Source organism: Acidithrix sp. C25 (genome assembly GCF_904848545.2).
The window spans coordinates 230,687-346,029 of the sequence record NZ_CAJHCI020000001.1 but is presented as its reverse complement, the minus strand read 5'-3'; the positions used below and the strand labels follow the sequence as shown (position 1 = coordinate 346,029).

The window sequence follows — 115,343 nt, the reverse complement described above, 5'->3', positions numbered from 1 at the left end:
TGAAGCCGCTGGCAGGAAGTTGTTAAACTGCTGCTTGAACTTATTGCGGGCGTAGCGTGGTGCAAAGGTAAATCCTAGAAAGTCAAAGCGTATTTGTTCGAACTCTCCTTTACGGTTGGAGTCCTTACAATAGACGATTTTGGTCTTTTGTGGATGTAACTCCAACTTGACCTGCGTCATTCTCTGACCTATAGCCTCTAGGATCTCTTCGGCTCGTTTCTTTGTTTCCACATGTACCAAAAGGTCATCCGCGTATCGTTCAAACGGGGCATAGGGTAAGTTCTTTACCATCCATTTGTCAAAAGCGTAATGTAAGAACAGATTCGCCAAAATCGGAGAAATCACCCCGCCTTGGGGTAATCCTTGCTCTCGATCTATTAGTTGTCCATCTTTGTTTTGCATTGGAGCTTTCAACCAACGTTTGATGTAGAGAATTATCCATGGCTCTGATACGTGCATAGAGACAGCTTTTAGCAGCAGTTCATGATCTATTGTGTCGAAGAAGGCCTTGATATCTAGATCAATGACCCAATCGTACTTCCAACATCTCTTGCGTGCTTTTTCAATGGCATCATGGGCTGAGCGATTCGGCCTGTAACCATAGGAGTCTTCGTGGAAGACCTCTTCCAATCTTGGCTCTATGTAGGCTTTAGCTACCCCTTGGGCGATGCGATCTTTGACGGTTGGAATACCTAGGATTCTTTTACCGCCATCTGACTTGTCTATCTCGACATATCTAGTTGCCGCTGGAAAATAACTTCCAGAAGCCATTCGATTCCAGAGTTGGTAGAGATTGTTCTTTAGATCCATCTCAAAGACTGAGATGGACTGCTTATCAATCCCTGGTGCTCCTCGATTGGCTTTTGCCTCTTTGTATGCTTTAAGTACGACGTACTTGTCGATATCAAAAGCTTTTTCTTGTCGTGGTCTTGACATTTGATCCCTCCCCCTCAACTTTTACCTTGAGAAGTTGTTCATTTGCCAATTACAACTAGATCTGCTGTTTACTCCATCTCTTTGGCTTACATCCTCATTACAAGGACTTCGTAGCTACTACGGGATGGTCCGCCCCCAATCCATAGGCATTTGGTACTTTCCCTCTTGTTGATCTGCAACTTGTAGGTTTTTCCTCATCTTTGGGCTTAGCCCATGTGGGCTTAGCCAAGAACGTCTAGGACTGGGTTCTCATGTTCCACATAAACGCCTGATGTTAAGCTCACGCCACCTACACGCCGGATGCCCAAGGAGCACTAATTGGGTTAGTCTCCAAGTTGTCCCGAAAGTTCGACGTCCCTCGGTTTCGACATCATCCATACCAATTTCGAACGCTTCGTCAGTGGTTTGTTTTCACTCGTCTTCTTAACTCATACCTGAAAGAGTCATTGCTCTAACTTTTCCGTACCGCTTTGGACAACAGTCTTTAGCTAATGCCCCGTACGGTGGTTTGGAATCTCCTCCCAAAAGGCGATCCCGGAGGGCCTACCTCCATCATCTATGTAGCATTGCAGTGTGATTGTTATCAGCTTCTACATGATTTACAACCTCTTTCATTCATGACGCACGTCGAAGTTTGGGTAGTAGCGTTTCTTCCAATAGATCTCTCAAGCTCTGCAACAGCTAATTCAGCGCTCTTGAGTGCGTTATGGGCTTGAGTGCGCATGGGATTGGTTACCTTGGCTACATTAGGGCGGCGATCCATGCGATAGTCACACAACCAACCAATGCTGTGGTGGTCTTGTAAGTACTTGAAGCTGTTTTCGATGCGCCACCGCGATCTCAGGGTGTGTGCTAGGCGAGCAGCACTGCTCACCAAATCAGAGGTGAGGATCTGCAATGCCACCTGACCATCCTCATAGATGCTGATCTGGCGGAGCGCTCCGACATCTTCTAGATGAAGAGTCTCTGATGCTACTTGGATGTAGTGTCGATATCCATCTATGGTTACCCATGAGTGTTTAGGTAAAACACTAGGTACCTCAAGAGGGGCACGGCGATAGGTGACCCAGTCGAAGCCGGCCTTGTTCAACTCGGCAAAGACCTTGGGGTAGGCACCACCCCGGTCAAAGCCGACCATCACCGGGCGGTCCCCACAGATGACCCGTAGCTGTTCAAGAGGACCCCACATGGTTTTGGAGAGCGACGACGGTGCTCCAGATGAAAAACAGATGGCCCGCCAATTCTCATCGACGATTAACGTGTCGTTCCTACCTGGCTCGCCGTGTCGTCGGCGGGTATTCCAACCTTTAGCCAGTGGAGCAGACCCGGTATAGGCAACGAAGTGATCGTCAACAAAGAACACTTCCGGAGCGCTATCGTCGGCCTCTAGCATTGCCTTGGCTAGAGCTACTTGTACTCTAAGAGGATCAATCTCCTCGGCAAGGCCAGCGAGCCGGGGGCGCAGGGTTCGAAGATGAGGAAAGCGTTCCAAGCCGACCAGTGCTCCGGCGTCAGTGTCCAATAGGTGCTTGGTTCCCTCTAGTGACGATGCACCAAGTGCGAATCCAAAGGTTGCAACAAGCAACGTGGCGCTCACGTCGTAGCGGCGTGCGCTACCTGATGGCAACACACCGAACACAGCACTGGCACCCACTCGATCAAAAAAGCCATGCAAAAGCATCGCCCCTGCATAGGCACTTTGGCGGATCCCATCGCTGATGCGGGTAACTACTAGATTGTCGGTGTCGCTACTGTTTCCAAGATCGGGCTTTACTATGGCGGATTCGGCTTCTATGTTTGCTTGATCGGGCTTTTCAACCCCATCAATGACACTGAGGCGTAGTTGTTCGGACTCAGGGCGAACTCGCCGTGCCAGAAGACGGCTCACAGTGGCGGTCGAGACCGAAATTGCAGCGGCGATCTCGGTCCCTGGACGGTTTGCATCCGCCATGGCATAGGCCTGAGCAATCGCCTCATCACTGAGAAGCCGGGGTCGTCCCATAGGTGGGACCAAAGCGGCGGAACCGCCCTTGGATGCTCTGCCGCGCAATCTCGAGATGTATTCGGGTCGCAACTCAAAGAGAGCAGCCACCTCTATGCCCGAGGCTCCTGCCGAAGTAAGTGCCACGATGGCCAAGTTTCGCATTCCTAGGTCCGCTGGATCGTAGACGAAAACTGCCCGAGGCCCCCAGCTCACCACCATCTCGCCGTTTACCATCGTCTTAGTGAGCTTGAATGGCGCAGGTATACCCGGAAGCAATTCGATTCATACTTATCAAGTTTCGTAAGCAAGAGCCATTTTGGAATCAGATTCGCGGAGTAGCGGATGTGGAGACGCAAACACACATGTATTGAGAAGTCGCTCTACCAAGGACATTTCAAAGTGCCTTCGGTTGAATCGGTATGCGAATTCCTCGAGGTAAAGTTGCTTATGTTCCTCACGTCCGTGGTATGTTCCGTCGATAAATTTCTTGCAGTTCCCTATCAGGATGTTGAGCCATTTGAATGTTACATGTGCTTGTTCGTCTTTGGATAGAGTGAACCAGTGCGCTAGTCCAAGGTCTTTCAGCACATACCCCGTAACTTGGGTTACCATCACTTATCAGCTTGGTATTAGAATCTCAACGTCTCACAAAAACATCTTTGGGTGATTTAGCAGTGGTATCTTTGATTACTTCCATGAAGCAATGAGTAGGAGCACCATTGCTAATCGATATTCAAATTAGGAGATTGGTTTGGGTCGTTGCTTTTCCTCTTTAGTCTTCACCATGGCTCTCACCACCTAAAAAGAACTCATCTACCTGGACGTTTCCTCCAAGTTTATATAAACCATTTCGGTCAGCCATTGCTTTTCGTAGCTTATTTAGCATCAACCAGCCAGTCGAATAAGATACTTGAACGAATTTAGCAATGGTAGTAGCCGAAAGACCACGCTTGTCGTTGGACAATAGATAGATAGCGGAGAACCACTTGGATAAAGAGATATGGCTTCGATGGAAGATGGTTCCGGAGGTAACGCTAGTTTGACGGTGACAAGATTTACATTGAAAAAGTGGAGCTCGAGATGCTGCATTTCTTCGATGGTTTGGCCTGATTAAGGTAAACTGGTCAGAGTCACACTTTGGGCATCTAAATCCCTCATAGCATAAGCAATTTGATCAAATGATCTTCACATGCTTCCTCTGAAGCGAAGCGTACCATAAAGCCTGAGATATCCACCATGCCTCCTTTATCGAACATCTGTTCTACTAAAGATTAGCTCCAATCTGGTCTCGGTGGAGGCGAAACTTACGAAACTTGATAAGTATGATTCGATTTGTTCTCGGCGTTTTCTCATCTCCTTATCATAGCACTATTGAACGACTTATGCAATTCCTAACATAAAAGAAACCCTGTTCAAAACAGGGATTGCGGCTCAACTACCGGAGGTCTGAGACCTGGATCGAGCGGGTCTCGTAGCGTCCATGGCCCTTATCGGTCTCGTTATGAGGTTGTAACGTTGTGACGTTGCGAGAAGGCCCCTTGTTCCAAGGTGCTAATCACGTTGTAGGCGCTGGGCTGATTCGCCTTGACCTGAAGGATAAAGTCCGCATGCTTCTCGGTGACCAGGAACTCTGCGTGGTCACGTTGTGCGTGCATCGCGTCAACTGTCACCACCATGCCCAAGAGGTCCAACTCCTCTAGTAGCGGCTTGAATGCCTTGATTTCATTTGTCTTGTGATCGACCTCGCTCTGGGCAATTACCACACGCTCTTGGTGCGTCATCGCAGAAAAGAGATGCACGCAACGGCCGTCTTCTTTGATCGCACCACATAGTTGAGTATTGAGTAGTTATACTTCCCATCAAAGCCAACTCCGAACGCCTCAGTGCCTTCGGTGTCGCTGTTGGTGGGAAGTTGATCTTTGTCATTGTCTTTCTTGCGTTTCTTCTTGTCATCGCTGCGGGTAGTACCAACAAGCTCTTGGAGCACTTCGCAGACGAGGCTATCTAGTGCCTGGTTGTCGATTGCATTGAGGGTCCGACGCACCGTCGGCTCAGACGGAGGGACAGCACGTCCGGTTTGTGGGCTTCGCCGCACAGAGAGCCGGGCAAGTGCGTCTTCAGGGAGATCAGCTGCCCACTCTGCGATTTCGGTCGCATTGTGACACCCAGAGGCCATTGCAGCGACACAGACCGTGAGGATTGAGGAGAGCGGATGTCGAATCCCCCTTGGTTTACGATGGTCAGGAAGCGTTTGGAGTCTTGCGATAAGACCGAGGTCTCCGTCAATCACCAGCCGGTTCAAGTCAACCATCGTAGCCGTCTTGTCTCCTTTGAGTAGTGGATGGTCGAAGTCGCCCGAGAGAATAGCTGGCGCATTCTTCTGGAGCGGGTAGAGCCAACAGGTCTTCTTTTGCCCGTGATGTACATAGGTACCGTTGCGCCTCCCATATCCGAGGCTCTCACCCACTTTGGGTGAAGTTCGCAGCCTTGTAGCAGGTGCCAGCGTGGCGCATTGGATCAGTGAAGGTCTCTACTAACAGCACCGGATGCCCGTAGCTGTGAACGAAGTCCGAGGAAAGCCTGCGCAGTACCCGCGACAACACAGCAGAGGCGAGGTTCGGCCTGCTTTGGCCAGGGAGAACGCAGAATCGTTGGTTGTTCGTCACATAGCGCAGTCGGCGGAACTGGATCTCGGGTTTCCAGCCGATATAGCGATCCCTCGCACTAAGGCTCAGCGCAGCAGACCCGAAGCCGACCAGAGCGACAACGCGTTCGTCTTCAGAGCGATGTAGCGGATAGCCTCGCCGACGAGGTTGTGGCCGAGCCAGTGGTACTCATCTAAAAGTCTATTGAAGCTGGGAACCTCGTCACGACGTACTGGGGGGTGGGTCAATTTAATGTTGCTGATCCTGGGTCAATTTAATGTTGCTGGCAACGCTATAGGTGGCGGGATGACCCCCGCGTGTACGGGGAAGAGCTTCCCTATCGGCGGCGATTGCGATAAGCCATGGGATGACCCCCGCGTGTACGGGGAAGAGGGTGCACCTGGAACAGCGCTAGCCTCAATAGTGGGATGACCCCCGCGTGTACGGGGAAGAGCTCGGCGATAAACGCTGATCCAAGCCTCGGCGGGGATGACCCCCGCGTGTACGGGGAAGAGGCTACCTGTTCTAACGGTTCGCCTTTGTTAGCGGGATGACCCCCGCGTGTACGGGGAAGAGTCTTCGCTATATCCGACGGGGTAGACACCATTGGGATGACCCCCGCGTGTACGGGGAAGAGATCGTGGTTTAGAGGCCGAGCGCCACTCGGATGGGATGACCCCCGCGTGTACGGGGAAGAGACCCTTATGGCGTTGCTTATGGCAATGGGTATGGGATGACCCCCGCGTGTACGGGGAAGAGGATCTGTGATATTGAAGCAAGCAGGGATGCAAGGGATGACCCCCGCGTGTACGGGGAAGAGATACTGGCTTTGCCAATGGTGTTACCTATACAGGGATGACCCCCGCGTGTACGGGGAAGAGTTGCCTCCTCCCCCCTAATTGTTGAGGAAGAAAGGATGACCCCCGCGTGTACGGGGAAGAGCTTTGGTTGGGCGGTAATAGCTGTGTTTGACCTAGGATGACCCCCGCGTGTACGGGGAAGAGTTTGGGTAGGCCTTTAGGCGCAAGCTCGATGAGGGATGACCCCCGCGTGTACGGGGAAGAGAGTATCGACTACAAGAAAGTGGTATAATGGAAGGGATGACCCCCGCGTGTACGGGGAAGAGCTCCCTATCTCCTTTGTAACTCCTCATTAGGAGGGATGACCCCCGCGTGTACGGGGAAGAGCGTACGGAAGCTGTTGAACAGGCGCAGTATAAGGGATGACCCCCGCGTGTACGGGGAAGAGCTTGTGATTTATGACGAAGCGCATCAGATAGCGGGATGACCCCCGCGTGTACGGGGAAGAGCAGCTGCTAAGAGGGAAAAGAAGCCAATTTTAAGGATGACCCCCGCGTGTACGGGGAAGAGTCCCTGCATGAGCAGTTAAATATCTCTTCAAAGGGATGACCCCCGCGTGTACGGGGAAGAGGTTGGTCTGGGACAATGCAGGCTTCTGATCTTGGGATGACCCCCGCGTGTACGGGGAAGAGTGTCCTGCTGCCAGTCGCGAAGCTTGACTAATGGGATGACCCCCGCGTGTACGGGGAAGAGTCTAGCGTGTCTATTGGAGATAAGAACCACGAGGGATGACCCCCGCGTGTACGGGGAAGAGATTGTCCGGTTGTCCTCTGAAAATGTTTGTTAGGGATGACCCCCGCGTGTACGGGGAAGAGAATCCGTTGCCGCCAATGTAAAACCTTGATTCGGGATGACCCCCGCGTGTACGGGGAAGAGCTGTAACATTTTGGCGTCTTCCTCTGGCTTTAGGGATGACCCCCGCGTGTACGGGGAAGAGTAGTTGGTACATATATCACCATGGCAACTAATAGGATGACCCCCGCGTGTACGGGGAAGAGCCTGCATACATGCCAGGCGTCGAGGAAGGCGCGGGATGACCCCCGCGTGTACGGGGAAGAGTGACATGCTGCCTAAGACGGCTTCGAGCAAAAGGGATGACCCCCGCGTGTACGGGGAAGAGCTCTCAGCTCATCGTTCTTCAAGGAAGCTTTAGGGATGACCCCCGCGTGTACGGGGAAGAGCCTATGGCAAGGCTTCGGGAAGCGCGGCTCAAAGGATGACCCCCGCGTGTACGGGGAAGAGACTCTAATGGCGTCGCCTATGGCAATGGCTATGGGATGACCCCCGCGTGTACGGGGAAGAGCGTTGAATCGTCTCTTGGTACTCGCCCAAAAAGGGATGACCCCCGCGTGTACGGGGAAGAGCCCAGATGGATAGAGTCTCAACTGGTGGAGGGATGACCCCCGCGTGTACGGGGAAGAGTATGAAGCGCTAATTCTTTTGGAGAGAACTCAGGGATGACCCCCGCGTGTACGGGGAAGAGCTGGGGTTGTGGCATTGGTAGCTTTGTCGTTGAGGATGACCCCCGCGTGTACGGGGAAGAGCGTCATGACGGTTGGGTTGGCGATACCGTCGAAGGATGACCCCCGCGTGTACGGGGAAGAGAAAACGTTTTCCCGTAGTCATCGCACATTGTTAGGATGACCCCCGCGTGTACGGGGAAGAGTTCCCTTTTGCGGAATCGAGCTTGGTGCCGATGGGATGACCCCCGCGTGTACGGGGAAGAGTGAGCCTGAGCAGTGGGTCAGAACGATGTACGGGGATGACCCCCGCGTGTACGGGGAAGAGGCATCAATTACCGAAACGTTGTTGGAGCTTTCGGGATGACCCCCGCGTGTACGGGGAAGAGTTGGTAGACCACGAGGCATTAGCCTTCGCCTGGGGATGACCCCCGCGTGTACGGGGAAGAGCTGTACAAAACCTACGCCCGCAAAGCTAGGGAGGGATGACCCCCGCGTGTACGGGGAAGAGGGAGACTAGAGTCTGAGTCTCAACCATGCTTTGGGATGACCCCCGCGTGTACGGGGAAGAGGATGACCGCAAGATATCCCGCGGGTTTTCCAAGGGATGACCCCCGCGTGTACGGGGAAGAGCTACGCCCATAAGCGCGTCTTCGATTCTTTGAGGGATGACCCCCGCGTGTACGGGGAAGAGAGCCGTAAGAGGTTTCGGCTCCAATTCCGAGAGGGATGACCCCCGCGTGTACGGGGAAGAGATAACGGTTTGCGACGCGTCGAACCAGACCAAGGGATGACCCCCGCGTGTACGGGGAAGAGCGTATGGACATTTACCGCTGGTGTAATCCTCAGGGATGACCCCCGCGTGTACGGGGAAGAGTGGATGCAAATATTACTAACGCCTCGATACCAGGGATGACCCCCGCGTGTACGGGGAAGAGCACAGATCTTGTAACTCAGTGGTATTTGGATCTGGATGACCCCCGCGTGTACGGGGAAGAGCTAAAGTTCCTAACTTACTTCCACAGGGAACGAGGATGACCCCCGCGTGTACGGGGAAGAGCCTCACACCAAGCTTAGCCGCTATAGAATTCAAGGGATGACCCCCGCGTGTACGGGGAAGAGCACCTGTAACTGTAAAAAGTGGTAGTTCGATAGGGATGACCCCCGCGTGTACGGGGAAGAGGTCAATAGGCGATAGAAACCATGAATTTATAAGGGATGACCCCCGCGTGTACGGGGAAGAGCCTTCTCGACCTGCTCTTATATTAGTCGGAATGATAGCTTGATACTTGCGGCAGTAACCACCCATCGTGATCTACAAGCTGCCATCGTGGATGCTCCCTAGCTCGAACGCGAAATCCGCACTCTGTATTCTCGGGATTTACCATTACGACATCTCCCGGACCTGCGTGGGTAATTGTCGCTTCCCACATCTGGTCAATGACACGCGACGATAGCGTCCCGACATATGTTCCGGTGCGCACCTCACATAGGAATCTCTCTAAATAGCCTCGGAGATGATCCGGCACAGACTCAACAACTAAGACAATGAACATACCTACTCCAGATGCCAATTCTTCAAACCAGGGACAAATCCGCCGTCTCCAAGCAAACGGTCCTCCCCATCGTGTGGGATACATCCTTCGGCCAATAGGTCTTGTGTCATGCTAAACATCTCATCCAAAACCTTGTGGCGATGGAGAGACCTCCGTAATAGACCCCCAAGCACTTTCATGGGTTCATTGTCTTCTGCGGCCTCAAATGCCACTGGTATAGAAATGCGTACCTTGAATACATCGGCCAAGTCATAAAGGAAAGCACCAGCCGCACCGTCGTGAATAAAACCTAGTGCAGGGTTGAGGCATAAGGCAGAACATACGCTCAACGCTACGCCGTACAAAAGGGAGTTGGCCCGATTGAGACCTATATTGATCGGGTCTTGAGCGTCGATTGTCACCCGGTGGAATCCCTTGACATGGTGTGCTTTAGCCATGTTGCGATAGATTTGCTTGACACTTTGGCCTTCAAGACCCCGTAGAACGTCGAGGCTGACACCTTCAGGAATCGCCTGTTCGGGGAAACGGTAAAGGTAGAGCCGACGGGCGATCGCCTTGCGCTGCGTCTGGTCAACCCACAATCGCGCCTGTGCCGCAGCCCACTTGCCATTCGTAGCCAAAGATCGGGCAGAGGAATAGCCGATCATTCCGTCGGCTCCAGTGAAGATGACCACAGTGCCAGATCGAAATAGCATGGCCATCGCTGGTGCAGAGATACTGGTACCGGGACCCAGCGCCAAAAGAGCGAGTGTGGCTACAGGGATTGCGGTGCGTTTGGCCTCCTTCTCTGGAGATTCCGTCCATGCCTCTAGGCCGGTCCTCCCCTGCTCGATTCGGGCTCGATCAAGAAAGAGGAAGCTCACTCGGTCGGTGAGCTGTGGTAAGTCTTTGATAGAGGGACGAAGCAGACGCATCGCCCCGTCAGAGTAAGGCATAGGTACTCCTCATGTTATTGTTGGAGAGTCATTCATCCGATTGGCAGGACGCTCAGGAGGCCACAGCCATAGGCCTTAGCTCGCCCAACGCCTTCATCAAGTAATGCAACCAACGCTCCTTGATCGCGGACAACCGCATTTCCATCGATGCGAGCGATTCTCAAAGGCGTTCTTCCAGCTCGCAAGACTCTCACTTTGAGGTCGTCCACTGCTATCTCACTTAGACCTCGACTCATCGTTGTGCCGGTTAACCACTCGGGGATCTCCGGCTCTGGAATCGGCAGACGGCGTGTCGATCTGGATTGGCAACGGACGGCATTTATATCGATCCGGAACATCACAACGGTGCCAGGTGCTAGTCGCGGGATGAGTCCAGACAGATCCGTTGTGACCAAACTGTCGCTCATGCTTGCGAGTGCGACATGCGACTGGATAAGCAGATAGGGGTTCCGTTGATCGCCTTCGACTCGAAAGAGGATCGAAGACGCAGCTCGACGTAACCCTGCATCTCCTGGTAGCTGTGGATCGAACAAGGTCATGACGGCTCGATGCATAGCGTCTCGGTCGGACCAATCCCTGACCCTTTCAGCGAGTGGAGGGAAAGCAAGAGGAACGCGTGTCAGGATGATTGTTGTATTGTCCGGGATTATTTTTTCGCTTGTGACGGTTGTCATCGAAGGTTCTCCTTTGCCCAATTCAATAGTTCTCGTCTAGTTCTGAGAACCGGTGGTGTGATGTCAATTATGTGGCGTTCCCGGTATCGGTAGCCATCATGAGGGTGACTACCGATGGGGTCGTCAGCGTACGTTACCGTATGAGCGTCCGGGGGTTTCGTTCCAGCAAGGATGTGCATCTTCAACCGGCCCTCTTTACTTCCAATTGCCGGAACGACAGCCGCGGCTTGCATCATCGGTAGGTCGGTGGTTCCGAGCAACAACGGCCAATCTGGAACACATGCTTTTCGTCCAAGTGACAGTTGCCATCTGGGTTCCATCAGTGCGTTCCCTAGCCGGTCTATCTCGTCGTCGTTACCCTCAATGAGCCAAGTGAAAGATGCGTCAGTGATATAGCTGCGCTCTGTTTCCATCGGAGGCCTTCGATGTTTAATTACCCATGCTCCACCCGATCCAGTAGGTATTGTGTGTTCGACCCGTTTCCGGTCACTGGTGTTTAACCAGGCATAAGCAGAGGTTTTCGGTGGGTTGATGGTCTGATAATCCACCATCAACGTCCCGGCTTTGTCTACCCGGATTGCCATTGACAGGTTTCGCAACCATTGGGAGGCTTCCACCTCGACTTGGCGACCAAGGCCAAGGGAGGCACGAGCTAGCCCAATCAGTGCTCCATAAGTCGGAAAGGGCAACGTGCCTCGGGCACTGAACCGAGTCTGCTCACCATAAGACTGCAATGGACCGGCTAAACGGGCTACGATTGTAGACATTAGCACTCCTGGTTCGAGTCAGTAGGACGTTCGGCAAGCAGGTGATCCGCACACCACTCCGCAAGATGATCAAGGTCCATTATGGTTATCAATGTCTGGTCAAAGTTAGTTTCGTCCAGAGCCTTTTTAGATGCCGTGGCCGCCAGTGATATTGCGGCCTGACCAAAGTGGCTTGGCTTGGCTTGTTGAACTACATGATGTTCCTCGAGTAGTGCTTTGACCGATGGCTGGAGATATCCATCATCTTTACTTGTGATAGCAGTTTCAAATGCAGTTTGGAGACTTACGGCAGAGTGTGCGGGGACAGCAAGGACGATGGACGGGAGTCCCTGATATCCAGTGGTGTTCTGCTTTCCGGTGGGTAAAGTCTCGAACAAGGCAACGAACAGGGCGATGAGCCTATCTCGTGCCCCCTCTTCGTTGGCAGCCGACCAGGTCGCGAACAGTTGCCCAGAATCGACGTTGCAGTGCCAGTAGTAGACGCCGCCGGTGAGCATGGTAATGCCAATGTGTCCTGCTCCTCGGTCGGAGACCCGCATATCGTCAACAGCGGTGAAGTAGTCCACCTCAATTTCACTTTCGTGAGTAGTGAAAGCATGTGAACGTTGGATTGCCGCCTCATTCTGGAGATCGGGACGCTGTGCGAACATCCGGCCAAACGCAGCGATACTCAGGCTCCGCGTTCGTTGAGGGTTGACGTAGGCTGAAGGGTCAATAGTCTCGTCATATTTGTTGGCCAATTTAAGGGCCGCCTCATTGATCTCGGATTCAGCGAGCCAAACCAAGGTGTTGCCAATTTCAGCTTCTTCGGTAGTAGTCTTTTTGGAACCTTCCTCTGCACCTGTTTCCTTCTTTGGCTTCAGGAGGAGTGCGTCAGCTTTTTTGTCTGCTTTACCTGGATCCATAACCAAGCTTAACGCTGATTTAGTAGCGCCTTTGAACAACATTGCCTGGAGTTTCTCATCGACGATGGTGCCTTGTCTGGTGAGAATTGCTTCTGCCATCCGTGCTATTTCATTGCCGACCAAAATAGAGCGGTGAGTTTTCTCGCCATCCGTCTTAGCCTCAAATTGGATTCGTTTTGGCCTGGTCATTGCTTGAGACGATATGCGACTTCTTATCGCTCCGCCATAACTTATCGCCTTCGGGGACCCGGCATCGTCTCGATTTGGATTACCTGCCGCATACGAGAACAGGATGTGAATATTTAACGAGTTCATTCTTTACCTTTCATTTCAAAGATTGACATTTCACATTTCATTTTTATGAGTAGAAGCTTTCTATTAGGTTTCGCCGTGTTATTCGTCTGCGTTTCCGGTTCGGTTGGTCCCACCAACGGTAGGTGTCCCATGCTGAAGCCCAATCCAGAGCGATTTCCTCGCTATCTGCAGCGTGGAGCAGTCCCGATAGAAGCCGATGAGCGTTAGGTAATGACATAGTCTGGACCGCAAGTAGTCGAGCTCCGATTGTCTCTTCTTGTATTACGCCGCGGGACTGAAGGGCCTTGGCGAGATGGCCAAAGCTGACTCCATTTGCCTGCCCGATGTGTGAGAAGGTTGCGGCGGCTGATGCATGGAGAAGTAACGGAGTTTTGAGCCAGGGGGTACCTTCCCAGAAGCGCGCAAGGTACGGATATGCTCGGTCGGCTGTCGCGTCAATTCCACCGTACCGCAATGCATTGCGGGTGGATGATTGTCGGCGTGCCTCCAAGAGCCATGTTACGTATCCGCTTGCTGGGGCATTGGTTGGGGTAGGGGTGGTGATAGCGTCGCGTTGTGGTGATGGTACATCGGTCATGATCTTTTCTCCCATATGTGTTTTTGTGCTCGAACAACCGAGGCAGCATAACGTGTGGTGGCGCCGTACGGTCTTAAGACCTCTTGGAATACTTCGCGAGCATTCGCATAGAGCGCGTGGTTTGTTTTGTCGGTCGGTGCTTGGTTGACAGCGGCGTATTCGATCTGAGCGGCCGCTAGTTCCAACCATCTACCTTGTGCTATTTTCACCAAGCGATTAGTTGCATCGCTGCGGTCCTTCGGTTTGTTATCATTTAATGCATCACAGATAGCCCACTTCAGCTTGTCCATAATGCCATTCTTATTGTCAAAACATTCGGTGAGGATTGGTATCAAGAACTGGAATTCAGAGGTTTCTGGATCCATATGCGCAGCGAGAAGATTGACCGTTCGCACCTCCGACCACTTAGGACTAGCAGGGTTACCCTGTTTATCGGCGAGGAAGAGTTCTATAGTTTCGTCGTGACGTCCATTTGCTCCGGTGAGCCACAAGTCTCCGTCGGTGATAATGCCTCGTAAATGCCCTTGTGCGGTCGTGAGCGCCTCCCGGTGTATCGAATCCAAAATACACAATGGATGCGTAGACGGACTTTTACGGATCACTCGAGTATCAAGCTTTCTGTTCTTTTTTGTTGATTGGATGATGATCCGATGTGGGTCTACCTGGAGGGCGCCTTCCCTTGCTTGTCTTACGGTCTCCTTGTTCTGTGGGATAGGACCACGGACCAGCAGCTTGATGTGTCCGACGACCCCCATGGAGGTAAGCAACGTCGAGGAAGCGGTTAGGGTGGAGAGATACAGCGCATCGTGACTAATTGCACTGCGATTCTTATGCGACCATGCTGGACCTGCATAAGACTCATTGGCTGGTTTTTTAACCATGTCAGCAGTAAGGTTACGCAGCAACGTCGTCGCCAGGCTCCACTGGCTCACACGAAATGCATGGGTGATTGTTGCTTTCCCCTCCGAGAATGCCCCGCCTGACTGAGCGCCATTGGTTCCGTCCGGAGGAGTCAGCACGGACGACGAGTTACCGGGCAGATGGTAGAACCAACGGGCAACCAGCCCTCGGGCGGCGGCGGCGGGTTCAATACCTTTGCCACTTAGTGGATCGTTAAACTTTACGAACCATGCAGCTTCGTTTCGCCCCGGCAGGTGAGCCGTAAGCTCATCAACAGAAAGCGCCTCTGGGTTGGTTAACGCCTCGATGAGTCGGATGTCTTGGAGGAACGGGAACTCCGGGTGATAGAGCCAAAGGTGTTTACGCTGGTCTGCGATTAATGCAGCTACCTCACATTCCGTAAATCCGGAGTTATTCTCAGCTTGGCCTAACCATCTGGTATGATTTGCTCCCGCCAGACGAACTGTCTGCGCGGCGAGTGCTTGAATAAACCTACGTAGCGCTGCTCGGACGATTGGGTCGGGCTCTGCTAGGTCTTTGATTTCATGGGCGTGAAGCAAGAGATCCTCAACGCCTACTTGTCGGACGTTTCCCGTGAGGTCGATTATGGGAATCCACTGCTTCGAAACAAGATCGACTTGTGGGGTTGCGTGTGCCTCCAGTAGTTGGTGTCGTAATATGTTTGCACCGGTCTCAGGGGTTATGGTGCTCACTTATTCCTCATTTCTGTTTTGACGAGTCCATCTGCTGTCAGCTCTGCAATCCCGGCCAGCGATGCTACGGGGATCGGGAGTAGGGATTGAATCAGAGGGGATGGGTGGTTCTCCCACCCAGATGGGATTAATGGCTGGGCTGCCGTGCGCAGGTCTCTGACCAAGACTCCTGATACTGGGATGACGTAGCCCAGGATCTCCTTGATTTGCGCCTTTCCGGAGACCGCTTTGATGGAGTCAGCGAAATAAGGCAATGCGTAAGGATTTTGCCCACTCGGGTCGTAAATGAGCACCTGGACGGTTTCTCCTTCGCGCATCCGAGTTACCGCTTCATCGTTCCAAAGGGTTCCAACTGTCATTTGGTGGAGCGTGCTGTTGTCTTCCCAATGGCTGGCCTCTCGCCAGTCTACGGCTAGTGAACTGGCGTCGACTCCGGCGAATTTTGCAGTCTGTGCAGCGGAGACAACACGCGCAAGATGGTTAGTGAGTTCGCCTACACTTTCGTCGTTGGCACTCACCAAGTCATTCCAGGAGACGTTCGCCGCGTCAACTGCGGCTTGGACGTCTCCTGGGATCCGAAGTTCAGTTCGGTTGCCACCATCAAGAGCCGCAGTCTCATTGAGTGTCTTGTTGATCTCAGCCCTCGTATAGGGATAGTGGCCATGGTCATGGAGTCTTCCTTCGTCATTCATCGAAACTAATATGATCGCCAGCGGGTTGCCCGAGCGGTATTGCAGATGGGATGGGTGTACCCAATTTCCGTCAGCGGAATTTTGTGAGTGTCGCCACTGGCGGCCAAACCGTTGGATCAAGCTGGACATAGGAGCGATATCGGTGATCAACAAGTCGACGTCTATGTCGAGGCTCGATTCAGCAATCTGGGTACTTACGAACATTATCGACCCTTGTCCGGCCTTCTTGCCGCATCTGCCCATCAACTTTGATGTAGCCTCGGCACGTTGGTTGGCGGTCATCCTTGAATGCAAAAGTAGTACATCGTGGCCCATTTCTCGTAGCAGATGTGCGACCCGCTGTGCCCGATTGACGGTGTTGACAATAAGGGCGACGCGCTGGTTTTTACCAGGGTCCCATCGATCATGGGCTAATTTGGCTGTAGCACGGTCGAAAGCGTCATCAATTCCTTTGATCGGCTGAACTATTATTTCATGGACGTATGTTCGATATGAAGTGAGATTGACGGAATCAAGGGTGCCTTCTGGTGTTGTACGTACTACGGCGGGATACACATAATCTGCTAGTTGATTGTTGATGGAGATAGCGTTCTCATCAAACCGATTCCAACCTTCAAGATACGCGTCCACGCATTCAATGAGTCGTTGGCGGGGGAGTGTTGCGGACAGCAACGTCACCCGGCTCCGGCAGAACCCTAGCCAACCGAGTAGACGGACTAACAGCCGCTGCTGATGAGGGTCATACGTGTGGATCTCATCAAGGATCACGTGCTTGTTCGCCAGCGATGCAAGCCGGAGCGGCAAGTACTTATGGGATAGAGATGCTGCAAGCACCTGGTCACACGTGCCAACAGTGACGGGTGCTGTGAGACCGCGATGCGGACCACTAAACCAGCTACTCGGTCGGAGCCCTGTCTTCAAATCGACATCGGCATATGCGCTGTCTTCGTCACAAATACCCGTTGGACTTGCAGCGCTTTCGGCGTAAAAGGCGTTCAAGATAGCTCGACCGTGGGTGAGATGAGCGAGGGCTTTCGTGTCTTCAAAGAAGGTGCGGATTCGGTCAAACATAGCATCGGCTGTCGCGGTGGTTGGAAGTGCGAACATGAGCCCGTCGTTGAGGTCTGGTCGGACCGAATGGATCCATAGTGCCGTTTCAGTCTTTCCTTCTCCAGTCGGGACTGCTACGATGGTGAGGCCGGGGCCATGAGAGACTTCGTTAGCCCACTCTTGAACGGGTCGGTCCGCCTCAAATGTGAACAGGTCTTTGAATTCTCCACACTTATGCACGGGACGACCAAGGTATCGATCAAGGGATGTTTCGGCTTGCACCGTCCGAGCATTGAGATAAGAGCGTGGGTTGGCCTGCAACTTCTCAAGAGGTGCGGAGGACACAAAAGCTTCGTCACTTGCAAACCAGTCGGCGAGCACAACCAGACCTGTCAGTATAGGAATGACTGCTCCATATCCCAAGGGCAAGCTTTCCCGAAGTCCGCCGGAGTTTACGCCCAATGCCTCGTATAAAATTGAGAGGTGGTGATTATGGAGACGGTTCCAATCGTTATCGTCGAGTGTCTTGCGATGCTGCCTAATGCGGGCTGTTTGCATAAAAGATAGGTCGGACTGGTATCGGCCGTGATGTCCAGCTATAACGGCGCAGGCCCACCTGGGCGTTTCTCGTCGCTCAAGAATGTGGGCACTAAGTGCTTCATGTCGCAGGTGCCCCCGCAATGACTGTGAGTACTTCGAGAATTCGTTAACCAAGTCCTCGTTAGGGACAGGTAAGCCTAGGTCAGCAATAAACCTAGCGAACTTCTCTCGACGAGAACTCGGCATAAGAAGCTGACCCTGAAATAGCGGGTCGAGCTTACCTAAGTCGTGGGAACCAGCCAATAGTGCAATTCCGGCTCGGGGATCGCTCCCAAATAAGGGGGCGATAAGATCCCGGACGGGATTACTGATCCAACTATCCCACAGAACCGTGCTAACGGCTGCGGTATCGAGAAGATGAGCGATTAACGGATAAGGTGTGCTATCAGCGTTATTACCGTATTTCCCCCATGCTTCCATTGTCTAGATCTCCTTTCCCTTCTCAATCTTTTCCAAGCCTGGCCGGCACGAATCTTATCAAATGGGTGTGACACATTGAGTTTTAAATCTGGTAGATCAGTGCGTACGTCTAGATCGTGATTATTTGTACGGTCAACCGGTAGCGTAGGCATTGCTGCGGCGAGGTGAAAATCACTGCTCACGGGCGGTGAGTGTCAAGATAGTTGGCACATTTGGTTAGTTTCGGATTAATGGTTTTCTGGCACCTTCGTGCCGCCAAAATCTAGTTAATTTAGGTTCCTCATTGATCGACTTATCCGTGGCGAAATTTTGATCTAGTTGCCGACGACAAGTCGGCAACTAGATCAAATGACCACACTTGGGTCTGCCAATTTGGCTAACTAATTGACAATCCTAAATATCTTTGGACTCATGAGATCGAAGCTGGATAACAAAATCGTCGCACTATCGTCACGCAACGGACCATTGGAGCTCGCAAATAGGAAACCTCCTGGCTGTGTTGATCGATGACGGACTTGTGGCGTGATTTATACCCACCTTCCCTCTGAGATCTCAGGCCTCTAGTTCTCGCCCTGCATGGTTGGTATTCTATTCGAATAGATGCCAACTCCCTTGACACCTAGGGTGAAAGAGTCATTGCTCTAACTTTTTTAGTACCGCTTTGGACAACGCTCTTTGGACAACGCTCTATGGACAACGCTCTATGGACAACGCCCCGTGCCATTATCGATAAGGTGGTTTGGAATCTCCTCCCGGAGGGCGATCCCGGAGGGCGATCCCGGAGGGCGTAGGTCCATCATCTATGTAGCATTGCAGTATGATTGTTATCAGCTTGTAGCGGATTTACAACCTCTTTCATTCATGACGCACGCGGAAAGATGGCTGGCCTTTGCCTTGGCCTTTGGCGAAGAATCGAAAAGAAGATCCGAGAGTTGGATCGTTCGATACGTGCAATCTGGGATTTAGATCATTTATTGGCGCTTCTAAATAAAACCGGATCAGTACTGGCATGATATCTAATCCAAATTAATAAGAATACAATCAAGAAAATGCTTATCTTTATAGTTTTTAACTATATTTTTTTGCGAATCGACTCTTTTGTAAAAGTCACATAACTTCATAATCTGTCCTAGAATTAAATAATAAAGACCGGAGGTTGCCAATTGAAGGACACGATTGTCTTTGTAAAAAACTCATATCGCAAGGTTGATCACACCTCCCGACGATATTTTGGGGGTCTAACTCCATCAGAACGAAATGCCATCGCCATAGCAAGGGATCTAAGTGGCACCTCCGGCGGTAAAACCATCGCGATAACCCTAGGTGAAGCGCATGACCAAGATGCACTTTTAGAGGCGCTTAGCCTAGGAGTCGATCGAGCGATCCTAGCCATTGGTGACCCATCCCAAGGTGCAGCCTTTGTGTATAAGGATCAATTGGCATCGCTAATCAGATCAATAGCTCCAATGGCTCTCTTATTTGGAGACTATTCAGCAGATACTGGAAGTGGCCTCTTTGGCGCAATTGTAGCTGGAAACTTATCCATAGGGTACCTCTTTGGCGTCGAAGGGGTAAAACAGACCAAAGGCAAGTTCACGATTGAGCACTTTGATGGAAGCTCACATCTCCTCTCGGAGTTCACACAGCTACCAATCGCACTTGGATGCGCCCCAACAAATATTGAAATACGCGGAGATCTGATCACTTTGATCGAGGCTAAAGCAGCTCAAATTGAAACTGTGGGCTTACAAGATTCAAATGGCCTACCTGCTACCTGGTATCTAGATGACCAAGGGCGAAGTGCGCCAACCACTATCACACAAAGCCCAATTGGAGATCGTGCGATAATGCGCATTAGATCCCTAATGGGAGGGGCGATAGATGCTAGACGACGTGAACTAATTGAAGTTAATCCCGACTCAGCCGCAGAGATAGTCCTAGAGGCAGTCTCGCGCCACAAGGAGTCAAATTGAGGGTTCTGGCTCAGATGACCCACCCCGAGGTTGCAGCCGTTGCCGAGAGGTCAGTGATCATTCTTTCGGTGGGATCCACCGAACAACACGGCCCGCATCTACCTCTATTTACCGACTCAATTATGACCATCGCGCTGGCCGAGGCACTCGCAACACGTCGAGCCGAGAGCACTCTTTTGGCACCTAGCGTCAACTTCGGCTCCAGCGGCGAACACTCCTCCTTTGCAGGCACCTTATCAATTGGCCAAAATGCCCTCGAACTCGTCCTTTTAGAATTAGGTAGAAGCGTCGATCACTTTGCTGGAATCATCTTTGTCACCGCTCATGGGGGTAACGTAGAGGCAATGGCAAAAGCGGTCCAAAAACTTAGAAGCGAAGGCAGGTTCGCAACCGCCTGGTGGCCCACCCTTGAGATTCTTCAAAAAGCAGCCTATCGATGGAGCGGACCAGGTGGCGCCCAGGGGATGGAGGCTCCAGATCTTCATGCTGGAAGAACAGAAACTTCCGCAATGTTAGCGTTGGTTCCTGAATTAGTACAGATGAGCCTGGCTAGGCCCGGTAGTGTCGCTGAGCCTTCAGAGATCATGGAAGTCATGCGCAACCTAGGGGTATCTGCGGTCTCAAAGAACGGTGTTTTAGGCGACCCAACCGGCTCAAGCGCCACTGAAGGTGCAGCCATTTTAGGAGCTTTCAGTGATGCACTGATCGAGACCTACGATCGGTTTTATAAGTCTATCCCACCTAAAGCGATCAATTGGCCTACCCTATGAGTGATCTAACGACAGATCAAGGTTGCCTAGTTGTACTAGGTGGAGCACGAGGCATCGGAGCCGAGGTCGCGAAGATCGCCGCATCATCAGGACGTAGATGTGCAGTAGTCGACTTTAGTGAAGTGACGATGCGCTTTGGATATCAAATGGGAGATATCAAAAGCGCTACCTATGGTGATCTTGAGGAAAAGATCAGCAGATATGGTGCGGATGCAACCAATGGTGCTGATTTAGCCCGTATCGCAACCCAAATACAAGATGATATGGGACCCATTGATCAACTTGCCATTACCGCAGGTGCAATTCTTGGTGGAAAGTCGCTGGTTGAGACCTCAACACAAGAACTTCTATCGATGATCGATGCTAACTTAGTGGTGCTACACAACGCCATCACCTCCTTCATACCTCTCATGAAAGAGACAAAAGAGCGCAGCTCAAGCGTATCAATTGTGGCGGTTGTGTCGGTTGCAGCTTCAAAGGCACTCGGTGGAATTGGTGCCTACTGCGCTGCTAAGGGCGCAATGGTTGCATACCTACGAACCCTTGCTCTAGAGCTGGCACCCGATCAAATCAATGTCAATTGGGTCTGTCCGGGATCAACCAGGGGTGCAATGTTGGATCAATCGGCTGTCCTTTATGGCCTTAGCGACGTAGAAGAGTTTTCAATACACCATGCCCTGGGTCGACTAATCAATCCAAAAGAGATAGCAGAAGCTATCTCTTTTCTATTGTCACCGGCTGCCTCTGCCATCACCGGAGCTGAAATCTTTGTCGATGCTGGAATGCACCTTTGACAACACGGCTCCCATCCAGCCCCAATCAGGATAATTCGGCTTTTGTAACCCCGCTCAAGGTCGCAATCTCTCCCAAAAGATTTAGCGGAACAAGCGATATCCGAAGTGGCGCTAAAGAACTTTCCTTGTCGTCTTCATGGGTCACAATCAATGAAGCTCATTTAAATTCATATAGCGATCGACTTCTGCAATATGCAATCGACTACGACAAAGAGTTAGACCCTAGATTTTGGATTCTGAGCGACCCAATCGCCAGCTTTGCATTTGTAATAGTCGTTGATTATCTCAACTTTGGCTCTGGATACTTCAAGGATCTTCAAAAAAATTCAACTGGATCTGGCTATCTCACCTTCGCACAGGGGCTTACCTCATATTTCGTGGATCACTACCCTTTCAAACCATCTCACCTAACCACCATCACTTCGGACCAAATGACCGAGATCCTCCAACAAAGAGATCCTTCACCTCAAGTATCAATTTTGATAGATCTCCTGGTAAAAGCTGTAAACGAACTGGGTATGTACTTAGAAGGTAATTTCGCCGACAGCTTTGTCGAATTCGCAAAGTACCTAAACCGCGATGTTGATGACTGCCTCAAGACTCTAATTGAGTTACCAGCCTTGGCTGATTACTATGAGATCAATGAGATAGCTTTTTACCCCCTCAAAAAGGCACAGATAATCCTCTCGGATCTCGATATGATTTGGCGCTTCCACCACAAAAATCTAGATGTCGCTCAAATACCTTTTTGCATTTCAGGGATCCACAAGCTTACTGCATTTGCTGATAATTCACTTCCACATGTCCTTCGGGTTGAAAAAGTCCTAGAATATGACCCCGCTTTAGAGAGTCACATTCAACTAGGGGGGCGCCTCGAATATAGCTCATGGGCGGAGGTAGAGATTCGTGCAGCAACTATTCAAAGTGTGGAGATGATTCACGCAAAGCTCCTGGGTGATGGAATTACTCTTTATCCCAATCAAATTGACGCCGCAATTTGGACCTCAAAACATGATCCGTTGTTATCGGGCAAATACAGACTGTCACTATCACATAAGTGCAAAAGTATCTTCTATTGAATCGGCTTCTACTGAATCGACTTCTGTTTTACCCAAGTGGCCCTTCGAAGGGACTTTGGCAAAACTCCTTGAGATCTGAATCGATCATGATCCATTGATACTGAGAAAATACCCATGAAGCCCTTTTCTTGAACCTCACCCATAAAATCCCCGTCAAGCTCACCTTGGCATTGCCTCGAACATAGAACTAGATCAAGTGATCCACTGTTCGCAATAACGGATAGCGACCATCGGCAAATGAAAACGTCCAATCGATGCGTGACCACTTCAATCAAACAATCGATCAACTGAATAATCCATAAAGGACGAGCCTTGGACAGTGCTATAGCTCTTGGAATCTAAAACATTAAACCATCTGAGCCGAGTAACGCTCAAATTCCCAAGCCTCAAAACACACGAATCCTTTCGGCGAACAGCCTCCAGCCACCAAGGGCTTAACCTAAATTAATTGAAATCGAACTCAAATCTCCGGCTATGCTTGTTAACTCCGGGCGCTTAGCTCAGCTGGTTAGAGCGCAGCCTTCACACGGCTGAGGTCGGGGGTTCGAGTCCCTTAGCGCCCACCAAAGTATCCGTATGAGAACCCTGCACCTCAGCGATGCCGCTTGATGCTACGCTAGAACCGCCCGTCGGGATTTCCCGGTAGGCGGTATTTTTTATGTCAAGAGTACGATGAACGCTCGCTGGAATGAGGCGTGAGAGCAAAGTGTCGAAGGGCTCGTTGTAGTCAACTCGGACAGTTTGCTCTCGTGTCTCGTCATCTTCATCGATGTAGATCCTGGCAAAGAACGCCTGATTGAAGAGCCTCCTGGTGCTGTCGTTGGCTTCCAGGTAGGCGGTATGACAGTCTCGAGTCAGATCCAGCGTGTCGGCCAATACTGCTCGTGCTTGCTCGAAGTTCGCATCGAGGCTAGCAAACTGATCTTCAATTCGTGCGATCTGACCAGCAATCCGGTCCTGTTCGATCTTCAGTAGATCAAGTGGAATTGCTCCGGCGTAGTGAGCATCGAGCAGCTTCTGACGTTGGGCGGTTAGCTCAATGCGCTGGTTGTCCATCTGTTTTCGCTCGGTTGCGGAACCGGCCTGTAAGGTGTCGAAGTCCTCCAAGACAAGCTCTTCGATGCTGTCTCGCAACGCTGGCGAGAGTGCAATAGTGCGGTACTCGTCCTCAATGATTTCCTCGACCATCTCCGCTGACATCGCCTGTCGTTGACAGTCGGTGACCCTTCTCGCTCGACCAGAGCAGACAAGGTAGAGGTATTCGGTGCCCCATCTATTACGGGCTGTTGTGATCATCAGCCGAGAACCACAGGACCCACAAAAGACGCTGCCTCGGAGGTAGTGGTTGTTTGTTCGCTGGTGCGTTCCGGCGGTGTTGTGGGCACTGAGTAGGTCCTGGACCTGCTGCCATGTCTGTGGATCAACCAGGGGTTCGTGGAGTCCGGGGTAGGTGATGTCCCGGTAACGGATCTCTCCCTTGTAGTACGGATTGCGGAGCAATTTATGGAGGCCGGTGATTGTCAACGGCTTGGATGGCCACTTGGGTGTTGCTCGTGTGGTAAGCCCACGAGCTGTCAGTTCATCGAGCAGCGTCCGAAGCGTTGGATCACCTTCGGAGTATCGAAAGAACGCCCAGGTGATCAAGTGCGCTCGCTCGGTGTCGATCTCAACAGTTCGGTTGACTCGTCCGAGCGCATCGTTGACATGGATGTTTCTGTAGCCAAGTGGCGCTCGGGAAACTGTGCCGCCGACGCTCGCCTTCTGGACCAGCCCTTTGGTGACCTCGTTGGCGAGGTTGCGGGAGTAGAACTCGGCGATGCTACTCATGATGCCGTGCATGAGCATCCCTGATGGGGTCTCGTCGATGTTCTCGCTGGTGCTAACCAGTGTAACTCCCGCTTGCTTCAAGGCGAAGTGGATAGCGACGTCATCAGCTCGGGACCGAGCGAGACGGTCGAGTTTGTGGACGATGCAGTAATCCACGTGATATTCCCGAACATAGGACAACATGCGCTGGAGTTCAGGCCGCTTGGCCGCTGAGGTACCGGATTCTCCCGCATCGACGAATTCCTCAATTACGAGCGCATCCAGCGACGTAGCCTTTCGGGTGTTAGCTTCACGCTGGGCAGGAATAGAGAACCCCTCCTCTCGTCCGCCACGAGTGGCTTGGTCGGCGGTGGAGACGCGCAGGTAGGTGATTGCAGCCTTTGAAGGTGCAGTACCCATTACTCCCGGGATGGCAGAATCGCTTGACATGGGCACTCCTTTCCTATTCGTTTTCTGTCTTACGGGCGTTTTGCTGCACTTTGGTGGCAGGGCCGGGTGATTTGTCGACGACGGCAGTGACTACGGGCTTGCCTAAGAACCCAGCGATTGCCGCACTGCGAGCCGCCGCTTCTCGCTCCAGCTCATCACGAGCCTGTTGAGCACGAGCGATGATCTCGGGATCATCCTGGGCTGAGGTGATGCGAGTTTCAATGGCTTGACGGATCTCGTCGGTAATGCTGGTTTCTCGCAACTGGGCGATGAAGCGCAATTGCGCGTGCAAAGTTTCCTCGACGCGAATTGCAAGGGTCTTGGTATGTCGTTCTTGCTTGTTTGGATCACCCATGCCCTCATAGCGCATTGCTTGTAATCCTTGTTCTTCTTCTTTCATGTGTAAACCTCCTTTCAGTTAGTTGTTTAGTGATATTTCTCCCGATGTCGTTTGGCTCAGGAGCCTCAGACATTGACGCTCTCTTTGGTTGACAAGTCAAGTCGGAAATAGCTCTTTGACCTGCAAAAAAACAGATCAGGAGTTCTCAGAGGGAGGACCGGCCACAACACCCAGGTACTCCCCTGTGGTGCAGACCCGAAACAGGGCCGGATTCAGGCCCGCCGTCGCCGCCACGGCGGCCCGAATGGCCTCCGCTCGGGCGGATCCCGGGACCACCCAGAGAACGGCGGGGAAAAGGCCGTGTGTCGCCTGGTAGCGCCCCGTTGCCCGAAAGGCTTCATACGCAGCACACTGGCGCATAATTACCGGCATGTGTTCGCTTGCCATATCAACCTCGATGAACCAGTGGTGCTCGTAGTCGTCAGAAGCAGTGACCAGACGAAGATCTGGCTTGAGCGTTAGCGCCGTTCCAAATCTCGAAAGTGATTGTTGCCAGCTGGCGGGTTCGGCTTGGACTTCGAGCACTTCTAAGTCACCCTGACGCCCAGATTCGATAGTCCTCACGGCCAGTTCGGATATGGCCAGAGTGTGCTCGACGAAGTGCCGAGATGGTTCTCGGTAATTGCGTCGTCCGGAAATGACGGGAGGGTCAAGGCTCTGGAGTATTCGTTCACCGGCCGGACCGACGTACCAGACGAATCCCGCTGATCCAGCTCTGGCTCCACCGATACGGCGTTCGAGCGCCTTGAGCACCAGAACGTTCCGAAGCCGTGACAGTGTTCGAATGCAAGCACGCGCTGATGCTGTCGGTGTTGGATGGACGGGATCGAAGTGGAGTCGCTGGATGTGCTTAGTGGAAAGCAGCCGGAACTTTTCCACGTTACGAAGCAGCTTGTAATCCCGCTCGGTCAGGCGGTCTTTCAGGGTGTCGAGATCCGAGCGCGTCATGTCGGACCTCCTGTCACTCGTTTAGCTTCCCGTCGCCCCTCGCGACCCCGCAATGCGGGGTCAGTCCCCTCCCGCCAAGGGCGGAACTTGGCCAACGACCTGCATGAGTAAAAGACACTTGAGGGTCGTGGCACGACGACCGAGATGACGTTGACAAACCCTCGACCTCTGTTCCTCTTCTCTAATAGGGTTGGGCAAGTTGGTAAGAGATAGGTAGTCATTTGCGTCTCCTCTTCCGTCCCAGTTCATCGCCGTCCGCTCCCTGTGAATGTGGTTGAGTTGATGCAGCATGTGCAGATTGAGGGATAGGGCTGGCATATCGATTGTGGCTACGGTTACGAACTTCTTCCCCGAGACCGGTTGGCTGCGGCGGTGGAAGCGTTCGGATCAGTGCCCATCCCGATGGAGCACCACCAGCGGTCAGGTTCGCATATGCCTGATATTGACCAAGGCTGAGGAAGTCGACTGCTTGGAGACTGGGAGCCTGCTTTGCAACAGCGTATGCATCGTCAGGATCAAGGAGCTGGAAGATGATCTTGGATTTTGCATTCGTATCAATCGCCGCCCGAGTGGAAGCGGGGAGTTGAGCTCGATGCTGATGGGCGAGATGCCAGCCGACACCGTTGGACCGGGAACGGCTCAGGGCGTCGTCAATTGAGACCGGCAGGTGCAAGTACTGCTGCACCTCATCGATGACGATTGTCGCTGGACGGCTGGATGGATCAACTTCGCTCGCACGCTCCATCGTTGCCGACCACGTCTCAGCCACGATCAGGGAACCGAGTAGCTGGGCTGTGATAGGGCCGATGAGTGCTTCATTGAGCGGAACGAGCACGACCTTGTTGTCTTTGAACATATCCCGAACGCGGAACGGAGGATCGGCCTGGCCGAGGATGGCTCGCAAACTCGGCCTGAGTAGGTACTGACGTAGCTTGTTCATCGGTGCAGCGATCGCTTGTGCTTGTGCGCCGGGAGACATGGCCAGATAACCAGACCAAAACGATGCGAGACCGGGGTCGTCCATAACCTCTCCGATGATTCCACGTCGAAACCTCTCGTCCGCTAGAAGCCGAGGAAGATCAATCAGCGTGTAGGGCGACTTGCGAGTAGCACCAACCCTGGCGAGCGTGAGGAGTGCAGAGTGGATGATGTCCTCGGTGCGAGGTCCCCAACCGTCGTGGAATACTTGCCTAAGAACCGCTACCAACCCATCGACGACGACGTCAGGATCTCGGTCTCCAACGTTGAGTGGATTGAAGCCGACCACCTTTCCAGACTTCGCTTCGGCTGGATCGATAATCACCACATCATCGATCCTCGCTCGAGGTATAGCCCGCTCGACTATGTCACGTATCAGCTGCCACTTCGGATCGATCACCAACACCGGGCGCCCAGCCGCTATGTCGGCGGCGATGAGGTTGAGCAGAACTGTCGACTTACCAACGCCAGTCGGACCCATCGCCAGCAGGTGTGACGTGATATCCCGAGCAGCGATTCCTATGGGCGCTCTAGGTCCCGGGCCTCCGGGAACGGCGAAGAGCCGCTCTGATCTGTTGACCTTCTCAGGCACTCGCAGCGGGCGAGGATGAAGAGGAGCGACGCCCGGCAGGTCGTAATCTCCTAATGGCCAGCCCAGCAGGCCCGTCAGCTCGGTAGCTCCGAGATGCAAATTCCAGTGCCTCGGTAACTGAGGGGTATTGAGCCGAACTGGTGGCTCGATGATCAGGTCCATGTAGGTGCCTCGATCTATGGCCGTCGACAAGGCTCCAAGTACGCCGATGACCAGCTGTTGTCTGCGCTCTCGCTCTTTCGCTGCCACCCCGATGCGGATCACGGCTAAGAAACCGTGCTGACCGGATCTTGTGTCAACTTGGTCTCGTACAGCCTTACCCGCCGAGCGCTCGCCGATCGTCAACATCTGCCACCACGGTTGGGTAGGATCGGCAATCTCCTTCGGCAGATGCTTCGGTGTCATTCGCTGACCGAGCACGATCTGAACCACTAAACGTTCCCCCGCCTCTAGCCGTGCATACAAAGCAGAGAGCAGGCTCAAGCTCGTCACCTCAGCACGTTCGGTAGCTAAGGCAAACGCCCGTGGACGCATCCTCACTCTGACCGAACGGTCCACCGCAAGACGCGGTTGATCGATGCCGTCGATATCCAGCTCCGGAAGTAGGTGCCGCAGCGTGCGTTGCACCCATAGAACGTGTTCTGCTGGCGTGCCGACCAGATGCTGGATGAGTTGGCCATGCTCGCTGCGAACCTCGAAGACCAGCGGCGGTGCGGCCCTGTCGGCGGCCATTCGAAGCAGCATTGCATCGACTTGATCGACCTCCAGCGGACGAGGCAGATGCAACTGGGAAAACACCCAGTTGCTGCCTGGACTCTTGGAGCGAGAGCGATTATGAAGCCTCATCTCGATCACTTTCGTCGCCATTGCCACCCTGGCGATAGTTATTCTTAACCTTCGTTGCCTCCGCCTGTGCCTGAGCCTCGACCTCGGCTCGAGCGAGCGCCAGTCCGATGAACGCCCTCGAGAGTTTCTTCGCATCTGGAGTGCCCCGTCGCACGCCACGCACCCGTAAGGCCCGCTCTTCCTGGCGCTTCCAGTTGGTCTTGCGCTTCCTACGCCTCGGCATGACGACCTCCGCCTTGGTGGCCCATATCGGAAGGGACCGGGTAGCCGGGAATGACAATATCGGCATCGACCTCGTCTCCCCACACACTCCAGTTGGCGCTTGAGCGTGGCCGCCGTCGAGCGAACAGCTCGAGGTACGGACCATCGCTGACCCGCTCGATCACCGCGTACTGCTCCTCTGGCTTATGTGAGTGTTCCTGCAGCGGAGCAAACATCCACGTCGGCTGCGCGCGAAAGTTGACCGGAGCATGTCCTCGTGTACCGAGGATGAGGTGTTCGGTTGCGTTCCGAAGATACTGACCCAAGCCGATCCGTGGCTTGATCCAGGTCAAAGGCGACCGAGGAGTAAAGCCCCATGACTCCATGACGTCATAACCGGCGCGTAAAGTAGCGTTGGTGACCCATAGCCAGCAGTGGGCATCGGTAGCAGCTAGGTCAGCCACTGGCATAGCTTGAATTTCATCCAGCGTCATAAGTTTGTAGTGCGACGCCGCTCCGAGTGCACCCTTTTGCTGAACGTCCCACGGCGGGTCGGCCAAGATGGTCTTGAACGGCTGCCGGGACTCCGGGCCGCTCCTTGAGAAAAAGTTTTGTGTTACCATTAAAAAGCTCCTTTCTGCCCGAGTTTTCGATTGCCGTCGAAAGCACGGGATTTTGATTAGGTTGATGTAGAAGTCCACCGAAAATTGCGAGGAGCATCCCCGGGGTGATTACAGCTAAAAACATCTCGGGGATCATTTGCAATAGCAGAGGTCGGCGACGCGACTACCGATAAGACGTTCGAAGCGACGCCGAGTACCTCTTGCAATTCATGCGATTTATGGTCTCGTAATGTTCACCAATAGTGGCATTGTGGAATAAACAACGTTCTTCCGATTACCAACGATTTATGCGATTTCTCCGCCAGAACAGACTTGCGATGAAACCCAGGACGACGAGCCCTCCGACCACGGCGACGATACCGACCAACGCTGCCGCAATCGATTCGATGAGCCTTACCGCTACGTAGATCGCCACCGTTACCGCAAGCAGCGTGAAGCAGATACCGATGAGCCGGTCTAACATTCCCGACTACTTCTCATACCTGGGCCAGGACCGCAGGGGATCGAGTAAGATTCCTGCGAGACGGCTGGACCAGCTTATGGATATCAGTAGCTGCAGCAGAGTTGGCGAGCTCGCTTGTCGCATGGGACAGTGTGTTGACCGTCTTGTTCATTGTGTCGACCACATTGCGTGTGACTATGACATCACCCTTGACCATCCGGCGCTGGTCGATTGACCAGAGACCGCTGTTTGTTGCTGCCGTCACGTAAGACCACCTGCTCTACGTGCGGCTTCACGCATAGCAGACAATGCCTGTACGGTGAGCTGCTCAAGACGAGTGTCAACGGACAAACGCTCAGCGAAGCTATCGAAGGTGCGACGATACCGGCGCCAAGCCAAGAGCGCCCAGACACCGGCGCCCGAGAGCGCCAGTGCCAAGACGGCAATGCCCAGCGCTACCAGCGCGGTCACCTGATTCGGTGCAGGTCGCGCCGCAAGTCGGACAGCAGTTCTGCACAGCCGAGCATGTGGTCGTCGGCAATGAACGCGAGACGCTGAGCAGCATCGGGTGCAATCATCTCCAGCTGACGCTGTGCCTGGGAAACCCGTGTGATTTGCTGCATGGCGTTGCCAGTAGCCATCGTCAAGTTCTCAACCTTCGCAAGTGTCACGTCGGTTGCATTATCGACCTGGCTGGTTCGGATCTGCGTTCCGAGGCGGCCCCGTGAAATCTCACGCCCAAAACGACGTGCATCCCTGGCGAGCGCACCACCACCTCCGTTGTATGTGGCCAGCTCGCTCATACGATCACCACCCCATAGTTGATAGCCTTCATAATGTCTTTGCTCCTTTCTCTCATTAATCCGAGTGGGTTGCGATGACACCGTGGGTGGTCCGTTACAGCGGGCCATCCACACCCCTCATCGCTGGTATTCGGCCATATTGCTCAACCGAATATCCTTGAGGTTAGAGCTGGCTTTGCATTGGAGATATGCGCACGAACAGAGTTGGAGTAGGAATTGGAGTCGCAATCAAAGTCAGTCCGGTCGTCGTATCGATGGGTTGAACCATCGGCGTGGGATCCCAAGCAGGCTTACAACGTTCTCCAAGATCTTGTTTACTTACACAAAGAGGCTGGCTTTTCCCCAGCTCGTATCGCCAGAGCCAATCTCGTTCGTCAACTTCTTGGCGGGGACAACGAATCGTATGAGGTGTTGCTGGAACGCTTCATATCGGCCATTGAGTCGCTTCGTGATCCGCAGCCCGAGATACTGCTCGATGTCTTCGGCCTCGCCCCGGAGACCGAGGGCATGACCTACCTCAAGGATCGGCGCCGACACTACGGCGACAAGCACGGCATCAAGGTTGAAGCTGTCGCCGACCGAGAAGAAACAGCTATGGATAGCCTCCGTAAGCAACTCGTCACGGGTTGGTATCCAAAGTCCCCAACCGGATTTTCGGTGCCGCAGTCTCACAACGGCTTTGTCCAGCAGGCCGCCCGTATTTTGACGGTGGTCCGCAACCGTGCCTGGCAGGAGAATAGGGAGTGGCACCAGCTCATTGCTGCCTTCGACGAAGCTGACTTCATCTCGATCAGCAGCTCCTACCCTGGGCGGCCGATTCCCGAAGGGGACTTCACGGTCAAAACTGAACGCATCGGAGAGAGCTTTACTCATCAGTTCTGGTACAAGGAGCCGATGAGGCGAGGCGAGACCTACGACCTTAAATTTCGGCTTCTAGCTGATCCAGACCTTGGCACCCCGGGTGCGCTCACTGAGCAGAGTCAGGCCTTTCACGAGCCCACCCGGTTCGCCTCATTCGGAGCAGTGTTCATCGGCGATCGGCCAGACACCATCTGGAGCTACCGTGGACTCACGTACTTTGAACGACCCGGAACTCCCCACATCGGTAAGACCCTCGAGTTTGGCGACGAGCGGGGTGTCAATGTTGAGTTCCACGATTTATACGGTGGACTTTATAGCGGTATTGCCTGGGAATGGTGAGTGCTTATCGAAGATTGGAATGAAGTTGGATGTTGGTGCCTCATGAACACGCAAATTAAGGACAAGTTAGTTGCTTCGATTTTGATTTGAGTGTCCAATATTTCCTCGTAATGCATCCTGTAACAGGCGGTCAGTAGTGTTGTATTCAGATTCTTGGATTTTGCATACAATGTTATAATAAGGAGAATTATGCAAAAATCAAGGCGCCAGTTTAAGGGATTACGTAAGGAGTATCACTGATGGCGGGTCAGCCACGCAAGACTGCGACGAAGCCAGCCAAGTCGCTCGAACAGCGCCTGTGGGACACTGCGGATGCGCTTAGGGGCAACCAGGAACCGAGCGAGTACAAGCACATCGTCCTCGGATTGGTCTTTCTCAAGTACATCTCCGACCGGTTTGAGGTACGTCGCCAAGCGATCGAAGCGAGTCTAAGCGATCCCGACTCCAGTGACTTCATCCCGAACGCCGAACGTCGCGCACGCCTTATCGAGGATCGAGACGAGTACACCAGCCACAATGTCTTCTGGGTTCCAGCTAACGCTCGCTGGCAGCACATTCAGGACCGAGCCAAGCTTCCCACAATTGGTCAAGATATTGATGCGGCGATGGATCTGATCGAGAAGGAGAATCCGTCGATCCGAGGTGTCTTGCCCCGCAACTATGGCCGGGAGGGTCTTGATAAGGGTCGCCTCGGTCAACTCGTCGACCTTATCGGATCCATTGGCTTTACCGAGTCCGACGATCACGGCTCCGACGATGTGTTAGGCCGAGTCTATGAGTACTTCCTAGGTCAGTTCGCTGGCAAGGAGACTGGCAAGGACGCTGGAGCCTTCTATACCCCGAGGTCCATCGTCAAGACTTTGGTTGAGATGTTGGAGCCTTATCACGGTCGTGTCTATGACCCTGCTTGTGGCTCGGGAGGAATGTTCGTGCAGTCTGCCGAGTTCGTGAAAGCTCACGGCGGCAAGCGTACTGACATTTCTATCTATGGCCAGGAATTCACCGACACCACTTGGAAACTGGCCAAGATGAACCTTGCGCTTAGAGGCATCGAGGCCGACTTGGGTGATCACTCCGATGACTCCTTCGCTAATGACTTACACCTAGATCTGCGGGCAGACTTTGTCATCGCAAATCCACCTTTCAACGTCAGCAATTGGTGGGATGCCAAACTCGCAGATGATCCACGTTGGAGGTACGGTACTCCACCTGAAGGTAACGCCAACTTCGCCTGGGTGCAGCACTTTATATATCACTTGTCTCCAAAGGGTACCGCTGGTTTCGTCCTTGCGAATGGCTCGCTCTCATCCAAGACCAGCGGCGAGGGAGAGATTCGTCGCAAGCTCGTCGAAGCCGACCTGGTTGACTGCATCGTGGCCATGCCGGACAAGTTGTTCTTCAATACCGGGATCCCGGTCTGCCTGTGGTTCGTCAGCAAGGACCGCCATGGCAATGGTCACCGCAAACGTCAAGGCGAGGTTCTCTTTATTGATGCCCGAAAGCTTGGCGTCATGGAGAGTCGCCGCCTGCGCGTCCTCGATGACGAAGACATTGGCAAGATCGCGGGCACCTATCACGCCTGGCGCAACCACGAGGCCGGATACAAGGACCTCCCGGGGTTTGCTAGAGCGGCCAGCCTAGACGAAATCAAGCATCACGACTTCGTGCTAACTCCTGGGCGGTATGTCGGCGCCGAGGAGGCAGAAGCAGACGCCGAGCCGCTTGAAGAAAAGATTGAGCGGCTCAAGAAGGAACTGTTTGCCGAGTTTGAGGAAGGGCGACGGCTCGAAGAAGTTATTCGAGAAAGACTCGGAGTCGTAGATGCTTAGTGGCGTTGCCTTGCGACCGGTACTTGAGAACTGGCTTAAATTTCGAAATGGCAAATCTTCTCCCCGTCGTACCGATGATGGGGCTTTTCCGGTTTATGGCTCGAACGGAATCATTGGGCGTAGTGCGGTATCCAACGTATCCGAGCAATGTATAGTCATCGGGCGCGTTGGAAGCTATTGCGGCAGTTGCTACTTTGTGCCCAGTGCGTGTTGGGTAACTGATAACGCAATAATCTGCCAACCCGAGGACCCCGCCGAGACACGTTACTGGTACTACGTGCTTTCCTCGCTTAATCTCAATGATCGCAGAGTTGGTTCGGGACAACCGTTATTGAATCAATCAATTCTGAACTCTATCGAGTTTGATGCTCCAGCTAAATCGGATCGTTTAGCGATTTCAGCGACGCTCGGAGCGCTGGATGACAAGATTGAGTCGAATAGGCGTCAGATAGCAGTGATGGAAGAGTTGTTATCCCTCGAGTTTCAGAATTTGCAAGTTAAGGAGTCCGTTCAACGGCTACCCCTCTCCCAGCTGACCATTATCACGAAGGGTGTCTCTTATAGGAGCGCTGATCTCAAGGCGTCGAGGACATCCCTCGTAACGCTCAAGTCGTTTGCCCGAACCGGTGGTTACAAGCCAGAAGGGCTGAAGCCATACAGCGGTCCGTACAAGCTATCTCAGGTAATCAAACCGGGTGAGGTGGTCATTGCACAGACCGACCTTACTCAGGGAGCTGAAGTGGTTGGGCGTGCCGTCCGAGTTCCATCTGATCATACGGCCGACACACTGGTGGCTTCACTCGATCTTGCAATTATTCGACCGACGGATGTGATTTCAAATGAATATTTGTTGGGAATTCTCACCGATGAGACGTTTCGCCAATATTGTCGGAGCCGTACAAGCGGCACTACGGTGCTACATCTTTCAGGAGACGCTATTCCGACATATCTAGCGCCGATGGTGTCAGCGGACGCTCAGGAACGGTTCGCGAAGTTAGCTCGACCACTCGTTGCTCGGACAGATTCATTGGGTCGGGAAGTCGTCGAATTATCAAATATCCGTGATGTGCTTCTTCCAGAGCTGCTCTCCGGTCGTATCCGAGTGTCAGAGGCGCAGGAGACCGTGGCATGAACATCTTGAATGAGTCAACGGTCGAGGCGGCTGCGCTGGAGTACCTGCGAGAGCTTGGATATTCGACAGCGTTCGGCCCTGAGATTGCTCCTGACACACTTCTCTCAGAAAGGTCTACTTGGAATCAGGTATATCTTTACGAACGCCTTCGTGAGGCAGTGACACGACTCAATAAGGGTATCGATTCTGCGTCTGTCGATGAGGCGGTCAAGCGACTGGATCGCGCGGAGTCCCAAAATCCGGTGGCGGAGAATAAGCGCGTCCACGAGCTGATGCGTGATGGAGTGCCAGTTGAGCGCAGGATTACTGATGGTCAGTTACGCACGAATCGTATTCGCTTAATTGATTTTGAGCATGCCGAGAACAATGAATGGCTTGCTGTTAACCAGTTCACGATCATCGAAGGCAAGAACCGTCGGCCCGACGTACTGGTGTTTTTGAATGGCATTCCGGTAGCGCTCTTCGAATTGAAGAACCTCGCCGACGAGCACGCCACTCTGAGGAACGCCTGGAACCAGGTGCAGACCTACCGTTCGGATATTCCGTCAATCTTCACTCCGAACGTGGTCACAGTTATCAGTGATGGCACGAGTGCCGCCATGAGTAGCTTCACAGGCGCTTTCGAGCACTATGCGCCGTGGAAAACGATGGATGGCCGCGAGGTGGTTACCAACCGACCGGCACTCGAGGTCCTGATCAAGGGTGTCTTCGACCAGCAGCGCTTTCTAGACATCTTACAAAACTTCGTTGTATTCAGCGACGAGGGTAAAGGTCTCGTCAAGAGGGTTGCGAAGTATCACCAATACTGGGCAGTGAACGCCGCAGTCGAATCTACGGTTGAGGCAGCAGGACCGAATGGTGATCGACGTGGTGGCGTGGTCTGGCACACTCAGGGATCTGGCAAGAGCTTCGAGATGGTGTTCTTCGCAGCGAAGCTCATGCGTGACCCCAGGATGAACAATCCCACACTTGTCTTCATTACGGACCGCAACGATCTCGATGATCAGCTCTTCGGTGAAGTGTTTGCTCCAGCCGAGATCCTTCCCGAGAAGCCGGTTCGGGCTGATAGTAGAATCGAACTCCGCCAGCTTCTTCGGCGTGCTTCGGGAGGAATACTATTCACGACGCTCCAGAAGTTTGCCCCCGAAGTCGGTGGCGACTCGAATCCTGTTCTAACGGACCGCCGGAACGTGGTGGTCGTAGCAGACGAAGCGCATCGCTCGCAGTATGGCTTTACTGAGACACTTGGAGCGGACGGCACGTTGAAATCAGGCTTGGCCAAGCACTTACGCGATGCCTTACCGAATGCCACCTATCTCGGCTTCACCGGCACACCAATCGAGTCCGCAGACAAGTCCACTCGTTCGGTGTTTGGTGACTACATCGACGTCTACGACCTGACACGGGCGGTTGAGGATGGCGCGACCGTCAAGATCTTCTATGAATCCCGACTAGCGAGGGTTTCTCTCGACGACGAGGCCCATGCAGATATCGACGCTTTAGCCGACGAGATAACAGAGGAGGTCGAGGAGTCCGATGCGATTCGCGCCAGGTCGCGGTGGTCCAGAGTGGAAGCCATTGTTGGTGCTAGCGAACGTCTGGATCTGATCGCTGCAGACATTGTGGACCATTGGGAGAAGCGCCGAGCTGAGTTGTTTGGCAAGGCCATGATTGTCGCAATGAGTCGTCGCATTGCCGTCGAGCTCTATGACAGGATCGTCAAACTAAGACCAGACTGGCACAGTGACGACCCGAAGGCTGGGAAGATCAAGGTTGTCATGACTGGCTCCGCAGCCGACCCAACTCCATATCAACGTCACCTTCATGACAAGAAGACTCGCACCGAGCTGAAGAACCGAGCGAAGGATCCTGACGATCCGCTGGAGATCGTCATCGTCAGAGATATGTGGCTCACCGGGTTTGATTCTCCAGCTCTGCACACGATGTACGTCGACAAGCCGATGCAGGGCGCAGGCCTGATGCAGGCGATCGCTCGAGTGAACCGCACCTTCCGTGACAAGCCGGGTGGTCTGATCGTCGACTATATCGGCGTTGCTACCAACCTTCGGAAAGCCCTTGCCGAGTACTCTCCCTCGGATAAGGATCAAGCTGGCGTCCCGATCGAAGAGATGGTTGCCGTCATGCTAGAGAAACACGACGTTATTCGTGCCATTCTGCACGGCTGTCCGTTCGACTCTTCGCCGCTGCTTTCGGCCTCCGAGCGGCTTGGTCAGCATGCATCGGTTCTCGACTTCGTGATGGCGGATCCCGATCGGATAAGTCGCTTCCTCGACCAGGTTCTTGCACTTACACGCGCCTTCGCTCTGTGCGGAGCACGTGACGAAGCAGTAGCGATCCGTAACGAAATTCGCCTCTTTGCTGACGTTCGGGCAGCAATTATCAAGATTCAGAACCCTGATTCCGGGAGGGCGGGTAGCGGAGGCGTGGAGATCGATACCGCAATCTCCCAGCTCGTGAACGAGGCGGTGTCTGCCGACGCGGTCATCGATATTTATAAGCTCGCTGGTGTTGACACTCCCGACCTATCCATCTTGAGTGACGAGTTTTTGGACTCGCTCGCTGGCAAGGAGAAGCCCAACCTCCAGATGGGGCTGCTACGCCGTCTCATCAACGACCAGATTCGCACCATCCAGCGCAGCAACCTTGTCCAGGCACGCAAATTCTCGGAGCAACTTGACGAGGCGATAAATCGCTATACCAACCGAGCGCTCACAACCGCCGAGATTATCGCCGAGCTAGTAAAGCTCGCCAGGGAGATGCGCGACCAGAATACCCGCCATGAGCAACTTGGACTCAGTGTTGCCGAGGCAGCTTTTTATGACGCCATTGTCCAGAACGACTCGGCCGTCCTCACCATGGGTGATGAGGTCCTCAAAAAGATCGCTGTTGACTTAGTCACTCAAGTTCAGAACAGCATCACGATCGACTGGAATTTCAAGGCGTCAGTCAAGGCTGAGATGCGCGCAAAGGTCAGGCGTCTTCTTGCGAAATACGATTACCCACCCGATCTTGAGGAGAAGGCTGTGGAGCTCGTGCTGCAGCAAGCCAGTCTGCTTGCTAGCTCCACTTCTAGCTATGGAGAAGCTGATGACTAATCCTGTTGGTGCTCATTGGATTCGTGTTGCACTCCAGATTAATCCTTATAGCTATCAAGGAAGGAATGAACCATCGAAGTTCTTCGCATCAGAGAGCGAATACAACAACGCATTGCTCGATGAGTGCGAGAACCTCGGAATCGGACTGATCGCCATCACAGACCATTGGTGTGTTGATACAGCCAGCGGCCTCATTACTGCGTCGGAGAGCCGCGGAATAGCGGCCCTACCGGGGTTCGAAGCCAACTCAGCCGAAGGCATTCACTTGCTGGTGATCTTTGAGTCAGGTACGAAATTGTCGACTGTAAACGCAGCAATAGGTGCGTGTGGTGTAGAGCCTTCCTGCGTGAACGGCACAACCGGGGACTCCTTTAAGGACATTCTTCAAAGGATGACCGACAAGGGAGCGCTGGTGATTCCTTCTCACGTTAACGTTCCCAATGGAGGGATGCTTACGGGTCGAAGGGGTCAACCGCTCGTGGCAATGGTCAAGGATCCAAACCTTCATGCGATAGCCGTTACCCCCGGGCAAAGCGAAGGTACAGACCAGAAGAAGATTGTCAAGGGCCAGAAGCCGTACGATCGGAAGCACCCGCTCGCGGTTATTCATGCCGACGACGTCATGCACCCGGATCAGCTCAGGACGGAGGGAGCGACGACTTGGTTCAAGCTCAGTGGGGCGAGATTAGAGAGCCTTAAGCTGGCTGTCCGCACACCAGAAACACGAGTTTCCCCAACTGACCCAACAGGTCAGCCACGGGCCACACTGAAACAGATCAGCTGGACTGGTGGCTTCCTTGATGGAGTTACCATCCCCATCTCTACCGACCTCACTGCCCTTATAGGTGGGCGAGGCACCGGAAAGTCCACTATCGTCGAGAGCCTTCGGTACGCGTTGGATGTGGAGCCGATAGGCGATGACGCTAAACGTGACCATAAGGCTATTGTAGAAAAGGTCTTGCGGTCCGGAACCGTGGTGAGAGTAGAAGTACAAACGGTGGCTCCGGCGCCTCATCGCTACATGGTCGAGCGGGTCGTGCCTAATCCGTCTGTCGTACGGGACGCGAGCGGGACAGCTACGAGCTTGCTGCCTATCGACGTTGTCGGCTCAGTAGAGGTGTTCGGGCAGCACGAACTTGCTGAGTTGGCCAGTAGCCCGAAGAACGTCGCCGATATGCTACGCCGCTTTGCGGGTGATGAAAGGGAACATCCTGAGCTCCGTGACGTTCTCGAGAGGCTTAGCGAGAACCGCACTCAGCTGAAGCGCGTAGAGGACAACCTGGCAACACTGCAGGGTGAGCTCGACGATATCCCCCGCCTGAAAGAGCAGGTAGACCAATACAAGAAGATCAATGTTGCGACACGGCTGGAGGATTTGCAGCGACTTACCAGGGAGGAGTCCGTGTTTGCGGAGGGACGACAGAGGGTCCGTGCCGTTTCCGAGGCACTTGGCGGAATAGGTGATGCACAGCTTGAGGCTCAGCTAACCGCGCTCTACGAAGGGGTAGACGGTTCACCAAGACAGGAGACCTTGGAACGAATCTCTGCCGCCACTTCGAAACTCGCCGCAACGCTGAAGAAGCTATCCGAAGACGCATACGAGGCGGTATCCCAGGCAGAATCAGCTATCAAGGGAGCGCAGGTGGACTGGGAGTCTCTAGTCAAGGACGAACGCGATGGACATGCGGAGGTGCTGCGAAAGCTCCATGAAGAAGGTCTAGAACCTGACAAGTACCTAGATACGAGTCGGGCACTCGACGATCTACTGGCAAAGCAGCCTCGTCTCGCCAGTCAGACTGAAGCTCTGAAGAAGTTAAAAGAGAATCGAGACAAGCTTCTAGGTCAATTGGCATCTCAGGAGCGCAAGCAAGTCGAAGCCTTACATGAAGCGGTACGGTCCGCGAACGCAGCTACTGGAGGCGTCGTCGTCGTGGTGCCAATTGCGGCCCCCGATCGGAGCCACATCATGAAAGTGATTACGAAACATATCTCGGGCGCTCGTACTCAGATAGCTGCCGCCGTCGATGCCGACGACTTCTCCCCTCGGTCGTTTGTAAAGGCGATACGCTCTGGGGGGTCACAACTTGAAAAGCTAGGAATCAAAGGAGCGCAGGCTGTGGGCTTGGTAAATGCCGGAGAAGCGCTTCTGCGTGAACTGGAGGAGCTTTTGGTCGGTCATGCAGTGGAGGTGAAGCTCGATATCTCCTCAGTCAAAGGCACGCGGGAACTCAGGACCATGGACGAGCTATCGAAGGGTCAGCGCGCTACAGCCTTACTGCTCCTTCTTCTCGGCGCCTCAACAGCTCCCCTGGTGATCGACCAGCCCGAGGACGATCTGGATAATCGGTTTGTGTACGACGGTGTCGTAGCTCATTTAAGGAAGCTAAAGGGCGTACGACAAATCATTGCTAGCACCCATAATGCTAATGTGCCGGTCCTCGGGGATGCGGAGCTGATCGTGACTCTTGAAGGGGACGGTCAGCACGGCAGGCCGGTAGCTGACGGTGTGGGTTCGTTGGACGATGCACCGATACGGGTGCTGGCGGAGAACATATTGGAAGGCGGGTCGGCAGCCTTCAATGCGAGGCAACACCTCTATGGGTTCTAGCGAGAATTCAGCGGAACGTATCGAAGCGAAATTCGGCTGGGCCAGAAATGCCTTGCAGGCAGCGCAAGTTGCAGCCGGGAAAGACGCCGAGGCCCAGGGGCTAGTGGAGCCTGACGGGTGGAGATGGCGAGTCCTGACTGATCTGGAAGTGTTGCGTGATGTTATCGTACGCGACTACACCAAGGCTCGCGATAAGCAGAAGTCACAGGCCTGGGAATCGCGCTTGGGGCCAATCATCACTGGCGGTGGTGCAGGCGTCGGCGCGGTGGTCGCTGCAATAGGCGCTGGCATCGCTAAGTCTGGACGATGGGGTTGGGTCCTGATTGTGGTAGGCGTACTGTTCGCGATTGTGGGGTCAGTGTTAGGCGCAAACAGCTACGTACGCAACCGAAACCAAAAGCTGCGGTATCTTCGCCTGATGCATGGCCTTGGAGACTATGCCTATTTGCTGCTTTCTGTGGCAGAACCTGCAGACGCGTTCCAGCAACTCGACAACTTTCGGCAACTATGGGAATCAGCTGGCACTTAGTTGGTTATCGATTCGTCTGAGGTGGTCATGTGTCGGAAGATGGATCTGGAGCGTCAGCACCGGCGGTGACGAGGATGGTCCCAGGGGTTTCTCATCTCCACGCCATACTGCCTGAGGGCTTGGTGGAGGTTAACTTTAACTAGATTTTCTCACTCTAGCGTCAACTTCCACCTCGTTGCTATCATTGCGTTATCCTCTTCACCAACATCGTAGGTTGGCATAACTGGTATCCACAGAATCTGGGATACCTCAGTCATGAACTGCTCTTTCTTTAGCAGCATAACGCATGTCTGCCTCGTAGGTCTTGGACAAAATCCAGTAGAACCACCCAGCAACTGGTGGAGCATCACGTCGCAAATCGAATATCTGATCTTGGATCTCCCGCAATGCCTCATGCGAGCAATCGTTCTTATCGAACAGTGCATTTGTCTCGTCTTCAAGATGTTGGCGACGGGATGATGCCAGGAAATGCTTCTTCGATAGATCAATGGCGTCAAGGACAGCTGGGAGCGATGGGAGAGCAATGGTCGTCAGGTATCCGGCGAGCGTCGTTTGTTGTAAAAGTGCGATGATCACACCGAAGATTGCCCATGCGAATGCGGAGACCAAAAGAAAACATCCATATGCATGATGTTGACGTCTGGCCCAGACGGCATTCGATCGTTGACAAGTGATTACACTTCTTGGCCAGGCAATATCAACATCGGTGGGATACCAGTCACAATGCTTCTTTATTGACTTCGGATCTTTGAATCTTTTACTTGCCGATCGGATCTCCTCCTCCGAAGGCTGACGAATCAGTGCATCATTCCAGGTGAGGCCAAGGACATCGCAATCGAACATTTCTTGGGCAGAGGCCCCTTTTACCTGGTAGCCCTGCTTGAGAGGTTCGAAAAGGAGGCGGGACATGAAGATCCATACTCCAGCAATTGCTCCGAGCAACGGACCCCAGTCTGGTTCGTACACGAGCACGAGTGGCGATGCTAGCGCCAAGACAATGGCTGCTGACGCTCCCCAAAAGTGCCAACGGTTTCCTATTTTATAGAAGCGGTCTTTGGCTTCTTGCCTGCGAAGATTGCGATCACTGTGTTGCGCAACACCAATGTCATGCATGGATGGATTCGAAGAGGAAAATTGTGCCATAGAACTAACCGTATGCCGGGAAGTAATCTCCGAATACCTTTCTCCATTCGACTATTGCAGCGGAAGTATTGCCGTTCTTATCAAACTGCTCAGCTTTGATCGCTCTGTCGTAAGCGACCTGAAAGCGATTGACTGCGTCAAAGACAGTCTTGGTCGCGAAGAGAGGATTAATCTGCTCTCCAAGACCAGCAGGGTCCTTGACTTTCGTTTTGATCCGTTCACGGCCTTTGTCAAAGAAGTAACGAACTGCGCTTGAATCTGAACTGAGGGTTACGCCAGCAAAGATCTCTACAGCGATTAGCTCTAGGTAGAACGGAACGAAACTTCGTGAAATCTCCCGATTCCAGGCCTTGATCATCTTGACAACTGGAACGACTGTCCCACCATGGTCAGCGTTCGACTTGCTCATGTAGGTCTCATGAATAGTTGGATCCGTCTCGATCCATCGTTTGTTACTTGAGTCCGGTATCAAAAAGCCACCGCCTTTGCGGTTAAAGGCTGGGACCACGTCAATTTCGAAATCAGTGAACGAAATCGTCACGGCGTGTCCATTTCGGCTGATTTTAGGAGTGCTGGGATATGTCTTCAGTAGAGTCGCCCGTATTCCGCCGAGCAAGGCCGCGTGCCCGTCGCTTTTAAAGTAATTAGCATCTAAGACTACAAAGATGTCAACGTCAGCCTGATGGAGGGGAGCGATCATTGTTGATCTCTTGTATGAGCCCGTCAGGAACGACTTAAGTACCGTGAAGTCCTTTTCAACGGCTTTTCTTACGTTCGTTTGTCTCGTCGAGACAGTTGAAGCCTGAAGATCCGTGATTTCCAAGTTCTGTCGGAGCTTAGCAAATGATGCTGTAACTGTCTTGGCCATTTGTTTACCTCCTAATACCTCGGTAAGCTCAATAAGTTATCTGTCCAAGTGCTATCGGCGTAGGTTTGGACGTAAGGCGGGGTTGCCTCACGTACTCGCAGGAACGCTCTCATCGTTGGCCCCTGAACGTAGGCTTGGTCGGGATTACTGCGAACGAAAGTGACCATAGCTTCGCGGGTACTCGCACCCGTGGCGCCCGTGCCAGAATTGACCCACTTCATTTCATCAATATGTTGGTGATGTTCTGTCCCGACCATATGGATCGCAGTGATTTGGACCATTTTTATACTTCCTTCTCATGTTGAGTTATGATACTCTTTTAGTATATGGTAGCTCAATAGCGTATGTCAACAGTTATAGGATATTTATTTACTAAAACAGGAGGACATATTTAATGACAGATGTTTTGAAATATGTGGCAGGCAGAATACGGCAGCTACGTACCACCTACGGAGAGACGGGCCTCTCACAGGAAGCGCTCGCAAAACAGTTGGGTGTAGCTGCTAATACAGTGTCAAGGTGGGAGACTGGAGCATACAAGCCTGATTTGGCTGACTTGGATAAGCTAGCTCGCTTCTTCCAGCAGTCCATACTTACTTTTTTTCCGCAAGATACAGATCCCGTCAAGAAAGAGACAGAAGCTTTACTACGAGCAGCAGAAGCTTTACCGGTTGGCGATGTTGAGGAACTAATTCGTTTCGCTGAGTTCAGACGAGCAAAGTATGTACACAAAGCAATCGGAAAAAACAAAGGCTGAGCAATGAGCCGAAGCCAAACTTATGCTCATGCCAAAGTCGAGGCTCTCCTGGTTCGAGAAAAATATGGTATCGATGGTCCATCTCTTAAGCTTCAGCAAATGCGCAAGATATACAAGGACCAAGGAATTGATCTTATTTATTGGCCGGTCAAGCTGCGTGTTTTGCGAGGAGTATACATATGTGACGAAGATGGTCCGACGGTGATGGTTTATAAAGACCTACCAAATGACCCAAAGTTATTTACGCTTGCGCACGAGCTAAAGCATCATCTGATCGATAACGGCGCTTGTGGCACTGTCGAGAATAGCTCAGATGTGCGTGAAATCGCCGCAGAAGTATTCGCAGCAGAACTACTCTTACCTGAAGCTCTCTTCGTGGACGAGCTTCACCAACGTGGTGTCAGTCCTCGCCAACCCGTGGGTTTGGAAACAGTACAGCGAGCCATTGTCGAGCTTAAGCGAGAGACTGGTACCACATTAAGCTACGCAGGCCTAGCAAAGCGCGGTGAGCGCTTAGGATACGCGGCCACAGGCAGTTTGATTCATGCAAAGTGGAAAATTTTGGAAGAATCATATTATGGCAAGCCTTTTTATAGACAGAAGTATGCAAGCTTTTGACTTTTGAGCTAGCGAGTTTGACGCAATCAACGTTGATTCTTCGTGACACGGAAGCTCTAGTGGTCGCATACCCACGACATTACATCAAAGCGTGGGGTGTTTCGGCTCGACCAGCTTAGGTGATGGAAGGGTTGTATTATGGGGCATAAGCGGGGACTAGCCAGTTGGCCTGATTCTGTCACGTAGCGCTGAACTTGTGTCGATGATTGTCACCCACTTGAGCAACAACACAATGGAAGATGACAGAGTTAAGCGAGATCATTTGGTCGCATTATTCTGAACGATGGTCTATGGTCGTCATCGTGGTTCCCTGGTTTTGACTCTACGCTTTCGCAGGTGGCTACCAACCGAATCTGCCGAGTAGCCGACTTGTTGACCTACTTTGCTCATAGACAAGCCTGATTCATAGAGTCGCACTATCTCGTCGACAGTCTCCTCCGCAGGCGGTTGCAAGCGCATGATGACCCCCTGCTGTTTAAGGCGGATCGAGACGGTACGGCGGTCAATCAAAAACTCTGAGGCCAACTCGTATACCGTTGCGCCGGATTCATATCGGTCAACCAGACGGGCGAGTTGCGTGTCGCTTAGCCGCTTCGCTCGGTTAGGGTGCACCCGACCGACTCGTTTACAGATCATCCTGCTCAGGTCCAGTTGACGATAGGCGTTTATCGCACGGCAGAGAGCAGATGGGGTCGAGTTCGAGAAGAGTCTGGCGAGGACCACCAAAGTATCCGTATGAGAACCCTGCACCTTTTCGGTGCCGGTCAACGTGTCGCTCAAACCGCCTATCAGAATGTCCCTGGGGGCGGTTTTTTCTATGTCAAGAGTGCGATGAACGCTCGCTGGAATGAGGCGTGAGAGCAAAGTGTCGAAGGGCTCGCTGTAGTCAACTCGGACGGTCTGCTCGCGTGTCTCTTCATCCTCATCGATGTAGATCTTGGCGAAGAATGCCTGATTGAAAAGTCGCCTGGTGTTGTCACCCGCTTCCAGGTACGCAGTATGGCAGTCTCGAGTCAGATCGAGCGTGTCGGCCAATACTGCTCGTACTTGCCCGAAGTTCGCATCGAGGCTAGCAAACTGATCTTCAATTCGTGCCAATCGACTTGCTATCCGATCTTGTTCGCTCTTTAGCCTGGATCCACCGAAAATTTAGCCGATCAACTTTGATTTTGGAATTAAAAAAATGCTCTGAACTGGTAGAATGATGTTTGAAGACAATTCAAATCTATCAGTTTAAGGAGCACCTTTTAGATGCGAGCATCTACTAGTGCTTTAGAGTGTTTGATAGTCACCTTTGACGATTCGAACGCAGTTTCCAACAGTGGGTTAATACTCCCTATCACCCTTGCTGAGAGACTTGGCCTTAGGGATCTCTTTGATTTACACATTGACCTAGAGGATCGTCCTGGACGAGCAAATGTTGGCAGAAAAGCTATGGCTATCGTCGCATCTATCTTGGCCGGTGGTGATTGCATTGATGACACTGCAATCCTTGAAAGCCCAAATGCGCAAGTTATCCTTGGTCAGATAATGCCAGCACCATCCACTCTTGGTGTCTTCTTGCGTAGTTTTGAGACCAGTGACATCGCAGATGTTGAACGAGTTGCAGCTTTGTTGCTAGAACGAGCCTGGCTAGCTGGAGTAGGTCCAGGTGATGAGTCGCTCACCATTGATGTTTATTCCACAATATGTCAGGTATATGGAAACAAAAAAGAAGGAGCTTACTTTGGTTATACCAACCTAAGGGGGTATCACCCACACCTAGCAGCTGTTGGTAAAACAGGTGACATTCTTGGAATAGTGACACGTGAAGGCAACGCCAATACCGCTCGTGGTGCCGGAGAGTTTGTAACTCAGGTAATCAACAACATACTTATCAAGTTTCGTAAGTTTCGCCTCCACCGAGACCAGATTGGAGCTAATCTTTAGTAGAACAGATGTTCGATAAAGGAGGCATGGTGGATATCTCAGGCTTTATGGTACGCTTCGCTTCAGAGGAAGCATGTGAAGATCATTTGATCAAATTGCGGTGGAAAGAGGGATTTAGATGCCCAAAGTGTGACTCTGACCAGTTTACCTTAATCAGGCCAAACCATCGAAGAAATGCAGCATCTCGAGCTCCACTTTTTCAATGTAAATCTTGTCACCGTCAAACTAGCGTTACCTCCGGAACCATCTTCCATCGAAGCCATATCTCTTTATCCAAGTGGTTCTCCGCTATCTATCTATTGTCCAACGACAAGCGTGGTCTTTCGGCTACTACCATTGCTAAATTCGTTCAAGTATCTTATTCGACTGGCTGGTTGATGCTAAATAAGCTACGAAAAGCAATGGCTGACCGAAATGGTTTATATAAACTTGGAGGAAACGTCCAGGTAGATGAGTTCTTTTTAGGTGGTGAGAGCCATGGCGAAGGCAGAAGAGGAAAGGGAACAAAACAAACCAATGTCCTAATTGGAGTGTCGATTAGCAATGGTGCTCCTACTCATTGCTTCATGGAAGTAATCAAAGATACCACTGCTAAATCATTCAAAGATGTTTTTGTGAGACGTTTAGATTCCGATACCAAGCTGATAAGTGATGGTAACCCAAGTTACGGGGTATGTGCTGAAAGACCTTGGACTAGCGCATTCGATCACTCTATCCAAAGACGAACAAGCACATGTAACATTCAAATGGCTCAACATCCTGATAGGGAACTGCAAGAAATTTATCGACGGAACATACCACGGACGTGAGGAACATAAGCAACTTTACCTCGAGGAATTCGCATACCGATTCAACCGAAGGCACTTTGAAATGTCCTTGGTAGAGCGACTTCTCAATACATGTGTGTTTGCGTCTCCACATCCGCTACTCCGCGAATCTGATTCCAAAATGGCTCTTGCTTACGAAACTTGATAAGTATGATCAACAATGCCAGAGCCGCCGGAGCAACTGGTGAAATAACCATGCGTTTTGACTCTGGGTTCTACTCAAGAGCCGTTAGAGACGCAGCTAGTGCGGGTGATGTTCGCATTTGCATTACAACACGGATGTCAAAACGATTGAAGCAGGTTATTGCAGCCATACCAGAAGAAACATGGACTTCAATTCCTTATTGGCTTGAAGGTGGAGCTGATGTAGCAGAAGTTGAATACAGGGAAATACAGGGAAATACAGGGAAATATCGCGCATTTGCAAGAGATAGACAAGACGTTCGTCTTATCGTAGGAAGAACAAAGCCTACTCCAGGGTCTCAGCTGGCACTATTTAGTGACTATGACTATCACGCATTTATTACCGATCGACAAGGCGAAACGCTTTTCCTTGAGGCTGATCACCGAGCACATGCCCAGATCGAACTAGTCATCAAGGATCTCAAAGGAGGTTCTAGGCGGAATCATGTTCCATCCAGATACATGAACGCTAATGCCGTTTGATTGGCTCTGGTCTAATTAGCCATTGGTGCAATTGCACACAACCTGGCACGGTGCAATTGCACACAACCTGGCACGGTGCAACTGCACACAACCTGGCACGGTGCAACTGCACACAACCTGGCACGGTGCAACTGCACACAACCTGGCACGAATAGGTGCTATTACAGAAACTGTAATAACCACACCAAAGCTTCGACGGTGTTACTTTCAGATCGCAGGACATATCACTCGTTCAGCTAGAAAAGTAATACTGCATCTTGAAGAACACTGGCACTATAAGGATAAGTTCTTAGAGGCTCTTGATCGGATCAGAAAGTTTGAGATCGCCATCACCTGAACATCTGGTTACCTAACACACTGAGTATTACTTGAAACAACTGCTCTAGAAGACAAGGGATTAGGTCACTATACCCAAAATGAGATTTCACAATCTCAAAAATGACCAAACAGGCTCAACCACAAAGGGATTAGGTCATATTTGGCACTCTGAAACCAGATTTAAGCCATAGACCCTCCGTCAAACCTAAATCAGTTCCAAAAAACCGACTTGGATTCACACCGAAGGGCTCAAGCTGGTCCATTTCTGTGGATTCAGGCTCAGTTCAATACCGTTCAGTTGAGCACCAGCACACATATCTGCGGCGGATGCTCAGGTTGAGGGCCAATGGTGGTGATTAAGGCGCTTGGCTGTCCACTTGGGGACCTTACGTTTGACCACTCGAGGGTTCGAGCGCAATCGACGAGGCGGATTGAGGCGCTTCGCGAGGGTGTTCATGGCAAAGAGCCAGATCAGTTCGGATTCAGCTGTTCCTACTGGGGGGAAAATCACCCTTTGCGACAGAGTGCCGGGCGATACGTAGTGTAGCGACAAAGGAGATTCGATCTGGGTCACGTCCTGAATGCGCTGCTGTGTCAGCCATGAGGACTCTGATGGCGTAGTGACAACACAGGTGTCCCCAGATCTCTTGGTAGATGAGTTCTGGAGACTTGGAACGCAAGACCTCTCTCGCTCCTCGTTGGTGGGTCTTTAATTCGTCAAAGGTGGTCTCTATCTCCCAGCGTTCTGAATAGAGCTGGGCCAACTCCTTAGCCGGAGCGATGACGGGATCCAACAAGGTGGTGATGAGCCGATAGCGATCATCACCATTTATGGTGTAGTCGATAACGCGTACCTTATGGGGATCTCTCCCGCCACGACCCGTCCCAGAGGTAGGCCGAATGGAGGCGATCCAGGAGCCATCGGCCAGCGTCTGTTCATGGTGCGGGGACAGGGTGGACTTGACTCGAAAGGCCAGATCAGCCCCGGTACCGCTAGCTTGCTCCCACAGGTTGAACCCATAGAGGCCACGATCAGCCAACACGAGCATCCCGGGACGAAGACGGCCCATGAGTTCTCGAGTGAGTTCAACCTCAGAGCTGGTACAGGGGCCGATGACGGCATCGACGATTGCATGGGTTCCACACTCGGCTAGAGCCACCAGGCGTGCCTGAGGGAAGGCAGAGCGGTCCCCTCGACTCGAGGGAGGGCGACCAAAGTGAGCCTCATTGGCCTCGGTATCGGCAATATCTAAACACGTGCCGTCGATCGCCATCACGCGCCTATCGGCGAACCAGGATCCGGGAGTATCTGGGGTGGCCAAGGGGCGCACCACCTTGGTGAAGAGATGACGTAGTGGCTCTGCTCCTAGACGGAGCCGAGCCTGGAAAAGAGCTGATTTCGAGGGAGGCTTCAACGACTCAGTCCACCCCTTGGACCATGACAGGCCATCGGAGAGCTGGGAGAAGACGTCCTCATAGGATCCCTCTGAATACATCGCCATGCCGATGGCAAAGTAGACCATCACCCGGGCGGGAAGAACTCGGTTTCGGATCTCCCTCCGGCCAGCATCCTCGATCGCTTCATCGATAACATCTGGAGGGAACACCCTCGCAAGCAGGCCAATTGAGACGAGATCGGACAATCGCCGATCAGTTGCGGGCTTTACCCAACCAGAACGTGGCATAGATACACATTACCACAAAGGAATCCTTAACTGAACGGTATTGAGGCTAAGACTGGTTACCATCACCAACATGTAGCTCCCGCCGCCCTTCCCCGAACTCAAGCTCCCTAATCATCAGCCGGTCTCATCTCGTTGAACTCATCAAGTCAATCGGGAAAACGGTCTAGTCCTCCCATAGACGAGCAGCTATCCTCTCGGCCTCCTCAGTCTCAATAGGCCAAGAGACTGCCTTACCAAGCGCTAATACAAGGTGAGGGTGAAACTCTTTGCCTAATATCTATTCCACCACGTGGCCACTCCTTGATCACAACACCCATCTCAATCAGATCAGCAATTCCAAAGAGTACCTTGGTACTCGGCAATATTTGGATTGTCGATCACGAACCCAGTATCTAGAACCCTTAATCACACCAAATCATCTGCCAGCCCAGCTACCACTTTCTGTTCCGAACTAGCATTCCCGTGAGCATTCTGGCAAACCCCTAAACAGATAATACGCTTTCGGAAATATCTCCAAATTTCGTACACTCGTCGCCACGATGTGTAAAGATTTGCATGTGAACCACATGATAACCCAGGTAAGCAGGACTACTGAAAAGGGGGAATTATGAAGGTGTGGAAAATCGTTCAGAAGGGGGCGGTCTTAGCCGTTAGTATTGGAATATTTAGCCTAGGAACCGGGGTGGGGTTAGGTAGTACCAGTAACGTTAGCGCAACTTTGAAACCTTCGTTCGAGCCAATGGGCGCTAATGGTATAGTAAATTCAACCCTGGTAGGCAAGGAGCAAGCTCTAAGTAGCACAAATTATTTGCAAACATCGGAGCTCACTGCAAAGGTCGGAACCACAAACCCTCAAATAATTATCCAACCTCATACTGACTGTCAGCTGACACCAGCCTACTTTCACAACAGTAGTCATCGTCCAGGTACCATAGGAATTCAGTGGACGGTCGGCTGCGGTGGCGCGGTCCAGAGCTCTATTTCTATAAACACTTATCTGTACTTGAGGTATTGCAACTTTTTTTACTGTGTTTATGAGCTGTTGGACGCAAGATCTTATACCAAAACCAATATGAGCGAGGTAAGTCTCGGTGCGTATGGTGCCTGTGTGACTGGTCGTACTGACTCCTACTACAGCACAGCTACTGCGACTTACGTTGGTGATGGAGTTACGGTGACCCTAAATAATTCTTCAGGGCCGACGGATGTGACATGCCAACCAAGGTAATCCAAGTTCGCGGTATGACTGATCGCCAGCGGCTGTTGTCTAGCCGTATCTGGTATCTTCATCTCGACCCAGCAACAGATCAAGAACTATTCGCAAGGCAAAGAGTTCTGGTTCAGGACGCCTCAGGGACGTCTGTGTTGGCAGGCAGATTGGAGTTTCGTGCAGAAGTAGGGCTGGTCGTTGTATGTGGATCCGATATTTTAGGCAGAGTCTCTAAGTGTAATGAGGGTCGGTGGTTGAACCAGGTCCTAGAAGACGGTGCAATCCCCCTCGAACTAGAAATCGATGATCGCAGAGGACTGCGAGCAGCTCTGCGAGCACCGAGGATTTGGCCTGTCGCTCGCTATTTCGAAGCTCCTCAGCTGGCAGAGTCAAAGGAGGCCACCTTTTCTGCCTTCGTGGATGAGTTGATTCCGTTAGAATCAATTCCCTCCCCTTACGAGGAAATAGCAAGAGGAAGCTGGGGTCTCATCTATCAGGTTCTCAGCGAGTATGACGACTGGGAGCGGGAACACGTTGGAACACTTCCTCAGGAGATGGAAAAAGAGGTCAACTTTGACACGGTGCCAGGCTGGAGGGAGGCGGCGCAAGAGTTGCTTTACGAACCGCTCCTTTCCTTTGGACCCCTGCTACTTGATGCGTTCTATAAGGCGGTCCTCTACGAGCAAGATGATCCCTCAGTTGTTTCTTTACCGTCCTATGGAGATCTTCTTGATCGACCCGGGGGATATTCGTTGATAGCACGCGTGCGCTATCCCACAAGTGCGCCTGATTCCGTCCTTTTCTATGAGGTACTCGGAGTCCTAGAAGATCTTTTGCACCTCAGTCGTGGGCCGTGTGGTAGGTACTGGATCGCAGACTTTATCATTCCCCTTGAAGAGACAATCGACGGCCTTGGAGCTAAGTACGTACGACGATGACTCCTCCCTAGATCTAAGTAAAGTTGGTCATCGAAGTCAATCTGTGGCTTTGTTGCACTCGCATAGTCATCGCCACTGCTCAGCACACTGGTAAGCAGATCCCTAAGGGGTCTATCTGCGACCTTGAGAAGGCAATGAATGACAGAACCTATCAAGGTGATGGTGTCCATCGTGCTCACCGCGTCATAGAGGAGTGTGGAATCAAGTACCCGCTTGTGGCTGATGAGCCGTCAAATCGGACGGTCTGATCGCGTGTCATCGCTTGATTCCATGTCGGCGCCGTGGCAGGCTCGAGTCAGATCCAGCGTATCGCCCAGTACTTCTTGTGCCTGCTCGAAGTTCGCATCGAGACTCGTCACCAGATCGGAAATCCGTGCGAGTTGATCAGCGATCCGGTCCTGTTCGCTCTTTAGGCAGATCGAGCGGGATTGCTCCTTCTCGCTCGACCAGTGCAGACAATGTAGAGAGATTCGGTGCCTCATCTGTTACGTGCTGTTGTGATCATTAGCCCGAGACCCGCAGGTCCCGCAAAAGATATTTCCTCGCTGGTAGTGGTTGTTGGTTCGCTCCGGCGGTGTTGTGAGCACTGAGTAGGTCCTGGACCTGCTGCCAGGTCTGTGGATTAAAAGGGGTTCATGGAGTCCGGGGTAGGTGGACGCGCCGGTAACTGATCTCTCCTTTGTAATACGAATTCGGAGCAATTTACGGAGGCCGGTGATTGCCAACGCCTTGGACGGCCACTTGGGTAACGAGTCGGAACAAGCCGAGTTCGTTGCGACCATTTTGCGAGCCCCGTCACAGGCAGCCATTATCGTCTTGGTCTCTATTAGTAAGTTGCATGCCAACAAGCTTGTATCCAAAGCTGCCCGCACATCCTCGTTCATACGTGAGAGCGCCCAACCAAACTAACGCTGAGAAAAACTTGGCCCATCGGTTTACGGCGAGGACAATAGGGTGTCGATTATAGTTTCGAGCAGTCAGGTTCAGGGAGCCGACAATTCCATCCACGTCTGTTCGTCAAAGAATTTATTGTCGACTAACGCTCTTATACCATTCATCTGGTATATTCATGGTATGAAAACAACCATTGATAAGGCAGGTCGTCTGGTCGTGCCGAAGGCACTACGGGACCGGCTAGGACTTCATTCCGGCGAAGTCGAGATAACGGCCGATGGCGCGTCACTGCGCATCCAGCCGGTTTTCGACGACTCGCTCATTGAGAAAGACGGTCGTCTTGTCATTCCCGCTTCCAATTCCACCATCACTGATGAGTTTGTCCGGGAGTTGAGGGATGCCGATCAAAAGTAGTGGAGTGGACATTCTTGCGGACACGAGTGTGGCAGTTGCCGTCGTTGTCGAGGATCACGATCACCACTTGGCCACTCTGAACGCCATTGGCAACCGCAGCGTGGGTCTAGCGGGTCATGCCGCATTCGAGACATTCTCGGTCCTGACGCGTCTGCCCCCACCTGCTCGCCGATCACCGGAAGCCGTACTTCGGCTGATGAGCGCGAATTTCCCATCAATCAAGTACCTGACAACGTCGGCCGCCGAAGCGCTTTTGCCAAAATTCGCGAGCCTCGGAATCGCCGGTGGATCGGTGTATGACGCGCTCGTTGGAGCCGCAGCAGCGGAGAGTGCTCTGGTCCTTCTCACCCGTGATGCACGAGCCATACCCATCTACAGGGCGCTCCAAGTCGACATCGAAGTGATTCGAGATTAGTTGCGAATACATTCGTATACTCCGGAAAGTCCCAGTCGGATCGAACGGGACTGTTCACTGACTATGACATAACTTGCGACCACTGATTTTGGAATCTTGCGACCACGCAATCTTGAATCTAGACAAGCCGCATTCTCTAATCAAAAGCATCGTTTGCATAGTAGGCACCTTATGGGTGCTAAAGGGGGAAATGGATAGTTATGACAGTTCTTAAGAAAACGCGGCCGCAAGTAATTTCTGCTGAAATCCGCCCGACAAAATTTGCCCGCGCGAACCGTACGACGATTAGATGGCCACAACTCGAATCAATTCTTCGAGCCCAATGAAGTCGCTCGGGTTGCGCGTATAAAGTTCAAGGCCGTTGGCGTAAGCGATTGCCGCAATAAATAGATCCACAATGCGCGATCGGTGCGTACGACCGGCACTTGAAACGGCTGCAACAATCTGGCCAAAGCGTCGCACGGCAGCTGCATCGAATCGTATTGGCTCTAAGATTGCTTCGGTCTGCTGCAGGCGCACCTGACGAATTAATTGTTCGGTAACGGTGAATGCCAGAATTGGGTCGGCGACCAATTCCACAAGTATGATAGCGCTGACCGAGATCTCCTCAGAAAGGGCTCTTTAGACCAAAGGATCATCTCAATCGATGACTACCAAAGTATCAAGTAGCTCCGTGGTCATCTATAGATCCTGATTGACAAGGTTGTCAAGGTCGGCCCGAAAGAGCCTCGCATCGAAATTGGGCCTGGTATTGATGAAACTTGCGATGCTGGATTTTGGCACCACGGTAGGGCGTAGCGTGCGAAGAGGAAGCAACTTGGCTGCTGGGATTCCATTACGGGTCACAACGAAACTCTCGCCAGCCACTACTTCATCGATCACCTTGGCGCTGTTATTGCGTAGTTCACATTGAGCGATGATCTTTGTCATGAGACAAGTGTGACCTATCGTGCGACATATTGCTACAATTCGGGCCACTGCGTTTACTCGTGATCGCCAACCATGCGGTTCAAGTGGGCGAATTTACTCACCGACTAGCGCGGAGTCCTCTATTTGGAAATCCTTCAGGTTCTTATTATGTCCCTCAAGGTCCGGCGCCGGCTTGGGTTCAACCGGTGAGCGCAACGATCGGTTGACACTTCTCGTGCGACATTAAAAATCGAACGAGGGATATTAGATGACTACTCACATCACTATCCTCCAACGCGATCTTGTTCAAAGATTACGATATCAGGGGAAAGTATCAGAGCGTAATTCCAAATGATCAGTGCAAATGAAATTGGGTGCTCTCACTCCGTATCGATGTAATGTTGCGTGGACAAGGTCGTGATTGGAAAACCTGATATCTGGATACCTCGCAAAGATACCCTGTGTACTAATGAGGCTGAGAATATCACACATGGAATACCTCGCGGTGATCCAATCAGTCAGATAGCCAGTCCTTAGGTAGGTCCCCTTCAACCGTGACAAGAGAGATAAAGGCTAACCCATCTTTCCGAAAATCAACCTATTCTCCCAGCTAGTTGAGTATGTGGTCTTACGTTGGGACACTACAAATGCGTCGCAATGGTCTTTATCCGTTTAAGGGGATCACTAACTCCTAAGAGACGGTAGATCTCTTTGTGAACCGGCTCAGAAACACCACTAGTGCGGATGTGATAGACGACGCCTTTATCTGATGTAAGAACTATGGTGGCTCGGCGGTGACTGTTGAGTTGCTCTTTGATGGTTGACCATCTTCTCTTATCGTTATTTTGCCTCAAGGTCAGCTCAATAGCACTAAGGAGGTGATAGGCAAGTACTGAGATGAAGAGGTGAGCAGCAGTTCGGCTAGCTAGTTGATGATAGACCGGTCGAAGTCCAAGATCACTCTTGAGGGATCTAAAGGCATCTTCTACTTTAGTGAGAGTCGTATAGATATTCCAGATCTCACCTGCATCTAGCTCGCTATGGCTGGTGTCTATGACGTAGGCTCCTTGGAGATTATCATCTTTGGCTTTAGTGGGTTTTTCTGTAATAGTAAGATTGATTACTTTGTCAAAGCGTCTCTTTTTGATGATCTTGCCATGGTCTTGATGATATTCAAGGGATATCTCGTATTTGGAAGCAATACTTGGGTACTTGGCCTTGATGCGTCCGATACGCTCTGAGACAACTGTGGTCTTAGATATAGAACCCTTTGTGATTGAGGTATTCAACGAAGTGATATCTACTAAGAATCTCTCGTTAGCTTGACTAGAGATCGCTGATTCCTTCTTGGATCTCCCCAAAGAACGACACAACACCACGGTTGTGGTGTTGTTGTTGGTGGAAGAGGAGGAGATGGAGGAGGAGATGGAGGAGGAGATGGAGGTGGAGGAGATGGAGGTGGCGTTAGTATCAGTGTCGGTGGTGTTGCTGTTGGTGATTTTGGTGTCATCGGTGCCGGTATTCTTGCCGGTGGCACCATTACGGATATAGTCGTCAGTGCCGGTGCTGCTGTCGCTCTTGATGATTTTGGTGTCATCGGTGCCGGTATTCTTGCCGGTGACACCATTACGGATATAGTCGTCAGTGCCGGTGCTGCTGTCGCTCATGATGATACTGTTGCTAGTGTTGCCGGAGGTGGTGTAACTGTTATTGTCGTCAGTGCCGGTAACCGTCAGTGTATTTGCTGGAAGTAACTGTTATATATCTTAGTTGCTATCCACTCGACCGGGGTAGCAATAAGTCAACTATCCCCGATTTATTTTCTCGCTTGTGTCAACTCCTCCCCAAGTAGATCGGTAATGGAGATTGGTTCGTCACAGGAGGGACAATATCCCCCTATTCCTACTCGAGCCATAAAGGTATTACACTCTAAGCAGCGTTGTTCTCCGAGGGATCGTTCACCACAACACCTACACTCATAGACGGTGAAGCCTCGATGTGACTTTGACCCTGGAACTGTGACTGGAAGAATGCTACCTATATCGTGACGTCGTCGATAAGCAAGAGCCCGACAAGCATCGGAGCAATAGGTTCTCCTCCCTGACAAGGGGAAGTTGCCTCCACAGACAGGGCACGCTATCGTGACGCTATCGTGACGCAACGGAGGTCTGGCATTCATGGCAGACTCGTTAGGTTCAAATCAGACGCTGCAGTGGTGGACTTTGATGCTGTCGTTGTCTGGTTTGTTGGAACAAGTGACGTAGAGACAACTGGCTTTCAGTTCCGGGTGTTGGCATTGATCCATCGTTTTGGATTCTTGGCTTTGGCCTCCTCGTAGACCTTGACTCGCTTGGCGAGGATCATGACATCTTCGCCGTTGTGTTTTTGGTTTGGGGTCACAAAGTTCAAGCCAGAGTGATGGTGCTCCTCGTTGTAGAACTGGACGAATCCCTCGATCCAGACCCTTGCCGCCATGAGGGAGGCAAAGCCATCGTGGGGATAGCTCGCACAGTACTTGACTGTGCGAAACATCGATTCCATGTGAGCATTGTCATTCGACGTCCTGGGACGTGAGTAGGAGGCAGCTATACCAAGTAGGTAACACAGTGCCACTAGGGTTGTCCCCTTCATAGGTGAACCGTTGTCTGAATGTAGTACAGAAGGAGCGAGTGAACCCTCATTCAAAGTGGCCCTCTTTAGGACAGTTGCTAGATTTTCAGATGATTCATTCTCGTAGATCTCATAGCCGACGATCTTCCTGGAGTACAGGTCCATAATGAAGTGCAGGTAGTAGAAGAGACCTTTGATAGGCCCTGGCAGGTAGGAAATGTCGGTGACCCAAACCTCACGTGGTCCCTTAGCTACATGATTGGGCTCAGAACGCCTACGAGGCAGCGCTACCCGTCCTCGTCGCTTATTGAGTCCCGCGTCTCCTAAGACCCGATAGAAGGTGGACTCTGATGCTAAATAGACTCCTTGATCCGCTAGAGCTGGGACAATCTGAGCCGGTGGCAGTGAGCGGTACTCAGGACTGGCGCACACCTTTAGGATCTCGGCCCTCTCTTGATCACTCAGGGCATTAGGTGGGGTTGGATAGACCCTGGTGAGTCGTTTATCTTCGAGGATCGCATCTGAGATCTCCTTAGGTGATGCTTTGGTGGCATCCACTCCACCTGCCTTCCTCCAACGCTCATAGGTGCTCTCGCAGATTCCCACCTCCCTTACTGCGCAAGAGAGGTTGACACCAGCGCTATTGGCCTCAGCAATGAGAGTTACGGCTCGTTGGCGCTCTGAGAGAGGGATCAATCTTCCCTGTCCCCCCAGAACGCCTGGGCTTTTCCCCGCAACACCAGCAGAGCCGCAGTTTCTGCTAGTGCCTTCTCCTTACGAGCAAGTTCTCGTTCTAAGAGTGTCACCTTTGCTCGTTCATTGGCTAAGTTCGCACGGTACTCCTTGGCAGCGATACTAGAGCGGTCATTGGCTTCTTGACAGGCCGACTTCCAGCTATCGAGATCCTCCGCAAGAATCCCATGTTCTCGCAGGTAGGTACCAAGTTCGAGTTCGGTCATGGATTCAGTTCTAACAACAATCTCGTACTTTGCCTTCGACGAGAGCGTAAGCGACGGATTCCCAGATGCTGAGAACTTGCCAACGGCACCAGTTCGTTTCAGTGACGCGTTCCAGGTGTAGAGCGTATTGAGTGGAATTCCTTCAGCATTAGAAAGCTCGGTAATAGCACCCTCTGGAGCATTTCCACCATCGCCTAGCTCTAAGAGCTTCCTCAGCACTCGTTCCTTTTGTTCTCTTGGGTATACCTTTTTCATGACTCCTCTATCCTCGCCCTATATATGACTGTAGTAGATTTTCCGGCAAAGACTCTGAGGGCTAGGGGTGCCGGTGTCTTCTTCTAGCGTTTGCACTTGTCCTTGTACTTGTGTTTTCACTTGTCCTTGTACTTGTGTTCTCACTCGCCCTTGTGGCTTTTGTGGTTCCACTTGGAGCTTTTTCACCATCACAGGGGATCCTTGGGCATCGTAGATCTCGGTGAAGCCTTCCATCTCCATGAAATGGCTTCGATAGAGACTCTTTTTGTTAGCTCTCTCAATTACTACGTAGTTGAGATTGCGCTTAATGAGAAGTTCTAGGTTTGCCTTGGTAGCAATTCCCCTATCCATCACAATGGTAGGAACAACATCCCCAAAGAGAGATCCATCCGATAGAGACTCCAAGGCATCAAGTACGCTAATGAGAGTTCTAGGCTCAGAGGTATTGCCCTCATGTATCTCTGAGTAGATGGGTAGTCCCCGGTGATCAACAAGTAGTGCCAGAGAAACTAATGTGCAATCAAAACGCTTCTCTTTGGAATGTCCATGTTTAGCTAGGGAGTTCCCCTTAGTAGAACCTTCGAAGTAGGTGTTGGTTAGATCAAAGAGAAAGAGCCTGGTATTCGTCCTAAAGAGATCAGAGCTAGCTCTATAGAGTGCTGGCTCTATGACGCCTTTAGCGTCATAGAGCTTATCTGCAATTGCATAGACCTTATCCTTGTGAAACTTAGAGAGATCGATACCACATATCTCAGGTAGTGAAGAGTTGGAGTTGATATACGAATAGGTCTTTCGATCAGATCCAGGATGAATAAGACGAGCTATTATCGTTGCCTTGGCAATACCAAGGGATTCACCCGATAGACCTGCACTCTCTAGGATCTTATCGAAGCTAAGAGCTTCATAGAACGAGTTTCCTATGAGTTCTGGACCGATACTTCTACTATTGATAGTCTTAGCACTAGAGAGATCCACCATCTCAAGGTCAGCCTCAGTAGCTCTTGTTTCTTTAGCGGCTGCAACTTCGGAACGAATTGCATACTTAGTGATTGCTAGATCTGCGTATCTGGCAATAATAGGATCTGATTCAAAGAGTGAGGTTACTCCAGAGAGTCTCTGGGCAATTGCATTGGCCAGAGCTGGCCACAATGACTTATCCAGGTCCAGTTCGGTCAAGGTCATTACTATACGTTGACGGGGACCTTTTTCACAGCGGTAGGACTCAACGAGTTGGTACTTACTGTAGCTAACGCCGGTCTTTTTATTAACTGTTGGAGTTTCACGGATAAACACAACAAGACAATAGCACCATGTCAGAGCTAATGCAAGTCATAATCAAAACTACTCAAAAATTAGGACACTACATTCGTGACCCAAAAAGACCTAATACCCATCTACCAGGGCATCTATAAATGACACAAGCCGAAAATCCTCAAAAATCAACTCAAAAGGGGCCAATTGGGGCGATTTTTCGGGAAATCAGCGAAAGATGGGCTAACGGTGGACGTGATTCATTCATTCATCCCACATGGCCGCATCCATGCATTTTTCGTATTTGATGACGGATCAAACTTCTGATCGATATACTAGAGAAATGGCTCAATCAAATCGATACCATATCGACGTAGCCAAGCTAGAAAGCATCAAAGCAGTCACTGACCAAATTCAGCTGCTGGATAAAAACCTCGGTGGCATGGATATGATGCAATTTTCCGTCTTTAACAATGCATATTTGATTGTGACATCAATAATCCAGGACGCAATAAAAGATGATTACTTTATAAATCCGAAGCTTATCGAGGAATTCATCGTCGTCTTTGCCGGGTATTACTTCAAGGCAATTAATGAAACTTTCGATAATAGTGAAACTTTGAGGGTCTCATGGTCCATGATGAATACTATCAAGGGACGGCCTTACCCGGCTATCATATCTCTGTTACTCGGAGCGAATGCCCACATTAACAATGATCTACCTTACGTCTTATCGAAAGTCATGAATAATTCCGTCGCCGAAAACCTGTTGGGCGACTTGGTTAGAATTGATAAATTACTAATGAGAAGCGGCAAACAGATAATTGGCTCGTTTACCGAGCAAAATACGCGTTTGGACTTCCTAAAGCGCCGATTCCAGTTCCTGTATTATCGGCCAGCAATGTACACGATTCTGTACTGGCGTATTATCGCCTGGAGAAACTATCAAAAGCTCCTAGATACAGACGCAACACTGGCCCAAATTGACATTAGAAGTCAGAAAATCGGCAATCGGCTGCTAAGGGCCGCCAGGATATTACTTTTAGTCGCGCCATACTAGTTTGGGGAGCTAGCCTTCCAAAAATCAGTGTCTACTAAATCTGGGTAACCTCAGTTTTATAAATCGAGGAAATGGTAGCACGGCTGAAACCCACTAGCTCTTGCAAGTGGGTTTTGACAATATTTTGAAAGAGATCGCCTCGCAAGTCGAATGACTCTGCTCTCCAATTCACAAGCCCATTTATCGGGGACCCTATTCTGTGAACCAAGAATATCTTCATCCATTCTTTATGATTTAGGATATTTGAGGGAAGCTGAATTTGCCGGTCTACCTCGAGAAATGTGCGAACCTAAATGATCTTCAAACAAAAGCATCTTATTTCGCATATTCTGTTGCGAATCGGCCCTAAATGCGAGTGGAGATTTTTTTTTAGCGAATTGAACGCAACGGTCAAGACACCACCTGAATCTACTAATAAGCGCATCGAACTCGTTGCGAAGGCATCGAGGGGTTGGATCAATGAGCTTGTAGACCTTGTCGGCAGAAATAATTTGCTCTATTACCGCGATCCGAAGCAGGGAACCTTGACGCTTGAACCGGTGTCGATCGAAAATGAAACTGCTATCGAAGCTCTTCTTGTGGGAAAAAAGTAATGCTTTCGAATTGGTTTGGTGATACGGCACGCCAAATAGCGGCTCGCCGCGTGCGCACCATCAACGCTAAAGCAAGCGAGAACTTTCAAGAAAAGGGACTCCAGACCTTATACCTAGCTTGGGAAATGGCCACTTGGAACAACCCCAATAGCGAAGCAACTCTGGCGGCGCCGGTGTTGTTACGGCGAGTCGCTCTAAAGCCTAAGAACAGTATTGAGGATGACTTTGAAGTGGAACAAGCAGAAGAATGGAAGATCAACCCTTCGCTTTTGCACATGCTTAAGACTGAATACAAAATAGATACTGCCTCTATCGATCTGCTAAATGTAAACGAAGACAACTCCGATTCGATCGACTCCAATCCTTTATTTGAAGGGCTTTCAAAGGCGTGTGTCGAAATTGCGGGATTCGCCATAAAACCCCGCATCGTGATTGGCAATTTCTCCTATGCCAAGCTTCCCATGGTCCTCGACCTCGAGAGTTCACTTGATGCCTTAGTCGCATCAGACCTTATTTCTTCCCTCGCTGGCGACCCAAACTCGCTAGAGTCTCTCCGAGGTCGACATCCAAAGGTAACGCTCCCTGACCCCGATCGACAACCACCCCAAGATGAATTTCTAGTTCTTGACGCTGACGCTAGTCAATCCTATGTCATCAATGCAGTCGTCGGAGGAGCGGACTAGGTCATTGACGGACCGCCGAGCACCGGAAAATCAAAAACGATACCAAACCTTATAGCCTCTTTGGCTGCTCGGGGTAGAAAAATCCTTTTCATAGCTGAAAGACGCGCTGCAATCGACGCGGTAGTAGATCGTCTATAGAGCGTAGGACTTGAAGATTTGGTGCTTGACATCCATAAAGGAGCGGGGTCGAGACGTAAGCGAGCCGAGAATATCTCCAAATCCTTACCTCTGCCTCGTCTATTGCCCGTCCGGATATGGCTGATGCACATGAAAATCTAACCCGACATAGACGCACTCTAATAGAAGTTACCAACGCACTACATAAGAGTCGCGAACCATGGGGTCTGAGCATTTACGAAACCCAGTCACGGCTCATGGCCTTATCAGATTCAGTAACCTCAATGGTTCGGCTTCGAGGCGACGCACTTGCACGTCTGAGCGGAGATTCACTTAGAAATGCTCGAGCGGATTTAGAAAGTTTTATTGGTTTGGATGAATTGACACTTTCGCCCCAAAGCAGCCCTTGGGTCACGGCTTTCGTTGACGCCACAATTACGCCTCCCGAAGCCGCTTCGAAAGTCCTTGATGTACTTACAACGCTCAACACCGATACGCTGGTATCTGCATTTGAAACTTTCTCAAGGTCAGCCGATGGCTATGGTCCAAGTAGGCCGAACGGTGTAGCGGCATGGGGAGCCATCCTTCAACTCTTTAGAGATACAAAGATTACCCTTGACCTCTTTGAAAAGGAAATATTCGAACTTCCACTTGCGCAGATTACAAGCAAGCTTGCACCGGGCGAAGCGAATGGCATCGCCAGTTCTATTGCAAAAATTACCAATAGCTCCTATCGACAGGCCCGAAGGCAGGCGTTGAGTTTTTGGATTGGATCTAGGCCCTCACCAAACGAACTTTTCGTTGCTGTGAAGAAAGCACGAGACCTTTCGGAAGCCTGGCGTCAAAGCGCCAAGGGCGGTGTGTTCCAAAAATTTCGACTAATTTACTGGACCTCGAGGAAGTCTATCAGCGACTCAGTCTCCAACTAAAAGATCTCGCCAAATTGACAGCACGGCCAGATCTTTTGGATAAGTCTTTCGCCGAGCTTAGCGAGCTGTTAAATCTTCATTCAGTGGACGCAACAACACTATTTAGGATTCCTGAATCAACTCGGTTGAACGCTAAATTCAAAAGTTCCGCATTGGAGGCCTCCTCGCAGATATCCGCTCACAAAGCATAAATCTTGACGGTGTCTTAGTGACCTTGGGGTACGTCTAGCTGATGTCGATCGTAGAAGCAGGTCACTATCTGATTCACTTGTTGGAACCTTCGACGGGACAGCGCATTCGCGAACCGTAATTGAATTTCAACGGGCCGATCACGAACATGTGAAAAGTGCTTCCCTATACGTTCGCTGACGGCTCGGCGAACGTATAGTGAAGCTTGCGACAGCTCCCCAAAGGAGTCTGAAGTCATTGAACGCCAAGGTCAGTTAAAGCGAGACCACCTTCCAGATTGATTCTGGTTGATCTTCTTACGCAACTGCGCTCGCCTTACCATGGGTAAACGGGTAAGCCTTTTGAAAGGCACAATGATTTCCTTCATCTACCTAAATTATGAATAAAAAAAACTCACAAGAGTAGCGAATCAATTAATTACGAGCTGCTCTGAGGCAAAGCCGAGGCAACGCTATTTAGTTTTGGAATATCCTGCATCAAACGAATGGTGTATGGATCTTGGGGTCGTTCCAGGACGTCTTGGACAGTTCCGGCTTCGACTACTCGACCATGAGAAACAACTACCACGTTTTGTGCAATACTTCGAACCAGAGCTAAATTATGCGTTATAAAGAGCATTGACAACTGCCGCTCCTTCTGCAACCTTCTGAGTAGTTCCACTATGACAGCCTGAACGCTCACGTCTAGCGCAGAGGTAACCTCGTCACACACAAGAAGTCGTGGCTCCACTATAATTGCGCGTGCTATGGCTACCCTTTGACGTTCCCCGCCAGACAGCTCATCGGGGAAGCGTCTACCAACTGCTGAACCCAAGGAAACTTCGTCCAAAACCCGAGAAATTCGCTCCGCTCGGTCCGAACTGGTCAATCTCATAAAATGTTCTAATGGTTGAGAAAGAATTTGACTTATAGTCTTGCGAGGATTGAGAGAAGTGTACGGATTCTGAAAGACATATTGGATCCGCTGAAGTTGACTTGAGTTACGTCGTCGAGCACTCTTGTTCATCTCATCTCCATCAAAGAGAATCGATCCATCAAAACTACCATGTAGCCCAACCACACAACGAGCGAGCGTAGTCTTACCCGATCCTGATTCACCAACTATTGCAGTGCAGGACTCGTTCGGAACATTCAGATCTACCCCGTGTAGCACTTTAGTTTGACCATAAGCCGTCGATAACGCACGAACTTCCAAAAGAGGTGGCTCTGACGATGGAATAATCTGCGCCCTTGAATTTCGAACACGAACAGAGAACGACTTTCTATCCGTCACGCGGATACATCTAACTTGGCGTTCTCCGATCTCAATCGGTAGCGGGTCTTCCCTTAAGCAGAGTTCTATTGCTTCTGGGCATCGAGCGGCAAACGAACATCCAACAGGGCGACTTCCAGGTCGAGGCGGCTGACCTGGAATACCCCAAAGCACTTCGGCTCGATCAGGCGATGGAATTGCACCTAGCAGTCCCTGACTATAGGGGTGCATAGGCGACGCAAATACCCCCTCGGTCTGGCCGACTTCTACCAAGCGACCTGCATACATGACTCCCACGTGGCTAACAAGACCACCAACGACAGCAAGGTCATGACTTACATATATAGCGGCTACCCCGTATGCAGCACACAAAGTCTTCACCGTCTCCAGAACGTGCCTCTGGGTTGTAACATCAAGACCAGTAGTCGGTTCGTCTAAGACGATCACCGAGGACCTACAGGCGAACGCCATTGCTAGCGCAACACGTTGTTGCTGACCACCTGATAGCTGATGTGGAAAACGCCGAAGTATCCCGGAATCCGGATCAAGATTGACTTCCCTTAGGACCTCTACCATTCGTCCTTCGACGTTATCTGTAACCTCGGGATGGGCACTAAGTAGTTCGCGAATCTGGTGACCAATCCTTAATGCTGGATTCAATGATGCTGAAGGATCCTGGGGAACATAAGCGATCTTAGAACCCCTAACTTCTCGCAGGCCAGCAGCATCGAGTGCTAAAATATCCTTTCCATCTAGATAAATACTTCCCGAGTAATCTTAAGTCCTCGTCGCGTATACCCCAAAAGTGCCAGTGCTAGGGTAGTTTTACCCGACCCCGACTCACCAACCAAACCGAAGATCTCCCCCGCCCTCACGGAAAATGAGATCTGATCGACTACGTCTCCAGGACGACCCACCAACCGCACCTGCAGATCTCTAACCTCAAGTCGATTTGCACCCTCCATGATTGTCACGACTAGTTCTCCCCTGTTCCAAGGCGGACATCGGATGCTTGAACTTCATCCTCTGATGATCCGCTACTGCGTTCAAGACCAATTGCAACCCGAGCAACTGCGTCTGTAAAGGTATTGGTTCCTATGGTAAATAGCGCGATAAGTGCCGCTGGAGCTATTACCGCTAAAGAATTTGCACTAAGACCGATGCGATTTTCCTGGATCATATATCCCCAATTAGGAGATGGAGGTGGTTGTCCAAAGCCTAAAAATGCAAGTCCAGCCATAATAACTATCGAATATGTTAACCGCAAACCTATTTCAACCATCAATGGGCTCACAAGGTTAGGCAAAATCTCTTGGCGCATGATCTTCCATGACTTCACGCCTTGGAGTTCTACAGCACGGACATAGTCGCGCTCCGAAACATCCAACGTAGCAGAGCGGAGAACACGAGCCACCGCTGGCGCATGGACAAGGCCAACTGCCATCATAATCAACCAAAGTTTAGGGCCCACAAGACTGACTAGCAAGAGCACGAAGACAAGTGCTGGAAATGCAAGCATCACGTCGACAGTCCGCATGATAATGCTGTCGGATCGACCTCGGAGATAGGCAGCGGCCATACCCGCGACTCCTCCAAGAACGATACCAAAGGCTGTCGCCCCCAGAGCCATCAATAAAAGTAACCATCCGCCGTCAAGAACGCGAGATAAAACGTCCCGCCCTAAGATATCTCCCCCAAGCGGCATAGAGGCCGAAGCTGGAGAAAACGGAATTCCGATGAAACTAAGTGAAGAGTGTGGTGCCACAAGTGGCCCCAGAAAAGCAATAACTGCCACTATTCCAGATATGATCAATCCGATTTTCCACGCCGCGTATGGGCTGCCCGAACTACTAATTCAATCCATTGAGAGCGCCTAAATCTGGCAATACGGCTATTTGACCCGTGATTTACCGTCGCCATCAGTGCACCAACCTGCGTCTAGGCGTTGCGAGCAGAGCAACTACATCCGTCAATATGTTTACAATTACGTATAATGCAGCAAGGATGAAGACCATGAACTGAATCACAGGAATATCACGATTCGCCACGGCGCTTACGAGACCTTGTCCAACGCCGGGAAAATTGAAGATATCCTCTACTATGACGATTCCTCCAGCTAGATATAGAACCGTTAACCCAATTACCTGTATGGTCGGAGCGATCGCGTTTGGGAGAGCGTGAACTATCACTATCTTCCAACTCTTGATACCTTCTAGACGTGCCAACTGGACGTATTCAGACTCTAGAGCTTCGACCATGGCTCCCCTTGTCATTCGCATGATATAAGGAATTATTACTATCACAAGCGTCAGAACCGGAAGCACGAGGAGTTTCGGGGCACTCCATGCATATGTACCAGGTGGGATTATGGACACCGCGGGAAAGAGGTGGGTAACCACAGTAGCAAAGAGGATGATCATCGCGATTGCGACTACGAATTCGGGAAGCGAAGTTATACCCAACAGGATTACAGATGACACATGATCGAACCAACCGTCTCGCCGTAGCGCAGCAATGGCACCAAGGAGCATTCCGAGGAAGACTCCGATGATTCCCGAAAGCAATACTAGGACTCCAGAGTTGATTAGGCGAGGTTCGACTTGTTGCCAGACGCCTTGACCATTTGCTAAAGACGTCCCGAGGTGACCAGTAAGCATCCCAGAAAACCAGGACCAATATTGAGCAACTAAACTTCGATTCAGATGAAGTTGAACTTCCATGGCGTGCAGCCTTGCCGGTGTCGCAGTATGTCCCAAAACTGCATATGCAGCGTTACCCGGAAGTACCTCTGTAGCCGCAAATACAATTATCGAGACAATCACCAAGGTAACTATTCCAATTCCACCTCGTCTCAGAAGTAGAGCCACCATAGGATGATCGCTCATCCAAGAAGTCGCCTTTACGGACACTCGATCTTGTTTATTATCTATTTCCTCAACTAAAGCCAAAGTCAACCCCCTTATTTCTAACTTTTCGAGCTATTTCAAGCAATCATTCGAACTTTATCTTGACCTTGGACCCCGTTAGGCACCTAGAGACCGTCTAGGCCAAGTTCATCTCGAAGTGAGCGCTTTAGAATCTTTCCCGATTGCCCCCTCGGGAGTTCACCTTCGCGGAACCAATAGCGGTCCGGAACCTTAAACCTCGCCATACGTTCTGAAAGAAACTGACTCAATTCGTCCCCAGTTGCGTCCATTGACTGGCGAAGTACGACGATAGCACCCACTCGCTCACCTAATACCAGATCCGGAACAGCGATGACGGCGGCGTCCAAGACCGAGGGGTGCTCGAGAAGCCTTCCCTCGACCTCCACCGATGAAATATTCTCTCCACCTCGAATAATCACGTCTTTGACACGATCTATCAAGTTGATTCGGCCATTCTTATCGATAACGGCAATATCACCTGTTCGCAACCATCCACCACCGAATACAGCTTCGGTCGCCTTCGGTTCACGCCAATAGCCCAATGCAACTCCTGGTCCGCGAATACACAATTCTCCTGATTCGCCCCATGGCAAATCAGATCCATCGGGTCCAATAACTTTCACATCACAAACTGGTATCGGAGGACCAACACTTTCTGGGTTGTTCTCGCAATCAGAGCCCGAGATAAACGAGATAGTCGAAGACGCCTCGGTCATACCATACCCGTTCTCTAAGACAACGTCAGGCAGTGCATCTTTAGTATGTGATACGAGTGCCCGAGACAAAGGCGCGCCTCCAACGAGAAGTTCACGTAAGCTCCCTAGATCCGCCTGCCTATTTTCAAGCGCATCTATAATTTGGCGTATCATCGTAGGCGCTCCGCCGAAAGTGGTCACATGGCGCGATTCTATTAAGGTCAAGGCTTTATCTGCATCCCATTTGTGCATCAGCAAGAGCGTTCCTCCGCAAGCAATCGTTCCCAGCAATGCAGAGTGACATCCCATTGCATGAAAGAGCGGTGCGGTCAAAAGATAGACGTCTCCGTCCACATCCACACCAGTTTCACTTGCACCTGAAAGCGCCTCACGACGAACTGCTCGAGCGAACTGCCTGGTCATCATGTTAGAGCAGATATTTCCATGCGTTCCAAGCACACCTTTAGGACGACTAGTAGTACCGGAGGTGTAAAAGATAGTCGCGAGATCTTGAGACGATAGATCAATTGCGGGAAGCGATAGCGGCTGGCTGTGCGAATCCTGATCTGGCCGCTCTAGGAAGACGTTGAAGTCCGCCAATATCTCTATATCAGATTGGTCTACCTCGGACTGGGCGTCTGGATCGACCAAAAAAATACGCTCAACACCGATGGTTCTCAAGCGATCGATCTCTGGCATCAGTCGATTCCAACGCTCCCTATCGACTACCAGCACCTTTACTCCGGCATCAGCTATTCCATAAAGCAGCTCTTCTCCAGTCCACCATGCATTCAGCGACACGATCACTGCACCAACTGCAGCGGCTCCAAAGAAGGCCACGCTCCATTCGGGACAATTCCGCATGGCGATAGCAACCCTGTCTCCGATACCAATATCGAAGTCCTCAAAGAGTGAGCATCCAAAAGCCGTAGCCGCAACTAAGTGGGAATCATACGACATCTGAAGGCCATCTAACTCGAGAAAGGTCCGATCTCCGTAGGCCTGGGTTGACTCAAGTACGGATCGCAAAGATGGTTGCGCGTACTTCCAACTTCTCATAGGCTGACCGTCGATATCCTCAACCATTACTTCAAAGCAGCTTCCTGGCTTCGTTAAACGAGTTTCAATCTCGGAGTATTGAATATGCAATGCTGGCTGGCCTTTCTCCATATCTATCGCCCTATGTCTACAAAGTGCGTCATGGGCTCAGCTAGCAAATTAACTAAGCAGCTGAGCCGACGCTCCTGGGGGAACATATCAAACATCGAGAAGATCATGTAAGGGATACTGAGAGATCCGCACGGCTCCATCGGATGTGATCAGGTATTCGTCTTCCAGCTTTACCCCATCTTGTCTTCCCGGGACGCCCGCATAGCACTCTACGCAAAGAACCATATTAGGTTCAAACTCTTCGTCAGGTCCGTCACCATTGAGATCTGCGAGGCCAACATATGGACTCTCATCTTCCATGCCAAGGCTGTGAACAACCGCAGAATAAGCCTGTTGTCGATATGGTTCGGGCGGCAACTGAACACCTCTTAGGAGTTCTCTATAACCCAATCCTGGGCGAAGAGCCGCTGCAACTCCGGAGATAAAGTCAACCGCAACACGATAGGCTTCCTTCTGATCGGCAGTCGGACGACTTCCACACAGGAACGTTCGAGATATATCACAGGCATAACCCTCGGGACCAATCATGTCTGTATCGACGGCCACTAGGTCGCCAGGTCGCACCAATTTACTAGAGGCCTCTTGGAACCACGGATTTGTCCGACTTCCTGACGCCACTAAGCGCGTGGAAGAATACTCGCCGCCTAATCGCAACATCTCCGCCCACATGACGGCGAGTAGTTCATTCTCGGAGATTCCAGGACGAATGGCTTGCTCAAGCTGATAAAGAGATGCCTCACCTACCGCTACTGATTGCTTCAAAAGTTCAATCTCGTCCCACGTCTTGATCTTTCTTGAAGCCTGTGTCACTTCGTCGGCGTCGCATATCTTCACCCCAGCAGAAGTCAGCGCAAAAAAACCATAGGCATCGAGTCGATCGACTCCGACTCTTTCGCCATGCAACCCTCTTTCTCGCAAGGTTGACAAAAGATCCTCAACGGCCTCTGAAGCCACTTCTTCCGCGGATCTACCTGAAAATCTGTACTGCCAATGCCTCGCCGGCCGCACGTCTTTCCAAAAAACATTGCCACGGTAAAGTGCCTGCGGATATCCATAAACAACCGGTTCTCCTGTTACAGGAATCAATACGTAGCTCGATAGGTGCGATGCGTTCCACAATGGCGAGACAGCCATTCCCGTAGCGTAACGAACATTAACTAAATCTGTCAATACCAATGCGCCAATATCACGCTTGACCATTTCGGATTGGAGTCTTTCATATCTTTGGTAGCGCATTCGTTCCAAATCAACTCCAAGAAACTGCTGTGTAGCGACTTGGCCCAAAACCGAACGATCTAGTGCGACTTTCGACTCTTTCAAATTTGCTTCCCTTCAAAATACATCCAGCTCACTGGATAAAAAACCTCACTAATCAACGACACTAAATGCAGCATTAGCCCTTGGCTACAGATGAAGCAAGGTCCATCAAACTTGGTGCCAGTGCCCTCCAAGCTTCATGGGGCACGTCCCTGCGACCTGGCGCGAGCATCTGAACACAGACATGATCAGCACCGGCATCGAAGTGAGCTTTTACTCGGTCCATGATCTGTTCTTCACTTCCCCAAGCAACTACAGTATCAACCAAACGATCGCTACCTCCATTTTCAAAGTCATCAGCGCCAAAGCCCATTCGCTTGAAATTGTTCTGATAGTTGGGAAGGCCTATGTAAATAGCTGTATGTGCTCTGCCAATTTCGCGCGCACGAATGGGATCACTCTCTAGTAGTACCGCCTGTTCCACGCAGAGTGTACCTCTATTCCCCATCACCGACTTAGCTTCAGCGGTGTGCTCTGGTGGCACAAAATAGGTCAAAATACCATCGGTCTTCTCAGCCGCAAGAGCAATCATTTTAGGACCAAGTGCTGCTAAAACAACTCTTGACGGAGTTGTCGGACGCGACGCAGTAAAGGGTGCTGCCTTCATTGCATCTAAATATTTGCTCATAGCAACCAAAGGAGTCTCGTATGAATGACCCCGAAGATCTTCCACTAAAGTACGGTGGCTCACACCCAGTCCCACAACGACGCGTTCCGGAAACGCCTCAGTCAAGCTCTTGGTCGATGCGGTCATCGAGACGGCGTCACGAGCCCATATATTAGCTATTCCCGTAGCACCTACCAAGTGTTTAGTCTGCGAGAGAAGGAGCGCTAAGTGAACAAACACCTCACGACCAGCTACTTCTGGAAGCCAAATCGATCCATAACCGAGTTCTTCCAGCTCAGCTGCATAAGTCTGAGCCTGACTAGTCGGCACGTAATCAAGCGCCGCCGTCCATAGTCCTATCTTGGGAAGCTTCATTACTTCATCAACCATGATTTCCTACCCTTTTCATAACATTTATTCCCCATCCAGTGGGTCTGCGTCAAATTGACGCAGACCCACTGGATGGTCTTCGAAGCTTATGCTCAATAAAATACAGCGAGATTAAGCGCTACTTTGCCCAATATATCTGCTCGAAGTCAAAATTATTAAGTGGAATCCCAAGGACCGAAGTTTGGAAGCCAGCGAGCTTAGCGTTGAAAGCGTCGTTGACGTCTGTGAAGCAAGGGATAATATACCCGCCTTCGTTAAAATCGATCAGCATCATCTCCTGAGCGATCGCCTTCCTCTTCTGAGTATTCACTTCAGCATTTGCCTGCTGGTAAAGGGAGTTATAATGAGCGTTGGTCCAATGTGTCTCGTTAAAGGGTGAGTTCTTTGCAAGGGATGCTGCAACCTGAGCAAGATAAGGTGTATAGGCATAATAGTCCTGAGAAAATGTCCAAGACAGATAGTTCGGACCGAAGAAAGTCGTCGAATTAACATCGTTTAGTTTCACTTTAATGCCAGCGGCTGAGGCCTGTTGTGCAAAAACCTCTGCCATCTGAACGGTCGCGAGCGCTATCGGTGAAGTAACTAGAGTGACAGCTAGTTCCGGGTAGCCAGCCGCCTTCAGAAGATGCTTCGCTTGTGGAATATCCTGTTGGCGAGTGAGCGAATGATCATAATAAGGATCGAATGGAGACGAGACATCCGCTCCAACAAAACCATAACCACCCAGGGAGCTATTGATCAACTCAGGACGGTTAACTGCTAGACGGAACGCCTGACGAACACGCACGTCCGAAAATGGCTTCTGATCGACACGCATTGTAAAAGGCTGGAAGGCTCCGGATTTACTCGAAAGAGTAGACACTCCAGTATTCGACTTTAGGCTGTTATAGCTCTGCGCACCTATTCCGCCGATTGCATCGAGTTCACCAGCCTGAAGCGCATTCAACATCGAGGCTTCGTCGGCGAAGTCTGTAATTATTACTTCATCCAAGTAGGGAAGGCCAGCCTTCCAGTAATTCGGATTGCGCACAAAAGTACTTTGTTGTCCAGGAGTAAAACTCTTGTACTTGTAAGGTCCGGTACCATTTGGCTTAGTCGGATCATAACCTACTGGAACAATGTATTGAAAGTAATAGTAGGACATCTGATCAAGCAGAGTTGCGTATGGCTGAGTGTAGGGGATCTTGACAGTTAAATTATCTACCTTTTTAAGGTTTGCTAAATCGATCGGTCCAAGCGACGCAGCCCCCGGAAGCGGGCTCTTAGGGTTCATAATGCGTTGAATAGAGAAGATGACGTCGTCGGCTGTAAGTGGCTTTCCATCGTGAAAAGTTATTCCTGGCCTTAGACGAACCGTCCAATTAGTCGCTGTAGCATCAGGAGTAATGGATTCAGCCAGTTCATAAACAAGCTCGCCCTTGGCATTGTAGGAAACCAGCGCTTGATAGAGCTGACCGATTCTAGCTCCATCAATAGTTGTATATCCGTTCTGTGCATCTAACGAATCTGCGGAGCCACCGCCAGTCGCGCCAACGCGCAAGGTGCCTCCACGGCGAGGCTTAGAGGCTAGAGCTGTAGTTGTAGTAGTGCCTGAAGCAGTAGTAGTACCACACGCCTCAAGAATGGAACCGCCGGCGGCGAAGGCTGCAACTCCACCTAAACCACGAAGAAAGTTACGTCGACTTACACCATTTCCAATATTTCACTACCAAGTATACCTTGACGATCGTTTGACATAAAGTAATTTCCCCCATAACTGAATGCTTAAACTTGAACATAAACCAGTGCTTGGACGGTACCCTTTACCGAATAAAGCAACTGCTTTGGCTTAATGCCATTCCCCATTTAGCCCCTACGAGCTAATAAAGATAGTAAGCCCGAAGCTATTGATCTTTAATACCTCGTAGCAGAGACGAACTTAGTAGGACGTCCGAATAAAGGATATCAAACTATCGGTAGCCCTTGCAAGTCATTTTGTGAATTTAGTCACATTATTTATCGACGAACGCGCGCCGTTCAACTCCCTATGGAATACTCTCAATTGTTCGACCCGCTGCTAATGTTGGTTTCAAATCATAATCAAGATGGACGAAGTTATCGTGAAGCTCAAAGCAGACATTCTTTAAACCTGGGGTCAGCCAAGCAAAGGTGTGGCGAAGATTACCGATAGGAACAAGTAGCTCAACGGAAATACAATGGTAAGTAGAGTTGCCGCCTAGGCAGAAAAGCTCTAGAGCCGGCAAATTATCGATGTCACTTTCTACTCAGCAAAGATACCTCCGGTGGACCAAAAAAAGCCGACGAAAAACTGGACAGTTAAAATAAAGTCGACAGATCCACATTCCAGGAAAAATCGTGGCATTCCCAACTCTTGATGGCGCGATGGCTACCCAAACGATAGCAGAACACTTGATAGCCCCAAGCCGATGAAGAGAGCTGTAATGCCTGTGATGATATTGTGATCCACCTAGCCCTTGGGAACTATTTTGTATCTTTTACTACCAAATTATTACTACCAAATTTCAACTGCTGTCGCCACCCTCAAATCTTTGTGAAGCTCTAAGTCAGCTCAGAAGTAGGGAGTTCACTTGAAAAACCTTCTACGACAAACCAAGCGACAGACTCACCCCCACAACGAGGGGTGTCACCTCTAAATTCTCGCCGACACACCAGCGAAGCATTCAGTCGATATATAAAGCAATAAAGAGCCATCTATTCGCATAACACTCTGAAATGCTCCAATGAGCCCTTTTAATTTCTTGTAAAGTGTGTTAATCTTCTCATGACATGCTTACACCCGAGGAACTCGCCACTATTGAAGCATTCATGGCGAAGACTGAAAACATCGACGAATATAAGCGGGCGCTGGCAGTTCTCACCCTTGAAGATGGGAGTCCCCTCAACAGGACAGGCCTCTCTGTCAAGCATGTACAGCGAATTCGACGGTCATTCCGCAGCGTTGGCACTGAGGCATTCAAGGACAAGCGCCATAACAACGCTCCGGTACTTCTCTCAAAGTCTCAAAGAGATGAAGTGGCAATCATGCTCACGACTACAACTCCCAACGACCACGGCTATAGCAGTTCCCCGTTTTGGTCAACACGGATCCTGGCTACAGTACTCAAGCGCAGATACGGTGTTCTCTATGCCTCTAGGACTAGCTATTACGTTCTGTTTCGGGAAAGTAAGTTCAGCTTCCATCTGCCGGGCAAACAGTACGAGAAGGCTGATCCACAAGCGGTAGCTGAATGGAAAGACGAGCAGCAAGAACGTCTGAAAGAGGCATTCTCTGATCCAGATACGGTGATTCTCTGTGAAGACGAGATGGTTCTCACTCAGGCGACAACTACTCAGAAAGTGTGGATACCGAAAGGAACCACACCAGCTGTAATTGAGACCAATGGAACCAGAATGAACCGGAGCATCTATGGGTTTTTGAACCTCAAGACAGGCAAGGAGCATGCATTTGCAACAGAGCGCCAGACTATGCATGAAACAGCGGCCATACTGCTGGCGATCCGCAAGATCTACCCAAGAGAGAAGATTCTGCTTATATGGGATGGGGCAGGATGGCACAGAGGGAGCGTCGCTCAAGAGGCAATTAGGGAGCATCACATCGAAGCAGTCCATTTCCCTCCGTATTCTCCGCAACTCAATCCCCAGGAACACGTTTGGAAGCAAGGGCGCTCTGCTGTAACCCACAATCGCTTCATTCCCAAGATTGAACCAGTCACAAAGGAATTAGTCGACTATCTCAACACGACGACATTCCCATACTCTTTGCTTGATTTCAAGGAGAAAGTCAGAGTGTGAGCTCTATAAACGTCCAAAATCAATTGCACCTTGAACAAAACAGAGCTACAGAGCTACAGAGCTACAGAGCTACAGAGCTACAGCGAAAAATACTGGCCATCAAAAGGAACCCCATCTATCCTGCACAAGAAACTAGGCGATCCAAGAAGAGTCGACAACGCTTACAATCTCCTAGACAACTTTTTGGAACTCTGAAAATACACCAACCCCATAACACGATGATCCACGATGATCCGCGACAATAGAGCCCGCTAAGATAAGGAAAATCAAACCCGACTGATCCCCAAAACTAGTAAATTATGGCCATACGATTTGCATAACAAAGTGTCTAGCATGTCATAATCACCAGCAGCAATTTTACCTACTTGACATCTTGATATTCGTACCGACCAAAGGACTCATAAGTGGAGATACTATTCATATGCACCGGCAACACCTGTAGATCGATCATCAGCGAAGCCATATTCAATTCCAAAGCTAGCAATGGCTGGCATGCGTCCAGTGCTGGAAGTAACCCCAACAAAGCGGTCAATCAACGAGCAATCGAGCTTCTAATCAAAAAAGCAATACCGGTAAAAGGACTTCATTCAAAATCATGGAATGATCTACCGGTGGTTCCCCAAATAGTAATTACCCTTTGCTCCTCTGCGGCAGGTGAAAGTTGTCCTGCCTATCTCGGTAATGCACTTCGTGCCCATTGGGGAGTTGACGACCCCTCTATCGTTCAAGGCACCGAGGAAGAGATCGACGAGGCATTTGAGGCGGCATATGAGCTTATGAATCAGCGCATCGAAAGTTTCATAGAACTGTTATCGAAAGATTACTCACTTTCAGATCCTAACTTCATAGAACGGCTAAAGCGCATCGGGATCGACGATTAAACGCATGATGAAATCGAAGGTCCAGTAGACACGGCCCGGCAATTTGGAAAGGAACGAGAAACAAGGGTCGTAGTTCCAAAGATTCTTGTAAAAAGGTTCTAGCTGCTAGCGTCCAAGCAAGTCAACAATCCAGGAGGATCCAGATTCACCGAGAAGGGCAAGTTCGTTATCGGCTCGTGCAGCCAATGACAGTGGAGAGAGAGTCTGGTCATGACGCAACTGGGCGTGAACAATACGGTCAAGACCAGCACCTACGAGTGGAGGTGCTGTCCTCAACGTAGCAGGAAGTGCTACGGAACGGAAAGAGCCTCCATGCATGACCAAATTGCGCTGATTGTAGAGGCGACGAAATGTATCTTGGACATATTGTCTGATGTGCGATATCTCGGTTGCTGGAGAATTTATCATTTTTACAACCCGATCCAAGGCAGCTTGATTGCTTGGGTCGGAGAGAGTCATAGTGCCTGACTTTCGAATATGACCTTCTACCAATCTGACGCGTTCGTAGTTCGGGGCCTCGGTGTCCAAATTCCGTAGTTCATCAGCCAGCCGATCATTGCCATAGTTTGAGTGTGCGAACGCGATCGAGGTCAGTTCCGCGCGACCCACCGAACAAGAGACGATAGCAGCTAACCGATCCGCAGCTACTCGGTTGGGCTCCTTCGGGTAAACAAGAGGTCCTTCTATTGCTGCCCACCCTCCTGTAATAGCCGCTCCAATACTGCCAGTTTTCATGTATGAAGCTAGCTCAAGGGCGTCGTCCAACTGTTGGAAGTCGGCACTATCAACGTTGAATACGGCATTTTGCCGATCGAGGGCGTGAATGTCCAATTGCCGCCGACGAGAACGAAGTTCGAATTCCTTTGAGGTGCCTTTGATATAGGCTTTCCCCACCGGAGCAAGCGATACTCGTTTTGGAAAACCGACCTGCATCCGTGCTACCACGCGGACCACGAGATCGTTGGCTGCTTCTATGGCTGCCCAGTTGTCACGTGCTACCACACGAAGTACAAGTGAACCATTTTGGCGAGGCTTTGGCCCTTGGAGACTTAGATCCGATATAAACGCCGCTGTCTCACTGGGATTCATCCAACTAACAGCTGATGGTAGCTTATTTATTTGGATGGGCGCGACGCACGGTACTACAACTTCGTATGGCCTAGAGAGAGATTTGCTGACCATGTCTTTCGCCTGAATAAATAGTTCCGTGAGATTCGGCTCCTCGTTGTTCCGCATGTAGCCGTCAAGCCATCGATACAATAGATCCGGACTGAAACCATTATCGAGAAGGTAAGCCGCTATTGATCTTGCCGTACGTTCAACGGGCGGCAGCATGCCTTTTTCAGCAGACTCAATCCACCAGTCGAAATATCGTTCGTCTAGGCGCTGAGTCAGTTGCTCTAATTTTGCTTCGTCGTGCTCGGATAAATAAATCGATGTTTTTTCATTGGCGGGGACGTTCTCCAGAATTTTGTTAACTTCGTTGACGAACGAGAGAATAACCCTATCGAAAACGATCTCCTTCATCATAGAAGCGATGGCATATTTTAGGCCATCATTAGAAAGATTCCCTTCCCTTGCGACTTTGTTATATTCGATTATCTCACGCAATCCAAGGACGACGCCAATACCCCATAGACGACGGGGCCACGGGGTGTTGTGACCAAAAAAATCTAAAAGCCGGCCCAAGGTCTTGGTCGCATCATCGTACACTCACTTAATTGGACTCATTTGATCGCACGGAAGGACAATCTTATGCTATTATGCAAGCAGGCATTTAGCCACCTTCTAAAAGCGGAGGAGCCGCCCACTGGGCCGCTCCTCCTATTTTTTACCTGTTACCCGAAGATAGATTGTTTCGAGCTATTGATAATGCCCGGAGCGTCATCTGTTGAAATAAGGGCTTTCCCTAGAAGCATTGATCAATTATCTAGGGACAAAAGGCCGTCAGAGATGTGACGCCGTGTGACATTTTGGTAGATTCCGAAAAGCTGAAAACGCGAGATTACTATGGCCCCAATACGTCAGGTTGAATTGCCCCACTCACCATTTGGTTATGGTTCCCATAGCATAGACATGGATCAATCAACCCTTTCTTAGGGGAGCTTTTAAACCAATCAATGTCAATGGCCATCGAGAACTGCAAGGTAGCAGCCACGCAAAATGCATACATGTGGCCATATCCATTCATTCCAAACAGCAATATTTATGCATTTTCTAATGGCCGTTGATAAGCCTCGCCCACCAATCCACAGAACCACAAGACGACAGAACCACAAGACGTCCTACAACCAAATAAAATTCAGCTAAAGTAGCCAGCGCAATCGGAAATATGACAGCCTAAAACCATCAACGGAAAATGGGCCAATCAGAACTAGTCTGATTGGCCCATTTATCTGCAAACCCCTGGCCTTAGGAGCTGAGTCTAAATCCTTATTCTCTGCATTTTAGGAACTAGACCTATCAGGAATGCTCTCGTAACTTATCACTTTTGGTATCCCAAAAATCTAACGAGCTACAACTACCGCGCGCCAGCTCTTATCCGATATAACCCACCCTTAAAATGCTACCTTGTAAACACTACTTTGCAAGAATCCTCTGGCAATAAATAAAAAAGAGCTGCACCTCGTCAAGTAACCAGTGGCCCATACCGTGGCAGTTAGCGAAAGGCACGTACTCGCATCGCCAGCCCACTCGCATCGCCAGCCCACTCGCATCGCCAGCGCAGTTGCTATCAGCCAATAAATAGCTGCACTACCCTCCATTTGTTTGACGTGTTGTGCTGGGCGGGAATGTTGCAGCGGCTTGAAATGCCGTACTGGACCTAGATTCCCGTTAGGAAGCCACACCTATCTTGGTAGCTTCGGTTACTTCTAGAAGCGCTCCGGTGGCAACATCGTAGATAAAGCCATAGACAGGAATCGAACTGGGTACCAAGGTGTGAGCTTTAATCCGCGTAACGTCTTCAATCACCGATGCCGCCTGATCTGCGATTGTAAGCCAGTTAATGTACTTACCCTCGCTCGAACCAGAACCCTCACCGACGTCTACAAACCCCTTGTCACTCAAAGCTGCTGTCGTCAAACTGGATTCCAAAAGATCGCCCATCAATTCATTGTTGAAGAACTCCATACCGCAATTTGAATGGTGAATCACAAACCACTCCTGAGTTCCAAGCAACTTATAAGAGATTACAAGCGAGCGAATTGCATCGTCGCTGGCACGTCCGCCTGCATTTCTTATGACGTGAGCATCACCTTCGCTCAGACCAGCGTACTTAGCAGGATCAAGGCGAGCATCCATGCAGGTCAAGATCGCAAAGCGACGAGCTGGTGGCATCGCCAACTGCGCTTTGTCTCCAAATTCGCTCACATATTGCAAATTTGCATCAAGTACCTCTTTCAAAACCGACATAGCTTCACTACCCCTTTACGTGTACTCAAATAACTATTTAGAGGCATTCTAAATTGAATTATGACTTAACCGATCATGTTTTGCGACATTTGCCGTTAGGGTTGCTAGAGCCGATTTAACCCCCTTTGCATGTATCGTAGGGTAGGAAGAGCTTTAGACAAGGTGTAGCGTGCAAGAGGAACTTAGGAAAAAAACGCAATAAAAAATAGCGACAAAACCACAGCGCAAGGTTCCCTTGCGAAAAAGTCCCATGCGCAAGAATCCGCCCCCTCAAAGCGCATAAGCGTCGCGGAACGACGACAAGTAATCATTCGCGCCGCTTTAGCAGAATTTGCTAAAAATGGCTTTTCAGGAAGTTCGACCTTACAAATAGCCGCGAACTCTGGGATCTCTCAAGCCTATCTCTTTCGACTCTTTCCAACCAAGCTGAGCCTCTTCCAGGGATGCATCCACTATTCGTTTGATCTAGTCAAAAATGAATTCGCCAAGGCGATTATAAATCAAGGCGGACAAGAGGCCCTAGAGGCAATCGGTGCTACCTACCTTAAGTACCTATTAGATAAAGACCTTCTCGGATCTCAGCTCCAAGCTTATGCCCTTGGGAGCGAGCCCGAGATTGGACCTTTAGTTCGAAGTCGCTATTGCGACCTCTGGGACTTTATCAAAGCGAGCACTGGAGCAAGCAACGTTCAAATGGTCGACATCTTCTCCAAAGGTATGCTCCTAACAGTCTTAGCTGGAATGCAAATGTTCGAAGAAGAACCCGAGTGGATTACTGCCAACGAGATAATCTCATTACCTTAGCCAAGACGCCTTAGTGGCCAAGTGTTCATAACACAGTTGGCCAAGGAAAAAATTAAATCTAAAACTAACCGGCGCCAGGAACACATCTAGCGTAGTTCGGTATATGATAAGTTAGTAACTACTCACTTACTAACTAAATAACTAGGTGGATACCGCGATGAAACGTTCAAAGCTGGCACTGATTATCATCGCTACGGGCCTTGCGCAATTCATGGCTGGCCTGGATAACCTCGTTGTCACCACCGCATTGCCTGTGATTAAGGTCCATCTTCATGCAAATCTCTCCTCACTCGAATGGATGGTAAATGCATACACTCTCTCCTTTTCAAGCCTCCTACTAACTGGCGCCGGTCTTGGTAAACGATTTGGAACCAAGAAAATCTTCCTTTTAGGGATCGCTATCTTTACTATCACTTCGGGTTATGCGGGGCTATCCACCACCTCAACTCAACTAATAACCGCTCGAGCCATTCAGGGTATCGGCGGCGCACTCATGGTTCCACTTAGCCTCACAATCCTCGCCAGCGGTGTCCCCCATGAGCGTCGTAACTTCGCTCTTTCAATTTGGGGTGCAATTGGAGGTTTAGCCATTGCACTAGGGCCACTCCTTGGTGGTGCGGTAGTTGAAGGTGCATCTTGGCAATGGATCTTTTGGCTCAACGTTCCAGTCGGAATGATACTTCTCGCGATAGCTGCAATAAGCCTGAAATCAACCTCCGAAAAAGATGCGAAACTCGATCCGCTCGGGCTGATAACCGCGACAATTGGCCTATTTGGCGTTACTAACGCTCTTGTGAATGGTTCTAGTCATGGCTGGATCTCGAGCCTAGTTCTTGGGTCTTTCGCCTTTGGCGCTATCGGGCTAGCCGCCTTCATTACGGTGGAGCTTAAATCTAAGTCACCGATGGTCCCGCTTTCGATCTTTCGAGATCGTGGCTTTAGCGCTATCAATGTCGCCTCAACTTTGATGAGCTTTGGAATGTTCGGATCGGTCTTTTTTCTCGCTCAGTACTTTCAAATCGTCCGAGGTCTCTCACCACTTGCATCGGGGGTCAGAATTCTCCCCTGGACTGCCATGCCGCTTTTAGTCGTACCATTCATGGGTCGTATCGTTGATCGATTTGGCGCTGGACGCATCGTAGCGATTGGACTAGCTCTTCAATCTGGAGGTCTCGCATGGATAGCGTCTCAGGTATCAATAACAACTTCATATGGTTCGATCGTCATGGCCTTTGTAATCTCTGGGATCGGGATGGCAATGTTCTTTGTACCCACCGCCTCAGCTACCCTAGCTGGAGTACCAAGGGAACTTGAAGGTGTTGCATCGGGTGTCAATAACACCGTTCGCGAAGTTGGAGGAGTCATTGGAATCGCATCACTTGGCGCAATATTCTCCACCTCTGGCGGATATGGCTCTGCTATAGGCTTTGTCAATGGACTCCAATCCGCGATAATCGTCGGGGCCATAGTTGTACTTGTTGGATCTATTGCTTCACTTTTCATTCCAACTTCAGTAGGCCGAAAAAAGAAAGCAACCAACGACAATGTCGAACTTTCCAGCATGCTCGCTTTGCAAATCAAATAGTTCGAAACTTAAACTTAAATACGACGCTTCGAGCTACAAAGACGGATCGGCCTTCTTTTCCAACTAACTCGCCCTAATTTCAAATGAAATTGCCTGCATCCATTGCATATAAATTGTGCAATGGACGCGGTTGCGGTTGCACCATGAGTTAGCTTTGCAGGTTTCCAGTTTTGCTCAATTGATGGCCATTGAGAACTGCAAGTTAACGGCCAAAAAGCCTCTAAACTTACCAAAATGGCCATCGCCCAAGGACCAACTCGGAGAGGCTAATCAAGCAATTGGAAGGAATCCCCTGCGAACCGTTTCTATCGTATTGCGCCCTAGCTTGCAAACTTGGCCCAGGTAATACGGCCTCGCGCAGCTAGGTCGACCAGAGATAGCATCTCTCCATTGGCACCTGAATTGCGCCTCCAACTATCAAGATGGGAGGGATCACAAAACATTGAAGCGGTAGGACAGAACGATTCATTTACCGGTCCAGTGCTACCCAGTGGCCACCATCCCACAACATCAGATTCTAGAGGCTCACCACCTGTGATTACGATTGAAATTACAGCAGAGCAAGTCGCACACGTAGTCTCACCCGTAGCGTCGACACCCAGAGCTGCTGGAATTCCTACGATATCAAACGCACACCAAGTGTAAAGATCCACACCATCAATGAGTAGATTGTGACGACTTTCAACCAAGGTAAGTCCCTCTGCGCCCACGACCTTGGGATCACCCTCAAGAGGCCCGTCAATCGTAGCAACGCCACCCAGGATCGCTTGTTCAACGACCGATCTTACAACTTCTATCGCCAACCCCGTCTTGGTTGCGATCTCTGAGAAGCTGAGCGAAACCCCATCTAAAAGAGAGAAAAAGACGACTCTACGTACTGAAGTCGTAGTCTCATCACCCGACACCATTGTGTCTAGAACCGCTGCTACCGCGGTTGAATCTTCCATCATTTGCCACCCTTAATTCTTGCCTTTGAGTTATCTGTCGAACCATTTCTTCTCATAACAAACCTAGCCTCAACCCAGGTTCACCTTGCAATGGCAATAGGCGCTCGCATAGTTCCTAAGCTAGACCACCAATCATCTTGGTCGTACTTGGTTTAAGCAATGCAGAATATCAAGAACAAAACCCATGTGAGAGATCGATACAAATTCGACTCAACTTCAACAACAGCTCAACCGCCGCTCACCTAGCTGCAAATAAATAGGCAAATCTCAACCCTCCACATTGGCGCCAAGGTAAATAAGGCCCTAGCAGTCAGCGAAGATATAGCTCTTGGGCGAAATCTTACCTCATGGAATAGGGAGATCCCACCTGTCACCCTTGTCATGTCGCGCAAATGACCTACTTAGACTATGAGCAACTTGGTAAAGCCAATAAAGCCTGTCGTCTTTATCCGTGACCGGCTTCCTTGACTTTTCGGATTCATACACTCCGTGGCATTGGCAGCGACAATGGCACGGTCAAGACCAATTGCAATTGCAATTGCAATTACAAGACCAATAGCAATTACAATTACAAGGTCAAGGTCAAGGTCAAGGTCAATTAGAAGCTTTGAGCAAAGGCAATACCGATATTTCCTAACAGCAGAGCCCTCTCAAGCTGAGCTAGCACAGCTAGGCGCTATTAGCTATCTTGATATTAGCTAGAGATCCCAGTGGTCGAAGGTCATTGTAAGTGACCATAAGCAAAATGTTCTGCCCATTGCAAAATTGCTTTCCTAGCAATGCTCCGGGCAGTTAGGCAAGGCAGTTAGGCAAGGCAAATCAATCAATCTCATTTGTAACGAGATGACTGTTTCTCTCTCCTAGGTAGTCAATCCGTACCCCAGAGTGCTTACAGTCTCTATCTCAATCAAACGGTTGTATTTAGCCACTCGTTCACCACGAGCAGGTGCCCCACTCTTTAGATGACCGCAACCAGTCGCGACGGCCAAATCAGCGATGAAAGTATCCTCGGTTTCTCCTGAGCGATGTGAGACAAACTGCGCCCACCCAGCGTCGCGGCAGATACGCATAGCCTCAAGCGTCTCGCTTACGGTACCGATTTGATTTACCTTGATCAGGCTAGCGTTGCAAGCATGGCGGGCAATAGCCTCTTTGATGATCGCAGGGTTCGTACACAAGAGGTCGTCACCGACGAGCTCGACGCGATCGCCTAGTCGAGCTGTAAGTTGTTCCCATCCGCTCCAATCGGATTCGGCAAGTCCATCCTCTAGAAGCCATACCGGATAGGTCGAAATAATCTCCTCGTACCGATCGATCATCTCGGTACTCGAGAGCGACTCGCCGGCAATTTTATAGAATCCATCACGGTAAAATTCACTGGATGCCGGATCGAGAGCGATAGCTACTCCATCGCGACCGGGTCGGTACCCTGCTTCGTTGATAGCCTGGACTAAAAGCGCAAGAACGTCTTCTGGGCGGTCGATCTGCGGGGCAAAGCCGCCTTCGTCGCCTAGGCCTGTTGCGAACCCCTTGCTAGCAAGCAATTGCTTAAGTTTGGTATATATCTCTGATCCTGCTCTAACCGCCTCGGCGATTGATGGTGCGCCAATCGGCGCTATCATGAATTCCTGAAAGTCGAGGTTGTTGGGTGCATGCACGCCTCCATTTACGACATTGAAGTGCGGCACTGGAAGTCTTGCGTTGACTCCGGCCGGTTGTAGATATTCCCAAAGTGCCAGCCCTTCGGAGTTAGCGAATGCCCGGGCGGCAGCGATGGAGACTCCGACAATCGCGTTGGCTCCCAATCGTGACTTATTCGTTGTTGCATCCAGGTCAATCAGCGCTTGGTCAACTTCGGCGAGGTTGGCGAACGCTCTAGCTGCCAATGCAGCGTTGATCTCGCCGTTCACATGTGCTACGGCATCAAGTACACCGCCTCCATTGAATCGACTTAAATCTCTATCGCGGGCTTCGACAGCCTCGCGCGAACCAGTCGAAGCCCCCGAAGGAACTCCTGCACGTGCTGAGGTTCCATCGCTCAAGGTGACAGTTGTCGCCAAAGTTGGTCGGCTACGAGAATCAAGTATTTGGACTGCTGAGACTTTGGATACCGTTTTTACCATCTGGATCTCCTTTAGGCTTTTGTGTCAAGCTAACATGTTTTGGCGAGTCTCTCCAATTTGTGGGTGTTAACTATCTCGAGCAAATGGTATAGCTTTGTCGAATTGCCTTTCGGATTCAGCAATCTCTGAACTACATATCGATCTATTTTCCATAATTCGGCGTGATTTATAGACTTTAAACCGATGCATGCAATCAAGCCTTCCCATCGAGATGCAGGAGATGTAAATGACTCTTTGAACAGGTTGGTTTTTCCATAAAAACGATTCTGGCGTATCTCTTTGGCAATCGATACTAAAAACAGGTGAGACGATCCGCGCTTCAAGGATAAAAAATACAAGGTACCATCGCGAGGCGTGTTAGGTCGTATCCACTGGGTCGAACGGATGGGAGCAGACCTCTTGCTCTCACATAAAGCTGCTCTCACATAAAAGCTACTCTCACATAAAAGCTACTCTCACATAAAATTTATTGGGGGGGCCAGACAAGCTGTTTATGACCCTTGCGATTGCAAGTTTGCCAATTGTCCAAATGGCTCGAATGAACTTCATCTTACTGATCACCTGAATGAATTTTATCTGTCGTGTCATTTGACGACTTGAACAACTTGTCACCATAGTTCATAAAGATTTATATAAGAATGTTGCTGCTACCAGGTAGTAAGCTAGCGGCAAGTATCCGGCTTTATCGAAGGTGAAATTGAATCGCATTGGCAAATATATTCGTTTCGGCCAAGGCGACCCTATGCCCGTCGGTTGATTTGGGACCTACCCCTATCTTGGCATCATTGCAGATTCGAGGGGGATCGGCTATCATTATAGATGTCGGATGATGCTCCGGCGGACCGTAGTCCGAACTGCTTTCATGGCTAATGGCTTCTACCTGTCAATTGACGGCTTTAAGGAGAAGACAATGAAAGCTGAGATTAGAACCAAGAGTTACTCGCGTTCGCGACGGGAAATTTTAGAAACTACATCTCTTCTAATCGATGGCCTCGATTCGTGTTTTGGAGCTACCGTAGCGCCTTCTAAGGTGGATCCAAAAATCTGTAGGTGCGGGAAATGACGACCTTCGGCCGACTGGATGCTCCAGTTGATAACATAGATCCCTCATCTGCCATGGCAAGACAAACCTGCAGCATCCTTTATTCGAAGCCCAAAGAGGCTATGGCTGACGGTGGTGAATCTGAGCCGAACTGTTTTCATGACCTCTTACTTGATCAGGTCTTTTCGTCAATAAATAAGGACCGAAACGACTATCAACTTCTACCCTTTTTTTATGATCACCTTCATGACGCAGATGAAATTCGTTTTCGGTACGAGGTGTGGCGCGACCTTGAGAACCAGGCTCTTACCAGCAGTATCAGAACGTTCGAAAGTCAGATGCTCGAGGTCCGCCAAAGGCTAGCTTGGTCCGCCAAGTCGTCCTTCGTGCAGCATCGTCGCGCCCTTCACTTAGATGCTGCCCATCGCTACTGCAACGCTGTAGCGAGTCTTGTTAGGGTGCTAAAGGAGACCGAGATCAACTCTGCCGCTTTGATGGGTTTTCGAGAATCTCTAAACGCTTATGCTTCATCGAGTCCTTTTGAGCAGCTCGCTAGCGCTACGAGTTTGCTGAAAGATCAACTCTCCCAAGTTCGCTATTGCATCAATCTCAAAGGACTTCATGTTCGAGTTGTCAAGTACGAGGGTGAAGAAGATTACGGCGCTGAGATCATAAAGACCTTCGAGAGATTTCAGCAAAGTACCGTCAAAGACTACCGCCGATCTATTTCAGACTGGCCCAATATGAATCACGTGGAGGCGATGATCGTCGACCGCGTGGCGCTTCTCTTTAGTGATCTTTTCTCATCCATTGAGTCATTCTGCGAACAAGAGAGCGATTTTCTAAATCGAACGGTCACTCTTTTTGAACGTGAGATTCAGTTCTATCTCTCCTATCTCGACTTTATTGCACCACTAAAAGCACAAGGCCTTTCATTTTGCATCCCGGAGATCCTAGAAACTTCGAAAGAGATTTCAGCGGTTGAGACCTTCGACCTCGCCCTGGCTCATAAATTGGAACTTCAGAGAATGGTGGTTGTGCGCAATGATTTACATCTCGAGGGTATTGAGAGAATTATTGTAGTCTCAGGTCCAAATCAAGGAGGAAAGACCACTTTTGCTAGGACTTTTGGGCAGATCCACTACTTAGCCAGCATCGGATGTCTGGTTCCCGGCCAACAAGCCCAACTATACCTCTATGATCAGCTATATACTCACTTTGGTAAAGAGGAGGACCCTACCTACCAAAGTGGAAAATTAGAGGAAGACCTAATTCGGATTCGTGCCGTTTTGAATCAAGCTACCTCAAACAGCATCATTATTATGAACGAGATCTTCGCTTCAACCACTGCTTTGGATGCTCTTGGTTTAGGTCTGAAAGTAATTGATAAGATCCAAAACCTCGATGCGCTGTGCGTAGTGGTTACCTTTATCGACGAATTGAGTCGAATAGGCCCTTGGGTCGTAAGTATGACAAGCACTGTCAATCCCACGAATCCTGCCGATCGCACTTTCAAAATAGTTCGACAGCCAGCAGATGGCCTTGCATACGCCTTAGCAATTGCACAGAAGTACCAACTAACCTACGATGACATTAGGGGGCGACTCAAGTCATGAAGGCACATTTGATGTTCCGCGATAAGGATTTCAATCTTCTCCAACCGCTACCCCCTAATGAGCACTACCTCGTACACGACCTCGACCTTGACACCCTTTTGGGAGCTATGGCTGGAGGTGATGAGTTCTTACTCAAAGTTTCACGAGTCGCGCTTTTGAATGGATTGACTAATCCCACAGAGATTGCCTATCGCCAGTCGGTCTTAGATGACTGCTCGTCTCATTCTGAGATTGTACGTCAAATCTATGAAATTGCAGTTAAAGCTCTTTTTGACAAGCACAAGATGTTCTGGTTTACGCGCCAGGACAGTCCAACTGGAATGATGGCGCAGTCCCCTCAAGTAATTGGCATGTTTATGGGTTACCTAAAACAGCTACGCAAAATTGTCGACGAGCACGGAGAAACCTTTAGCTCTGAAGGCTGGACTACCCTCTTTAGAGTACTAAAAGAAGAGCTCAGTGACGACTATTTTTCTGTAGTTGACGATAACCTCAACCAACTAAAATTTCGAGATGGTACCCTAATCAGTGCGAAACTAACCTTTGGGAACACAGGCATGGATTACGTATTGCGTGATTCGCGCAATACCAAACAATCCCTGAAGGAGCGCCTCGGAGTTGGAGGTAGAAAATCCTACTCTTTTGACATCAACTCGCACGATGAAGCTGGTATGAATGCACTGAATGTTATCATGAGCAAGGGTATGAACTCAGCCGCAAACTCCTTGACGCAAGCGGCTGACCACCTTACCAATTTCTTTGCCATGCTCCGTACTGAGCTAGCCTTCTTCGTGGCCGCCCTCAACTTGAAGGAGATATTATCGGCTAAGAATGAACCAACATGTAATGCCGTCGCCAAACCTTGGAGTCCGCCACTCCTAAATTTCATAGGGCTCTACGATGTCTGTCTTTCATTGCGCAGCCAAACGTCTGTCATCGGTAATGATGCTAACGCCGACGACAACTCCCTAGTTGTTATCACTGGAGCGAATTCCGGTGGTAAATCGACTTTCTTGCGTAGCGTTGGAGTTGCTTTGGTAATGATGCGCTCTGGAATGTTTGTTCCAGCCAAGTCATTTACTGCAAGCGTTTGCGAAGGCCTCTTTACACATTTCGTTAGAGAAGAAGACTCGTCCATGACAAGTGGAAAACTAGACGAGGAATTGGCCCGAATGAGCGAAGTGGTCGACGCAATCACGCCAAAGTGCATAGTTCTCCTCAATGAGTCGTTTTCAGCTACGAATGAGCGAGAGGGATCCGAAATTGCCTATCAAGTAATTAGGGCGTTGATCGATTCCGACGTGCGAACGATCGTCGTTACCCACCTAAGTGAATTGGCTTTGAGGTTTTACCAAAGCGATGCGAGTTCAGCCTTATTTCTTCAAGCAGGACGGCAAGGTACGGCGGGGCGAAACTTTAAGCTAACACCGGGCGAACCACTTTCTACAAGCTACGGCGAGGACGTATACAACCGCATTGGTGGTTGGTAACATCCTGTTTTATTGCATTGGGCCAGCTCAGAAAGATAAGGAAGGAAGGAAGGAAGGAAGGAAGGAGCCTATAGATCCCATAGTAGTGCTAGACCAGGTTGGGCTGTTAGTTTGGCCTGCGCGTTTGCTTGCAGCTGCGCGTTTGGTTGAAACACCATCTAAATTAGTCTGACCAAGCTAAACTTGAAATGGAGAACAAAATCTATCGGCTTAGATCTCTTTTTCAGATCGATCGCTAGTTTTCAGATCGATCGCTAGGGAGATATTGGCGGTCAGCGCTAGATATCATATATGGCCTCCACCACTGCATAATTAGGTCTTGACCAAAGCCCAGCACCGTACAATTCAGTACAGTCCCAGACATAAATCACGATTATCACCGCAGTGCGATCACGCATATAGGAGCTACCTAATCTGAGCTATCGCGGTTGAGCTATCTAATTTGAGTTATCATCCCGTCATTGAGCTAGCAATGCCCTATATCACCACTAGCTCAACAACGAGAAATCATACGACCGAAACTTCTAGGTGCTTAATTCCATTGATAAAAGATGACGTCAATCTAGAGGGAGGAGATACAGGATGAAGATTAGGAATTCTTCCAAAGATCTCCCTGAAGATCAAGGTTATCTCTCGACGAGCTAGATGAGCTCCCAAACAATAGTGGGGGCCATATCCACCGAATCCAACATGCTTGTTATTCATCCGGTCAACCCTAAAGTCATAGGGATCCTCAAACTCTTCATGGTCCTTGTTGGCAGAACCATACATCAAAATAACTTTGTCATCCTTTGCCAAGGTGACGCCAGAGAGCTCATAGGGCTGCGTGAGGGTGCGACGCATGAAGATAACTGGAGAAGCAAATCGCACGATCTCTTCGATTGCACTTGGGGTAAAGCGATCAAAATCGCTCATCCAAAGCTCTTTTTGACGTGGATATTGAGAGAGCAGCTCCACTCCCCAGGTAATTGCATTTCGCGTCGTCTCATTCCCGGCCACTACTAAAAGAATAAAAAATGATGCGAGTTCATCTGGTGTCAGGGCCTCGCCATCGACCTCTGCATTGACCAGAGCAGAGGTAATATCGTCCATTGGGTCATCGATCCTCTCTTGTGCAAGGTTCTTCATCAATTCGGAGAGTTCAAAGCCTGCAGTGAGCAGCGTCATGCCAATATCTTCGCCCTCAGGTACGAATTCAGGATCGCCGACCCCCAAAATCACGTTCGATTTCTCCAAAACCTCCTGACGCTTCGAGAGTGGAATCCCCATCATCTCGCAGATAATCGTCAAGGGAAGTTGAGAGGCGACCTCAGCAACCAGGTCAAAGGTGCCAAGTTCTATCGCTTTATCTGCTAGTTGAGAGGCGACAGTTGCTATTTGAGCCTCGATAGCATCAAGTCTCCTAGGCGTAAAGGCTCTCAAAACAATTCGTCTCAGCCTGGCATGACGTGGATCATCAACATTGATCATTCCACCGAAATACTCGAGAAACGGGGTTGGAAGATCAGGGATACTCGTAGCACCCTTAGCTGAAGAAAATATATCTGGCCTTCTAGATGCCTCAACCACATCACGATAGGTTGAGACTGCATAATAACCAGGCCCTGCTGGCAAAAACCCGTAATCCATCTCCTCCATAAAGGCGACGGGACGTTCTCTACGTAGAGTTTCAAAGGCAGCCTCACGCACCTCGAGAGGTTCTCTCCAAAAGTCAAGATCTGATAGATTTATCTCATCGATCGAAAAGACAACCTTGGGTTTCACTTCTAGTTTCTCCTACACCATTGACAAAGTACAACAAGTACCGACAGATGAAATTAGAGATAGACCAAAAGCAATTGCTAACCCCATTATTGTCTAAGAAACCTTGGGAGATATCCTGCATATCTTAGATCCGAGACGGCTCAGTATTGCTTTCGATTATATCGCCATTAGGTGATGCTATCACAATTGTTTGACTCTAAACGAGAATTTACAACTATCCAAGATACACCTTCAACCCCAGCGATTGACAACTACTGAGATGCCAATTTAAAAGCCATGGTCCACTTGAAACACTTCGTAGCAGCTACAAAAACAAATGGCAATCAATTTCCAAGTCGGAAATCGAGAATCGGTTGAAATGATTCAAGGCAAATATTGAGAATCTCTCTGATGCTGTTTCATTTGATAGCGCGAGTGCTACTTCTTAGATAAGAAAGACCCTTACACTCAATCTCTCTTCCTGCAAAGAGCAACAACTCCTCGCTACCCATGGGAGCAATTACCTGAAGTGAAACCGGAACTGGCATATCTATCTGACCGCCCTGAATACTTACTTTGGATCCGGTCACCTCAGAGGAAAAGTCAACCGACAAAGGAATTGCCAATGCTGGATTCCCCGAGAAATTAAAGGGAATTGTATTTGTGTTGAGAACCTTCGAATAAGCATTGGAAAGCTTTGGAATATCAAACGGTATAGTTGCATTTATCAAAAGATCATATCTTTCGAACTCCGTATCAAGAAGATGGGCAAAGCTATGCCTATAGCGAAGAGCCCGAACGTACTCAGAGTCGGCGATCTCATCCGCTCCGAGAAGTCGTGACCGAACCACTGGGTCAACCCGATGAAGTTCGTTGAACAGTTTTGAGTTCGAACGGGCGGCTTCGGAGACCAAGATGACAGAAGCCGCTTCATGTGCCAACCGAAGATCGAGTTCTTTCACCTCGCCCAACTCCCATCCGACTTCTCGAACGAGGCTTCGAAAGAGACTATTGAAGGACTCATCTTGAGAATTTGAAATCAACCCTACCCTTAGGGGCCGATCAGAAACGGCAAGGTCTGTGATTTTGGACAATAGGCCAAACCCATAGGCAAGGCCGTCCATATCGTTGGCGATCGGCCCAATGGAATCCAAGGAAGGCGCCAGAGGCCACACACCCTCATTGGACACTCTCGACCAGGTGGTCTTGAGCCCATATGCGCCACAGGCAGCACTTGGGATGCGAATACTACCGCCGCTATCGCTACCAAGAGCAATATTAGCAAAGCCGCCAGTTACCGCGACAACAGATCCACTAGATGATCCTCCTGGAATCAACGATGGATCGATAGGATTGGGCGGTGTTCCCCACCAATGATTGATTCCCGTCGTACCAAAGGCGAGTTCGGTTAAATTTGTCTTGCCAACGATGGTCAGACGCTCATCTCGAACACGGACCAAGCAATTTGCGTCCTTGGTCGCTTTGCGCGCCCTAGAGGCTACAAGGCGCGATCCTGCGGTAGTCACAACCCCTTGGAGATCAATAAGGTCCTTTATGGCGATAGTTATTCCGCCGAAGTCCTGCCCTCGATAGTCCCCAATCCTCCAGTTATAATTATCTGTCGCTGTGCCCACTCTACAAACTCCCAACGCCCACCTAGCCAATCCTTACACAGAATCGATCCCTACAAGCCTCATTAGGAAAACTCGGCCCGCCAAAATAGCCTGCTCTTCCATGTCACTTTGCCATAGACCTGCCAAACATTTGGCTTTTTTGCTTGTGGGTCGGTGATTCACAAGCAAAAATCCAAATGTTGCAACAACCCTCATTGCCACCAGAAATCACCCTGTTTCTAGTAATCACACTGTTTCTAGTAATCACACTGTTTCTAGTAATCGCACTGGCAGCGCTACACATTATGCAACGCTTAATCCGATCTCTAATTTCAAATTTGATAAAATCGAACAGGGTGCGAACGCAGATCAAGCAAAGCCCGACGAAAAACTATCTGCGACTCCAAGGCCAACAAAATTTAAATTTGACCAAGAAGATTTTATGAATGCCAAATTATAAAAAATCGATCAGCCTGATTGGAAGGTTGCAACTCCGGGAACGTTACCAGTAATAGCCATCTTGTTGATTTCGCCAGATAATCCATTCACATATCCATTGATAAAAGAGGCTGAAACCGATGCAGTTATAGATAGAAATTGCCCTGGAGTTGTATATGGCGCCAAATGATCTGCTCCAATTAGGTGAAGATAGTACTTTGGCGAGGGCGCTCCTGCAAAGATCTGATCGGACGCACTGGGCAAGTTTATGGTATCTGCGGTACCTTGCACTACCAAAAGTGGAATCGACAAGCCCGAAGGGAAGTAGGTTCCTGGGAATGTCGGCAGCTCTGCACCGGAATAGATTATCGCGGCCTTTATTCGTGAATCACGGCAACATGTGTTGTATGCAGTTGCCAAAGCAACGTTACCACCATCGGATTGACCTGCCACCACGATCTTATTGGGATTTATCAGTTGATACAGTGGCGAAGTTTGAGTCTGATTCGACTGTAGCGCCCAATTAATGACCGCTGTCATATCCCCAGGTTCATTTAAAATGTCTGCTTCATCTGGACCGCCAGGAGAACTGGGGTCATTCAGTGGAAAGTTCACTCCCACTACCACGAAACCCGAGGTCACTAGAGCCTCGATCAAGGGAGCATAGGCACCATAGTACTGATCGTACCCCGGCGCGAAGACGACAAGGGGCAGTGGGTCGCTCCCGCGATATGGAACGATATTAGAGCCCGATGATAGCGCCGGGTAATAGACTCCGAGTTGAAGCGTTCGAAGACCACAAGTTGTAAGAGCAGCGCCAGTAGGTGATGTACCGTTCGGCACACACAACTTCGTGCCAGTTTCAGCGACAGCTACTTGATAACTTGCATAGGTGTATGCCGTTCTACCCCTAGCTGATCCCGGCGGTATAAATACCGAAGCGGGCCCGATAGTGGGCAGTACTGTTACCTTTGTATATGTAGATGTGTTAGATGCAAACTTAGTGATGCCATAGATTCCGCCGCCGACCAAAATCAAAAAGATCATAAGCGACCTAATCAGTCTGGCGCGTCTTCCAAGACGATAGGAGCTTTTATTTCCTTGACTATTTGAAGACAATTGCTATCTTACTTCCCGTGTGCAACTGCCTCAAATAAAGCCTCTTCGTGCTCCAATTCGGCGACTTGATCGATTCTACTTTGATGACGTCCACCTTCAAATGGGGTAGTCAGGAAGACGTCCAAAATAGCAACCGCATAGGCGGGGGCCACTACCCGAGCGCCCATAGAGATGACATTGGCGTTGTTATGGGCTCTTGCCAACCGAGCTGTAAATTCATCCGGGCACAGAGCTGCACGAACACCATGAATCTTATTTGCGGCTATCTGCTCGCCTTGGCCACTTCCACCAAGGACTATGCCAAAGTCGACCTCGCCGCCACGAACTCGCCTAGCCACGCTGGCACAAATCTCTGGATAATCGATCGGATCAATCGAATGAGTACCCAAATCCTCAACCTTGTAATCCAGGCCCACGAGGTGATCTATCAAATCCTTCTTGAGCAAAAAGCCCGCATGGTCGCTTCCAATAGCTATCTTCACGACGTCACCCTCTACATCAACTTGTTTCGGCTCAAACCTATTTGAATAGCCTAATTTGGTAAAAATCTAACGAGATCACGACTTGACAGGCGAAATTATTTACCACAGAAAATCACCAATTCAGGCTCGAGCAGAAACGGCACACCCTTTACCCCGAATCAAATCATCACTATAAAAACTCTCCGCTATAAAATCAAAATCGGCTCTTTGTTTTCCTTAGTCAATCCTTAGCCATTTAGCTCAACTGATCCCTAAAATCGCCTTTGTGGATGCCTAGGAGAATCAAAAACTACAAAGCTCTCGAATCGCTTGGATTAAAGGCCATTTATCCTAATAGCCTTAGTCAAAGTTTTCCAAAGATAGCATTGCTTCCATGGGCGGCTCAACCAATAGAAAGAACGCCCGAGCAATGTCTATAGGCCGATTTGACTAAAGATAAGTACCTGGTCGATGAGCATCCTCAGTACCAGCAGGCAGTCCACGCCTTCGCATTTCTTCTAATTGGGATCTCGCTTGAGCTTGTTGAGCGAACAACATCGCTTGAATTCCATGGAAAAGTCCCTCAAGCCACCCTACGAGTTGAGCTTGGGCTAACCGCAACTCAGAGTCAGATGGTGCATCTACTTCAACGAATGGAAGTGAAAGTCGGTCCAATTCTGAGGCCAAATCAGGGGAAAGGCCACTTTTGAGTTCCACGATTGAAGTCGTATAGATATCTTTTAGACGTGCTCGAGCAGAATCGTCGAGACTAGATTGACGAACCTCTTCCAAAAGGGTCTTTATCATAGTTCCGATTCTTAGAACTTTAGATGGCGACGAAACGGTTTCAGTCTCACCCTCTAGGTCATTCTCGCCCTCTTGCGTAGCGGTCAACGGATCGCTGGACTCTGGCAAGAATAGAATCTGGTTTGGATGCTCAATTTGTTCTTCAGTCATTACCACACAATTTAGGCGAAATTTGAAAAAAACACCACGCTGATATCTCGACTCGCAAAAAGCAATCTCAACAAGAGGCTAACTTTGCAAGCGATCACCGATCTCTAAGCTCAAGTCAAGTAGCTAAAAGCCCAATGAGAGGAACATCCATCTCCTCCTTGGTGAGCGAACCATGACGACAGATAAGTTCCATTGGACCCGCATCTGTTGGATCATAAAATGCCACTGGCTCCCTTGAAACAAGGGCCAAGTCGCCAAGTCGCCCCAATACGGAGGCCCGCGATGAATCAAAGTGACCAAAGAGGCCTGACTCTATTACCTCTTGCTTGGTGAGCACCCAAGCCAAATCCCCATAGAGTTCACTTGCCTTCTCCTGGCACCTCTGTAGCGAGCCTGGCTGCAAATGCAGCCATCGAAAACGCCCTTCGCCACTCATTTGAGTCACATATTTATCAATTCCAGAGTCCAAGACAATGGGCGGCCCTACGACCTCCACTTGACCATGGTCAGCGGTTAGAACTAACGACGCTCCACTTGGCAAGAGGTCGATCAAAAGGCCTAAAAAATAGTCGACGACCCGGAGTTCAGCCTCGTAGTATCCACCAAAGCCATATTCGTGAGCTACGGAATCAAGGCCCTCGTAGTAACAATAGACAAATGGAGCACCTTCTGCGAGCAAGCCACCAACCTCCGCAATCATAGTTGATGGAAACCTAAACCCAATGGATTTGGAGTCGCCTAAATATGCTCGGGTAAATCCAGTGTTGGCGTAGGCCGACTTGGAGACGATCGACGCATCCAGACCAAAAAATGGCTCATTGGTTACCACAGTCCGTGGATCCGGTGAAAACCCTTCTGGAGCATTTCTACCAGTCCAGGTAAGAGAATTCAAGATTATACCAGGTTCCAGTCGCATGCGATATCCAACGATCCCATGTTGGATTGGTGAAAGGCCAGAAGCAATCGATGTGAGTGCCGTAGCGGTAGTAGTTGGTGCCACAGAAGAGATTGTCGTTCCCAGGAGTCTCGAGAAATTCGGCAGATCCTTGGCATATCGTTCTAATTGATGGCTCCCCAAACCATCCACCACAAACAGAACAGTCTGATTTGCCGATTGAATCGCCTTTGGGAACCAGTCGCTCGCATCTAGGTCCATCTCGGAGGCACTAGAGTCCAATTTTGAATATATACGATCCGGACTTGGCCACCTATCACCGTCACGGTTTTTAGCCAACGAGATGGCTATAGCGCCTACGACGTTAGATATACACGCGCCCGAGTACGTTGGAATTGGAGTCGACATCGTCTCCTGAACCATTTTCACCTGACCACGAAACTTCCCATAACCTGAACCTCCATATTATCACAACTTCGAAATCAAATAGATTCCCCCGGCCTCTTGGGTCTAGCGATGGTACCAGCTATCGCAAATCGGCACTGGTGAAAACGGTGGCTCCAGTGCTCCACTTTGTGACCGAGATAAACTTTGTGACCGAGATAATTAGAAAAAGCGTCAAACACCTAAAGAACGACTTCGACACCATCGAAGGCACCCTTTACGTGCAATCACAACTTTGGCCAGACGTAGGTACTTTGGATGGCCGACGCTACGATTGAATGCGTGAGAGTATCGACCCGAGGCGACTATGCATCAAGAGCATTACTGTCACTCGCATTACATTCAGATGAACCGGGGCCTACCTCGGTCCAAGAGGTTGCCAAACGAACTGGCCTACCTCAACCGTACTTAGAACAGATTTTGCTTGCACTCAAAGGTGCTGGCCTTGTGCGATCCAAACGAGGCGTCGGTGGCGGCTACATTTTGGCGCGCTCTCCAGAAACCATTACTCTAGGTCAAATAGTGAGTGCAGTGGACGGACCTATCGTAGCGGGAGACTTTGGTCTGCCTCATGAAAATGGCGCGTGCGAGCATGAGGGCCAATGCGTTCTCTTGAGCGTATGGGACGAAGTTGGCCAACATATGCGAGAGCACCTCAATTCTTTTACACTTGCAAATATGGTCAAGAGGGCTCGAGGCGAGAGCGTTGAATCTATCAAAACTCCAGATCACCATTTATCATTGAATCCCTGAATAAAAGCTGTAGAATCGCCTATAGAGCGTACTTACCAATTCGCGATCCAAATTAGGTAGGTCAACTTCATCCAAGATTCTCAGATAGGAGCCCAGTGTTAGATACAGGTTCAGATCCCCGGCCATTTTCTTACCCGTTCAAATGGGAGACTGACACAGTCCTATCTGATGGAGGAACGGTAGCCATTAGGCCCATCAAATCAGGAGATGCGCCACGAATCGAGGCAATGCACTCACGGCTTTCGCCCGAGACGATCTACTTTCGGTTTTTCACGCCACTTCCCCGGCTCAGCGAAGCAATGCTTTCAAGATTTGTCAACGTTGACTATATAGATCGAATGGCCCTTGTCGCCCTATTGGGGGACGATATAATTGCGGTCGCTAGATACGATAGGCTACCTGGCCACTCCACTGCTGAAGTCGCATTTTTAGTAGACGATGCACATCAAGGTCGTGGTTTAGCAACAATCATGTTGGAGTTCTTGGTTGAAGCTGCCAAGGAAGCAGGTATCCACACCTTCATCGCAGACACGCTACCTGAAAATTCACGGATGCTTAGAGTCTTTAGGGATGCAGGTTTCAAAGATACACGATCGTTCCAAGATGGTGTAATTAGAGTTCGATTTGAGATAAACCCAACCCTACAGTCGGTCAAGCGAATGCAAGCTCGCGAGCAGAGGGCCGTTGCTCGCTCGATAGCACGAATCTTAGCTCCTCGTTCGATTGCGGTCGTAGGCGCTTCGCGCGATCCCTATTCAGTGGGCAATGTAATTTTTCGAAACATTCTAGAAAGCAGCTTCGCGGGTCCGGTCTATCCTGTCAACACCTCGACCACCTACGTCTCCTCAGTCAAGGCATACTCTTGCATCTCAGAGATCCCCGACGAAATCGATCTCGCGATAGTGGTAATTCCTGCAAGTGAAATTCGCAGTTTCATTTCAGAGGCCGCCGACAAGCAAGTTGGCGGACTGGTCATCATCTCATCTGGCTTTTCCGACACCGACGAAGAAGGAGCGCTGGCAGAACGAGAGATCATTCGCGCAGCCCGTCGAAACGGGATGCGCGTGGTGGGTCCCGCTTCTATGGGAGTCGCAAATACAGATCCAGCAGTCTCACTAAATGCCACAGTTGCACCATTTGGGATAGAACCAGGTCGTGCGGCACTGATCTCACACTCGGGTGCTCTTGGCCTCGCGATAGTCGAAGAGGCTAGGCGGCGCGGAATTGGCCTATCGAGCTTTGTATCATCGGGGAACAGAGCAGACGTATCCGGCAACGACCTACTTCACTATTGGGAGCTAGATCCCAATACCGATGTCATACTTCTATATCTAGAGACCTTTGGAAATCCACGAACTTTCGCTCGTGTCGCCCGACGAGTAGCGCGCAATAAGCCGATAATCGCGGTAAAGGCGCGGAAATACACCGCAGGTAAAACGCCTTCTGCTAGGAACCTCTCAGAAAAAACACCTTCTGAAGGGCAGGCACTTTCCCCGTCTGGAAAGATCATAAAATCGATCTCTGTCGACATTGCCGTGGATGCTCTAATGAAATATACCGGCGTCATAAGGGTCGATTCGCTGGAGCAACTCTTTGAATTAGGCCATGGGATGGTAGCCCAACCCCTTCCTAGGGGTCGGCGCGTGGCGATCTTGTCCAATCGAGGAGGACCAGCTCCACTAGCCCAAGATGCCTGTGAAAATGGCGGATTGGTTATGGCCAAACTAACATCAACTTCAAAAGAGGCATTGAGCGCACTAATCTCCAACAAACGAATCTCAAACCCTATTGAACTCGGCCCAGAAGTTGATCCAAGTACCTATGGGAAAGTTCTAGAGGTTCTCTTGAACGATGAAAACGTTGATTCGGTTCTCGTTCTCTATGTGCCAACGATCACGGGTCGAATGACCGGGAAGAGCAATCTGAGAGAGGCCAGCTTCTTCTCCAATGGTAGGGGAACAACTGAACTTCCCGCAATTACAGCGGCAAAGGGGGTTGCAGCAGCAATATCCAAGGCAGCACAACAAGAAAATAGCTCCCAGCCAAAACCAGTTCTGGCCAACTTTCTAGCACTTCCAGGAATCGAAGTCGAACTTAGGCGCCACCCAAGAGAAATACCTAGCTTCGACTTCCCGGAGATGGCGGCAACCGTACTATCTCGAATGGCCGACCACTCCGCTTGGAAGTCACAGGACGATGGAGAGGTCCCCGAATTTAATGAGGTCGACGCAGACGGAGCAGCGCTGATAATTCGAAATTCGCTAGACAAGTCGCGAGTCCAAATGGAAGACGGCCAACCAGGTGGTCCAGCAACAGCCTGGATCGTTGGTCAAGAGGGGCTGCAGTTGTTAGAAAAATACGGCATCACAGCCAAGGATCACGTTGAGGTCATAGGGTATCTAAGCTTCGAGGTTGCTACTCAATTTGAAGTTTCAATAGTCCACGATCGACTCTTTGGTCCAATCCTTTCCATGGGAGTTGCAGGCGAGCTTTCAGAATATCTAGATTCAAAGGCATATGCCACATTGCCCTTATATACCTCAGATATAGAACCCTTTATCGACTCGATTCCCGCAATAGGGCTCATCAAAGGTAGCTCAAAAAGAATGGCACACGACTTGACATCAATCTATGACCTGATCGCTCGACTCGGATCACTCATCGATGACCATTATGCAATATCAAACCTGGAAGCTACTTTGGTCTCCACCCCCACTGGTGCCTATATAAAGGATGTAGAGATTCTTGTTAACGACTGGTCACCAATGGCTAGCGCACTGACCAGATCGTTAAATTGACCGGATTGACATGTACACTTCAAAGACCCACCAAGTAGTTCGCCTAATTCATCAAAGGTCCCTAGCGCTCTCTAGATGGATTACTTGGACCGGAGAAGGACCTCTCCTTCTCTCCTCTATCTCTCTTTTTCCCCGGCCCAACTCAAGGATCCGCCATGTCAATTTCGGCATCCCCAGACTGTCTTGAAAAGATGTCCAAGGAGGCTAGATCGTCGATTTGGGACTTCAGATTCAACGGTGGCAAGTTAGCTTCTGAATCAGATTAAGCCTCTGGCTTTGGGCCATAGAGATTTGTATTGACTCGTCTAATGGCTCCTTGGGCGACGAGTCATAACCCAATCGAGATCTTTAAAAGTCATTATGTGGGTGTTTGGGTTCGCCAACGGCGAACCCAAACACCCACCAGAACATCTATCCCACCTGATGAATCTACGACTATCTGAAAAAATTGAAATATAACCGCCATTGGTGGGCATCAGATTGATGGAAACGACACGATATAAGCGCCAACTTGAACCAAATCCCTCTGTCGCGACGATAAGGTGCGACGGATCGCATCGCAATAGCCCCTGGGTCCTAATACAACAAAATACAGATCTGCACTAGGAGCTGGATTACCAAGATTGACTAACCCTGTGGCAAATTGCTAGGAAAATAGTCAGAATGAGCAGTAAGCAAGGCTTTAGGCTTATTCCAATGACCTTCGACCACGGGGAACTCTAACTAGTAGCTAGACAAGATCAACTTAATAAGGCTATGAATATCCATTTGCCACGCTGAAGATTAACGAAATATCACCGTTACTGTTTCTAAAAGGTCCCAGTTGACCTTGCCGCCATCAAGAAGTCTTCGAATACGTAAAGTTATAGAAGTTAGTCACAAAAAAGGCGACACGCTTTCTCACCCTAACCTAGCTGTTCATAGCTTGGTTAGGCCCTTTGGTAACATTGCAAGAGTGCCAGGCTTAGATCTCATCATCCCAGAAGGTATGAGTTCTCCCAAGGAGTACACCACCCCTAACACCTAGAGATCACAGCCAAGTTCCCTATCTGCACAAGAAGCGCTACGATGCTCGGATGTAGCGACACGGTTCGCCCATCTACCTGCCCGATCACTTAGACGAAGACGGCCTTGTAGGCATTTGATATTGAGCTATTCATGGATCAACATCGCTAAAAGACGGTTGGGGCATTGTGAATCTGCACATAGCCATCTGTGCTTAGAGCAAAAAAATGACGCTACGACCAAAAACCGGTTGGCACTTAAGCTCAACAACACTTAGGCCATTATGGTGAACTTCGCATCCACATGTTGGACATTGTTTTAGCGAATTAGAACACTCAATGTGAATATGCAAAGGCTCACCGTCATTATCTTCGAGGCCTATCACATTAATATCGTCTAGGCCAAACAAGATCTTGGCAATTGCTTTATAGCCTTTTTCCACAGGGCTCTCCAATGGAGTCTTGTTCAATCCTATTCTGACAGAACCCCTATGTCGCATCGTAAGCGATTTCATAAAAATGGAACTTCAACCTCTAGCCACAGTTAAATGCGAGTTGTCGTTAATGTGAGTTGGTTTATGCACTTAAAGCGATAGTATCGACGCAATGTTATTTAGAAATTTAGCCCATCTTTCGCTGATTTCCCGAAAAATCGCCCTAATTGGTCCCTTTTGAGGGGATTTTGGGCGATTTTCGACTTGGGCGATTTATAGATGCCCTGGTAGATGGGTATTAGGTCTTTTTGGGTCGCGAATGTAGTGTCCTAATTTTTGAGTAGTGTTGATTATGACTTGCATTAGCTCTGACATGGTGCTATTGTGTTGTTGTGTTTATCCGTGAAACTCCAACAGTTAATAAAAAGACCGGCGTTAGCTACAGTAAGTACCAACTCGTTGAGTCCTACCGCTGTGAAAAAGGTCCCCGTCAACGTATAGTAATGACCTTGACCGAACTGGACCTGGATAAGTCATTGTGGCCAGCTCTGGCCAATGCAATTGCCAATGCTATTACCTGGGACTCTCTGGAGTAACCTCACTCTTTGAATCAGATCCTATTATTGCCAGATACGCAGATCTGGCAATCACTAAGTATGCAATTCGTTCCGAAGTTGCAGCCGCTAAAGAAACAAGAACTACTGAGGCTGACCTTGAGATGGTGGATCTCTCTAGTGCTAAGACTATCAATAGTAGAAGTATCGGTCCAGAACTCATAGGAAACTCGTTCTATGAAGCTCTTAGCTTCGATAAGATCCTAGAGAGTGCAGGTCTATCGGGTGAATCTCTTGGCATTGCCAAGGCAACGATAATAGCTCGTCTTATTCATCCTGGATCTGATCGAAAGACCTATTCTTATATCAACTCCAACTCTTCATTACCTGAGATATGTGGTATCGATCTCTCTAAGTTTCACAAGGATAAGGTCTATGCAATTGCAGATAAGCTCTATGACGCTAAAGGCGTCATAGAGCCAGCACTCTATAAAGCTAGCTCTGATCTCTTTAGGACGAATACCAGGCTCTTTCTCTTTGATCTAACCAACACCTACTTCGAAGGTTCTACTAAGGGGAACTCCCTAGCTAAACATGGACATTCCAAAGAGAAGCGTTTTGATTGCACATTAGTTTCTCTGGCACTACTTGTTGATCACCGGGGACTACCCATCTACTCAGAGATACATGAGGGCAATACCTCTGAGCCTAGAACTCTCATTAGCGTACTTGATGCCTTGGAGTCTCTATCGGATGGATCTCTCTTTGGGGATGTTGTTCCTACCATTGTGATGGATAGGGGAATTGCTACCAAGGCAAACCTAGAACTTCTCATTAAGCGCAATCTCAACTACGTAGTAATTGAGAGAGCTAACAAAAAGAGTCTCTATCGAAGCCATTTCATGGAGATGGAAGGCTTCACCGAGATCTACGATGCCCAAGGATCCCCAGTACTGGTGAAAAAGCTACAAGTGGAACCACAAAAGCCACAAGGGCGAGTGAGAACACAAGTACAAGGACAAGTGCAAACACAAGTACAAGGACAAGTGCAAACGCTAGAAGAAGACACCGGCACTGACGACAATAACAGTTACACCACCTCCGGCAACACTAGCAACAGTATCAGCAACAGCGACAGCAGCAACGACACCAAAATCATCAAGGGCGACAGTAGCACCGACACTGACGACTATATCCGTAATGGTGCCACCAGCAAGAACACCGGCAACAATATCAGCGACAGCACCGACACTGATACTAACGCCACCTCCATCTCCACCTCCATCTCCTCCTCCATCTCCTCCTCTTCCTCCAACAACAACACCACAACCGTGGTGTTGTGTCGTTCTTTGGGGAGATCCAAGAAGGAATCAGCGATCTCTAGTCAAGCTAACGAGAGATTCTTAGTAGATATCACTTCGTTGAATACCTCAATCACAAAGGGTTCTATATCTAAGACCACAGTTGTCTCAGAGCGTATCGGACGCATCAAGGCCAAGTACCCAAGTATTGCTTCCAAATACGAGATATCCCTTGAATATCATCAAGACCATGGCAAGATCATCAAAAAGAGACGCTTTGACAAAGTAATCAATCTCACTATTACAGAAAAACCCACTAAAGCCAAAGATGATAATCTCCAAGGAGCCTACGTCATAGACACCAGCCATAGCGAGCTAGATGCAGGTGAGATCTGGAATATCTATACGACTCTCACTAAAGTAGAAGATGCCTTTAGATCCCTCAAGAGTGATCTTGGACTTCGACCGGTCTATCATCAACTAGCTAGCCGAACTGCTGCTCACCTCTTCATCTCAGTACTTGCCTATCACCTCCTTAGTGCTATTGAGCTGACCTTGAGGCAAAATAACGATAAGAGAAGATGGTCAACCATCAAAGAGCAACTCAACAGTCACCGCCGAGCCACCATAGTTCTTACATCAGATAAAGGCGTTGTCTATCACATCCGCACTAGTGGTGTTTCTGAGCCGGTTCACAAAGAGATCTACCGTCTCTTAGGAGTTAGTGATCCCCTTAAACGGATCAAGACCATTGCGACGCATTTGTAGTGTCCCAACGTAAGACCACATACTCAACTAGCTGGGAGAATAGGTTGATTTTCGGAAAGATGGGTTAGGCAATAGCACTCTAGAGGTATCGCGGATATGTTTGGGTTGTATGGCCTTTGCGGATCCCACAAGAGGAAATCAACCATGGACCCTCGGCGAAGAGGAAGCTCGTCCAATCCTAAAGCGTGCCATTGAAGCTGGCATAAACTTCTTCGACACTGCCAACATCTATTCGGATGGCGCCAGCGAAGAGTTAACCGGTCGCCTTATCAAAGAGTTCGCCAAGCGCGAAGAGGTAGTCATCGCCACAAAGGTGGGTCGACGAATAAAAGACGGCCCAAACAATAGCGGCCTCTCTAGAAAAGCAATAATGACCGAAATAGACAAAAGTCTCAAGCGACTAGGTACCGACTATGTGGATCTCTACCAAATCCATCGAGCAGATCCAACCACCCCCATAGAAGAGACTCTCGAAGCGCTCACCGATATCGTAAAAGCGGGTAAAGCTCGGTATTTAGGAGCCTCTTCTATGTATGCGTGGGAATTCTCAAAGATGCTAAATCTAGCGGAGGCAAATGGGTGGACTAAGTTTATATCGATGCAAAACCACTACAATCTCCTTTATCGAGAGGAAGAACGGGAGATGCATCCCCTATGCGACCAGAGTGGTATTGGGGTCATCCCATGGAGTCCTCTCGGTGGAGGACGCCTTGCTCGAGGGTGGGATGAGAGCACAAGGCGGGGCCAGCTAGAGGCCATATCGGCTCGTCATAGCCGCGATGATGACCATGAAATTGTCGATGAAGTCGGAAAGATCTCACTCGAACGAGAGATCTCACGGGCGCAGGTGGCAACGGCATGGATCCTATCCAAGGAAATTATCACAGCACCAATCATTGGCGTTACATCTATGGCACAATTGGGCGAAGCGATTGACGCGACATCGATAAGCCTGACCCATACCGAGATAGAAAGACTACAGGCACCATATCTGCCACATCCGGTCGCTGGAATTTAAATCAGAATTGCAACAGTTCAACGATTAGCCAAACCAAAGAGTCGATAACTTACTGATTGGATTCGATTCGACAAATGTACTTGTATTCAAGCCTATGTTGAAACATATAGCGCTATCTACAAGGAACAGACAGCACCACAACCGCACAGAAGCAATCGAGCTCCTTTGGGCACTCACCAACCCGCAGTTCTAATAGACCATGGTGAGCAAATCCACGATAACCACCAAGTAAATTGACCCTATATGACTCATGTATGGCTGGTTGGCTCATGGAATGGCTGGCTAATGTCGAATCTTCCATTTTTCGCTAAGCAATCACAAAAATCCAACCATTGGCAACATTTCTACAGAGAATTCACAAAATGCGCCAGTAGTGATTCCAAAGGTGACCAAAATCGCATCGTGGACTGGTCCAAAGAAGGGATCAATTGATTTTAAAAGACTCCAAATTGAGTTAAAGAAAACTTTCTCAGATGGGATTTCACTGGCCATCTCGGGTTCGCCATCTAATCGTAGACGTTAAATAAAAGTCCATCTCATGCCAGCCAAAAAGCTAGCCTGAGATGGACAAATATCTAAAACCTACCCGCCTTTAATTAAGTTAGGCGCGGTGGTTGATAGCTACATATTTTAGGTCTAGGTACTCTTCGATTCCTTCGAAGCCACCCTCGCGACCAAAACCTGAACTCTTTACGCCACCAAATGGCGCGCCGGCGTTGGATACCATTCCCTGATTGAGGCCAACCATTCCAGTTTGAAGGGACTCCGAGACACGTAATGCACGAGAGACGTTAGATGTAAAGATGTAAGCAACGAGCCCATATTCAGTTGAATTAGCTAAACGAACGGCCTCTTCCTCGTTAGCAAAGGTAACTATTGGTGCCACTGGACCAAAGATTTCATTAGTAGAGATAGCTGCGTTTGAAGGTACGTCTACAAGAACTGTAGGCTTGTAAAAGTATCCATCTCCCGCAACAGCCTCACCACCTGTCAAAACCTTAGCTCCTAGAGCAATAGCGTCTCCTACTAGTCTCTGAACTTTAGCAATGGCATCGAGATCGATAAGAGGACCAACGTTACTGTCCGCCTCGGTCCCTCGTCCAAGCTTGAGAGCACCCATGCGACTAGCAAGCTTCTGCGCGAATTCGTCGGCGACCGACGCGGCCACTAAAAACCTATTCGCCGAGGTGCACGCCTCGCCCATATTGCGCATCTTGGCAATCATCGCCTGATCCACCGCAAGGTCGATATTTGCATCGTCAAAGACGATAAATGGTGCATTCCCGCCTAGCTCCATTGAGACTCGCAAGAGCTTGTTGGCGCTTCGCCCAGCCAACATCCGACCTACATCAGTTGAACCGGTAAAGGACAACTTACGCAGTCTTGGATCTTCTAACAAGACGTCGGTAACCGCGGCTGGATCGCTCGTGGGAATCACATTCAAGACGCCACTGGGTAGTCCTGCCTCGACCATGATCGACATGAGAGCAAGAGAACAAAGCGGCGTTTGCTCAGCCGGCTTTAGAATAACAGTACACCCCGCCGCGAGAGCTGGGCCGATCTTCCTGGTTCCCATAGCAAGGGGAAAATTCCAAGGGGTGATCATATAGGCCACGCCCACCGGTTGCTTGAGCGTCAATACTCGCGAATTACCATCTGGCGCAACGTAATAGCGTCCGTCGATACGGACTGCCTCCTCTGAAAACCAACGAAAGAAGTCGGCAGCATATGCAACCTCACCTCTGGCTTCAGGAAGGGGCTTTCCCATCTCAAGAGTCATCAAAAGAGCCAACTCTTCTTGTTTCTGCATGATCAGTTCATAGGCTCGGCGTATTATCTCAGCCCGATAGCGAGGAGCCGTCTGTGACCATTCGCCAAAGGCGGAATGCGCAGCATCTAAGGCTGATAGAGCGTCGCTAGGTGTGGCGTCAGCAACCTTGGCAATCGTCGCTCCCGTTGCAGGATCTTCAACGTCAAAAGTAGCATTTCCTTTAGCTTCGATCCATTCGCCACCAATATAGAGCCGCTTCTCTATAGATGCAAGTACTTTACTTTCCTCATCACGCATGTAAAACGTCCTCTTTCACAAAATTCATATGCTCTAAAGTTACCCCAATAAGGTACCCAAAAACAAGACCTTATCAACAACAGGTCGGAGTTTTCGGTTGTAGGAAAACACAACAAAACCCTAAATAGTTAGAGGAAGTCTAACTATTGGCACCAAGTCCAAAACAATCTAGAACTAAAATAAAAGACCTCTCGACTCCTAGGGGTAATTAAGAGGTGATATCCTTTGTCGAGAATCTCGCCCACGCTATCGAAAACGCAAGAGCCATCCACCCTAGCTGCTCCAAGAAGTCCTTATAGATCCCGCTAAAGATGACTGGGTTCCTAAACAGATCCGTCCCCGCACCCCAATAGTTGGGAAGCATTATAGGAGCAAAGTGAATCAGCTGCGGAATCGTATTGAGGATCTCGACAATTACAACAAATCCAAACGAGATTGCAGATGCACCAATTGCGGAGTCAGTAAGAGTAGACGCCATAACTCCAATGGCAACGACCGAAAAAACTGAGATACCCTCAAAAAACCCCAATCCAAGCACTCGGATAATCCCTTGACTAAGAGGAATCTGCGAACCAGAGAGGGTTGTTACGGCTCCTATTGGGAACAATAGTGCACCCACTATCAGACCAATTACAACCATAAAGAGGCTCGCCAATAGTGCGTACGTCAAAATTGCCGAAGACTTGATAATAAGGATGCGAGAACGACGAATTGGAGAGATGAGAAGATACCTAAGCGTCCCAGATGCCGCTTCGCTAGCAAAAGCTTCACCAGCAACTATTGAGATTATCAGGGGTATGATCACAAACTGCGAGGTGGTAATTGCGGTAATCGAGAGAAATACGCCGTTATGGGTGATTTGATCGATAAATGGATTCGGTCCATTTCCACCATTGCCGACACCAAAGGTAGCAACGACTAGCCCTAAAATAATTGGAATTGCGGCCAATACGATAAAGCTTATTAACGTACGTCGACGGAATAATATAAAGCGAAGTTCTTCAATAAACATCAGAAGTTACCCCCGTCAGGTGCACAAATGCCTCTTCGAGGGTTGATTTATCCTCGGCGATTCTAAATAGACCATAGTTTTCTTGAACTAAATCTTTCACGATCTGTTCGATTGGGATTTCACCGCGCGAAACCGAAAAGAGGCCCCCACTCACATCTTGAAATTCGAAGGAGTATTTTGCCAAGAGCAGAGCCTTTGCCTCTTCTACCTCCCGAACTCCAATTACCAACTTCGTAGGAAGTTGGCTCTGCAGCTCGCTCAATTCGCCCTGAAATAACAATTCTCCGTGTTGAATCACTCCAACGTGGCTACAGAGCTGCTCTATCTCAGAGAGAATGTGTGAGGAGATAAAGACAGTAGTTCCCGAGCTTGACAGTTCCATAATCAGATCACGCATCTCGACGATTCCTTGAGGATCCATCCCATTTGTAGGTTCATCTAAGATCAGTAGTCGTCTAGGAAATAAAAGCGCATTTGCCAGTGCCAGGCGCTGTTTCATGCCTAGGCTCAGCGCCTTGGAGCGCCGTTGAGCCACCTTGGACAAGCCGACTCGATCTAAAGCAGCTGCGATATCAGTCTCAAGGGCAGCCAGCTCTGGAGAAGCTTTTGCTGCGGCTTTACGGATTGCTTTAGAGTTGTTCGCCATGCGCTCTAAGTATCTACTCGGCGATAACGACGGATATAGACCAGGTCCTTCTACCACTGCTCCTAGATGAGGAAGGACTTGATCTAAGTATTTTGGCATCGACTTCCCCAAAACCTTCATCTCTCCTGAAGTAGGAAAGATCAAACCAAGAAGCATTCGAATCGTAGTTGTCTTACCAGATCCATTTGGCCCCAAAAATCCATAAATTGAACCCTCGGGCACGACAAGATCTAATGAATTAACCACCTTGCGCCCACCATACTCTTTGGTAAGGGCTGTGGTTTGAATCAAATATTCCAAAAGAAAACCTAACTGAACAAAGCGCTACCCCTATCAAGGAAGAGGTAGCGCATTACAAACGTCCGCATTTACAAATCAGAAAGCCAAAATTTCAAATGATAAAGTTCTGATTCCTTATCGATTCAAGTAAAAATGACAAATATCGCTTTGAAATCTCATTAGTAAGGTTCAAAGTCGAACAGAACCCTCAAAAATTCATAAGCTCAACTATCTAGAAATGCGCCATGCTTTAGCCTAGGTCGTTCAACAGCACCGAACCTGGCACTGCTCCAAAGGCTACCGTTCCATTTTGAGAGATGAACGCAGAGCCAAAGTTCAACGTGATCAGATATCCGCTACCCAACGAAGTCGTCTTAGGAACCCCTATTGCCTTTAGCATTGCCAAGGCTTTAGATGTTGAAGTACCAGTGGACGAAGCTGAGCCAGCGGGCCCACTCAAAACAACTACCTCAGAAAAGCCACTGCCGATAACCCTATGGGTTAGAGAAGGCGCTTTAGTACCAGGAGCTGTTGAAGAGATCATCGGGGGATGTGTCATACTTGTACCACCAAGAACTGTCGTCTTAAGAGTCGTGCCCGGTGCTGGCGAATAACTAAAGACGGAACTTGCCGGCTTTTGATAAGAAAGCGACTGATACGCCAAAGAAAAGACCGTCGAAGAAGAGGACGAATCGATATAGACACCCAAGGTATCCCCGGTAGTGGCATCGATTGAGAATCTTACATCTTTTATCAACGAATTTGGATCATTGCTATGAACGGTCAAAGTGTAGGTAGCTTGACCTGCAACGTATGACGAACTATCTACCGAAGTGGTGGATCCTGCAGGCAAAGAAGCGAGAATTTTGGAGGCAATAGCTGCTGGAGTGACCACATTTGATTTGGCAAGAGCCGAAGTTGGAGAGGTCGGTTGGCTTTGTCCGCTAACGATCTTGGTCGCACTATTGTTGGTCGAGTTGTAGAGCCATGTCACGCCATTAGTCGAATATAGATCCGACTCTCCAGTTGCATTTGGGATTTGAACCCTCAAGCTTCCAGTTCCATTAACCCAGTAGTTCGCCGACACCGAGGAGGTGAGCGCTTGGGTCAAAAGCGTGGTAAGTGGATTCGAAGACGCCTTGCCACCTAAAGCTGATATCGCTTGGGAAGGGATCCCGCTATTGCCAGTCTCAATTATCGAGCCCGAATAGATAGGTGCCTTTGCACTAAGTGCCTTGGTGATCAAGGCTGATGCGCTAATCGGAGAAAGGTTGGGTACAGATGCAGAGACTACACCGGGATAAAAACCAGCTACTGCTACTACTCCGACTCCCAAAACTGAAGGTATAGCCAGACGAGAGATGTAACGCCGTCGATTTCGATCTCGAAAGGAGCTATTGGCCTTTGAGCCATCATTTGTAGTATTGCCGGTATTCAAATTCATCTTGAAACCATCCATTTCGTCTCTTGTATATCGTTTAACGCAAAATCACTGTTTTATATTCATTTTATTACATCAGAAATATTAACTTTGGCTGAATGTTTGATGACTCTCAGTTCATAGAGCCCAGCTTGACCTACCTCACAGAATAGACAACTACCGCTCCAATGACCAACCTTTCCTTGTCAACCAATTTAAGCTTCTAGATGGCGGGGAGCATGACCGAAACGACGATCCTATGATTGAAAATTAGAAATGCTGGATTAGGGATTGCAAGCCTTCAAGTGGTCTCGCCAAGTAACTACAGAAAACACTCAATTTCACCAAAGATTAGACCAAACAAGACAACATGCAATGCGACATGTTTTCAAAGTAAACTTGGACTTGATCTGGGAAAATCCACAACCAAAGTCATCAAATTCGAGAATAGGTACACGCGAGATCTCGATGTTCTAGATCAAGTGACCCGCATCTTCCAGGTCCGTCCCGTCTTTCAGGGCCAACTAACCAAATGGTCGCAGCCTTACGTGATCTCTCATAGGCACAGAGTGATTCGTTATAGCGAAAAAACACCAGCCTTGGGGCGATCACACAGAGTGCTCAAGGCGAAATAAAGCAGTACCTCATCTTCTAGCGTCGTCATCTAATCGGCACTTACCAAACGCCTAACTAACTAGTTTGTACTAACCATGTCGTAATTACCCAGAATCTACCCGGCAGCAGGACTGGTTCCAGGCAATGGCAAGATTTGGCATCCAGATCCACAATCTCCAGATCGATACTCTATTGCGCAAGCTAACCTTGGATTCAAGACTTCCTAATCACCATTCCAAGGTCTTCAGATTCAAAAGTCCACAAGAGACGGTTCGCTGACACTATCATGACAAATTGATTGTTAGAGAAAGGAAATGAAAAGATCGATCTCGCATTTGATAGATTCAAGAATCGAATAAGGCCAACAGGCCCATCTGCCTCAACATCCGATCAGCGATCATAAATCACACCAATACTCTTGCGCCTTTGCAACCACCGTGACCCGATGGGATGCCCTACCCAAGTCAACACACCGAGAAGATTCATGCGTCGTCTAGTTGGCCAATTGGCACTCTAGATCTCTAGCTACTTGAGGCTACGCTCAAATTGATGAGCTGGATAGCAAAAGATAAGCAAGGTCGAGACGCCAGCAATACAACTTGGGAGCCACTCTCGCGCAGATAATGAGAATGTACTCTGGTCCTAATAGGCAAATATGATCATCCGCCTATAGCCCAGCTGAACTAAATTGCCTAAATCTCTAAGACGCCTGAGAGAAAAACAACCAACAATGGACTCTCTGGCACTTGCATAATGGCCAACTTTATGGCATAATTAAAAGTTCTAGGTTTTATGCCAGCTGAAGTAGCCGCAACAGATTCGGAGAGTGCATCGGTTCAATCGTTAGATAAATAGTATCGTTTACGAAATTAGTCGCTAATAAAGTTTGTTCCATAAAACAGGTGAAACTAAGGATACGGTGGTCGCGCATCTGCTACTTTAGGTCAACCAGATTGTCCAAACAGTTAAAGGCGGCACTTCGATTATGACGAACTCATTTGTAGAACTTAGTTTCATTCCAATGAAAATGCGGCCAAATTTTGGCAAAATCTACGAGACGTCAAGCAAAGGCGATAAAACGTCGAAGTGAAATTTGGCGCAAAGTTTGTGTACGTGACATAGCTACATTAAGATAGAATGTAGCGTTCAAAATTTATTAAGGCATTTAAAATTATGACGAAGACGACAGTGACGACACGCAAGAAAGTTGAGAAGGAAAAAGTAGACCCGGCATTAAAGGCTCCTCGCAAGAGGCGATCGAAAAATGACGCAGCGACGGTTGATGCGATATTAAATATCTCAGGTTTAGGCGCAGATGCAGTACGTCTTTTCCTAGATGATTTAGCACGTCACCCTCTACCCTCTCCAGCAGAACAAGTGGAACTAGCTAAGCGCGTACGTGCCGGAGATGAGACGGCTAAGTCTGAGATGGTGGCCGCAAACCTTCGCCTAGTAGTCCACTGGGCACGCCGATATCAAGATCGCGGAGTCGAACTCTCAGACCTAATTCAAGAAGGCACCTTCGGACTGATTCGTGCTGTCGAAAAATTTGACTGGAGAAGAGGCTTCAAATTCTCTACCTATGCCACCTGGTGGGTTAGGCAATCCCTGCAGCGTGCAGTTCATAACCACGGCCAAGCCATTCGCCTTCCAATGGAGGCCGCAGAGAGATCACGTCGAGTTGATAATGTAACTCGAGAGCTGCAAAATGAGAACCAACGTAATCCAACGGAATTAGAGATAGCAAAGAGTGCGAATCTTTCACCTGCCCAATTGGCAGATGTGAGGCATGCAGCTAGAGTTGTAGCCTCTCTTGATCAAGCAGTTGGCCCCGAAGGAGAGACAAGCCTCGGCGACCTGGTAATCGGTAGCGAAAACACGTTTGAGGATGAGGTAGACGAAGCGCTCACGCGCGATCAACTTCGAAAGGCACTCGAAGAGCTAGATCCCCTAGAGCGTGCCGTAGTTATTCTGCGATTCGGCCTTGATGGCAACAGACCTGCTTCATTAGAAGCGACTGCCAAACATCTTGGAATTGGACCTCGACGAGCGCGTCGTCTCGAAGCCGCGGCTTTAGATCGACTCGCTGAGCATCCCGGCCTCAAAGCTCCAGCTGCTTAAGATAATCAGACAAAAAATTCTAAAACACCACTACCGATGGCATTCTACTTAGTTGCGGAGTCTCATTAGCAGTGGTGTTTTATTTTATGGATCCATACTTTATTTATCTCTGCTTTATCTAGCTTTACCGGCGAAAATTGCGCCAATTCACCAATTGCAAAAATCATCTGGGACAAAATTCAAAGGTCGCTACAATGCCAGATGAAACAGTCAACCCCACGGGTCCTTCAAAGATCCCAGGCCGAGGAGCTAGCCGAGGCGTTAGCCATAGATGATGGCGTAGATCGAGGTGACAAAAGTACTACCTAAACTCAAGAATAATAGAGTAATTAAGGTCCGATTATCCCCGACAAAGATGATCTGAGATCTCCAAGGTCAATGCTCCCCGCCAAAAAAGGATTAGTCCAACTTAGATCTATTACCGATGGCTCTGGCTGATCAAATTAGCGCAATCGAGCCATATAATCGGATGAATGCCAGTTCGAAACGACAAGATCCAGATCAATGTGAAATCAACATCTATGGACGCAGAACTTTTTAGCGATCCTTCATGGGACCCCTCGATCAAGCGCCCTGGAGTGGTTCTAATCCATGAGATCTTTGGACTAAACGAAGATATCCGAAGGATTGCGGGAGAGATCGTCGCTGAGGGATACGTCGTACTTGCGGTAGATCTCTTTTCAAACCAGACTAAGGCCATATGCATGGCTCGGATCTTCTCTAAAATGCTGACAAGCTCGACAGACCATTTCGCCATCGACCAATTGAAGCAAGCCTTGACCGACCTAGCCAAGCTTGAATATGTAGATGAAGCCCGCCTTGGCGCGGTTGGCTTTTGCCTTGGTGGATCCTTGGCGCTGGCATGGTCCACATCGGACAACAGACTTAGGGCGATAGCCCCGTTCTACAGCTTCAATCCAAGGCCAAAAGAGGCGCTTAGCCGCGCTTGTCCGATAGTAGGATCCTTCCCCGCTTCAGATGTAACTGCCAAGTCTGGGCGTGCACTGGAGGCGACTTTGGCGCAATATGAAATTGCACACGATATCAAGATCTATCAAGGGGCCAAACACTCCTTTTTCAACTCGCCATCCTCCAAGAACTACAACGCACAAGCTACTGAGGATTCTTGGTCACGGCTACTGGTCTTCTTCGCCCAACACTTAGCTTCTAAAACAAACGAGTAATTGAGACGAAGGCGCACTAGGCTTCCACCAGTCCACAACTTTCAGACGGTCCCGACAACTTGTTGCGGTCCTTGATTTATTTTAGGTGATACCCCTTGGGCTGCCCAAGCGATGGTGAAATTCCAAGATGCTCAAATTCAGTCGCCCTGAAGAAGGCGAGCTGTAGCAACGGGCCACTTTGTAGATCTCTCATATCCGATAAAACAATTTAACCATTGTGCAACGAGGCTTTAACTATTTAAAGATAGATTCATCTCCAGATAGTTAGGGTCTTAAAAAAA

At 49.9% G+C, this 115,343-nt stretch carries 99 protein-coding genes, 1 tRNA gene, 1 pseudogene and 1 CRISPR repeat array (1 of these 102 cut by a window edge); of the genes and pseudogenes, 43 read left to right on the top strand and 58 right to left on the bottom strand.

Annotated elements, in window-relative coordinates; all coding sequences use genetic code 11:
* The 14 genes and pseudogenes from ltrA to cas3 form a co-directional block, all read right to left on the bottom strand.
* Positions 1–936, bottom strand: partial view of a group II intron reverse transcriptase/maturase gene (gene ltrA / locus ACIDITHRIX25_RS88060; protein WP_201732343.1) — the 5' portion only. Its footprint begins 333 nt before the window's first position; only the first 936 of its 1,269 coding nucleotides appear in the window; it begins with the start codon at positions 934–936; its stop codon lies beyond the left edge, outside the window.
* A 583-nt stretch (positions 937–1,519) separates the two neighbouring features.
* Positions 1,520–3,196, bottom strand: coding sequence for a putative transposase (locus ACIDITHRIX25_RS88055; protein WP_201732342.1), 1,677 nt, complete (start codon positions 3,194–3,196; stop codon positions 1,520–1,522).
* 15 nt (positions 3,197–3,211) lie between these two features.
* A pseudogene (locus ACIDITHRIX25_RS88050) lies at positions 3,212–4,155 on the bottom strand (IS1595 family transposase).
* Between the two features lie 264 nt (positions 4,156–4,419).
* Positions 4,420–4,719, bottom strand: a complete 300-nt coding sequence (locus tag ACIDITHRIX25_RS88045; RefSeq protein ID WP_201732341.1) for an ISAs1 family transposase — start codon at positions 4,717–4,719, stop codon at positions 4,420–4,422.
* Positions 4,698–5,387: a transposase family protein gene (locus tag ACIDITHRIX25_RS88040; RefSeq protein WP_201732340.1), complete on the bottom strand. Its 690-nt coding sequence runs from the start codon at positions 5,385–5,387 to the stop codon at positions 4,698–4,700. The genes ACIDITHRIX25_RS88045 and ACIDITHRIX25_RS88040 overlap by 22 nt, the downstream gene beginning before the upstream one ends.
* Positions 5,380–5,748, bottom strand: a complete 369-nt coding sequence (locus ACIDITHRIX25_RS88035) for a Druantia anti-phage system protein DruA (protein WP_201732938.1) — start codon at positions 5,746–5,748, stop codon at positions 5,380–5,382. Before ACIDITHRIX25_RS88035 ends, ACIDITHRIX25_RS88040 begins: the two co-directional genes overlap by 8 nt.
* A 120-nt stretch (positions 5,749–5,868) precedes the next feature.
* A CRISPR array of direct repeats spans positions 5,869–9,129; the repeat unit is 29 nt; unit sequence GGGATGACCCCCGCGTGTACGGGGAAGAG.
* Between the two features lie 21 nt (positions 9,130–9,150).
* Positions 9,151–9,441, bottom strand: coding sequence for a type I-E CRISPR-associated endoribonuclease Cas2e (gene cas2e, locus ACIDITHRIX25_RS88030; protein WP_201732339.1), 291 nt, complete (start codon positions 9,439–9,441; stop codon positions 9,151–9,153).
* A 2-nt stretch (positions 9,442–9,443) separates the two neighbouring features.
* Positions 9,444–10,376, bottom strand: coding sequence for a type I-E CRISPR-associated endonuclease Cas1e (cas1e, locus tag ACIDITHRIX25_RS88025; protein ID WP_201732338.1), 933 nt, complete (start codon positions 10,374–10,376; stop codon positions 9,444–9,446).
* Between the two features lie 32 nt (positions 10,377–10,408).
* Positions 10,409–11,050 (bottom strand): type I-E CRISPR-associated protein Cas6/Cse3/CasE, encoded by a 642-nt coding sequence (cas6e, locus tag ACIDITHRIX25_RS88020; RefSeq protein WP_201732337.1) that lies wholly within the window; start codon positions 11,048–11,050, stop codon positions 10,409–10,411.
* A complete protein-coding gene (cas5e, locus tag ACIDITHRIX25_RS88015; protein WP_201732336.1) occupies positions 11,047–11,817 on the bottom strand; it encodes a type I-E CRISPR-associated protein Cas5/CasD in 771 nt (256 codons plus the stop codon). Before cas5e ends, cas6e begins: the two co-directional genes overlap by 4 nt.
* Positions 11,817–13,037, bottom strand: coding sequence for a type I-E CRISPR-associated protein Cas7/Cse4/CasC (gene cas7e, locus ACIDITHRIX25_RS88010; RefSeq protein ID WP_201732335.1), 1,221 nt, complete (start codon positions 13,035–13,037; stop codon positions 11,817–11,819). The genes cas5e and cas7e overlap by 1 nt, the downstream gene beginning before the upstream one ends.
* A 43-nt stretch (positions 13,038–13,080) precedes the next feature.
* Positions 13,081–13,614 (bottom strand): type I-E CRISPR-associated protein Cse2/CasB, encoded by a 534-nt coding sequence (locus ACIDITHRIX25_RS88005; protein ID WP_201732334.1) that lies wholly within the window; start codon positions 13,612–13,614, stop codon positions 13,081–13,083.
* Positions 13,611–15,227, bottom strand: a complete 1,617-nt coding sequence (locus ACIDITHRIX25_RS88000; RefSeq protein ID WP_201732333.1) for a type I-E CRISPR-associated protein Cse1/CasA — start codon at positions 15,225–15,227, stop codon at positions 13,611–13,613. Before ACIDITHRIX25_RS88000 ends, ACIDITHRIX25_RS88005 begins: the two co-directional genes overlap by 4 nt.
* Positions 15,224–17,989: a CRISPR-associated helicase Cas3' gene (cas3, locus tag ACIDITHRIX25_RS87995; protein WP_201732332.1), complete on the bottom strand. Its 2,766-nt coding sequence runs from the start codon at positions 17,987–17,989 to the stop codon at positions 15,224–15,226. Before cas3 ends, ACIDITHRIX25_RS88000 begins: the two co-directional genes overlap by 4 nt.
* 1,163 nt (positions 17,990–19,152) lie before the next feature.
* On the opposite strand from cas3, the gene ACIDITHRIX25_RS87990 reads away from it, so the two are divergent.
* The 5 genes from ACIDITHRIX25_RS87990 to ACIDITHRIX25_RS87970 all read left to right on the top strand — a co-directional run bounded on the left by ACIDITHRIX25_RS87990 (position 19,153) and on the right by ACIDITHRIX25_RS87970 (position 23,171).
* A complete protein-coding gene (locus ACIDITHRIX25_RS87990; RefSeq protein ID WP_201732331.1) occupies positions 19,153–19,962 on the top strand; it encodes an adenine nucleotide alpha hydrolase family protein in 810 nt (269 codons plus the stop codon).
* On the top strand, positions 19,959–20,732 hold the full coding sequence (mftE, locus tag ACIDITHRIX25_RS87985) for a mycofactocin biosynthesis peptidyl-dipeptidase MftE (RefSeq protein WP_200891276.1): 774 nt from the start codon (positions 19,959–19,961) through the stop codon (positions 20,730–20,732). The genes ACIDITHRIX25_RS87990 and mftE overlap by 4 nt, the downstream gene beginning before the upstream one ends.
* Positions 20,729–21,526 (top strand): SDR family oxidoreductase, encoded by a 798-nt coding sequence (locus ACIDITHRIX25_RS87980; protein ID WP_201732330.1) that lies wholly within the window; start codon positions 20,729–20,731, stop codon positions 21,524–21,526. Before mftE ends, ACIDITHRIX25_RS87980 begins: the two co-directional genes overlap by 4 nt.
* Positions 21,523–22,605 (top strand): queuosine salvage family protein, encoded by a 1,083-nt coding sequence (locus ACIDITHRIX25_RS87975; RefSeq protein WP_201732329.1) that lies wholly within the window; start codon positions 21,523–21,525, stop codon positions 22,603–22,605. Before ACIDITHRIX25_RS87980 ends, ACIDITHRIX25_RS87975 begins: the two co-directional genes overlap by 4 nt.
* Positions 22,606–23,094: 489 nt before the next feature.
* Positions 23,095–23,171: transfer RNA gene (locus ACIDITHRIX25_RS87970), tRNA-Val, on the top strand.
* Here ACIDITHRIX25_RS87970 and ACIDITHRIX25_RS87965 read toward each other — a convergent pair.
* The 10 genes from ACIDITHRIX25_RS87965 to ACIDITHRIX25_RS87920 all read right to left on the bottom strand — a co-directional run bounded on the left by ACIDITHRIX25_RS87965 (position 23,128) and on the right by ACIDITHRIX25_RS87920 (position 30,694).
* Positions 23,128–24,831, bottom strand: coding sequence for a recombinase family protein (locus ACIDITHRIX25_RS87965; RefSeq protein ID WP_349632141.1), 1,704 nt, complete (start codon positions 24,829–24,831; stop codon positions 23,128–23,130). The genes ACIDITHRIX25_RS87970 and ACIDITHRIX25_RS87965 overlap by 44 nt on opposite strands.
* A 43-nt stretch (positions 24,832–24,874) precedes the next feature.
* Positions 24,875–25,261 (bottom strand): hypothetical protein, encoded by a 387-nt coding sequence (locus tag ACIDITHRIX25_RS87960; protein WP_201732327.1) that lies wholly within the window; start codon positions 25,259–25,261, stop codon positions 24,875–24,877.
* 135 nt (positions 25,262–25,396) lie between these two features.
* On the bottom strand, positions 25,397–26,209 hold the full coding sequence (locus ACIDITHRIX25_RS87955) for a replication-relaxation family protein (RefSeq protein WP_201732326.1): 813 nt from the start codon (positions 26,207–26,209) through the stop codon (positions 25,397–25,399).
* Between the two features lie 217 nt (positions 26,210–26,426).
* Positions 26,427–28,625, bottom strand: coding sequence for a type IV secretory system conjugative DNA transfer family protein (locus ACIDITHRIX25_RS87950; protein ID WP_201732325.1), 2,199 nt, complete (start codon positions 28,623–28,625; stop codon positions 26,427–26,429).
* Positions 28,612–28,848 (bottom strand): hypothetical protein, encoded by a 237-nt coding sequence (locus ACIDITHRIX25_RS87945; RefSeq protein ID WP_201732324.1) that lies wholly within the window; start codon positions 28,846–28,848, stop codon positions 28,612–28,614. The genes ACIDITHRIX25_RS87950 and ACIDITHRIX25_RS87945 overlap by 14 nt, the downstream gene beginning before the upstream one ends.
* Positions 28,835–29,449, bottom strand: a complete 615-nt coding sequence (locus ACIDITHRIX25_RS87940; protein WP_201732323.1) for an MT-A70 family methyltransferase — start codon at positions 29,447–29,449, stop codon at positions 28,835–28,837. The genes ACIDITHRIX25_RS87945 and ACIDITHRIX25_RS87940 overlap by 14 nt, the downstream gene beginning before the upstream one ends.
* Before the next feature lie 274 nt (positions 29,450–29,723).
* On the bottom strand, positions 29,724–29,912 hold the full coding sequence (locus tag ACIDITHRIX25_RS87935; protein WP_201732322.1) for a hypothetical protein: 189 nt from the start codon (positions 29,910–29,912) through the stop codon (positions 29,724–29,726).
* Between the two features lie 13 nt (positions 29,913–29,925).
* Entirely contained in the window at positions 29,926–30,156 is a 231-nt protein-coding gene (locus tag ACIDITHRIX25_RS87930; protein ID WP_201732321.1) for a hypothetical protein, read from the bottom strand.
* Positions 30,153–30,362 (bottom strand): hypothetical protein, encoded by a 210-nt coding sequence (locus ACIDITHRIX25_RS87925; RefSeq protein WP_201732320.1) that lies wholly within the window; start codon positions 30,360–30,362, stop codon positions 30,153–30,155. Before ACIDITHRIX25_RS87925 ends, ACIDITHRIX25_RS87930 begins: the two co-directional genes overlap by 4 nt.
* Entirely contained in the window at positions 30,359–30,694 is a 336-nt protein-coding gene (locus ACIDITHRIX25_RS87920) for a hypothetical protein (RefSeq protein ID WP_052606194.1), read from the bottom strand. The genes ACIDITHRIX25_RS87925 and ACIDITHRIX25_RS87920 overlap by 4 nt, the downstream gene beginning before the upstream one ends.
* 216 nt (positions 30,695–30,910) lie before the next feature.
* Here ACIDITHRIX25_RS87920 and ACIDITHRIX25_RS87915 point away from each other — a divergent pair, with 216 nt between their 5' ends.
* The 6 genes from ACIDITHRIX25_RS87915 (at position 30,911) to ACIDITHRIX25_RS87890 (ending at position 41,108) form a co-directional block, all read left to right on the top strand.
* A complete protein-coding gene (locus ACIDITHRIX25_RS87915; protein ID WP_201732319.1) occupies positions 30,911–31,894 on the top strand; it encodes a hypothetical protein in 984 nt (327 codons plus the stop codon).
* A 239-nt stretch (positions 31,895–32,133) separates the two neighbouring features.
* Positions 32,134–33,723 (top strand): class I SAM-dependent DNA methyltransferase, encoded by a 1,590-nt coding sequence (locus ACIDITHRIX25_RS87910; RefSeq protein ID WP_201732318.1) that lies wholly within the window; start codon positions 32,134–32,136, stop codon positions 33,721–33,723.
* A complete protein-coding gene (locus ACIDITHRIX25_RS87905) occupies positions 33,716–34,855 on the top strand; it encodes a restriction endonuclease subunit S (RefSeq protein WP_201732317.1) in 1,140 nt (379 codons plus the stop codon). The genes ACIDITHRIX25_RS87910 and ACIDITHRIX25_RS87905 overlap by 8 nt, the downstream gene beginning before the upstream one ends.
* Positions 34,852–37,971 carry a type I restriction endonuclease subunit R gene (locus ACIDITHRIX25_RS87900; protein ID WP_201732316.1) on the top strand — a complete coding sequence of 1,040 codons (3,120 nt, stop codon included), beginning with the start codon at positions 34,852–34,854 and terminating at the stop codon, positions 37,969–37,971. The genes ACIDITHRIX25_RS87905 and ACIDITHRIX25_RS87900 overlap by 4 nt, the downstream gene beginning before the upstream one ends.
* Positions 37,964–40,579 (top strand): TrlF family AAA-like ATPase, encoded by a 2,616-nt coding sequence (locus ACIDITHRIX25_RS87895; RefSeq protein ID WP_201732315.1) that lies wholly within the window; start codon positions 37,964–37,966, stop codon positions 40,577–40,579. The genes ACIDITHRIX25_RS87900 and ACIDITHRIX25_RS87895 overlap by 8 nt, the downstream gene beginning before the upstream one ends.
* Complete coding sequence (locus tag ACIDITHRIX25_RS87890; RefSeq protein ID WP_201732314.1) at positions 40,569–41,108, top strand: DUF8108 domain-containing protein; 540 nt, start codon at positions 40,569–40,571, stop codon at positions 41,106–41,108. The genes ACIDITHRIX25_RS87895 and ACIDITHRIX25_RS87890 overlap by 11 nt, the downstream gene beginning before the upstream one ends.
* 249 nt (positions 41,109–41,357) lie before the next feature.
* Here ACIDITHRIX25_RS87890 and ACIDITHRIX25_RS87885 read toward each other — a convergent pair whose 3' ends face one another.
* From ACIDITHRIX25_RS87885 to ACIDITHRIX25_RS87875, 3 genes are read right to left on the bottom strand one after another with little or no spacing between them, the layout of a single operon-like run.
* Positions 41,358–42,251 (bottom strand): S-4TM family putative pore-forming effector, encoded by an 894-nt coding sequence (locus ACIDITHRIX25_RS87885; protein ID WP_201732313.1) that lies wholly within the window; start codon positions 42,249–42,251, stop codon positions 41,358–41,360.
* 4 nt (positions 42,252–42,255) lie between these two features.
* Entirely contained in the window at positions 42,256–43,119 is an 864-nt protein-coding gene (locus ACIDITHRIX25_RS87880) for a CBASS oligonucleotide cyclase (RefSeq protein ID WP_201732312.1), read from the bottom strand.
* An 11-nt stretch (positions 43,120–43,130) separates the two neighbouring features.
* Positions 43,131–43,400, bottom strand: a complete 270-nt coding sequence (locus ACIDITHRIX25_RS87875; RefSeq protein ID WP_201732311.1) for a DUF3892 domain-containing protein — start codon at positions 43,398–43,400, stop codon at positions 43,131–43,133.
* A 113-nt stretch (positions 43,401–43,513) separates the two neighbouring features.
* On the opposite strand from ACIDITHRIX25_RS87875, the gene ACIDITHRIX25_RS87870 reads away from it, so the two are divergent.
* Positions 43,514–43,876 carry a helix-turn-helix domain-containing protein gene (locus tag ACIDITHRIX25_RS87870; protein ID WP_201732310.1) on the top strand — a complete coding sequence of 121 codons (363 nt, stop codon included), beginning with the start codon at positions 43,514–43,516 and terminating at the stop codon, positions 43,874–43,876.
* Between the two features lie 3 nt (positions 43,877–43,879).
* Complete coding sequence (locus ACIDITHRIX25_RS87865) at positions 43,880–44,494, top strand: ImmA/IrrE family metallo-endopeptidase (protein WP_201732309.1); 615 nt, start codon at positions 43,880–43,882, stop codon at positions 44,492–44,494.
* A gap of 297 nt (positions 44,495–44,791) precedes the next feature.
* On the opposite strand, the gene ACIDITHRIX25_RS87860 is transcribed toward ACIDITHRIX25_RS87865, so the two are convergent.
* Complete coding sequence (locus ACIDITHRIX25_RS87860; RefSeq protein ID WP_201732308.1) at positions 44,792–45,592, bottom strand: helix-turn-helix domain-containing protein; 801 nt, start codon at positions 45,590–45,592, stop codon at positions 44,792–44,794.
* A 153-nt stretch (positions 45,593–45,745) separates the two neighbouring features.
* Between ACIDITHRIX25_RS87860 and ACIDITHRIX25_RS87855 the strand changes: the two genes are divergently transcribed.
* Genes ACIDITHRIX25_RS87855 through ACIDITHRIX25_RS87835 form a run of 5 tightly spaced genes read left to right on the top strand, consistent with a single transcriptional unit; the run spans position 45,746 to position 48,253 of the window.
* Complete coding sequence (locus tag ACIDITHRIX25_RS87855; RefSeq protein ID WP_201732307.1) at positions 45,746–46,423, top strand: transposase; 678 nt, start codon at positions 45,746–45,748, stop codon at positions 46,421–46,423.
* Positions 46,424–46,431: 8 nt separating this feature from the next.
* Positions 46,432–47,232, top strand: a complete 801-nt coding sequence (locus tag ACIDITHRIX25_RS87850) for an IS1595 family transposase (RefSeq protein ID WP_249685620.1) — start codon at positions 46,432–46,434, stop codon at positions 47,230–47,232.
* Positions 47,129–47,395, top strand: a complete 267-nt coding sequence (locus tag ACIDITHRIX25_RS87845; RefSeq protein WP_249685680.1) for a transposase — start codon at positions 47,129–47,131, stop codon at positions 47,393–47,395. The genes ACIDITHRIX25_RS87850 and ACIDITHRIX25_RS87845 overlap by 104 nt, the downstream gene beginning before the upstream one ends.
* Positions 47,396–47,400: 5 nt before the next feature.
* Positions 47,401–47,916 (top strand): transposase, encoded by a 516-nt coding sequence (locus tag ACIDITHRIX25_RS87840; protein ID WP_201732306.1) that lies wholly within the window; start codon positions 47,401–47,403, stop codon positions 47,914–47,916.
* 25 nt (positions 47,917–47,941) lie between these two features.
* Positions 47,942–48,253, top strand: a complete 312-nt coding sequence (locus ACIDITHRIX25_RS87835) for a hypothetical protein (RefSeq protein WP_201732305.1) — start codon at positions 47,942–47,944, stop codon at positions 48,251–48,253.
* A gap of 463 nt (positions 48,254–48,716) precedes the next feature.
* Here ACIDITHRIX25_RS87835 and ACIDITHRIX25_RS87830 read toward each other — a convergent pair whose 3' ends face one another.
* Positions 48,717–49,919 (bottom strand): IS4 family transposase, encoded by a 1,203-nt coding sequence (locus tag ACIDITHRIX25_RS87830; RefSeq protein WP_052607018.1) that lies wholly within the window; start codon positions 49,917–49,919, stop codon positions 48,717–48,719.
* A gap of 607 nt (positions 49,920–50,526) precedes the next feature.
* Here ACIDITHRIX25_RS87830 and ACIDITHRIX25_RS87825 point away from each other — a divergent pair.
* From ACIDITHRIX25_RS87825 to ACIDITHRIX25_RS87805, 5 genes are all read left to right on the top strand, one after another.
* A complete protein-coding gene (locus tag ACIDITHRIX25_RS87825; RefSeq protein ID WP_052607017.1) occupies positions 50,527–51,147 on the top strand; it encodes a hypothetical protein in 621 nt (206 codons plus the stop codon).
* Entirely contained in the window at positions 51,132–52,067 is a 936-nt protein-coding gene (locus tag ACIDITHRIX25_RS87820; protein WP_201732304.1) for a hypothetical protein, read from the top strand. Before ACIDITHRIX25_RS87825 ends, ACIDITHRIX25_RS87820 begins: the two co-directional genes overlap by 16 nt.
* Positions 52,068–52,718: 651 nt before the next feature.
* The gene (locus ACIDITHRIX25_RS87815; protein WP_052607014.1) at positions 52,719–52,976 is read left to right on the top strand and encodes a hypothetical protein; all 258 of its coding nucleotides are present in this window, start codon (positions 52,719–52,721) and stop codon (positions 52,974–52,976) included.
* Positions 52,977–53,021: 45 nt separating this feature from the next.
* On the top strand, positions 53,022–53,375 hold the full coding sequence (locus tag ACIDITHRIX25_RS87810; RefSeq protein ID WP_200891330.1) for an AbrB/MazE/SpoVT family DNA-binding domain-containing protein: 354 nt from the start codon (positions 53,022–53,024) through the stop codon (positions 53,373–53,375).
* A gap of 4 nt (positions 53,376–53,379) precedes the next feature.
* The gene (locus ACIDITHRIX25_RS87805; protein WP_200891329.1) at positions 53,380–53,790 is read left to right on the top strand and encodes a type II toxin-antitoxin system VapC family toxin; all 411 of its coding nucleotides are present in this window, start codon (positions 53,380–53,382) and stop codon (positions 53,788–53,790) included.
* Between the two features lie 285 nt (positions 53,791–54,075).
* On the opposite strand, the gene ACIDITHRIX25_RS87800 is transcribed toward ACIDITHRIX25_RS87805, so the two are convergent.
* From ACIDITHRIX25_RS87800 to ACIDITHRIX25_RS87770, 7 genes are all read right to left on the bottom strand, one after another.
* Positions 54,076–54,369, bottom strand: a complete 294-nt coding sequence (locus tag ACIDITHRIX25_RS87800; protein WP_200891328.1) for a PIN domain-containing protein — start codon at positions 54,367–54,369, stop codon at positions 54,076–54,078.
* A 102-nt stretch (positions 54,370–54,471) separates the two neighbouring features.
* Complete coding sequence (locus ACIDITHRIX25_RS87795; protein ID WP_052607011.1) at positions 54,472–54,720, bottom strand: type II toxin-antitoxin system Phd/YefM family antitoxin; 249 nt, start codon at positions 54,718–54,720, stop codon at positions 54,472–54,474.
* Between the two features lie 620 nt (positions 54,721–55,340).
* Entirely contained in the window at positions 55,341–56,366 is a 1,026-nt protein-coding gene (locus tag ACIDITHRIX25_RS87790) for an IS1634 family transposase (RefSeq protein ID WP_201732303.1), read from the bottom strand.
* Between the two features lie 149 nt (positions 56,367–56,515).
* Positions 56,516–56,878, bottom strand: coding sequence for a hypothetical protein (locus tag ACIDITHRIX25_RS87785; protein ID WP_201732302.1), 363 nt, complete (start codon positions 56,876–56,878; stop codon positions 56,516–56,518).
* 98 nt (positions 56,879–56,976) lie between these two features.
* A complete protein-coding gene (locus tag ACIDITHRIX25_RS87780) occupies positions 56,977–58,005 on the bottom strand; it encodes an IS3 family transposase (protein WP_201732301.1) in 1,029 nt (342 codons plus the stop codon).
* Positions 58,002–58,523, bottom strand: coding sequence for a hypothetical protein (locus ACIDITHRIX25_RS87775; RefSeq protein WP_201732300.1), 522 nt, complete (start codon positions 58,521–58,523; stop codon positions 58,002–58,004). The genes ACIDITHRIX25_RS87780 and ACIDITHRIX25_RS87775 overlap by 4 nt, the downstream gene beginning before the upstream one ends.
* An 18-nt stretch (positions 58,524–58,541) precedes the next feature.
* Positions 58,542–59,816 (bottom strand): IS1634 family transposase, encoded by a 1,275-nt coding sequence (locus ACIDITHRIX25_RS87770; protein ID WP_201732299.1) that lies wholly within the window; start codon positions 59,814–59,816, stop codon positions 58,542–58,544.
* 247 nt (positions 59,817–60,063) lie between these two features.
* On the opposite strand from ACIDITHRIX25_RS87770, the gene ACIDITHRIX25_RS87765 reads away from it, so the two are divergent.
* From ACIDITHRIX25_RS87765 to ACIDITHRIX25_RS87745, 5 genes are all read left to right on the top strand, one after another.
* Complete coding sequence (locus ACIDITHRIX25_RS87765; protein WP_201732298.1) at positions 60,064–60,834, top strand: DUF5995 family protein; 771 nt, start codon at positions 60,064–60,066, stop codon at positions 60,832–60,834.
* 377 nt (positions 60,835–61,211) lie between these two features.
* The gene (locus tag ACIDITHRIX25_RS87760; RefSeq protein WP_201732297.1) at positions 61,212–61,427 is read left to right on the top strand and encodes a hypothetical protein; all 216 of its coding nucleotides are present in this window, start codon (positions 61,212–61,214) and stop codon (positions 61,425–61,427) included.
* Positions 61,427–62,110, top strand: coding sequence for a DUF4011 domain-containing protein (locus ACIDITHRIX25_RS87755; RefSeq protein WP_201732296.1), 684 nt, complete (start codon positions 61,427–61,429; stop codon positions 62,108–62,110). The genes ACIDITHRIX25_RS87760 and ACIDITHRIX25_RS87755 overlap by 1 nt, the downstream gene beginning before the upstream one ends.
* Positions 62,111–62,113: 3 nt before the next feature.
* Positions 62,114–62,248: an AAA domain-containing protein gene (locus tag ACIDITHRIX25_RS87750; RefSeq protein WP_152626142.1), complete on the top strand. Its 135-nt coding sequence runs from the start codon at positions 62,114–62,116 to the stop codon at positions 62,246–62,248.
* 116 nt (positions 62,249–62,364) lie between these two features.
* Positions 62,365–63,156: a hypothetical protein gene (locus tag ACIDITHRIX25_RS87745; protein ID WP_201732295.1), complete on the top strand. Its 792-nt coding sequence runs from the start codon at positions 62,365–62,367 to the stop codon at positions 63,154–63,156.
* A 606-nt stretch (positions 63,157–63,762) separates the two neighbouring features.
* Here the strand turns inward: ACIDITHRIX25_RS87745 and ACIDITHRIX25_RS87740 are convergent.
* The 8 genes from ACIDITHRIX25_RS87740 to ACIDITHRIX25_RS87705 all read right to left on the bottom strand — a co-directional run bounded on the left by ACIDITHRIX25_RS87740 (position 63,763) and on the right by ACIDITHRIX25_RS87705 (position 73,242).
* Positions 63,763–65,313 (bottom strand): dipeptide ABC transporter ATP-binding protein, encoded by a 1,551-nt coding sequence (locus ACIDITHRIX25_RS87740; protein ID WP_283770406.1) that lies wholly within the window; start codon positions 65,311–65,313, stop codon positions 63,763–63,765.
* Positions 65,314–65,348: 35 nt separating this feature from the next.
* Positions 65,349–65,561 carry an ATP-binding cassette domain-containing protein gene (locus ACIDITHRIX25_RS87735; protein ID WP_201732936.1) on the bottom strand — a complete coding sequence of 71 codons (213 nt, stop codon included), beginning with the start codon at positions 65,559–65,561 and terminating at the stop codon, positions 65,349–65,351.
* 11 nt (positions 65,562–65,572) lie between these two features.
* The gene (locus ACIDITHRIX25_RS87730) at positions 65,573–66,409 is read right to left on the bottom strand and encodes an ABC transporter permease (protein ID WP_201732293.1); all 837 of its coding nucleotides are present in this window, start codon (positions 66,407–66,409) and stop codon (positions 65,573–65,575) included.
* 106 nt (positions 66,410–66,515) lie between these two features.
* The gene (locus ACIDITHRIX25_RS87725) at positions 66,516–67,481 is read right to left on the bottom strand and encodes an ABC transporter permease (RefSeq protein WP_152626141.1); all 966 of its coding nucleotides are present in this window, start codon (positions 67,479–67,481) and stop codon (positions 66,516–66,518) included.
* A gap of 146 nt (positions 67,482–67,627) precedes the next feature.
* Entirely contained in the window at positions 67,628–69,388 is a 1,761-nt protein-coding gene (locus tag ACIDITHRIX25_RS87720) for a class I adenylate-forming enzyme family protein (protein WP_201732292.1), read from the bottom strand.
* Between the two features lie 87 nt (positions 69,389–69,475).
* Complete coding sequence (locus ACIDITHRIX25_RS87715; protein ID WP_052606809.1) at positions 69,476–70,708, bottom strand: M24 family metallopeptidase; 1,233 nt, start codon at positions 70,706–70,708, stop codon at positions 69,476–69,478.
* A 73-nt stretch (positions 70,709–70,781) separates the two neighbouring features.
* Positions 70,782–71,702: a TIGR03620 family F420-dependent LLM class oxidoreductase gene (locus ACIDITHRIX25_RS87710; protein WP_052606810.1), complete on the bottom strand. Its 921-nt coding sequence runs from the start codon at positions 71,700–71,702 to the stop codon at positions 70,782–70,784.
* 118 nt (positions 71,703–71,820) lie between these two features.
* Positions 71,821–73,242 (bottom strand): ABC transporter substrate-binding protein, encoded by a 1,422-nt coding sequence (locus ACIDITHRIX25_RS87705; RefSeq protein WP_201732291.1) that lies wholly within the window; start codon positions 73,240–73,242, stop codon positions 71,821–71,823.
* Between the two features lies 1 nt (position 73,243).
* Between ACIDITHRIX25_RS87705 and ACIDITHRIX25_RS87700 the strand changes: the two genes are divergently transcribed.
* The 3 genes from ACIDITHRIX25_RS87700 (at position 73,244) to ACIDITHRIX25_RS87690 (ending at position 76,396) form a co-directional block, all read left to right on the top strand.
* Positions 73,244–73,441 (top strand): hypothetical protein, encoded by a 198-nt coding sequence (locus ACIDITHRIX25_RS87700; RefSeq protein WP_201732290.1) that lies wholly within the window; start codon positions 73,244–73,246, stop codon positions 73,439–73,441.
* Positions 73,442–74,489: 1,048 nt separating this feature from the next.
* On the top strand, positions 74,490–75,515 hold the full coding sequence (locus ACIDITHRIX25_RS87695; protein WP_201732289.1) for an IS630 family transposase: 1,026 nt from the start codon (positions 74,490–74,492) through the stop codon (positions 75,513–75,515).
* Between the two features lie 404 nt (positions 75,516–75,919).
* Entirely contained in the window at positions 75,920–76,396 is a 477-nt protein-coding gene (locus ACIDITHRIX25_RS87690) for an arsenate reductase ArsC (protein ID WP_052603976.1), read from the top strand.
* A gap of 105 nt (positions 76,397–76,501) precedes the next feature.
* Here ACIDITHRIX25_RS87690 and ACIDITHRIX25_RS87685 read toward each other — a convergent pair whose 3' ends face one another.
* Together ACIDITHRIX25_RS87685 and ACIDITHRIX25_RS87680 are read right to left on the bottom strand one after the other, a co-directional pair.
* Entirely contained in the window at positions 76,502–78,109 is a 1,608-nt protein-coding gene (locus tag ACIDITHRIX25_RS87685) for a hypothetical protein (RefSeq protein WP_201732288.1), read from the bottom strand.
* Positions 78,110–79,231: 1,122 nt separating this feature from the next.
* The gene (locus ACIDITHRIX25_RS87680; RefSeq protein WP_201732287.1) at positions 79,232–79,810 is read right to left on the bottom strand and encodes a beta-class carbonic anhydrase; all 579 of its coding nucleotides are present in this window, start codon (positions 79,808–79,810) and stop codon (positions 79,232–79,234) included.
* A gap of 198 nt (positions 79,811–80,008) precedes the next feature.
* Between ACIDITHRIX25_RS87680 and ACIDITHRIX25_RS87675 the strand changes: the two genes are divergently transcribed.
* Positions 80,009–80,614 (top strand): TetR/AcrR family transcriptional regulator, encoded by a 606-nt coding sequence (locus ACIDITHRIX25_RS87675; RefSeq protein WP_201732935.1) that lies wholly within the window; start codon positions 80,009–80,011, stop codon positions 80,612–80,614.
* Positions 80,615–80,771: 157 nt separating this feature from the next.
* Positions 80,772–82,199 carry a DHA2 family efflux MFS transporter permease subunit gene (locus ACIDITHRIX25_RS87670; RefSeq protein ID WP_052603971.1) on the top strand — a complete coding sequence of 476 codons (1,428 nt, stop codon included), beginning with the start codon at positions 80,772–80,774 and terminating at the stop codon, positions 82,197–82,199.
* A gap of 320 nt (positions 82,200–82,519) precedes the next feature.
* Here ACIDITHRIX25_RS87670 and merB read toward each other — a convergent pair whose 3' ends face one another.
* Both merB and eno read right to left on the bottom strand, forming a co-directional pair.
* Positions 82,520–83,149 carry an organomercurial lyase gene (gene merB / locus ACIDITHRIX25_RS87665; protein WP_052603970.1) on the bottom strand — a complete coding sequence of 210 codons (630 nt, stop codon included), beginning with the start codon at positions 83,147–83,149 and terminating at the stop codon, positions 82,520–82,522.
* Between the two features lie 857 nt (positions 83,150–84,006).
* On the bottom strand, positions 84,007–85,269 hold the full coding sequence (gene eno / locus ACIDITHRIX25_RS87660; protein ID WP_201732286.1) for a phosphopyruvate hydratase: 1,263 nt from the start codon (positions 85,267–85,269) through the stop codon (positions 84,007–84,009).
* Between the two features lie 1,059 nt (positions 85,270–86,328).
* Between eno and ACIDITHRIX25_RS87655 the strand changes: the two genes are divergently transcribed.
* Complete coding sequence (locus tag ACIDITHRIX25_RS87655; protein ID WP_201732285.1) at positions 86,329–87,927, top strand: MutS-related protein; 1,599 nt, start codon at positions 86,329–86,331, stop codon at positions 87,925–87,927.
* The gene (locus ACIDITHRIX25_RS87650) at positions 87,924–89,417 is read left to right on the top strand and encodes a MutS-related protein (RefSeq protein WP_213333387.1); all 1,494 of its coding nucleotides are present in this window, start codon (positions 87,924–87,926) and stop codon (positions 89,415–89,417) included. The genes ACIDITHRIX25_RS87655 and ACIDITHRIX25_RS87650 overlap by 4 nt, the downstream gene beginning before the upstream one ends.
* A 507-nt stretch (positions 89,418–89,924) precedes the next feature.
* Here ACIDITHRIX25_RS87650 and ACIDITHRIX25_RS87645 read toward each other — a convergent pair.
* The 6 genes from ACIDITHRIX25_RS87645 to ACIDITHRIX25_RS87620 form a co-directional block, all read right to left on the bottom strand.
* Positions 89,925–91,181, bottom strand: coding sequence for a cytochrome P450 (locus ACIDITHRIX25_RS87645; RefSeq protein ID WP_201732283.1), 1,257 nt, complete (start codon positions 91,179–91,181; stop codon positions 89,925–89,927).
* Between the two features lie 398 nt (positions 91,182–91,579).
* Positions 91,580–92,794 carry an amidase gene (locus tag ACIDITHRIX25_RS87640; protein ID WP_201732282.1) on the bottom strand — a complete coding sequence of 405 codons (1,215 nt, stop codon included), beginning with the start codon at positions 92,792–92,794 and terminating at the stop codon, positions 91,580–91,582.
* A 447-nt stretch (positions 92,795–93,241) separates the two neighbouring features.
* Positions 93,242–94,330 (bottom strand): alpha/beta hydrolase family protein, encoded by a 1,089-nt coding sequence (locus ACIDITHRIX25_RS87635; RefSeq protein WP_201732281.1) that lies wholly within the window; start codon positions 94,328–94,330, stop codon positions 93,242–93,244.
* An 8-nt stretch (positions 94,331–94,338) separates the two neighbouring features.
* Positions 94,339–94,812 carry a ribose 5-phosphate isomerase B gene (gene rpiB, locus ACIDITHRIX25_RS87630; protein WP_052603960.1) on the bottom strand — a complete coding sequence of 158 codons (474 nt, stop codon included), beginning with the start codon at positions 94,810–94,812 and terminating at the stop codon, positions 94,339–94,341.
* Positions 94,813–95,241: 429 nt separating this feature from the next.
* The gene (locus ACIDITHRIX25_RS87625) at positions 95,242–95,748 is read right to left on the bottom strand and encodes a bacterial proteasome activator family protein (protein WP_201732280.1); all 507 of its coding nucleotides are present in this window, start codon (positions 95,746–95,748) and stop codon (positions 95,242–95,244) included.
* A 115-nt stretch (positions 95,749–95,863) separates the two neighbouring features.
* The gene (locus ACIDITHRIX25_RS87620) at positions 95,864–97,066 is read right to left on the bottom strand and encodes an alkaline phosphatase family protein (protein ID WP_235347494.1); all 1,203 of its coding nucleotides are present in this window, start codon (positions 97,064–97,066) and stop codon (positions 95,864–95,866) included.
* A 131-nt stretch (positions 97,067–97,197) separates the two neighbouring features.
* Here ACIDITHRIX25_RS87620 and ACIDITHRIX25_RS87615 point away from each other — a divergent pair, with 131 nt between their 5' ends.
* From ACIDITHRIX25_RS87615 to ACIDITHRIX25_RS87590, 6 genes are all read left to right on the top strand, one after another.
* The gene (locus ACIDITHRIX25_RS87615; protein ID WP_201732278.1) at positions 97,198–97,365 is read left to right on the top strand and encodes a hypothetical protein; all 168 of its coding nucleotides are present in this window, start codon (positions 97,198–97,200) and stop codon (positions 97,363–97,365) included.
* Positions 97,346–97,840, top strand: coding sequence for an RrF2 family transcriptional regulator (locus tag ACIDITHRIX25_RS87610; RefSeq protein ID WP_249685618.1), 495 nt, complete (start codon positions 97,346–97,348; stop codon positions 97,838–97,840). Before ACIDITHRIX25_RS87615 ends, ACIDITHRIX25_RS87610 begins: the two co-directional genes overlap by 20 nt.
* 95 nt (positions 97,841–97,935) lie before the next feature.
* Positions 97,936–100,638 carry a bifunctional acetate--CoA ligase family protein/GNAT family N-acetyltransferase gene (locus ACIDITHRIX25_RS87605; RefSeq protein WP_201732277.1) on the top strand — a complete coding sequence of 901 codons (2,703 nt, stop codon included), beginning with the start codon at positions 97,936–97,938 and terminating at the stop codon, positions 100,636–100,638.
* Positions 100,639–102,468: 1,830 nt separating this feature from the next.
* The gene (locus ACIDITHRIX25_RS87600) at positions 102,469–102,672 is read left to right on the top strand and encodes an IS1634 family transposase N-terminal domain-related protein (RefSeq protein WP_201732276.1); all 204 of its coding nucleotides are present in this window, start codon (positions 102,469–102,471) and stop codon (positions 102,670–102,672) included.
* Positions 102,615–104,699, top strand: a complete 2,085-nt coding sequence (locus ACIDITHRIX25_RS87595) for an IS1634 family transposase (RefSeq protein ID WP_201732275.1) — start codon at positions 102,615–102,617, stop codon at positions 104,697–104,699. Before ACIDITHRIX25_RS87600 ends, ACIDITHRIX25_RS87595 begins: the two co-directional genes overlap by 58 nt.
* Before the next feature lie 109 nt (positions 104,700–104,808).
* Positions 104,809–105,717, top strand: a complete 909-nt coding sequence (locus tag ACIDITHRIX25_RS87590; protein ID WP_201732274.1) for an aldo/keto reductase — start codon at positions 104,809–104,811, stop codon at positions 105,715–105,717.
* A 601-nt stretch (positions 105,718–106,318) separates the two neighbouring features.
* Here ACIDITHRIX25_RS87590 and ACIDITHRIX25_RS87585 read toward each other — a convergent pair.
* From ACIDITHRIX25_RS87585 to ACIDITHRIX25_RS87570, 4 genes are all read right to left on the bottom strand, one after another.
* Complete coding sequence (locus tag ACIDITHRIX25_RS87585) at positions 106,319–107,785, bottom strand: NAD-dependent succinate-semialdehyde dehydrogenase (protein ID WP_052603955.1); 1,467 nt, start codon at positions 107,783–107,785, stop codon at positions 106,319–106,321.
* A gap of 208 nt (positions 107,786–107,993) precedes the next feature.
* Complete coding sequence (locus ACIDITHRIX25_RS87580; RefSeq protein ID WP_052603954.1) at positions 107,994–108,797, bottom strand: ABC transporter permease; 804 nt, start codon at positions 108,795–108,797, stop codon at positions 107,994–107,996.
* Positions 108,787–109,743 (bottom strand): ABC transporter ATP-binding protein, encoded by a 957-nt coding sequence (locus ACIDITHRIX25_RS87575; RefSeq protein WP_201732273.1) that lies wholly within the window; start codon positions 109,741–109,743, stop codon positions 108,787–108,789. Before ACIDITHRIX25_RS87575 ends, ACIDITHRIX25_RS87580 begins: the two co-directional genes overlap by 11 nt.
* A 229-nt stretch (positions 109,744–109,972) precedes the next feature.
* Positions 109,973–111,166, bottom strand: coding sequence for a hypothetical protein (locus tag ACIDITHRIX25_RS87570; protein ID WP_152625762.1), 1,194 nt, complete (start codon positions 111,164–111,166; stop codon positions 109,973–109,975).
* Positions 111,167–112,930: 1,764 nt separating this feature from the next.
* On the opposite strand from ACIDITHRIX25_RS87570, the gene ACIDITHRIX25_RS87565 reads away from it, so the two are divergent.
* Together ACIDITHRIX25_RS87565 and ACIDITHRIX25_RS87560 are read left to right on the top strand one after the other, a co-directional pair.
* Complete coding sequence (locus tag ACIDITHRIX25_RS87565; RefSeq protein ID WP_052603950.1) at positions 112,931–113,878, top strand: sigma-70 family RNA polymerase sigma factor; 948 nt, start codon at positions 112,931–112,933, stop codon at positions 113,876–113,878.
* A gap of 521 nt (positions 113,879–114,399) precedes the next feature.
* Complete coding sequence (locus tag ACIDITHRIX25_RS87560; protein ID WP_152625770.1) at positions 114,400–115,062, top strand: dienelactone hydrolase family protein; 663 nt, start codon at positions 114,400–114,402, stop codon at positions 115,060–115,062.
* The last annotated feature ends 281 nt before the right edge of the window (positions 115,063–115,343 follow it).

Coding starts and splice junctions, on each gene's coding strand:
- ACIDITHRIX25_RS87965 (WP_349632141.1), bottom strand. CDS start 24,831: ATGGGTACTGCACCTTCAAAGGCTGCAATCACCTACCTGCGCGTCTCC.
- ACIDITHRIX25_RS87765 (WP_201732298.1), top strand. CDS start 60,064: ATGCATTTTTCGTATTTGATGACGGATCAAACTTCTGATCGATATACT.
- ACIDITHRIX25_RS87620 (WP_235347494.1), bottom strand. CDS start 97,066: ATGGTTCAGGAGACGATGTCGACTCCAATTCCAACGTACTCGGGCGCG.
- ACIDITHRIX25_RS87560 (WP_152625770.1), top strand. CDS start 114,400: ATGGACGCAGAACTTTTTAGCGATCCTTCATGGGACCCCTCGATCAAG.
- ACIDITHRIX25_RS87910 (WP_201732318.1), top strand. CDS start 32,134: ATGGCGGGTCAGCCACGCAAGACTGCGACGAAGCCAGCCAAGTCGCTC.
- merB (WP_052603970.1), bottom strand. CDS start 83,149: ATGATGGAAGATTCAACCGCGGTAGCAGCGGTTCTAGACACAATGGTG.
- ACIDITHRIX25_RS87790 (WP_201732303.1), bottom strand. CDS start 56,366: ATGAGCGACAGCAGCACCGGCACTGACGACTATATCCGTAATGGTGTC.
- ACIDITHRIX25_RS87670 (WP_052603971.1), top strand. CDS start 80,772: ATGAAACGTTCAAAGCTGGCACTGATTATCATCGCTACGGGCCTTGCG.
- ACIDITHRIX25_RS87980 (WP_201732330.1), top strand. CDS start 20,729: ATGAGTGATCTAACGACAGATCAAGGTTGCCTAGTTGTACTAGGTGGA.
- cas7e (WP_201732335.1), bottom strand. CDS start 13,037: ATGAACTCGTTAAATATTCACATCCTGTTCTCGTATGCGGCAGGTAAT.
- ACIDITHRIX25_RS87875 (WP_201732311.1), bottom strand. CDS start 43,400: ATGGTCCAAATCACTGCGATCCATATGGTCGGGACAGAACATCACCAA.
- ACIDITHRIX25_RS87940 (WP_201732323.1), bottom strand. CDS start 29,449: ATGGTAACACAAAACTTTTTCTCAAGGAGCGGCCCGGAGTCCCGGCAG.
- cas2e (WP_201732339.1), bottom strand. CDS start 9,441: ATGTTCATTGTCTTAGTTGTTGAGTCTGTGCCGGATCATCTCCGAGGC.
- ACIDITHRIX25_RS87785 (WP_201732302.1), bottom strand. CDS start 56,878: ATGAATGCCAGACCTCCGTTGCGTCACGATAGCGTCACGATAGCGTGC.
- ACIDITHRIX25_RS87735 (WP_201732936.1), bottom strand. CDS start 65,561: ATGGAGGGTGCAAATCGACTTGAGGTTAGAGATCTGCAGGTGCGGTTG.
- cas6e (WP_201732337.1), bottom strand. CDS start 11,050: ATGACAACCGTCACAAGCGAAAAAATAATCCCGGACAATACAACAATC.
- ACIDITHRIX25_RS87960 (WP_201732327.1), bottom strand. CDS start 25,261: ATGAAAGAAGAAGAACAAGGATTACAAGCAATGCGCTATGAGGGCATG.
- cas5e (WP_201732336.1), bottom strand. CDS start 11,817: ATGTCTACAATCGTAGCCCGTTTAGCCGGTCCATTGCAGTCTTATGGT.
- ACIDITHRIX25_RS87870 (WP_201732310.1), top strand. CDS start 43,514: ATGACAGATGTTTTGAAATATGTGGCAGGCAGAATACGGCAGCTACGT.
- ACIDITHRIX25_RS87775 (WP_201732300.1), bottom strand. CDS start 58,523: ATGAAAAAGGTATACCCAAGAGAACAAAAGGAACGAGTGCTGAGGAAG.
- ACIDITHRIX25_RS87825 (WP_052607017.1), top strand. CDS start 50,527: ATGAAGGTGTGGAAAATCGTTCAGAAGGGGGCGGTCTTAGCCGTTAGT.
- ACIDITHRIX25_RS87950 (WP_201732325.1), bottom strand. CDS start 28,625: ATGAGGCTTCATAATCGCTCTCGCTCCAAGAGTCCAGGCAGCAACTGG.
- ACIDITHRIX25_RS87795 (WP_052607011.1), bottom strand. CDS start 54,720: ATGACAAAGATCATCGCTCAATGTGAACTACGCAATAACAGCGCCAAG.
- ACIDITHRIX25_RS87590 (WP_201732274.1), top strand. CDS start 104,809: ATGGCCTTTGCGGATCCCACAAGAGGAAATCAACCATGGACCCTCGGC.
- ACIDITHRIX25_RS87725 (WP_152626141.1), bottom strand. CDS start 67,481: ATGAGCGATCATCCTATGGTGGCTCTACTTCTGAGACGAGGTGGAATT.
- ACIDITHRIX25_RS87745 (WP_201732295.1), top strand. CDS start 62,365: ATGGCTGATGCACATGAAAATCTAACCCGACATAGACGCACTCTAATA.
- ACIDITHRIX25_RS87885 (WP_201732313.1), bottom strand. CDS start 42,251: ATGGCACAATTTTCCTCTTCGAATCCATCCATGCATGACATTGGTGTT.
- ACIDITHRIX25_RS87710 (WP_052606810.1), bottom strand. CDS start 71,702: ATGGTTGATGAAGTAATGAAGCTTCCCAAGATAGGACTATGGACGGCG.
- ACIDITHRIX25_RS87830 (WP_052607018.1), bottom strand. CDS start 49,919: ATGCCACGTTCTGGTTGGGTAAAGCCCGCAACTGATCGGCGATTGTCC.
- ACIDITHRIX25_RS87900 (WP_201732316.1), top strand. CDS start 34,852: ATGAACATCTTGAATGAGTCAACGGTCGAGGCGGCTGCGCTGGAGTAC.
- ACIDITHRIX25_RS87655 (WP_201732285.1), top strand. CDS start 86,329: ATGACGACCTTCGGCCGACTGGATGCTCCAGTTGATAACATAGATCCC.
- eno (WP_201732286.1), bottom strand. CDS start 85,269: ATGGTAAAAACGGTATCCAAAGTCTCAGCAGTCCAAATACTTGATTCT.
- ACIDITHRIX25_RS87680 (WP_201732287.1), bottom strand. CDS start 79,810: ATGTCGGTTTTGAAAGAGGTACTTGATGCAAATTTGCAATATGTGAGC.
- ACIDITHRIX25_RS87935 (WP_201732322.1), bottom strand. CDS start 29,912: ATGTTAGACCGGCTCATCGGTATCTGCTTCACGCTGCTTGCGGTAACG.
- cas3 (WP_201732332.1), bottom strand. CDS start 17,989: ATGGAAGCATGGGGGAAATACGGTAATAACGCTGATAGCACACCTTAT.
- ACIDITHRIX25_RS87865 (WP_201732309.1), top strand. CDS start 43,880: ATGAGCCGAAGCCAAACTTATGCTCATGCCAAAGTCGAGGCTCTCCTG.
- ACIDITHRIX25_RS87585 (WP_052603955.1), bottom strand. CDS start 107,785: ATGCGTGATGAGGAAAGTAAAGTACTTGCATCTATAGAGAAGCGGCTC.
- ACIDITHRIX25_RS88005 (WP_201732334.1), bottom strand. CDS start 13,614: ATGACCGATGTACCATCACCACAACGCGACGCTATCACCACCCCTACC.
- ACIDITHRIX25_RS87610 (WP_249685618.1), top strand. CDS start 97,346: ATGGCCGACGCTACGATTGAATGCGTGAGAGTATCGACCCGAGGCGAC.
- ACIDITHRIX25_RS87855 (WP_201732307.1), top strand. CDS start 45,746: ATGCGAGCATCTACTAGTGCTTTAGAGTGTTTGATAGTCACCTTTGAC.
- ACIDITHRIX25_RS87820 (WP_201732304.1), top strand. CDS start 51,132: ATGCCAACCAAGGTAATCCAAGTTCGCGGTATGACTGATCGCCAGCGG.
- ACIDITHRIX25_RS87650 (WP_213333387.1), top strand. CDS start 87,924: ATGAAGGCACATTTGATGTTCCGCGATAAGGATTTCAATCTTCTCCAA.
- ACIDITHRIX25_RS87720 (WP_201732292.1), bottom strand. CDS start 69,388: ATGGAGAAAGGCCAGCCAGCATTGCATATTCAATACTCCGAGATTGAA.
- ACIDITHRIX25_RS87955 (WP_201732326.1), bottom strand. CDS start 26,209: ATGACGCGCTCGGATCTCGACACCCTGAAAGACCGCCTGACCGAGCGG.
- ACIDITHRIX25_RS87695 (WP_201732289.1), top strand. CDS start 74,490: ATGCTTACACCCGAGGAACTCGCCACTATTGAAGCATTCATGGCGAAG.
- ACIDITHRIX25_RS87895 (WP_201732315.1), top strand. CDS start 37,964: ATGACTAATCCTGTTGGTGCTCATTGGATTCGTGTTGCACTCCAGATT.
- ACIDITHRIX25_RS87625 (WP_201732280.1), bottom strand. CDS start 95,748: ATGACTGAAGAACAAATTGAGCATCCAAACCAGATTCTATTCTTGCCA.
- ACIDITHRIX25_RS87905 (WP_201732317.1), top strand. CDS start 33,716: ATGCTTAGTGGCGTTGCCTTGCGACCGGTACTTGAGAACTGGCTTAAA.
- ACIDITHRIX25_RS87755 (WP_201732296.1), top strand. CDS start 61,427: ATGCTTTCGAATTGGTTTGGTGATACGGCACGCCAAATAGCGGCTCGC.
- ACIDITHRIX25_RS87850 (WP_249685620.1), top strand. CDS start 46,432: ATGTTCGATAAAGGAGGCATGGTGGATATCTCAGGCTTTATGGTACGC.
- ACIDITHRIX25_RS87945 (WP_201732324.1), bottom strand. CDS start 28,848: ATGCCGAGGCGTAGGAAGCGCAAGACCAACTGGAAGCGCCAGGAAGAG.
- ACIDITHRIX25_RS87920 (WP_052606194.1), bottom strand. CDS start 30,694: ATGAGCGAGCTGGCCACATACAACGGAGGTGGTGGTGCGCTCGCCAGG.
- ACIDITHRIX25_RS87840 (WP_201732306.1), top strand. CDS start 47,401: ATGATCAACAATGCCAGAGCCGCCGGAGCAACTGGTGAAATAACCATG.
- ACIDITHRIX25_RS87570 (WP_152625762.1), bottom strand. CDS start 111,166: ATGAATTTGAATACCGGCAATACTACAAATGATGGCTCAAAGGCCAAT.
- ACIDITHRIX25_RS87580 (WP_052603954.1), bottom strand. CDS start 108,797: ATGTTTATTGAAGAACTTCGCTTTATATTATTCCGTCGACGTACGTTA.
- ACIDITHRIX25_RS87890 (WP_201732314.1), top strand. CDS start 40,569: ATGGGTTCTAGCGAGAATTCAGCGGAACGTATCGAAGCGAAATTCGGC.
- cas1e (WP_201732338.1), bottom strand. CDS start 10,376: ATGCCTTACTCTGACGGGGCGATGCGTCTGCTTCGTCCCTCTATCAAA.
- ACIDITHRIX25_RS87565 (WP_052603950.1), top strand. CDS start 112,931: ATGACGAAGACGACAGTGACGACACGCAAGAAAGTTGAGAAGGAAAAA.
- ACIDITHRIX25_RS87880 (WP_201732312.1), bottom strand. CDS start 43,119: ATGGCCAAGACAGTTACAGCATCATTTGCTAAGCTCCGACAGAACTTG.